This window comes from Desulfovibrio desulfuricans, from assembly GCF_024460775.1.
Lineage (GTDB): Bacteria > Desulfobacterota > Desulfovibrionia > Desulfovibrionales > Desulfovibrionaceae > Desulfovibrio > Desulfovibrio desulfuricans_E.
Genome location: NZ_JANFYZ010000005.1, coordinates 1 through 115343, shown reverse-complemented (window position 1 = coordinate 115343; position 115343 = coordinate 1). Strand labels below are relative to the sequence as shown.

The following is a 115343-nucleotide window of genomic DNA, read 5'->3' as shown; positions in this document are numbered from 1 at the left end:
CATTGCCGATGGCAAGGCTTATAAATAGAAAGAGGGGCTTTCGCCCCTCTTTTCATTCAGATGACAAACCCCGTTGCACGGGTTTTGCGCTGCCAGCGGCGGCAGACCGCCGGGCAGTAAGCACAGAAATCAGTCGCTCGTCAGCGCGGGCAAGCCGCAGCCTGCTCCTGATTTCTGGCCGCATTGCCGTTGGCAACGCTTATAAATAGAAAGAGGGGCTTTCGCCCCTCTTTCTATTTATCCCACGGTCGGGAAACTATTCTTCTTCGCCTTCAAACTTGATGAACCCGGGGTTCACGTTGACCATGGCGTTGACGATGAGTTCCACCAGGCCGCCGTAAGCGAAGTTGTTCTTGGTGTACAGATCGTTGTGTTCCAGCATTTCGCGGATCTGGCCCTTGCAGTTGGAGCAGGGAGCGCAGATGTACTTGCGGGTTTCCGGTCCAAGGCAATCCTTGAAGGCTTCGGCGATCTGCCACATCTTTTTGCGGCCAGAGATGTTGCCGCGCCATTGCTCGATGTTGTTGCGGGTCATGATGGCAAAGCCGGAGCCGCCGCCGCAGCAGTAGTTGTCCACACCGTGGCAGGGCATTTCGCGGAACATGGGCGCAATCTTGCGCACGATTTCGCGCTGGGGTTCAACAATGCCCATGAGGCGCACGATATTGCAGGGGTCGTGCAGGGTCACGGGGAAGTTGTTGCGCGAAGGATCAAGCTTGAGGCGGCCCGACATGACGATGTCGTGCAGGGTCACGTAGCAGCTTTCGCGCGGCACCTGATATTCGAAGGGGATAACGCGGTCGGCGATAACGGTCAGGGCCTTGTGGGCGTGGCCGCATTCACCGATGACGATCTTCTTAACGCCAAGTTCCTTGGCGGCCATCATGTGCTGCAGGGCAATACGGGCGGTCTGGGCGTCGTCGTAGAACACGCCGTAGTTCACGCCGTCGTACGCCAGAGCCTTGCTCGAGAGCGTCCATGAAAGACCGGCTTCCTGGAAGATCAGCGAGAAGGCGGCGATGTTTTCAGGCCAGGCCATCACTTCGCCAGCGTTGTGCAGCAGCATGATGTCTGCACCCTGCACGTCAAAGGGAGTGTGGATGCCCACGCCGGTGATTTCGGTGTAGTCCTCGTCGATGAACTCCACGTTTTCTTTCACCACTTCAGGCGTCATGCCGGTGGAAGACCCGCACTTCATCTGGTTCATGGTGCCCTTTTCGTGCAGTTCGCGGGCGTAGATGCCCATCTCCTGGCTGAAAAGCTTGCGGATTTCGCGGGCCAGCAGGCCGTTGTCCACACCAATGGGGCAGGTCTGCGCGCAGCGACGGCAAAGGTTGCAGCGGTAGGCCAGTTCGCCCAGGCGGGCCACGGTCTTCCAGTTCAGGCCCATGTCGCCGTAGCGCCATTTGGCAAAGGGTTCTTTCTTCACATACTGCTTGTAGATGCGGCGGAAGATTTCAGACCGGAAGTTGGGCCGGTACATTTCGTTTTTGCCAGACATCTCGTACAGATGGCAGGCATCAGAACAGGAGTTGCACTGGGCGCAGTAGTCCATGCTGGTTTCGAGCATGGGCAGGAAGGTCCAGTTGTTTTCCTTGGTGAACAGCTTGCGCATGCCGTTGAGGAACTTGTTGACCAGCTCCTCTTCTTCTTCCTTGTTCTTGGGCACAGGAATGTTCAGCACGCACACATCGTCAAGGATGCAGGCGGTGTTCTGCTTCTGCTCATCTGTAAAGGGCTTCCAGGGCATGGTATGCACGTCCAGGGGAAGCTCAGGAATATCCTTGAGGTCAATGCTGACCATCTGCCCTTCGGCAGTGGAAACATCTTTCAATTGCAGTTTATCTTTCATGATGGAACTCCCTAGTCTTCCTTCTTGGGGGCTGCGGGATTGGTGGTGGCCACATCAACCCAGGTCTTGGGCTGGCCATCGCCATTGATATGATCGGCAGACCACGTGACGTTGAACTTCAGGGCGTCCATGATCTTCTGCTGGTTCTTGGGGCTGTAGTTGGTGGGTTCGTCACCCCAGCGGATGTCGTGGTAGGTGAAGTACTTCATGAAGACGTGGCCCATGTGGGTCATGGGAATCCAGATCAGCAGGAAGAAGCCCACCAGCAGGTGCAGGCTGAACAGCACGTTGGTCTGCGGGGCAAAGTGGAACGTGATCAGGTTGTACATGAAGGTGCGGGCCAGCTCGAAGTAGGAAGGAGCGGTAGCCCAGGCAGCCAGGCCCAGCACGCCGAAGAGCACGAAGACAAGCAGGTTGAAGTAATGCTCGGGGGTGCTGTAGCGGCGCAGGCCTTCATCGGCGCGACGGCGCAAAACAAGGCTGACGCCGCCCACAATGATGCACAGCGTGCCAGCCAGGGCACAGGCGCTGATAACATTGCCGACAAAGATCATCAGACCGCCCTGGGGGTTGAGGCCCAGAACCTGCGCGATGGCGGCAAACAGCACCACGATGGTGCCCCCCATGAGCATGTACATGCCCACATGGAAGGGATAGGTGCGCACCCAGAGCTTGAGGTTGTGTTCAAAGGTGGCGTGCAGGAAAAGCACTTCGGTCAGCAGGGCCTTGACGTCGCCCATGTGAGCGATGTGACGAGGCTTGGTCCACCAGTCCTTTTCTTCCATAAAGCTGCCGCCGTACACCGTCTTGGAGCCTTCGTGAGGCACGGGGTACAGCTCCCAGCGCACGTGCAGGGGGCTGGCTGCAAGATACGATTTGATCTTGAGGTAGGCCATGCAGAAAAAGCCGGCTACCGCCAGATAGCCAAGAATGTAAAAAAGTGTGGTCATGCGTTTACTCCCGTGGGGTCAAGATGCCGCTAAATCGTGGGTTAGTTGCGGCCGGCACAGCCGACACGCTTTCAAGCCCGGCATGCGTCTGCCTGCCTGCAACCTCTCCTTTTAATGGGCCGACGCCTGAGTTAAATCTGACCGTTGTAATCAGGAATTGATCACAATAGTCGACATAGTCAAGGTGTACGGTGACCCCCCTGATACTCAAAATTACAAAAAATGCAAAGATGTCAGATGGAAACAATACAGTAAACTTAATCTGGATTAACCTAATTTTATTTAACTAAATCAAGTAGATTACACCTATAAAAATTTTTTTTCAACCAAACTAAAAAATTTTTTTAACAAGCTTGGGATGAAAAATTATATACTTTTTTAGTACGATAAAATTTATCAGTAATATTGAGGCAATAAAAAAGGTCGGCTCATGCCGACCTTTGTATGTCAAATGGTATGCTTGTATAAAAGGATTCTGCGATTGAAACCGTGCTTCCTACAGGAGAATGTGCGGGTCGTGCATGAGATCGCGCAGTGTAATTGACTCAAAAACGCCATCAAGTGTCGCCTGCAGGTTCTCCCAGGCTTTTCTGACTTCACATCCATCAAAACGCGCGCACTCGCCGGGCTTTTCCATGCAGTTTGTCAGTTCGATGCCGCCTTCCATCAGTTTGACAATGCACCCAAATGTGAGTTCTTCGGGCTTGCGCAAAAGCACATGGCCGCCCTTGGCCCCGCGGATGCTGCCCGTTATGCCAGCCAGACGCAGCTGGCGCAAGATCTGTTCGCTGAATTGTGAGCTTATGCCAGTTTGTGCAGCCAACTGGCTTGAAGAGACCGGTTTCTCAAGACCGTTTTTTGCCAGAAAAAGCAGGATCCTGGCGGCATACCGGGTTTTTGCAGAAAGCTTCATTGCGGGTCCCTCTTGTGTGCAGATTGAATAGGTTCCATCTGCCATGACTGCCGGCGTCTCTACGCCGATGCTGCGGCTAGCTATGACTAATGACGCACAAATCTAACACATTATATTTGCTATGGGCAGTATTTTTTTTTCTTCGCCAAAAGGTTGCGAAACTATTCACATCATTGAAAGCATGACGAAATCTGGGCATTGGCGCTCATTTTGGCACGCCCGCACCCGCTTGACGCCGTTATTATGGTGCGCTAAAAAGTTGAGTAGAACAGTCTAAATTAGACAGATACGGTTTAGAGATAATTATTGTCTCCTGCAAAATAAGGAATGACTATGCGTATTTCGACAATGGCCTGCCATGCTTTGCACTTGTTATTGTGCCTTTCTGAACAAGATGACGACATTCCTGCCTCTGCGTCCGAGCTTGCGGTCTGCACAGGCATATCTGAAAAGTTTGTTCAAAAAATCATGCGGCTGCTTCAGTCAGAGGGCATTGTCAAAAGCGTTCGTGGCATTGCCGGAGGCCACATGCTGGCGCGCACTCCTGATGAGATAACGCTGGCCGACATAATTATTGCAGTTGAAGGCGGCATTTCCCTGCCCGGTGTGAGCAATGTTGCCCCCAGGGGCAAAACTGCGCTGGACGCCTGGGATATGGTCGCCCGTTCCATGAACAGTTCGCTCGAAGCTGTGACTCTTAGTTCCGTTCGACAGAGTAGTGCTTCAGCGCCGCGGCAAGCCACCCGCCGCAGGGTGGCGCAACCCTCTTCTCCGCTTCTGCCGGAGACCGACTTCGGAGGCACCAATGCAAAAGCATATTCTCTTGGTAGACAGCGATGCCGAAAGCCAAAGCAGACTGTCCCAAACCCTTCAGCAGTGTAATTACCGGGTAAGCACCGCCAGCACCTGTGCTGAAAGCCTGGCCAAGATTGCCAGCGACAGGCCCGACTGCGTTGTTTTTGATGTGGAGCTGGAGGGAACGTCCGGCACCATCATGTACAGTCGTTTGCGCCGCAATGCGAGCACCAGGTCGCTCCCGGCGGTGGTGTGCACATCTGTTGGGCCCCGGCCTGTGTGCTTTGGAACGGGGATTCCTGTTCTTTCAAAAAACTGTTCGAGCGAAGCGCTGCTTTCTACCGTCAGCGCCGCAATGGCATAGCGCTCTTGTTTTTGATACTCGCCTGACGGTCGGGCTGGGATAGTACCCGACCGTCAGGGCTGTGGTTCGCTCCGTTATACGCGTCAGGCAAAAGGACAAATGCTGGCGCGGCAGACGGCGAGTTTTTTCAGGTCCCTTGGAACCCTTGCTTTGTTGGGCCGTCTGCCACACAGACGGCCCATCTTTTTATACTTCGTTGTGGTTGATGTGATCCGGAATGATCATCATATCAACCAGCAGCGGCTTGAGGAACGACCACTTGATGTTGTGTTCCTCGTATACTTCCATCATGTCGCGGATGGCGTCCCAGCAGTTATGGCAGGGGCTTATGACCAGTTCCGCGCCGGTTGCCTTTATCTGGTCCAGCTTGTTTTTCAGGCCCACGTTGCGCTCTTTGCGGTACAGGCCGATGCCGTTAAGGCCGCCGCCGCCACCGCAGCAGAAGTTGTGGTCGCCCTTGGGGTCCATTTCGCGAAAATCTTCTGCAATGTAGCTCATGATTTCGCGGGTGGCCTTGCCAAGCCCGTGGCTGCGCACATAGTTGCACGAATCCTGAAGGGTGCAGGGCATCTTGAGCTTTTTGGCAGGATCAATCTTGATCTTGCCTGTGCGCAGCATCTCTGCAATCCATTCCACATAGTGCATGAAGCGCACCGGCGGATCACCGCTTTCGCGTCCGGCCCAGTAGGGGCCTTCAACAACTGTGGCGCGGTGGGCGTGGCCGCATTCCGTGCCCACAACCACCTTGGGCTTGATGCGCTCAATGGCGGCGTAGATACGTTTGACGTTCTGCGCGCAGCCTTCCCAGTCGCCAGCGAACATGGTGAGAGAGGTGTTCTCCCAGCCTTCGCGCGGCACTGTCCAGTTGGTGTCCGTCACGTGAAAGAGAATGGCGGCCTGAGCTATGTCTTCAGGATAGTGCTTTACTTCGCGGGCGTTAAGAATGTACATGACGTCCGCGTTTTCTTTTTCAACAGGAATTTCCAGATCGGGCCATTCATCCTGTTGTTCTTCGACCATCCATTCGCAGGTTTCAACCCAGTCTTCTTCGGTCACGTCCATCTGCGCCCCGTAAACGCGGTGCATGCCGGAGCCGATTTTCATTTCCCACGGGATGAAGCCGTGCTTGAAGAGGATGCCGCGCAAATAGCTGAACATAACGCCTGTATCAATGCCGTGCGGGCAGTAAACGGCGCAACGGTTGCAGCAGGTGCACTTGCCCCAGGCCGCGTCCATGCACTTGATCATGAACTCGGCGTCAACCTTGCCTTTGCGGCGCAGCAGCTCGCCCAGCGTAGCCTGAATCTTGTACGAGGGAATCTGCGTGGGATCGTTGTTGTTGGTGCGGTAGAAAAAGCAGCTGTCCGCGCACATGGCGCAGTGCGCGCAGACGCTGAGCCATGTGCGGGTGCGCGATTTGCAGGTTTGCTCAAGGTCGCGGGCCAGGGCTTCCTGATCGACCTTCATTTCCTTCATCTGGGCATAATATTGCGCCCCGCCCTTGTCCTTCAGCAGATCAAGGATGCCTTCCTTGGTGGTGACGGGGGTTGGGGTGCACAGCAATTCGGACATGGTTCGCTCCTTTCAGGCGAAAAGATAATTCGTTTGCCCCGATTACCAGGGGAAAGCGCCGCCGCGCGTTGCGCCGCCTCTTTTAATGGCAAAGTCCATGCCGATCTGCGCACGGGACATAAAGAAGAGGACAATGTGCGAAAGCTTGGTGAAGGGGGCCAGCAGAAGAAACAGTTCGCCGCTGAGCACATGGGCTATCATCCACGTCTGATAGGCGCCGCCGTCAAGGCGCGCCATAAGACCCGTGGCAAAGGGCAGAAAGGTCAAAAGCAGAATAAGCCAATCCTGGCCGCTGTTGAGCTGCCTGAGCGCCGGTGAGGAAAGACGCCGCAAGGCAAGCAGAACAATGCCGGAAAGAGCCATGATGGCAAGCACATCGGCAACGCCGCCAGGGAGCGACGGCAGGCTTATGCCCACATAGGTTTCAAGCAGAACCGTGTGCCCAAGAAGAAACAGCGGTATAAGCACAGCGCCGAAATGCAAAAGAAAGAAAAGAATGGTGGCAACCGGCTGGGCGCGCCAGCCGCTGGTGCCGCCAGGGATAAGCCATTTGAAAATGGAAGCAAGCGCGCCGGGGATGGAGCGCTCGGTATGATAGCTGTATGCCACGCGCTCAAGGCGTGCATCCAGACCGCGCACGTACAATACTGCGCGTACAAGCAGGCCGACGACAAATACGGCAATTGAAATAATGAAAAGTGGTCCGGTAATGAAATCCAGCATCTGATCTGCCTCCTAACGTATTCTTCGGTGTACCTTGAGCCTACTGGCTATTTCTTCTTGCCGGCAAACTCAGATGCGGTGCGTTCGCTGTGGCAGACTCGGCAGTCCACAAGACGCGGGCCCTTGCCAGCTTTGACGTGGCAATCGGTGCAGGCGGTGTGCATGTAAGCAACCTGCTTTTTCGCCGGAACCGATGTTACGTCCTTGAGGGTTTCAGACATGCCTGCATCTGTCATGTTGTGGCAGGTTGAACAGTCGCCGTTCATGGCCTCCACTGCGTCCACATGCTTGTCATGGGGAAAAAAGACCTTGGGCATCTCTGGCTTGCTCACGGCTGGCGTGGTAACGGGCACAAGCTCGTTGCCACACGCCGCGCCGGGCAAAGCCGCCAGGCCACAGATCAATAATAACAGGCAGGGGAGAGTGGTTCTGAATCTGATAAGTTTTTCCCGCATGATGGATCCTTGCTTCCTGACAAAATCCAGATGGTGTTTCCCCGGCCTGAATTGTGCCGGGCACAATTGGGGAAATCCCGCGCACATGCGTCGGGATTTCCCGTTGTCGACATTCGCCTAGTCCTGGGGCTGGCTAAGGGCCTCGGCCGCGCTGCGCATGAAGACGGCGCACTTGTAGGGTTCGCCCTTCATGCAGCGCATGGCAAAAGCCGCCGCCATGTACATGAAGAGGCGCGATTCGTAGTCAAGCCTGGTGGTGTGCAGCCAGTGATCGTGAGGGTTTCCCCCTTCGGCCAGCTTGCGCGCACGTGCCATGTCTTCGGCATACGCATCGCCTGTGAGCTTGGTGAACAGTTCGCAAATTTCATCGGCCAGATAATCGCGTTCTGACAAAGCTGACATAACAACCCCCTGCGTCTTCCGCAGTCGCGCCCCAGTTTATATGAGGCGGTTAAAAAGAGCAATTAATTAATAAAAAACTTGATGTAATTAATCCGTACAAAACTATTCTCATATTAAACATACTGTGTCAACGAGGTATGGATTTTTTTATGCAAAAAACTTCAAGTTAAGCTCAAGCATTGAAAGGATTAACAATCTATCTTGAATGAGAAAAATTGCACAATCGGCGCAAAAGCTAATGTATTGATATTGTAATAAACACAGGTATAGCATAGTAAAATAATACAGTTAATGTTTTAAAAAATATTTTTATGAAAAAGTGCATATGATTGGCGTATAAACGTAGTTAAATGATTGCTTATTGTTTATATAAGTAATGGTGTTTGTGTGTACAATCTCCAAAGAACCGCAACGCAAATGACCAGTTAGCCTCTTGATAACCTGCACAATGCATAACTGTGGGGAACTTGCGGCTGCGTAAAGGGGGTCGGCTTATTCGTGGCGCTCAATATGGATTGTGCTTCCTGTGAACCTGATTGGACGGTTCTAGGGGGCAGTGTGGGGCGTGAGGAGGCTCTGGCTGATGCGGAGGTGCCCAAGGCGGGAGGCGACAAGTGGCGGCAGGGTTTTGTGAATAGTGAAGCTTGCTGAGACGCGACATGCCGTGGGTGAGCCTGCCTCCGTAGAGGTTGCATATTGGGGACAAGCCAGAGCTTGGGAGTGGATGCGCCGCTGGCTCTATGCGCGCCAACGTAAAGCCCCCTTCGGAAGCGAACTTCCGAAGGGGGCTGTCAGAGTCTCCAGGCCGTGGCCCGGTTTATTCTGTCTGCCTAGTTGTTCAGGTCAACCAGGACAGGATTTTCTTCAAGGTCTTCAAGGAACTTGTCGGGACGTTCCTTCTGGTCGGGAACCACGATATCGCCGTTGACGTATTCGCGGTAGCCGGTACCGGCAGGAATGAGGCGACCCACGATGACGTTTTCCTTGAGGCCGCGCAGGTAGTCCATCTTGCCCTTGAGGGAAGCCTCGGTGAGCACCTTGGTGGTTTCCTGGAAGGAAGCCGCCGAGATGAACGAGGATGTGGTCAACGAAGCCTGGGTGATACCCAGCACCAGCGGTTCCGCTGTAGCGGGTTTGCGGCCTTCGGCAATGACCTTCTGGTTTTCGGCCTTGAATTCGGCCTTGTCCACCTGCTCGCCCACGAGGAAGCTGGTGCCGCCGCAATCGAGAACCGTAACCTTCTTGAGCATCTGACGCACAATAACTTCGATGTGCTTGTCGTCGATACCCACGCCCTGGAAGCGGTAGACTTCCTGGATTTCGTCCACAAGGTAGCGGGCAAGGTACTTTTCGCCACGGGTGCGCAGAATGTCGTGCAGTTCGGGGTAGCCTTCGGTCAGCGGATCGCCCGCTTCCACAAAGTCGCCGTCAGCAGCGGTAATGTGCTTGCCCTTTGGCACAAGGTATTCCTTGGCCTCGCCGATTTCAGGCGTAACAACCAGCTTGCGCTTGCCCTTGGATTCGCCAGCGTAGGTGACAGTACCCGCGATTTCGGAAACCACGGCCATGTCCTTGGGCTTGCGAACTTCAAAGAGCTCGGCCACGCGCGGAAGACCACCCACGATATCCTTGGTCTTGGATGTTTCGCGGGGCTTACGGGCGATGATGTCGCCAGCCTGGATGTCTGCGCCGTCCTTGATCATGATGATGGAGCCGACGGGCAGGGTGTAGACCGCCGCAGTGCCGCCGTGGCTACGCTTTTTGACGCTGCCGTGTTCATCGCAGATGGAGATGGACGGGCGGAAGTTGGTGGTGCGGTATTCCATAATGGTCAGGGATGCCTGACGGGTAATATCGTCCACCTTTTCCTGCACGGTCTTGCCGTCGATGATGTCCGTAAAACGGATAACGCCTTCTTCTTCGCAGACAAAGGGTTCGTTGAACGGATCCCATTCGGCCAGCACAACGCCCTTGGTCACTTCCTGCCCGTCATGGACAAGCAGGCGTGCGCCGTTGGGCAGAATGTATTTTTCGCGTTCGCGGCCCTGAGCGTCCACAATGGTGAGCTGGCCGCTCTTGCCGAGCACCAGTTCCACGCCGTCGCGGTTGGTGACGGCGCGCACGCGGTTCAGGATAACGCGACCCGCGTTCTGGGCTTCAAACTTGTTCTTTTCAATGGTGCTCGAAGCCGTACCACCGATGTGGAAGGTACGCATGGTAAGCTGCGTGCCAGGTTCACCGATGGACTGGGCCGCGATGATACCCACGGTTTCGCCAGTGTTGACCAGGTGGCCGCGGGCAAGGTCGCGCCCGTAGCAGAGGGCGCAGATGCCGCGTTCGGCCTGGCAGGTGAGGGGCGAACGCACGGTGATGGAGGAAATGCCCTTGTCGCTGATAAGCTGGGCTTCCTTTTCCTCAATAAGCGTGTTTTCGGGCATCAGCACGGTGTTTGGATCATCGGGATCAAACACGGGGTAGAGCAGCACACGGCCAATGACGCGCTCGGCCAGCGGGGTCTTGATGTCGCCGCCGTCCTTGAGGTGGGTCAGTTCGATGCCGTCCACAGTGCCGCAGTCGTGTTCGCAGACAATAACGTCCTGCACAACGTCGACCAGACGGCGGGTAAGGTAACCGGAGTTGGCCGTCTTGAGGGCGGTATCGGCAAGACCCTTACGAGCACCGTGGGTGGAGGTGAAGTACTGCAACACCGACAGACCTTCGCGGAACGAAGAGGTGATAGGCGTTTCAATGATTTCACCAGAAGGCTTGGCCATAAGACCGCGCATGCCCGCGAGCTGGCGCATCTGGTCCTGGTTACCACGAGCGCCCGAATTGGACATCATGAAGATCGGGTTGAAGCTCTGGTTCTTTTCCTGCTTGCCGGTCTTGGGATCGGTGAGGATGTCGTAAGAGATATCTTTAATCATCTCTGCCGAAACGTCCTGTGTGGCCTTGGTCCACACGTCAACCACCTTGTTGTACTTTTCAGTACGGGTGATGATACCGTCGCGGTACTGATGTTCGATGTCGTCCACTTCCGCCTGCGAGGCAGCCAGAATGTGCTTCTTGCTTTCAGGAATGGTGAGGTCTTTCACGCCGATGGTCACGCCCGCTCTGGTGGCGAATTCGTAACCCATGTCCTTGAGGCGGTCGCACAGGATGACCGTGGCCTTGATGCCGCAGTGGCGGTAGGCCGCGCCCACGAGACGCGCAATGTTCTTCTTGGTGAGCACGCAGTTGACGTGTTCGAAGCCCAGCTTCTCGGGCAGGATGTCGCTCACGAGCACACGGCCGGGGGTCGTGTCGTACACGTGACCATCGGGCATGCGCACCTTGACGCGGGCATGCAGCGAAACCTGTCCGCCATCATAGGCGGCTTCCACTTCCCAGGGGGCGCAGAAGGTCATGCCTTCGCCCAGCTCAAAGCTGCGCTCGGCGGTCATGTAGTACAGGCCAAGCACGATATCCTGAGAAGGCACGATGACAGGGCCGCCGTTGGCGGGCGAGAGAATGTTGTTGGTGCTCATCATAAGCACGCGGCATTCAATCTGCGCTTCCACCGAAAGGGGAATGTGCACGGCCATCTGGTCACCGTCAAAGTCGGCGTTGTAGGCCGAGCAGACGAGCGGATGCAGACGGATGGCCTTGCCTTCAACCAGCAGGGGTTCAAAGGCCTGAATGCCCAGACGGTGCAGGGTCGGGGCGCGGTTGAGCAGAATGGGGTATTCGCGCACCACTTCCGAAAGGATATCCCACACTACCAGCTCTTCACGCTCCACCATCTTTTTGGCGCTCTTGATTGTGGAGGCGTGGCCCCTTTTTTCAAGTTCGGCATAGATGAAGGGCTTGAACAGCTCAAGCGCCATCTTTTTGGGCAAACCGCACTGGTGCAGCTTGAGGTAAGGGCCAACGGTAATAACCGAACGGCCGGAGTAGTCAACGCGCTTGCCGAGCAGGTTCTGACGGAACCGGCCCTGCTTGCCCTTGATCATGTCGGAGAGCGACTTGAGCGGGCGACCGTTGGTGCCTGCAATGGCGCGGCCACGACGACCGTTGTCGAAGAGCGCGTCCACAGCTTCCTGAAGCATGCGCTTTTCGTTGCGGATGATGATTTCGGGCGCGCCCAGTTCCATCAGCCGTTTCAGACGGTTGTTGCGGTTGATCACACGACGGTAAAGGTCGTTGAGGTCAGAGGTGGCAAAGCGGCCACCGTCCAGCGGCACCAGAGGACGCAGTTCCGGCGGGATGACGGGAATGACTTCCATAATCATCCATTCGGGCTTGTTGTCCGACTCAAGGAAGGCTTCAACAATCTTGAGGCGCTTGGTGATCTTTTTCTTCTTGGTCTGGCTCTTGGTGGATTCGCCTTCTTCGCGCAGTTCGGCGCGCAGCTTTTCCAGCTCCAGTTCTTCCAGCAGGCTGCGCACGGCTTCCGCGCCCATGCCCACGGTCAGAACTTCGTCCGTGCCGTAGTGGTCAAGAATCTGGAGGTACTGGTCTTCAGAGATGACCTGACGCTTCTGCAGATTGGTCTGACCGGGATCAAGAACGATGTAGGAGTCGAAGTACAGCACCTTTTCCAGATCGGCCATGGTCATGTCGAGCAGGGTGCCGATCTTGGAAGGCAGGGTCTTCAAAAACCAGATGTGGGCAACGGGCGCGGCCAGCTCAATGTGGCCCATGCGCTCGCGGCGCACCTTGGAGGCAATAACTTCAACGCCGCACTTTTCGCAGACGATGCCGCGGTGCTTCATGCGCTTGTATTTGCCGCAGTTGCATTCATAGTCCTTCACGGGGCCGAAAATCTTGGCGCAGAACAGGCCATCGCGTTCCGGCTTGAAGGTACGATAATTGATGGTTTCCGGCTTTTTCACTTCGCCGTAAGACCATTCACGAATGGCCTCGGGCGATGCGATGGAAATCTGGATGGCTTTCAGGTTGCGGATGTTCGTCACGTTGGTCGACGCGCCGCGTGCGGTGAAAAGATCGTCCAGGCTCATAGTATACCTTGCTTTGTAAAAAGCTCGTTGAAATCGTTAGCCATGCTGTCGTTGGCCGTGAGAGGCAAAACCGCTCACGGCCAACGCAACGCGTTTCCGGGGCCGCAGAAAGGGGCTGTTACGCCTCTTCCTCGCGTTCTCTCATAAAGCCCACGCGTTTGGGCTTTTTCTTGCCTTCTTCCTGATGCAGGGTCACGTTGAGGCCAAGGCTCATGAGTTCCTTCACCAACACGTTGAAGGATTCGGGCAGACCGGCTTCAAGGAAGTTGTCGCCCTTGACGATTTTCTCGTACATCTTCACGCGTCCGGTCACGTCGTCCGACTTGACCGTGAGGAATTCCTGCAGCAGATAGGCCGCGCCGTAAGCTTCCAGGGCCCACACTTCCATTTCACCAAGACGCTGACCACCGAACTGGGCTTTACCGCCGAGGGGCTGCTGCGTCACCAGCGAGTAGGGGCCAGTGGAACGGGCATGGATTTTTTCGTCAACCAAGTGGTGCAGTTTGAGCATGTACATGACGCCCGTGGTCACGCGGTTCTTGAAGGGAACACCCGTGCGGCCGTCGTACAGGGTGGTTTTGCCGTCGTTGGCAAGACCAGCCTTGTCCATCCAGCCCCAGATTTCTTCTTCGGTCGCGCCGTCGAACACCGGGGTCTTGGTAACAATACCGTTGCGCAGCTTGAGGGCAGAGGCCTTGAATTCCTCATCGCTCATGCTGTCCACCAGAGCGCTGATTTCAGGCGAATTGTAAACGCCCTTCAGTTCTTCGCGCACAACCTGCATGGCCGCGCCGGAGTCAACCAGTTCGGCCAGTTGCCGGCCCAGTTCCTTGGCGCCCCACCCAAGGTGGGTTTCCATGATCTGCCCGATGTTCATACGTGAAGGCACGCCCAGGGGGTTCAACACGATGTCCACGGGGCGACCGTCGGCAAAGAAGGGCATGTCTTCTTCCGGCAGAATGCAGGAAACAACACCCTTGTTACCGTGGCGGCCAGCCATTTTATCGCCCACAGAGAGCTTACGCTTGATGGCGATGTGCACCTTGACCATCTTGATGACGCCAGGGGGCAGATCATCGCCTTCCGTAACCTTTTCGCGCTTGGAGTCGTAAATGGCCTTCAGGTATTCAACCTGCTGGTCGTAAGACTTGAGCACATCGGCCACGGCGTCGTTGACTTCCTTGCTCTTGAACAGGCCCGCGAGCTTCTTCACGGGAATCTGCTCAAGCACGTCTTCGGTCAGGGCTGCGCCCACTTCGGCCAGCACTTCGCCCTTTTTCTTGCCCGGCACTGCGGCGGCGATCTGCTTGCCCAGCACATGCGGGGCAATCTGAACGCGGGTGCGGTCGGACAAAGCGCGAAGGTGATCAGATTCCTTCTGGTCCAGCACGGACGTGTCGTGGCTTTCAATGGCCAGCGTGCGGTCGTCCTTCTCGCCGGAGCGGCGGTTGAAGACCTTCACGTCAATGATGGTGCCTTCCACTCCCGGGGGAACCTTGAGGGAGGTGTTTTTCACATCCCTGGCCTTCTCGCCGAAGATGGCGCGAAGCAGCTTCTCTTCAGGGGTAAGCTGGGTTTCGCCCTTGGGCGTGATTTTGCCCACAAGGATATCATCGGGCTTGACCGCTGCGCCGATGCGGATGATGCCGCTTTCGTCCAGGTTGCGCAGCATTTCTTCGCTGACGTTGGGAATATCGCGGGTGATTTCCTCCGGTCCAAGCTTGGTGTCGCGTGCCACTACCTCGAATTCTTCAATATGAATGGAGGTAAAGGTATCCTCGCGAACGGTGCGCTCGGAAATGAGGATGGAGTCTTCGTAGTTGTAACCGCACCAGGGCATGAAGGCGACCACCAGGTTTTTGCCGAGGGCCAGTTCGCCTTCGTCAATACCGGGGCCGTCAGCCAGAATCTGGCCCTTTTTCACGGGCATGCCGGGGTAGCAGGTGGGCTTTTGCCCAAAGCAGGAGTTCTGGTTGGACTTGTGGAATTTCAGCAGGTCATAGGCGCGCACGCCGCCCTGTTTGGGGAACACGTCGCCTTCGTACGAAACGATGAGGCGGTCGGCGTCCACATATTCCACCTTGCCCGGCGCGGGAGCCACGATGCACGCGCCGGAGTCGCGGGCCACGTCCACTTCCATGCCGGTGCCCACCAGGGGCTTTTCGGCGCGCAGAAGCGGCACGGCCTGACGCTGCATGTTTGAACCCATGAGCGCGCGGTTGGCGTCGTCGTGTTCCAGGAAGGGAATGAGCGCGGCAGAGATGGAGACCATCTGGCTGGGCGAAATGTCCATCAGGGTCACTTCTTCACGCGGGTTCATTTCCACTTCGCCCTTGACGCGCACGGTAACGTATTCGTCAAGCAGGTTGCCATCGGCATCGGTGCGGGCGTTGGCCTGAGCCACAACCTGGCCGCCTTCGCGCGATGCGTCGAGGTGCACAACTTCATCGGTCACGCGGGCATCGCGCACAACGCGGTAAGGCGTTTCGATAAAGCCGTAGTCGTTCACCTTGGCAAAGGTAGTCAGTGAAACGATCAGACCGATGTTCGGGCCTTCAGGCGTTTCAATGGGGCAGATGCGGCCATAGTGCGAGGTGTGCACGTCGCGCACTTCAAAGCCCGCGCGTTCACGGGTAAGACCGCCGGGGCCCAGGGCCGAAAGGCGGCGCTTGTGCGTCACTTCGGAGAGCGAGTTGGTCTGGTCCATGAACTGCGAAAGCTGCGAGGTGCCGAAGAATTCTTTCAGCACAGCCGCCACAGGCTTGGGATTGATAAGGTCGTGGGGCATGAGCGTGGAAATTTCCTGAAGGCTCATGCGCTCCTTGATGGCGCGTTCCATACGCACAAGGCCGATGCGGTACTGGTTTTCCACCAGTTCGCCCACCAGACGCACGCGGCGGTTGCCAAGGTGGTCGATATCATCGGCGGGGCCGTGGCTGTCCTTCAACTGCACCAGCACCTTGATGGCGGTGAGGATGTCGTGGTCGGTCAGCGTGCGCAGGTCGTCAGCCTCATCCAGGTTCAGACGCTGGTTGAGTTTGTAACGGCCCACGGGCGACAGATCGTAGTAGTCGCCGTTGCGGAACAGGTTGTCAAAGAAGCTGGCCGCAATTTCTGGGGTAGGCGGAGAAGACGGACGCAGACGACGGTAGATTTCTTCCTGCGCTTTCTGCTGGTCGGGAATGCGATCCTGAACCAGAGTGTCGCGGATGGACGAAGACGTATCCGTGCCCTTGGTGTGCAGCACGGCAATGCGCGTGATGCCCGCTTCGCGGAAGCGGTCGAGCAGGCCTGCGGTGATTTCGTCCGCAGCTTCTGCCAGCACTTCGCCGGTCTTGGGATCGGCCACGTCCAAAGCCAGGAACATGGCGTCCAGCGTGTCGGGGCGAACTTCGATAGCTTCAATGCCCGCTTCGCAGATCAGACGCCAGCTGCGCTTGGTGATGGGCTTGCCAGCCTTGACAATGACATTGCCCTGCGCGTCGATGATGTCGGCGTAGGCGTTGTCCTTGCGGTACAGGTCCTTGCGCACTTCCCAGAACAGGCTGCTGGCCGACTCAATGCGGTAGTGCTCCTGCGAGTAGAAGTATTCAAGAATCTGCTCCTTGCTCATGCCCATGGCCTTGAACAGGATGGTGGCAGGCATCTTGCGGCGGCGGTCGATGCGGACGTACAGAATATCCTTGTGGTCGAAGTCAAAGTCGAGCCACGAGCCGCGCATGGGGATGATGCGGCAGGAATAGAGCACCTTGCGGCTGGTGTGAGTCTTGCCGCCATCGTGCTCAAAGATGATGCCCGGCGAACGCTGCAACTGGTTAACGATGACGCGCTCGGTGCCGTTGATGATAAACGTGCCCTTTTCCGTCATCAGGGGCAGGGTGCCAAAATAGATATCCTGCTCTTTGATGTCGCGGATGGTGCGGTTGCCCGAAGCTTCATCGGTGTCATAGACAACCAGGCGCACCTTGATGCGCATGGGTGCCTCGTAGGTCAGCCCCTTGGAAATGCACTCGGCCTGGTCGTACTTGGGTTCGCCGATTTCATAGCTGACGAACTCAAGACTGGCGGTCTTATTGAAATCCTCAATGGGGAAGACGGTGTGGAACACACCTTCCAGCCCTTCCTCTGGGCTGCGGTCGGCATCTGAAACGCCTTCCTGAAGGAATTTCTGGTAAGAATCTATCTGCAGATTCAGCAGATGTGGGATAGGGAGGGAAACCTTGATCTTGCCGAACTGTTTGGTGAGCTGGCCCATGGGTACCTCAAGATAGGTAGCGGTTGCGCCCCGGCTGCGCGAGACAAATCAGCATGCCTAAGCCGGCGGGCAAAAAACTTGCTGTCACTGCACCCTGAAAGCGTAATCTGGTGGGAAGGCTAAAAAGAACTTACTGCGGGCAAGGCGTAAAAAACCCATCCCTGTCTGGGTAAACAGGGCTGGGATCAGGGCATTACCTTTAATATATATGCTTGGTCAGTAAGTTATTGAAAAACAGAAAGGAGCCTCCCGCACCAATCGTTGAAAGAGGATGCATACTAGGAATCCGAGTCCTTGGCAAGCAAAAAAAGCGGGAGAGAAAAATAAAAAAGCCTCTGTTCACTAATTTACCTCAGTGGGAACTTCATGACAAGACAAAAAAATTGCCGGGTGGAGCGGTTATTCTCGTTTGAGCACACAAACCGTGCTGGCAGGACGCACAAAAGAACATTTTTTCCAGCCTCCTCAAAAGTTGCCGCGACCTAGCCTATTTCAAACAGGGCTTGCCCCTCCTCGGCTCTCCGGCTCCAGGCAGTGATATGCCCATCGTTGGAAACCTTGATGCCGATGCCGTGTTCGGCCAGGGTCATGGCTGCCGCCTTGCGCCCGCCGCTGCTGCTGCCGCCGGGAATCTTGAGGATAGCCCCCACCGCAAAAATGCTGCCATCGTCAAAGATCAAGGTTGCGCCATCAATGGAAAGAAGCTCGGCCCGCAGCTTGCGCGGAATCTGCGCAAAATTCAGGCTTGGCAGGGCCGAGCGCAGCAGCGCGGCTTTGCTGCTGGCATCGTGCGCCAGCATATCACCCTGGCTGACTATTTCGTTCAGGTAGCCGTGCAGCCTGTCTTGCGAAACTCGCACCAGTTCATCCTGGGAAATATTTTGTCCAATGCGCTGGTTACGGCGCTCGTTTATCATCCACGGGGTAACGGCATTTGTGCGGAAAAAGCCGATACACGCACCCTTGCGCCGGAATGAAACATCAAGCAGGCTCAGGTACAGCGCCTCAATGGTGCCCCTGCTGCCGCCTTGCCCCTGATAGCCAAGCTCGGCAAGGTAGGCCTGATGTGAAAAATGCAGCCACTTGCCGCGCCTTTTGGCAAAAAAGAGCTGCCTGTTTTTGAAGATAAGGATGTCGCCGTTTCTGCTGAGGCAAAAGGCACACCTGTTTTGTGAAGTCCAGTAGGCCACGGGCAGAAAGGCCAGTGGCGCGTAAACATGGGCCGCCTCGGCCTCTGCGGGCAATGCCGCCTCGCAGTATGAGGTTATGCCGCCCTCTGCGTTGCACACAAGCAGGGTGTCGCAGCCGGAGGTGAGCACCTTGGCGTAGTCCTCCTTGCTGGCATCAAAAAAATTCACACAGCCGGGCCGGGGATCGTCTTCGTCAATGCCCACGCAAAAGGAAATTTTGTCGCCTTCATACGTTTCGCTCGACCAGAACGACAGCAGATTCAGCATGCGCAGCACCGTTGTGTGGCGCGCTGGCGAGAGTATTTTGGCAATGCCGATGATCTGCGCCTGCCGTATGCACACGGCGGCGTAATCATCTATGTGGGGCGTGGTGAAGATTTTTTCCCATTCTTCAAGGATGTTGTGGGCAATGGCCTGCTCCGTTTCCGTAAACGGAATGGCGCGGAACAGGTACACTTCATCCTCCGGCTGACCGGTAAGGGCAACCCGCAGCATAAAGCGCCTGCCGTTCATTTCGGCAAGGTCTTCAAAATTTTCTCTGGTATAGTCATCGTCCAGAATTTCGGTGGCGGGGCCGAAGAGCGGGGCAAGGTATTCTGCCACTGCCTCGATGATGGATTTTTTTGCTTCCATGATGCTACTCCCTGTGGGCATTGGCAGAACTGGCAATACCGCGGCGAGGATGCCGCACCTGATGCAGAAGGCTGGCGCGGGCCGGATCAGACGGGCCGCGTCCGGCCCCGACGATCAGTCGTCTTCCTGCTTCCAGAGGGTTAAAATGTTCTTGCCGTCTGCAGTGCGGGCATATTCCATCCTGCTCATGATCTTGCGCATCATGGCAATGCCCAGCCCTCCCTCGCGGCGCTGCTCGGCGGGCAGGCTTGTATCCGGGTCCGGCTGGTGCAGAGGGTTGAAAGGGCGGCCTGTATCCTGAAACTGCATCACGGCCTGAAAAGGCCCGGAGCGCATCCGGCAGCGCACCAGCACTGTTCCCTGATCAGGTGCGTAGGCATAGTGGGCGATGTTGGCAAAGACTTCTTCCGCAGCAACCAGCAGCATGGGCAGGGTGGCGGCAGGGCACTGGGCGACCTTGAGCTTTTCTTCCAGAAAGGCCAGCAGTGTTTCCAGATGGGCGTCGTCCGCCGTTATGAGCAGTTCATCCCATGCCAGACCAGTAAATTCCAGAGCCAGAATGGTAATGTCGTCCGCCTGTTCCACGCCGGAGGCAAAGTCGTCCACCCGGCGTAGCAGGGCCTGCACGGTCTGTTCCGCATCCATTCGCTCGGTGCCCAGCACGGCGCTTTCTATGCCGCTGAGGCCAAGGCGCTCGCCCTGGCTGTTTTCCGCCTCGCTGACGCCGTCAGTATAGAGCAGCAGACGGTCGCCGGGGGCAATCTGAAAAGTCTGCTCCCTGTAACGGGAATTGGGCATGGCCCCCAGCGGCAGGCCGTGCCCTGCTTCAAGCCATGCGTAGCGGCCCTCGGCGCGCCTGAATATCAGCGGATGTTCATGCCCGGCATTGGCGCAGACCAGCCGCCCGGTAGTAAGGTCAAGCACGGCCAGAAAGGCAGTGAGAAAGATATCCTGATCGTTCTGCGCCGTGAGGCGCTTGTTGGCCTGCGTAAATATCTCCGCCGGGGAAAGGCCCGATTCCGCAAGGCTCTTGATCAGGGTTTTGGCCGTCATCATGAACAGGGCCGCGCCGATGCCCTTGTCCGCCACATCGGCCACCACAATCACAAGCTGGTTTTTATCCCGCAAATAAAAGTCGTAAAAATCACCGCCCACCACCTTGGCGGCGCGCATGAAGGCAAAAATGTCAAAGTCTTCCCGCTCGGGATAGGCGGGGAAAACACTTGGCAGCGAGGAGCACTGGATGGCGCGGGCAAATTCCAGCTCTGCGTCTATGCGGCCCGCTGCGGCGCTGATGGCTGCCTTGAGGCTCTGCACGGTTTTGTTGATGCCGTCCGAGAGCAGCCCGAATTCCGGCGTGGTGCGCTCGTTGAGCACCACATCCAGATTGCCGGACGTGATTTTTTGCAGGTCTTCGTTGACGCGGTACACATCATTGATGACCAGCCGTTTGACCAGATGCGACACCATCCAGAAAATCACGGCGAACAGCACCACATTGCAGGCCGCGATGTACAGGAGCATGCTGTCGCGCGAGAAAAATACCTCGCTGCGCGGCAGCAGGGCAAAGAGGGTGTAGCCCTCCACCTCTATGTTCTGGCAGATGTACTGCTTGCCGAGAATGGTAACCAGCCCCTTGCCGTCTGGCTGTATGAGACCGAGGGCATCCACATTCGCCCCAAGGGGGACGGCGGCCTCGTTGCCCGTGCTGATGACGGCCCCGTAAATGGAGATGGCCATAAAACCGTTGGAGCCAATATGGTAGCGCGGGGCGATCTGGTCCACCGCAGCGGCGCGCAGAGCGGCTGTCAAGCGCTTGGGGGAATAACCGATCTGCACAATGCCCGTGCAGTCGCGGCGGGCCACCCCGGCATACTGAAAGGGCATGCGGTCAGCACCGCGCTCTTCAATATCCTGCACAAGGGCAAAATCCAGATCGCGCAGGGCTGGCAAAAATGCCGCGGACTGCGGCGAGGAGGCCATGTCGTAGCCCGCAAAGGGGCCCGTGGAGGCTATGATCACGCCCCGGTCGTCCGCAACGTTCAGCTCTTCCACATCCAGCAGTTTGCGCAAAAAATGCAGGATGGTTGGGACGTTAAGGATATTGGGATTTTGCGTGATTATGGCTGCAAAGGCCCGCGCCTTGGTCAAAGCGCCAGCATCGGAAATTTCGCGGATGTGGGCGGCATTGGTGATGACCATGCGCAGATATTTTCCCCCATCGTCCAGATTGGTGGAAAGCATGTGGCGGGCGTTTTCTTCGGCCTGACGGGTCTGCAACAGATAGGATGCGGCAAGCGTAAGGCAAAAGGCGGGAAAAATGCAGATAAAAAGCCATTTGTGAAATAACTTGTGCATGGCGGCCCGCCTTTGCGGGCTTGCCCGCTCTGCATTAGGAAAGCCCGAACCTGATGCGGCGCGGGCTTGCGGGGGTGCGGCTAATCTATGGTAAACAGATCCACAAAACCTGTGATGCTGAATACTTCCCTCACGGTTTCATTGGAGTGGATGATGCGCATGCCCTTGCGTTGAACCATGCGCTTGTGCAGGCGCAGCAGAATGCGCAGGCCCGCGCTGGAAATATAGTCCACCTCGCTGAAATCAAGCACCAGCTCGTCCGCCGCGCCGCAGTCTTCCTGCAAATCCCTGTCCAGCGCCGGAGCCGTCACTGTGTCGATCTTGCCCGCTATGCTGACATGCAAAACGCCGTCAGCCATTTTCTTGCAAACCTGCATATGGGCCTCGTAGTTATTTAGGTGGAGCAAGCGTATAGCTCTTGCATATTTCTACGATTACAGCGCCCCGCCCGCAAGAGGAAAATACGTATCGGCGGGGCGAGGGTGCACGGGCCTTGCTGGCGGGACGGGGAGCCATCAATTGAGGCCGTATGCTGCTATTCAACCCGAATGGCGTATTTCACCGCGTAGCAGTCGCCGCCCTCCTGCATGACGTAACTCATCATGTCGCATACATAGACATCGCTTTTCATGGTCAGGCCGGCGGCGCTGACCTTTTCCAGCATATCGGCAAGGGCCAACCTGTGCGAGGCATCTGTGCCGTTGTGGGCCAGAATGGCGTATTCTCCCTCTGGTTTTATATGAAGGAGGGAGGGCGGCGTGGAGCGCCGCACCCTGGTGAAGTAGTAGCGCTCAACATAGCTGCCCTGCCGTATGTCATCCAGGCAAAAGACAACGCCAAAGGGATAACGCGGTTTTTCTTCCTGCTGCTCGTATCCTCTATTATATTCCACAAAGCGTTGCACAAGTTCCCATTGCGACTCTGAGGGGCTTGCGCCTGTTGGCGTCATTTCCAGCCGTTCTGCCTTTTGATGCCGCACTGTCATGGTGTCGTACTCAAAATCCAGGGCTTCGCGCAGGCAGGCGGTCATGTCCTTGAGCATCAACCTGCGCTGGGCCAACTGGCGCAGCTCCTTTTCTGTATCGAGCTGTTTTTCCTGCAAGAATGACAGGAAGTCCTCGCCGTTCATGTTATGCAGGTGCGCCTTGATTTCCTTCAGCGAACTGCCGACCTCCTTGAGCATGGAGAGCAGGTCAAATTCAAAATACTGCTCAACCCCGTATCGGCGGTACCTGTTTTCTGAAACGTGCCTGGGTTTCAGCAACCCTTCCTTTTCATAGAACAGCAGGGTGCCTTTTTGCGTGCCGCAAAGGCTGGCAAATTCGCCTGAGGTGAGCATGTTCTTTTTCATTACATTTTTTCCTTGACTCTAAAGTAACTGTATAGTTTACGCTGGCAAATTACAGGCAAAAGGGCAAGCCCGGGATTGCTTGCCAACATGGGAACAGAGGTGTTTGTAATGCGCTGGTTTAGTATGAAAAAATTTCGACTGTGGCTGCTCGTGCCCTTGTGGCTGACCGTTCTCGCGCTTGGCTGCAACAAGGCGGAGGAGTCTGGCCCAGCCCATGCCGAGGTGCAATTCCTTGTGCTGGGGGAAGAAAAGCTGACCCTGAGCAGTACGCTGCCGGGGAGAGTGTCCGCGCTGGTAACGGCGGAGGTTCGGCCTCAGGTTGACGGCATTATCATTGAGCGTCTTTTTGAAGAAGGCGCAGATATAAAAAAAGGGCAGGTCTTGTACCGCATAGACCCGGCCATCTATCAGGCGGCCCACGCCACAGCCAGAGCCTCGCTTGCGGAGGCAAAGGCCGCTGTTACCGCCATTGCCCTGCTGGAAAAACGCCAGCGGCTGCTGATCAAGCAATACGCCGTCAGCCAGCAGGAGCTGGACAATTCCATCTCGCAGCACGGTCAGGCCCGCGCCCGCGTTGCCAGGGCAGAGGCCGAGCTTGAAACAGCGGCCATCAATCTTGCCTATACAGAAATAAAAGCCCCGGTGTCAGGGCGCATTGGGGCCTCTGCCGTTACGGTCGGCGCTCTGGTTACTGCCAACCAGTCATCCCCCCTGGCCGTTATCCAGCAGATTGACCGCGTCTATATTGATATGACGCAATCCAGCGCGGAGGCTATCCGCCTGCGCCGCGCCCTTGCGCAGGGCCGCATATCCGCCAACGGCAGTACAGCAAAAATCCGCCTGATGCTTGAAGACGGTTCGCCTTATACGCCGGTCGCCACAGCAGCGCATGCTGGCGAATCGGCCTGGATACAGGGCGACCTGCTGTTTTCTGAAATATCTGTTGCGCAGAGCACGGGGAGCATCATGCTGCGGGCTGTGGTCGATAACCCTGACGGGCTGCTGCTGCCGGGCATGTACGTCAAGGCTGGCATTGAAGAAGGCTCGGTGGACAAGGCCGTGCTGATCCCGCAGGGGGCCGCCTTTGTGAACAACACTGGCGGGCACTCTGTTTACGTCTTGCAGAAAGAAGGCGCGAAAGACGGGATTTTTCGTCTGACGCGGCGCGATGTGAGCATTGACCGCGCATACGGCAACCGCTGGATTGTGGGCGCGGGCCTCAGCGCTGGCGACATGCTGGTGGTTGAGGGCTTTCAGAAAGCGACCCCTGGCGAGCTTGTTCGGGGTGTACCTGTGCAATCATCGCAGGCCAAGGCCACCCCTGCGGCGTCTGCCATCGAGGCGCGGTAGTGTATGGCAGCTTTTTTCATCAATCGCCCCATCTTCGCCTGGGTTATTGCCATCATCATTATGCTGGCCGGGCTGCTGGCTCTTGGCAGGCTCCCTGTTGCGCATTACCCGGATATCGCCCTGCCGCAGATATCCATCTCTGCCCAGTACCCCGGAGCGACCGCGTCCATTGTTGACCGCAGCGTTACGCAGATCATTGAGCAGCAGATAAAAGGCCTGGACAACCTGCTGCACATGAAATCAACCAGCAGTTCCTCCGGCGGTACGGAAATTACCCTCACCTTTGCAGCGGGCACGGATGCCGATACGGCGCAGGTGCAGGTGCAGAACAAGGTGCAGCAGGCCCTTTCCCTGTTGCCTGATACCGTGCAGCGGCAGGGCGTTCAGGCGTCCAAAGCCGTGGACAATTCGTTCATGACAGTGGCTTTTTACGATGCCAGCGACACCATGCGCCCCAACGACATAAGCGACTACGTGGCAAGCTCGCTGGTTGACCCCTTGAGCCGCGTTCAGGGCGTTGGCGCAATCACCCTGTACGGTTTTCAAAATGCCATGCGCATCTGGTGCGACCCGGACAAAATGCGCCAGTACAAACTGAATCCGCAGGATGTTGTTGCTGCCGTGCGCGCCCAGAACGCCCAGGTTGCTGGCGGTCAGGTGGGAGAGGCTCCGGCCTTGCCGGGGCAGGAGATCAATATTGCCATCAACGCCTCATCCAGTCTGGAAACAGCGGAACAGTTTGAACAGATTCAACTGCGGGTGGAAGAAAACGGCTCCGCAGTGCTGCTCAAGGATGTTGCTCGCATCGAACTGAATGAAGAAAGTTCCATGGGCACCACATTTTTCAACGGGCATGCGGGCACGGGGCTGGCTTTCAAGCTTTCGTCGGGGGCCAACGTTCTGCAAACTACCAGGGGAATCAAGGCCGAATTGCAGTCGCTTGCCGCATTTTTCCCGCCGGGGCTCAAATATGCCTATGCCGATGACCGCGCGCCAATTGTGGAAAAATCCATACGCTCGGTTGTGCGCACCCTGTTTGAGGCCATCGCGCTTGTGGTCGCGGTGATGTTTGTGTTCATGCAGAGCTACCGCGCCACGCTTATTCCGGCCATTGCCGTGCCTGTGGTGCTGCTTGGGGTGTTTGCGGTATTTGCGGCAACTGGGTTTTCCATCAACACATTGACCATGTTCGGCATGGTGCTGGCTATCGGCCTTTTGGTGGATGACGCCATTGTTGTGGTGGAAAATGTGGAACGCCTCATGCGCGACGAAGGGCTTTCCCCAAAGGAGGCCGCGCTCAAATCCATGCGGCAGATAACCGGGGCACTGGTGGGCGTTGCCGTGGTCATATCCGCCGTGTTTGTTCCCATGGCCTTTATGCCCGGCTCCACCGGGGCAATCTTCCGGCAGTTTTCCGTGACCATTGTTGCGTCAATGGTGCTTTCTGTAGTGGTTGCCATTGTGCTTACGCCTGCCCTGTGCGCCACCATGCTGCGTGCGCATGCCAGTGGAACGGGCGAAGGCTTCTTTGGGCGCTTCAACCGATGGTTTGCCGCCTTTACGGAACGCTACAGCCGTGGCGTGAGCGGCATGGTGCGGCACCCCTTGCGGTGGGGCGTGGTATTTGCGGTTTTGGCAGCAGGGTGCCTGGCTTCGTTTATGCTTTTGCCTTCGGCATTTTTACCGGATGAAGATCAGGGCATCCTGTATGTTGACGTGCAGTTGCCGCCGGGCGCGTCACTTGAGCGCACGGAAAAGATTGTCAAAGAGGTTGATGCCTACTTTCGCAACGACGAAAAGGATTCCATAGAAAGCGTCATGTGCGTTATCGGCTGGGGATTCAGCGGTTCCGGCCAGAATTCGGCCATGGTGCTTCCCCTGCTCAAGGACTGGAGCAAACGCGGGCCGGGGCAGAGCGCCTTTGACGTGATGGAGCGCGCCACGGAACGGTTTTCATCCATAGCCGGGGCGGAAATAGTTGTGATGTCGCCCCCGGCGGTCATGGAGCTTGGCACTTCCTCCGGCTTTGAGCTGGAACTGATGGATCGCGGCGGCAAAGGGCACGCGGCCCTGCTCAATGCCAAGGATGCCCTGCTGGAAAGTGCGGCAAAATCCGCTGCTGTTGCCAGCGTAAGGTATAGCGGCATGGCCGATACCGAGCAGTATGATCTGCTCATCGACAACAGCAAGGCTGGCGCTTACGGCCTGACCAGAGCTGAAATAAACAGCGCCATCAGCGCCTACTGGGCGGGTGAATATATCAATGATTTTTCGGATAAGGGCAGAACAAAAAAGGTCTACTTTCAGGCGGAGCCTTCAGTTCGCTCCGGAATAGGCGATTTCAGGCGCTTTTATCTGCGCAACACCAAGGACGAGATGGTGCCGTTCTCCAGTTTTATCGGCGTAAAGTCCGTTCTGGCTTCCCCAAGTCTGACCCGCTATCAGGGCATACCGTCCGTGAAGATTGAAGGGGCCGCCGCGCCGGGGCAAAGCACCGGGCAGGCCATGGTGGCAATGGAAAAAAGCGCGGCAAGTCTGCCCCCCGGCTTTGACTATGCCTGGACGGGGCTTTCCTATCAGCAGCGCGTGTCCGCAAGCCAGGCCCCTTTGCTGTACGCTGTTTCCAGTATCGTGGTTTTTCTTTGTCTGGCTGCCCTGTACGAAAGCTGGACTATCCCGCTGGCGGTGCTGCTGGCTGTGCCCACGGGCATTGTGGGCGCATTGGGCGGCGTGTACCTGCGCGGCATGAATAACGACATCTACCTGCAAATTGCACTGCTGACGATCATTGGCCTGTCGGCCAAAAACTCAATCCTGATCGTGGAATTTGCCAGGGAAATGCACCGGGGCGGCAAAGACCTTGTTTCGGCCACGGTGGAGGCATCCCGGCTTCGCCTGCGGCCTATCATCATGACCTCGTTATGCTTCATTCTTGGTGTGGTGCCGCTGGCGCTCAGCAGCGGGGCGGGCTCCGGCGCGCAAAACGCCCTTGGCACAGCAGTGCTGACAGGCATGATCACCGCAACAGGTTTGGGCATTTATTACACGCCTCTGTTCTTCATAGTAGTGACCCGCTTTTTCAGCGGAAAGCTGCGGCGAAAAGGGCCTTCTGCCGAGCCTGCGGCGCAGCAAGAACAACATTGAGCATGCCATGATCAGAGATGATGATTTTGAAATACAGGAGGTTGCTGTGGCAAAATTTGAAACGGAACGTCTTGTCCTGAGACCTTTTGAAGCCAAGGATGCGGCAGGCTTGTTTGAAATGCTTTCGCACCCACGCGTCCACTGTTTTGCGTCTGACCGTCTGGATTCGATGGAAGCGGCGGTTGCCGACGTTGCGCGGCGAAGCGCAGACCCCGTGCAACTGGCGGTTTGCCTCAAGGAGCAGGATGTGATGATCGGGCTGATGTTTGCCGCGAATGATGAGCCGGATACCTATGGTCTGGGCTGGCATCTGAACGCCAGCCATGAGGGAAAAGGATACGCAAGCGAGGCCGCAAGGGCGTTCATTGATATTCTTTTTACCCGCAAGGGCGCACGGCGGATATATGCCTATGTGGAAGATGACAACATCCGCTCGCAAAAACTGTGCGAGCGGCTGGGCATGCGCAGGGAAGGGCTTTTCAAGGAGTTCATTTCATTTGTCAGCAATGCCGATGGAACGCCCAAATACGAAAATACATGCCTCTATGCCCTGCTGAAAAAGGAATGGGAAAACAGCCGGTAGCGGGCGCAGGGGGCATATGCCCCCCCGCGGGATGTGGGGCGAGGGAATCCCGCGCCGACAGATGCATAGTTGATGGGTGCGAGGTTGACGGGTGGGGCTGTTGTCAGACGCATTCCTCATCCGCATACGCGCCTTGCCAGACAATCTTTTTATAGATGTGCGGCACAGTGTCGCCCTCGGTGCTGATGAGCAGAACCGAGGCATCGGCGTTCAGGCCCAGAGCTGTGCGCTGGTCTGCCGCCGTGGGGCTGCTCATGAGCCAGTGCAGCGCGCCCGCGCCAGCCGCGCCAGATTCGCCGGAAACAATGGGCTGATCGCCCCTCACGGGCGCTGCCAGCATACGCATGCCGTTGGCTGCCATGTAATCCGGGCAGGACATGAAGGCCGCGCTGTAATCCTTGAGGATGCTCCAGGCCAGACTGCTCGGCTCGCCGCAGGCAAGCCCGGCCATGAGGGTTTGCAGGTCGCCGCTCACGGCATGGGCCTTGCCGTCGCCCGCCAGCGCGGAGCGGTAAAAGCAATTGGCGGCATGCGGTTCCACCACGATGAATCGGGGTGCCTTTTCGCCAAGGGCCGCCACCAGAAAACCCGCCACAGCAGCGGCAAATGACCCCACGCCAGCCTGAAGAAAGCAGTGCGTCGGGCGAATGGCGGCTGCGTCCATCTGCTCCAGAATTTCTGCGGCGAGGGTAAGGTAACCCTGCATGATCCATGCGGGAACCTGTTCGTAGCCGTCCCACGCGGTATCCTGCACCATCACATAGCCTTTTTCCTGCGCCAGATTCCAGCTCATACGCACGGTGTCGTCATAATTGAGGTCCGTGATGCTGCACTGCGCGCCAAGCGCCAGAATGTTGTTCTGACGGGTTTTGTCCGATCCTTTGGGCATGTAGATGATGCAGGGATAGCCCAGCTCGCGGGCTGCCCATGCCAGCCCCCTGCCGTGGTTGCCGTCCGTTGTGCTGATAAAAGTAATCTGTCCTGCGGTTGCTCTGGCGGCGGGGGCGTCAAGCATGCCTCGCGCAAGGCCTTCGGCGGGCAGGCGCATGCGCTCGGCAAGGCAGCGGGCCACGGCGTAGGAGCCGCCAAGCACCTTGAAGGCGTTAAGCCCAAAGCGGTGCGATTCATCCTTTACGCAGACGTTTTTCAGGCCAAGGCTTGCCGCCAGCCACGGCAGGCTCACCAGTGGGGTGGGGCAATACTGGCTGAAAGAGGCATGGTACGCGCGGACGTGTAGGGCCACGGCGGGCGAAAAATCGGTAACGGCCACGCCTTGAGCAGGCGCGGTGCGAAAGGGATTGAGCAGCAGGGATGCGGACATGGGCGGTTTCCTTGGTGGGATTGGCCTGCGGCCTCAGGGCCGGGCAATGGCAAGTATAGCGGCGGCTTGCCCATATGGGCAAGGGGGACGCTATCTTGAGGTAGCGCCGCGGCTCCGCAAAAAAATGGGAATACCAACAAAGCTGCTTGCCCTCACGTGCAGAAGGCGCCAAAGCAAAAGAAAATGAATGTTGCGGGGGACTGCGCCCTTGGGACTGTAGAAAGCGCACGAAAAAAGGGTTACATTTTTCAATGTAACCCTTTATTCTCAAGTGGCGTCCCCAAGGGGATTTGAACCCCTGTCGACGGCGTGAAAGGCCGTTGTCCTGGGCCGGCTAGACGATGGGGACGCGGTGTTGTTGGCTGGGCTGCAAGGACTCGAACCTTGATTAACGGAGTCAGAATCCGTCGTCCTGCCAATTGAACGACAGCCCAACGCGAGAAACGTGTATATGTGAAACTGCCGGGTAGTGTCAACAGAAAATCTGAAAAAAATGTTTTAGCCTGCATTTTTATGCTATGCCTCCAATCTTCAACGAGGTTTTGGGAGGCGGCACATGTGCAGGCACGTGAATGGAAGGGCGAGGAGGTGGTGCGCTTTTTTTGCTTTACCCGCTGGCGAAACAGCTCTGGGACCTGCTTACTGATTGTTAAACTTTGGACTTAAGCTTGACAATATCTTGCATAAAGGTATGTTTTTCCACGTGCGCCAATGGTCGGCAGACCAGAGAATTGGTGCTGCAAGTATCGGTTTCCAGCTGTTTCCGCGGCAAGACGCCTCATGAAGACTGCTCTGTTCTTTATGGAACAAGGTGGTCTGTGCGGCGTAGGTGCGGCTGGAGTTTGTTTGTTTAGCTTAACCTGTACGGAGGAGTTTGGGTATGGCATCAACAAAAGCCTATAATGAAGACAAAGTAGCCCTGCTTATCGGCTGCTTCATCTTCTTGCTGGCGCTGGGCAAGTTCGCTGGCCTGGATCTGCTGGGCTGGGGCCTCAAAATGGGCATGTGGGTTAACAGCCCGCTTGATTGCTGGAAATCGGCATCCAAAGGCATGTTGCCTGGCGTGGGGGCTTTGATCGCCAGCTATGTGTTCATTGCCGCCGTCATGTCTGTGGGCATCAAGCTCATGAAGGGCAACATCGGCAAGTTCCTTTATGGTTTTACCTGCATTTTCTTCATCGCCATCGCCTGCTACACTGTTGGCGCCAACGCCTACATTGCAGCCAACCCCACGGAAATCGCCAAGCAGGGCATCACCTGGTCGCTTGGTTTGAGCACCGAGGCTGGCCTTATTGTGGCCCTGGTCATGGGTATTCTGCTGGGCAACCTTACGCCCGGTTTTGCTGAATCCCTGCGCGAAGCCTGCCGCCCCGAACTTTTCGTCAAGATCGCCATCGTTATTCTTGGTGCCGAACTTGGCGTGAAGGCCGCCGACGCCGCCGGTTTTGCCGGTCACGTTATTTTCCGAGGCCTGTGCGCCATTGTTGAAGCTTATTTGCTGTATTGGTCCGTTGTTTACTACGTGGCTCGTAAGTACTTCAAGTTCAATAAAGAATGGGCCGCTCCCCTTGCTTCGGGCATTTCCATTTGCGGCGTCTCGGCGGCCATTGCCACCGGCGGCGCCATCCGCGCCCGGCCTGTGGTGCCGATCATGGTTTCCTCGCTGGTCGTGGTGTTCACCTGCATCGAAATGCTGATCCTGCCCTTTATCGCGCAGCACTTCCTGTACACCGAACCCATGGTGGCCGGTGGCTGGATGGGCCTTGCCGTTAAGTCTGACGGCGGCGCTATCGCCAGCGGCGCCATCACTGAATCCCTGATTCTTTCCAAGATGGCTGGCCTTGGCACCAAGTGGGAGCCAGGCTGGGTCGTGATGGTGACCACCACCGTCAAAATCTTCATCGATATGTTCATCGGCGTGTGGGCTCTGGTCCTCGCCTACATCTGGACTGCCAAGTTCGACAAAACCCGTGGCGAGCGCACCATGACCTGGAGCGACGTTATGGATCGTTTCCCCCGCTTCGTGCTGGGGTACCTTGGCACCTTCCTGATCCTGCTGTTCTTCTGCCTGTCTTCGCCTGAACTGCACAAGCTCGGCAAGTCCATGGCTGGCGCCCTCAACGGCTTCCGCGTCATGTTCTTCCTGCTGACCTTCTTCAGCATCGGTCTGGTGTCCAACTTCCGCAAGCTGAAGGAAGAAGGCATTGGCCGTCTGGCAGTTGTGTACATCGTGTGCCTGTTCGGCTTCATCATCTGGGTGGGCCTGTTCATTTCTTATGCCTTCTTCCACGGCATGACCCCGCCTGTGATGGCTGGCTAGTCCAATATACGGAGTAAGTTATGGAAACGAAAACGGAAGTTAAGCTTCACGAAGAAATCGAGAAGATGGAATACGAACCGCTGGATCCCGTTGAACTCAAGCTCGTTCACTGGAGCTGGGGCATCGGCGTGGTTCTGCTGGTTGTGCTCTTTGTCATCAGCAAGTTTGTCATGACCACGCACTAGACGTGCCTGACGCCCATTGATATGAACGCCGGGGAGGGTTTCCTCCCCGGCGCTCTTGTGTGCTGCGACTGTAACGAGCTTGCAGCCCTTGCAAGGTACAAATGAATACGCCCGGCTGTCACGGCCAAGGTTGCGCGCCATTGGCATGCAACGGGTGGGGCGCGACAACGTCCACCCCGCATGACCAAGTCTGCGGCGCATGACTGCCCCTTGCTCCGGGCTTGATAACTGTTCGTCCGGTATTGCCGACGAAACTGTGCGAAGGATAAGGCTATGCCGCATTATCATCTGCGCTTTATGAAAGGCCCCAATTATACGCTGAATCTGGAATTTGAGGCTGTTGTGGAGGCCCCTTCCTTTGAGGAAGCCTTAAAGCCCCACACCGACTGGCCCATAACCGAAAGTTATGACCACGCCACGGCCACGGCCTGGAACCCCGGCACCTGCATGTATTATCAGGAAATGTGGGAAGCGGCCCTGCTGCCCGAAGGTGAAAGCAAGTAATGCCCCAGCGCTACATAGTCAGCGCCTGTCTGGCAGGAGAACGTTGCCGCTATGATGGCGGCGACAATACCTGCGCGTTTGTGGTGCGGCTGGTCGAAGAGGGCAGGGCAGTGCCTGCCTGCCCTGAGATCCTGGGCGGGCTTGAAACGCCGCGCAGCCCCTGCGAACGGTCGGGCAACCGCGTTGTGAACCGTGACGGCCAGGACGTGACGGATGCTTTTGAACGTGGCGCGGCCCTTGCTATGGAACTTGCCCGCAAGAATGCCTGCACAGCCGCAATTATAAAGAGCCGCTCGCCATCCTGTGGATTTGACCGTATTTATGATGGCAGCTTTAGCCATACATTTTGTGCGGGGGATGGCGTGTGGGCAGAAATGCTGCGCGCCGAGGGCTTTGCCCTGTTCAGCGAACTCTCGCTCCCTGACGAATCCTGACCAGCATCAGACAAAAGCTGACAGTGCAACAAAGCCGGGCGCGAGTCGGAAATTTCCGATAGCGTGCCCGGCTTGTTTTATTGTAAGGCAGATAGCTGGCTGGCGGGTCGCTGCGATGCAGACAATTCAAGTTGCGCGATTCCCTCACGCAATGAATTCGGGCCTCTACCTGACGACATTGCGTCAAAAAAACACAGAATACCCGGTTGCAGCGAGTTTTCTCAGGCAACAGGCTGCGCGGTGGCGATGCCGCGCTCTGCAAGCGCAGCAACAACCTTGGTGCAAAATTCCGGCAGCAGTTTTTCGGCTTCCGGGGTCAGCCCAACCTGCATGGTGTGGTAGTCAAAAGGCTGTAGGCCAAAAACAACGGCCTGCACATCGTGCCCGGCCATGCTGCATGTGATCAGAGTGTCCAGAAGGTCTGTCTGGTGCATGGAATCGCGGAAGCTCAGGCTTTTACGCAGGTCTTCGCCTTCCAGCATATAGATGGTGCCGGGTTTTTCCGGCCCGAGCACCACGTCAAGAACCACCAGCGTATCGCAATCCATCAGCGTGGACATAAGCAAAAGGCCTTGCGTGCCGCCGTCTTCAAGGCGAACATTTTCCGGCCATGTGTATCTGGCCTGCAAATATTCCACGGCGCGTACGCCGAAGCCTTCGTCTGTCAGCAATATATTGCCGACGCCCATAATCATTATTCTTTTTTGTTCCACGTTGGCGCTCTCATGTGGGGGTTGCTGCCAGTGTGCGCACGGCGTCCCATGTGGATGCAATGCTGCATATCTGTGCAGTATGCCAAAATATTTTTCTCTGGTCTATGCTGTTCGCGCAACTGTATTGCAGGCTGTATGCGGGAAAGTTCTGCTGCTGTGCCGCAAAAATAAAAAAGGGCGGGGAATGCCCGCCCTTTTCAAAGCCAATTTACCGCAAGTCCAATGCGCTGTTACAGCACCTTGAACTTGTGCACTTCGTTGGTTTCTCCATCGATAACATGCACGGCGCATGCGATGCAGGGGTCGAAGGAGTGGATGGTGCGCAGGATTTCAACCGGGCGCTTGGGATCGGCCACAGGGGTGCCGATAAGCGCATGCTCGGCAGCACCCATGGCGCCCTTGGCGTCCCGCGGTCCGAGGTTCCAGGTGGTGGGCACCACGAGCTGGAAGTTGCCGATCTTGCCTTCTTCAATGCGGATCCAGTGCGAAAGACCGCCACGGGGGGCATCCAGGAAGCCCACGCCCTTGGCATTGGCAGGAACAGCATAATCTTCGACGATCTGCTTGTCCTTGGCAATGTTGTTTTCGTACTCGTTGAGCCAGTTTTCGGTCTGCTGGGCGATAACCAAGGTCTGGATGCCACGGGCAGCAGTACGGCCCAGCGTGGAGAACAGGGCTTCGGGGCCAACGTTCAGGGCCTTCAGCACGCCGTCAACCGCAGGCTTGATGGTCTTGTGGTTCTGACCGTAGGCCACCAGCACCTGAGCGAGGGGGCCGGTTTCCATGGACTGACCCGCATAGCGGGGAGCCTTGAGCCAGGAATAACGGTCGGTGTCGCCCATCTTGGTGAAGAAGGGTTTGGTTTCGCCTTCGTAGGGGGCACGGGCCTTGTCGCCTTCGTACCAGCTGTGGCGCACGTGTTCTTCGATCTTGGAAGGATCAAAGGGCTGCACCGAGCCGATTTTGCGGTCATAGATGACGCCGGGCTTGTACCAGCGGCTGTTGAGGTCGCGTTCGCCGCCAGCAGCGGGGAATTCGCCAAACGCCATGAAGTTGTCGGTGCCGCCCAGAGCCGCCCAGTCCTTGTACTGACCGGCAACCATGAGCAGGTCGGGAATGTAGACCTGTTCAATGAAGGTGCGTGCCTTCTTGTACAATTCGCGGAATTCCTTGATGCGCTGGGGCGACAAGGCTTCGTAGCAGGTCACGCCGCCAGCCACGGTGAACTGGGTGTGCGGGTTTTTGGCGCCGAATACGGCCATGCCCTTGGCAATTTCCACCTGGGCGCGCAGGGCTTCCAGATAGTGGGCGGTGGCGACCAGGTTGGCTTCCGGCTCCAGGTAGTAGCTCGGGTGGCCGCCCAGGAAGTAGGCGTTGGTGAAGGGGCCAAGCTGGCCGCTTTCGATAAAGGTCTTCAGTTTGGCCTGCACGGCGGCAAAGTCTTCTGCCTTGGCCGGACGCGGCGAAATGGACTGGGCCAGCTTGGCTGCCTTGGCCGGGTCGGCCTGCAGGGCATTGGCCACGTCCACAAAGTCGAGGGCGTGCAGGTGATAGAAATGCACCACGTGGTCATGCATGAACTGCATGGCCATAACGAGGTTGCGGATATAGGTGGCGTTGGCCGGAATGGGCTTGTTGATGGCGTCTTCAAGCGCGCGGGTGGAAGCAAGGGCGTGCGTGTAGGTGCAGACGCCGCAAGTGCGCTGGGTGAAGTGCTGGGCGTCGCGCGGATCGCGGCCCTTCAGGATGACTTCAAGGCCACGGTAAAGTGTGCCGCAGCTACGGGCGTCCTTGATTTTGCCGCCTTCAACTTCAACTTCAATACGCAGATGCCCTTCGATGCGGGTCAGCGGGTCCACCACAATGGGCCCGGTGTAGCTGCTCTGGGGCGTTTGTTTGATCTGGCTCATGATTCCCCCTAGTTCTGGTAGAACGGCGACATTTCGTCCCAGAAACCGGGTTCGCTGCAACCAATGCAGGGATGCCCGGCAGCCACCGGCCAGTTGGTCTCATTGAAGAGAACCTTGGGACAGTTGTTGTACGTCTGCGGGCCTTTGCAGCCCACTTCGTAAAGGCACCAGCCCTTGCGCGCTTCTTCCGAATTGAAGGAAGGCGCAAACTCGCCAGCGTCGAAGTGCTTGCGGCGTTCGCAAAGGTCATGCACGCTCTGACCAAAGAACATGAGCGGGCGGCCCAGTTCGTCCAGTTCGATCTTCTGGCCCTGCAAGAAGGCCACAAGTGCGCCGACCATATTGAGGGGGTTGGGGGGGCAGCCGGGAATGTTGATGCCCTTGACGCCCAGGCTGGCAAAGCATTCGTTTACGCCCTTGGCGCCGGTGGGGTTCGGCTTGGCAGCCTGAACGCCGCCGTAGCAGGCACAGGTGCCGATGTTGACCACGGCCTTGGCCTTGGGCAGAATTTCTTTGCAGATGTCGTACATGGTATGGCCGCCAATGTAGCCATACTTGTTGTCCATACCCGTAGGAATGGCGCCTTCGACCATACAGACAAAGCCATTGGGGTTTTCCACGGCGGCATGCAGGGCCTGTTCGGCGGCTTCGCCAGCGGCGGCCATGATGGTTTCGTGGTAGTCAAGAGAGATGGTGTCAAGAATGACGGCATCAATAAAGGGTTTGTAAGTGCGCAGCAGCGCTTCGGAACAGCCCGTGCATTCAGCGGCGTGCAAATACACCACCGAAGGACGACGCCCGGTCAGCGCAGCGGCCACCTCGGAGGCGAATGAGGGGCCAAAGCCCATCGTCACCGCCACCGCCGTGCAGAATTTCATGAAGTCACGGCGGCTTATGCCCTGGCGCTCTAAACGCTCTTCTCCGCCTTTTTTGCCCAGACCCACGGCAATACGCATAATAGCCTCCTGGCAAAAGTGAGTGAAAGGCTTTGCTCGGCCCCGCCACAGGGCCCGCTTGCGGCGCAACAAAATCGCGCCAACTCCGCATCAAGACAGCGGCGCTACAACGTACGAAAGGCCGCTCTTTTTGCGGCGCTGTCAGCAAACAAAAATCAGAAACTCGGGCGGTGCGTCACAGAGCGTATTGTCATGGCTATCCCCAGAATGCCTCACGCCACAGGGCGACCACCTGCTTCTTAGAATCCTATACTTCTACATGCAAACGGTCAATAGGAAGGAACTTTTTTTGCTTTCTCTTCATCAGCCGTACAGGAAATTTCCCAGGCAGGCTTGGTGGTTGCCTCGCCCCTTTGCTTGCGCTACGGTGCCTGAATCGCACGGCATTGCAGCCGGAAACATGCGACAATTTCCAACACAAGCACAGCAGAGGACGGCATGAAAACGGAATCTCTTTGTCTGCACGCGGGCTATGAACCGGGCAATGGCGAACCCCGCGTTCTGCCCATAGTGCAGAGCACTACCTTTAAGTACGCCACCACCGCCGAAGTGGCGAAACTTTTTGATCTTGCCGAAGCGGGCTTTTTTTATTCCCGCCTTGGCAATCCCACGGTTGACGCCGTGGAGCAGAAAATCGCCGCTCTTGAAGGCGGCGTTGGCGCGCTGTGCACCTCGTCCGGTCAGGCGGCAAGCATGCTCTCCCTGCTCAATGTGGCCCAGAGCGGCGACCATGTGGTGAGCGCCGCCAGCATTTACGGCGGCACGTTCAACCTCTTTGCCGTTACTCTTAAAAAGCTGGGCATTGAAGTCACCTTTGTGGATCAGACCGCCTCCGAGGCCGAGCTGGAAAAGGCCTTCCGGCCCAACACGCGCGCCGTGTTTGGCGAAACGCTCTCCAACCCCTCCATGGATGTGCTGGATATTGAGCGCTTTGCCAATCTGGCCCACAGACACAGGCTGCCCCTGATCATCGACAATACCTTTGCCACTCCCGTGCTTTGCCGCCCCTTTGAATTCGGGGCCGACATAGTAGTCCATTCCACCACCAAATATATGGATGGCCACGCCCTTCAGGTGGGCGGCGTCATCGTGGACAGCGGCAATTTTGACTGGGCCTCCGGCAAGTTCCCCGAATTTACCGAGCCCGATCCTTCCTACCACGGCCTCGTCTACTCCCAGGCCTTTGGCAAGGCCGCCTACATCGTCAAGGCGCGCGTGCAGCTCATGCGCGATATGGGCTGCTGCCAGAGCCCTCAGGGCGCGTTCTACATCAATCAGGGTCTCGAAACCCTGCCCCTGCGCATGGAACGCCACTGCCGCAATGCCGAAGCCGTCGCCGCCTATCTGGAAAAGCATCCCGCCGTGGAATCCGTCAATTATCCGCGCCTGCCCGGCCACCCGCAAAAAGCCCTGGCCGACAAGTACATGCCCAAAGGGTGCAGCGGCGTCATCTCCCTCTCCCTCAAAGGTGGACGGGAAGCCGGCGCGCGCTTTATCGACAGCCTTAAAATGATCTCCCTCCAGGTTCACGTGGCCGACATCCGCACCTGCGTTCTCCATCCCGCCAGCTCCACCCACCGCCAGCTGACCGATGATCAACTGCGCGAAGCCGGTATCACCCCCGGCATGGTGCGCCTCTCCGTGGGCGTTGAGCATGTGGATGATATTATCGCCGATCTGGAGCAAGCTCTGGGGCGCTAGGGTCTTTTTGACCGCTGACTGCGTCAGGCGGATTCTTTGCTTGGGTCATGCACGTCTATGTGCACTCCCCGCGCAGAGAATCCGCCTTTCTTGTCAGCGGGAACAAAAAATGTTGTGGAAAAAATGACCTTCCGAGCGGTCAGTTTTCCACAACATTTTCACGATAAAACTGTTTTGAAGCTTTGAGATTTTTTTTCTAGCGTCTGTAGCCCATGGCCCGCCGGATTTTCTTTGGGTCACCGCCGCCGTCAAAGCCTGCTTCGATCAGTCGCGTTGCCATGGCATCCCGGGCATTACGGCTTGTGCCGCCCATAACCACGGCCAGGATGCGGGTATTGCCGCGCTGGGCCGTAACAATAAGATTGTAGCCCGAGGCCACCGTCCAGCCCGTTTTCAGGCCATTGACGCCCCGCACAGAGCCGAGCAGGGCGTTTGTATTGGCCATTTGTCTGTTCCTGTGAGTAAAAACGCGGGTGCTGTGAAATTTTTGCGCGCCGGGGTGCGCACGAAGATAGGCGCGGGTAAGGCTGGCAATATCGCGGGGGGTGGAGCGTTGCCCTGCGGCGGGCAGGCCCGTGGGATTTTTGAATTCCGTGCGGCTCAGGCCCAGCCCTTTAGCTTTTTGATTCATGGCGCGCACAAATTGCCGCTCGTTGCCAGCCACACGCAGGGCAAGCGCCGTAATGGCGTCATTGCCGGATGCAACGGCAGCGCCGGTGAGCAGTTGCCTGACCGCCACGCGCTCCCCGTTGCGGAGGTGCATGGACGAGCCGCCCACGGTGGACGCGGCAGGAGTGATGCGGATTTTTTCGTCAAGGCTCAGCCTCTTGGCGCTGACGGCATCCATGGTCAGGAACATGGACATCACCTTGGTGAGCGACGCAGGCGGGATGGACATATCGGCATTTTTTTCAAAAAGCACCTTGCCCGTATCCATGTTGACCAAAATGGCAGCGCGCACACCCCTGGCTGCAAGGGCTTCCGTTGCTCCTGCAAGCAGAGTGGCGCATATGGCGCAAAAAAGAATGCTGAATACCGCCATGCGCCGCAAGCAGTCCATAGCTGTCGGTTCAAACCCATCACTGCGGGGTTTGTCGTCTTGCTGTAGTCTGCCGGGCTGTGGCCTGCCGAGCTGATCGTCGGGAGCAAACCTGCCAAAACCGGAATGTATGGTGTCTATCTTATCCATCGTGCCTATAGGTGCGGTTGCCTTCTTCCACTGCCTGAATGGCAAAAGCCAGCAGTACAGGGCCCACAATAAGGCCTACCGGCCCAAAGCTCGCCAGACCACAAAGTATGGCGATGATCAACACAAAGAACGGGGCCTTGATGCCCTGCTGCAAAAAGAGCGGCCGCAGGATATTATCCACGCCAGCCACCACCACAACTCCCCAAAGGGCCAGGCCCACTGCGGCCATGCTGTTGCCCGTGAACCAGAGCGAAAGGCAAAGCGGCACCCACACTATGGCCGTGCCAATGGCGGGAATGGGGGCCACGAGCGTGGCAAGCAGCCCCCAGAATGCTGGCTGGCGTACCCCTGCGAAAGCAAAGGCGATGCCGCACAAAATGCCTTGCGCCGCAGCCACCAGCACAACACCCAGCAGAATGCCCCGCAATGCCCGGTGGATGGCAGCCGTAAAGCGGCAGAGCATTGCTTGCGGTATATGGAATATCCTGCCGGAAATTTTGCGGATATGGCGGGCATAGGCGGTAAAGATCACCGTGAGCGTAAAGAACAGAAAGCTTGTCCACAGCACTGTCATGGTGCCGCCGAGAAAATCCATGCTTCGGCTCAGAAGCAGGCTCATGGCATCGCCGAAAAAAGCATCCAGTTTTTGCAGAAAATCGCTGACCATTTTTTCTGCACGCGGGTATTCTGCAAGGTTTAGCCGCCATTGCTGAATATTGGCCACCCACTCGGGCGGCAACTGAAAGTTGTTGGCTTGCAGCTCGCGCAGGCGCGCAAAACCAGCCGCCGCCTGCGGCGTCACCAGCAGGGCGAACATGGCAATGGGAACTAGTATGGAAGAGAGGAGGGTGGTTATGTACGCATAAAGGGGCAGGCTGCTTGAAAGACTAAGCCGGAATTTACGCCAGCGGGGGCCGCTCCGGGTTTTTTCAAGGCGTTTGCGCCACATCCGGCCCTTCATTTGTAGTGTCCGGTAGAGCGGCAGCGAAAGGCATGACAGACAGGCAGCCATAAATATGGTCACCGGATTGTGCCAGAGCAGCATATACAGCGCGAGCGCGGCCAAGAGGTAAAGCAGACGCGGCAGCGTTAGAGTCATAGTAGGCCTTGGGTTATGTGGGCGCGGCTTTTTAACCAGCGCCGGAACGTTGGAACGCGCAAGAGTAGCAAAAGCGGGCGGGGTCTGCCAAGAGGCGTAAAGGTATAAATACGCCCGCGCGGGTCTGGGCTGGCAGCCGTACGTCATATGCCAGTGCGCCATCACGGCGCTACGGCCCGACCGGAAAGTTTTTGTCAGGCGCGCCCCGCCGCCCTGCGGTTGTGCAGAGAGGCCGGAGCGCGCCATAAGGTCGCACTGCGTTATGTTTGCGCGTTAACGCGCTGCGGAAAATACGTCTGGGATAAAACCGTTGCCGCGAAGCCAGAAAGGCGCGGCGTCGGCTGGTGGAGACCAGGGCAGCAGCCCAGGCCTAGTTCAGCACGTTGCTGCCTTTAAAGCTGATGTTGATCACTTCGTAGGTAACGCGGCCACGCGGGATATCCACGGTCACTTCATCGCCTACTTCGCGGCCCAGCAGAGCCTGACCCACAGGGGAAAGAAACGAGATGGAACCCTTGGCGGGGTCGGCCTCGTCGGGGCCGAGAATGGTGAAGGAGCGTGCTTCGCCGCTGTCCACATCCTCAACCTCAACCGTAGAACCAAAGATGACCTTGTCCCCCTTCAGGGAATCAAGATCAACGACCTGATAGAGCGCCATGCGCGATTCAATGTACTTGATGCGGGCTTCAGCCATGCCCTGACGTTCACGCGCGGCGTCGTACCCGGCGTTTTCTCGCAGGTCGCCTTCTTCACGGGCTTCTTTAATGGCCTGGATGATGGCGGGCCGTTCGCTCTTGAGGCGGGCCAGTTCGTCTTCCAGCTTTTTGTAGCCTTGCACGGAAATGGGGATGCTTGTCATGGTTGCCATAATCTGACCTCACAAACGAAAAAAAAGCGCCGCTGCCCAGGCAGCGGAGCAAGCAATGGGGGGTATTTTCCGAAAAAAAGGCTGCACGGGCCGCAGTGGACTGTGCGCTAAACCCGGCTGTGTAACCGGGTGATTATCCGTAACAGCAAGTACACCCTACCTACTGGGCGCAAAACGGTCAAGCCCCGAAGCGCGCGGGCTGGAGAAGACCTGCCCTGCCTCTGCATAATGTCATGTAATCGACATGAGGTTCAGGCTTGCGCGGCAGTGAGCCAGCGTATATGTTGGAGTTGCGCCCAACGCGGCAGGCGCTTGCGCCAGCACGGCAGAGCTGCGTAAAACGCTTGGTTTGAGCGGCATATAACAACTGTATGAACAACGGCAGACTATGAAAAAATATTTGCGTTATCTTGGGTCGGTGCTTGTCACGGCGGTGTTTTTTCTGGCTGTGTACCTTTTGTACCATAAGCTTAAAAGTTACAGCATAGCCCAGATTCGCGAAAGCATAAGCCAGATATCGCACGGGCGGATTCTCTGCTCGTTGCTGCTGATGGTGATCAATTACATCATACTTGTGGGCTACGATTGGCTGGCGCTCAAAGCCATTCACAAAACCCTGCCTTTGCCCCGCGTGGGGCTTGTTTCATTTGTGGGGCAGGCTGTGAGCTACAACTTTGGCGCGCTGCTGGGCGGCACCAGCGTGCGTTACCGTTTTTATTCGGCCTGGGGGTTTTCGCTGGCAGAGATTGTGCGCTTGGTGCTGATGCTGGCGGTCACATTCTGGGTGGGCGCTCTGGGGCTATGCGGGCTGATCTTTATCATAAGCCCGCCTGTCATCCCTGACGACCTGCTGGCAAAAATGCCCATGACAGACGTGCGCATTCTGGGCGTAGTGCTGCTGCTTATTGCCTGCTCCTACCTGATCTTGTGCTGTACCGTGCGCAAGCCCGTGCATCTGTTTGGCAAGGAATTTGTCTTTCCTCCGCCGCACATTGCCTTTGCCCAGGCTCTTGTGGCCGGAGTGGACATTATCGCCGCAGCAGGTTGCATGTATGTGCTGCTGCCCGGCAACATGGGCATATCGTTTCTTGATTTTCTGCCAAGCTACCTCATGGCCCAGGTGGCTGTGGTGCTCACACACATCCCCGGCGGGGTTGGCGTTTTTGAGCTTGTCATACTGCACCTTACCCACACCACGCAGGCGCAGGCCGTATTTGCGGCGGTGCTGCTGTTCCGCATCATTTACTTTATCATTCCGCTGCTGGCAGCCGCATTGCTGCTGGCGGTTTACGAGGTGCGCCAGCGCAGCGACATGCTGCGCGAAACAGGCCGCTGGCTTTCCGTACTTTCGCACTCCATTTCTGCCTATATGGTTTTTGCAGCGGGCGTGATTCTGCTTGTCTGCGCCATGCTGCCGCCAGGCAAGCACATGCTGCACGCCCTGCGCAGCATGATTCCTTACGAGGCGCTGGCTGTGGGGCATTTTCTCACGGCAATTTCGGGCGCCATGCTGCTCTTTGTTTCATACGGGCTTGAGCGGCGGCAGTCGCGCGGGTTCCAGCTGGCGGTGCTGTGTCTTTGCCTGGGGATTGCGGGAGCTCTGCTCAACGGTTTTTCATGGATCACCGCATCCATGGTCAGTATTGTGCTGCTGACCGTGTGCATGGCCCGGCGGCGTTTTTACCGTTCGTCCTTTTTCTGGGAAGAACCCATCCCCGGCTACTGGCTGTTCGGTGCACTGGGTGTGCTGGCCTTGATGGCCTCTATTGCATGGGCGCTTTATCATCCCTCGTGGAATAAAGCCGCTGCCTGGGGTTTTGACCGCCCGCATATGGCCGCGCAAACACTGCTTGATTTTCTTGGCATTGCCGTGGGGCTGGCAGCAGGCTGGCTGTGGCGCGTCGCCTTGCGATTGCGCGCCCGGCGGCAAAAGGCCGCGCATCACGGGTAGCGCGCTGAACGCATATCATTATTGCAGTGTGTTTTATTAAAGAAGAGGCCTTCCGTGCTGACGGAGGGCCTCGTCTTTTGTAGGCGGGGGTGCTGTATTTGTTGATCTGGCGGGTAGGGGCGCGCGCCCGTCTGCACGAATCTGATTGCGCAGGGCATGTCTGCGCCTTGCGGCGCGGACTAGACGGATGATGCAGAAAGAGTGGTCGGCCACACTGAGCGCGCGCTGCGCATGGCTTCTGGCAGCATTTCAATCAGTTCGCCAATCTGGGTGCCGGGATTGGGCGCGCAGAGTTGCGCCAGCAGGCGCGCCATGCGGGCCGCCGCCGTGCAGGCTTCGTCCATTGCCGCGCCTCCGCACAAAAAAGCCGTTGCAAGCCCGGTCACAAGATCGCCTGTGCCGCCAATGCATTCCATGGCCGGAACAGAGGGCGCGTCCACCGTGGCGATCACGCGGCCATCCACGACAATGTAGTCTTTTGATCCCTTGATAATCAGATTTTTCGGGCAGTTGCCATGCTCAAGAGCGCGTTGCAAAAGCGGCGGCACGTCATCCTCCCGCGCCAGCAGAAAACCGCGCGTATAAAAGGGGTGGGGGGCTTTTTCATCTGCCAGAAAGGCCAGTTCGCCCAGATCAGGGGTAAAAAGGTCGTAGGCATCGGCATAGCCGCTCATTTTTGCCACATACATAAAGCCCGCGTCTGCCACCATCACTGGCGGCACGGCAAGGGCCTGCGTGGCCATGAGCACCCGGTTGTGCCAATCCTGATCAGGGAAAAGATAGTGAAAGGTCAGCCCCGCAGGGGAGAGGCCCGCCAGATTCTGCTCCAGCCATGCGTAAATGGCGCGGCTGCCCGCGCCGGAACCCGGGTCGCCCGCGAGCAACAGACGCGGCGGCGCAATGCCCAGCTCCCGGCAGGCAAGAATGGCTGTGGCGGCAAGGGCCGCAGTCCCCCGCTGCACGGGCACGGCCTGACCATCGGGCAGGTGGAGCAAACCGCCAGCAACCGTGCTTTCGCCCTCAAGGCCAGCAGGGCAGAGGGCAAAATCAGGGTCGGGCAGGGTTCCTGCTATGCACCACATGCGACTTGCCTCCGCAGTTCTTCAAAGGCCTTTTGCAGGCTGTAACAGCAGAGGGTCTGCCCCATGGTCAGGGGGTCCGGGGCTTCATCAAGGCGCAGGCCGCACAGCCGGTGCGCCACCCACGGCACATCGGGGCAGCCGCCGCCTGAAATATTCACAATGCGTCCGTCAGCAGCATCAAGGGTAATTTTCATATTGGCGGCGCGTACCATCAGCCAGCGGTCATCCAGATGTTTTATCTGAAACAGGGACACAGGCTCCAGCAGCACATCGTGGGCGCTGACCACCTGACTGGGCGCAAGCCCTTCCCGTTCCAGAACATCCAGAACGCGCGCCTGGCTCACCAGCTCAAAAACCACCACCATGTCGCAACCTGTGCGCAGTTCCGGCGGCGGCCCCTTTACTTCCACATCCAGCCCGGCCTTGCGCAGCAGGCGCTCGGCGCGGATGACCTCGCCAGTGTGGTCAAAAACCAGCAAGCCCCTATCGTTGCAGCCGCGTTTGCCGCCGCTGCCAGAATCCATATCCGAACCTTTGCCGCCGGGAGAAAACAGGCCGCGCAGTTTTTGCGCAAAGCCATGCAGCAGGCTGGTCTGAGAACTGTTCTGCGTCATGATTTCCCCTGAAAATTCTGGCTCGCTGGATCCGCTACAGCACTCATGACGAGAACTGAGGAATGGCAGATTTCAGCCATCACGGGCTGATATGGGCGACAGTGGCGGCTCGGGAGTTTTTGCTCACCCGCGCCGCCAGTCCCCCAATCCGAACGCTAATCCTTGCGGATGTCTATGCGCGTTATGCCTTCGCCTTCTTCAGTCGTGCTGACGGCAAATCCCCGGTTGCGGGCAGCGCGGCTGACATTTTCAAGGCTGGCGTCGTTATCCACCAATACGCTGAAAGGGCCGTGTTCATCGGCTTTGGCAGCAGTAAGAAACATGAGTACGGGCTGCGGGCAGGAAAGCCCCCGGGTGTCGATGGTGGTAGACATTACGCGCCTCTCTTGCAGTTGAAAAATCCGATGCACAGGCAGATGGCAAGACCGGCAAGGGTGGCTGCCATGCCGTGAGGGCCGACCCCTGCGGGGCTGGAGGCCAAGCCGAAGTTATGGGCAACAGCGGTGCCAACGATCAGGCCAACGGCAAAAACGGCGGCATCGTTGTCGCCTTCGCCAGCCATAAAGAGCTGACGGCCAGGGCAGCCGCCCGCAAGGGCAAAGGCCAGACCGGCAGTAGCCATGCCGAGGAAGTTCCAGAGATTGTCTGGCTGGGCGATGGGCTGGTTTTCAAAGCCGGGCTTGAACGCGCCAAAGTACAGGTTCAGAACAAGGGCCGCACCCAGCATGGCCAGAAAGCCCAGCGCCAGATGCCATTGCTTGAACAGCATCACGTCGCGCAGGGCCCCCATGGTGCAGAAGCGGCTGCGCTGGGCCAGAAAGCCCACGATCAGGCCCACGCCAATGGAGAGTATAAAGGGTGCATGCTGCGCGCCGGGACCTTTGACGGAATAGAAAAGCACACCGCTCTGCGGCTGTTCTGCCACCTGCGGATTGAGCAGATACAGGGCCACGAAGGAAAGCATGATGCCGGGCAGCACCAGACCGGAAATTTTACTCTGGCCCTGGCTGCGCCCCAGCGAAAAGCCCATGCGAAAAAATATGGTGCCAATGCCCACGCCGCAGATCAGGCCCGCAAGGCCAAAGAGCGCAAAGGCGTCGCCGCCCGCAAGGCGCAGGATAACGCGCCAGGGGCAACCCAGAAAGACCAGCGCGCCAATACCCGCTATGCCCCCAAGCAAAAAGCGGGTGATGGGGGCCGAGCCGCCACGTGGCTTGTACTCGCCAAAGGCCAGCGCCGCGCCAAATGCGCCCAGCACCATACCCATGATTTCGGGCCGCAGATATTGCACGACGGCAGCACGGTGAAAGCCCAAAGCGCCCGCGATATCACGGTTAAAGCAGACCACGCAGATGCCCATGTTGCCGGGATTGCCCATTTGCTGGAGCAACACGGCAAGCACGCCGAACACAAGCCCGGTGGCAATGATGCCTGTTGTGGTGGAGAAAAAATTGAAGCCTGATTTCATGAAATCCTCCTTTTAGGGCCACAGGCCCGTGGCGAAGCCGATGTATGAAACGGCAGCGCGAACGGAGGATTTGTCGGGTCAGTGGTGCAGGGTAGGGAAACCATGCGCCAGCCGCAAACCGGACCGCCGTTCGCGTAAGCTCCACAACGTGAAGCTCCTTGCTGTGCGTCAGGTTTTGCGCTTGGGCATGGTTTCCTCTGTTCTGTATCTGCTGCCGCAGCCCGGTGGGGAGCGGCACGTCAGCGTGGTGAATGAATTTCTGTTCCTGTGCTCTGTCTAGGGTCTGTTAACGCTCTGGCAATGCTTTTTTCTGGGATGGGCATTTCGCAAGGCCGTGTCAGCCTTTTCGCGTCTGCTTTACGATGCGGTGGTCAGATTTACGCTGTCTTCACCATCGCGCTCGGCCAGCATGACATCCACGTGTTCCTGCCTGCTGGTATTGATGACGCGGCCCACATAGTCCGCATGGATGGGCAGTTCGCGGTGACCACGGTCGATGAGGGCCAGCAGTTCCACGCAGCGCGGGCGGCCGTAGTCGAGCAGGGCCTCGAGAGCGGCGCGGATGGTGCGCCCGGTGTAGAGCACATCGTCAATCAGAATGATAACCTTTTCGTCCACGCTTTCGGTAATGCGGGACTGCCCGATGCTGGGCTTGCCCACAAGGCTTGTCCAGTCATCGCGGTACAGATTGATATCTAGGGTTCCCAGGGGCATGACGCGGTCAAGCCGCGCCTGCAGCAGGGCGGCTATACGCCGGGCCAGGTCTGCGCCGCGCCGTTCAATGCCCACCAGCATTACATCCTGGCACGCAGCGTGGCGTTCGAGTATCTGCGAGGCGAGGCGTTCAAGTACGCGCGCCATTTCGTCTTTTTCCAGTAGCCGGGTCGTGGACATGGTTCCTCCAAAGGTGGATATGCCCGTCATTCTAGCCGTTTTCGCCTTTAAAGAAAAGCCCTGCGGCAATTGACAAGCCCCACGCATGACCTTAGTTAGTAAAACACTCGAATCATGGAGGACGTATGATCGAATTGACCGACAGCGCCCGTAAGGAACTGGATTCGTTCTTTACCGGCAAGAAAAAGGATCCCATCCGGGTCTACATGACCGCAGGTTGAGGCGGCCCGCGCCTTGCCCTGGCTCTGGATGAGCCTAACGACCAGGATCAAACCGAGGAACAGGCCGGCTACACCTTCTGCATCAACAGTGCCCTTCTGTCAGAAGTGCAGGGTGTAAAAATTGATTTAACCTACATGGGCTTTGCGGTTGAACCCGCAGTGCCCTTCGCTTCCGAAGGCAACAGCGGTGGTTGCAGCAGCTGCTCAAGCGGCTGCGGCAGCAACGCGTAAGGCGGGGTGGTTTCCCGCTGGCCGGACGAAGCAGGCCAGCCTGTTTTTCGTTACTCTACCATATAATATACATATCGAGCGTATCGAAAAACATCGGAGGAACCATGCTTGAACTGACCGAAAGCGCCCAGAAGGAACTGGCGGCCTTTTTTGAAGGTAAGGAAAAAAGCACCATTCGCGTTTACCTCGCCCCCGGCGGGTGCAGCGGGCCGCATCTGGCCCTTGCCCTGGACGCCGCGACGGATGAAGATATGAGCGAAGATCAGGGCGGATTCACCTTCTGCATCAACAAGGAGCTTCTTGCTCAGGTTGAAGGCGTGAAGATTGATCTCTCCTACGCGGGCTTCACAGTTGAACCCACGGTGCCCCTGCCCCAGACGGGCGGTGGTTGCAGCAGCTGCGGCGGCGGCTGCGGCCACTAGAAGCAAATGACTTGCAAACCGGACGGCAGCAAAAAACTGTCGTCCGGTTTGACCATGTTGACAAAGTCAGCATGGTCGGAAATCAGGAGCAGGCTGCGGCTTTGCCGCGCCGTTAAGCGACAGATTTCCGTGTATTTCCGCCCGGCGGCTTTGCCGACGGTGGCGGCGCAAAACCCGTGAACGGGTTTTGTCATCAGTACAGTGCGGCAGCAGAAAGCTGCTGTCCGGTTTATCGTCGGGGCGGCGCAGGCTGCCCCTTGTGCTGTTATATAACCCCCCACAGGTTCATGGACACTTTCGGCGCATTGCTCTCAAGCAACGACAGGCAGATATATCTGGAACGTAGCGGCATGGTCACGCGCTGCCGCCTTGCCTGCGAGGCTCTGGACAAAGGGCGCAGCGTGGCCCTTGTGGCCCGCACCCGCGAAGAATTTCACGCGGCCCGCTCCCTTGTGGCCCTTTTTTCTCCCGAAATTTCTCTGGCGGATCCGGCAGTTGTGCGCCCTGCGTGGCAGTGGCCCTGCCTGGGGCTGCCTGCCCTGAGCCAATGGCAGGACAAACCCTCATGGGCTGCCCGGCTTGCCGCGCTGTATTCTCTCACCCTTGGCAAGCCGCGTGTGCTGGTGGTCAGTGTTGAAAGCCTGCTGCTGCGCTACATGCCGGTCAATTTTTTCCACACGCGCACGCTGGAGCTTGGCAAGGGCAGCGATTACGCCCCCGAGCTGCTGCTGGAGCAGGCGGTGGAGTGGGGGTACGAGCGCGTTGCCATGGTCACGCGCCCCGGCGAAATGGCCCGGCGCGGCGACATCCTTGATCTGTACCCCTCTGGCTATGCCCGACCTGTAAGGCTGGAATTTTTTGGCGACACGCTGGAGGAAATGCGCTTTTTTGACGCGGAGACCCAACGCTCCTTGCAGGGCTGCGATGAACTGACCCTTCTGCCTGTTAGCCCGCTGGCCTTTGATGCGCGCGAGACAGAGGCTACTCGCAAGCGCTTTGACCGCATGTTTGCCGAAGGCCGCATTGGCGAAAACGACTGTTATTCCTTTAAAAAATCACTGGATGCTGGCGGCGTGGGCCTACTGCCCGGTTGCGCCGTGGAAGCTCCCAGCCTGCTGGAAGACTGGCTGCCGCAGGACTGCCTGTGGCTGCTGCCCGGCGAGGCCGACAGTGCCGAGGCCCTGCGGGATGGCCGCCTTGCCCTCAAGGAACGTCTGGAGGCCGAGGACGCGCCCTTGCCCCAACCGGCGGCGCTGGCCCTGCGCAAAAGCTCGCAGCCCGCGCCGTGGAACGTCTTTCAGCGCGTGTACGCCGAACCTCTGGTCATGGGGGTGGAAGAACGCGGTCTGGATTTTGCGGAAAGAACCCTGCATTCCTTCAGCGATCTTTTTCCTCTTGCTGGCGCGCAGGATCGCCCATGGCAGCATCTGGCCGCCGCTCTCAAAGAATGGCAGGGCGCGCGCAGACAGGTGGTGCTGAGTTTTTCTTCCGGTAGAAGCCGCGCAAAGTTTCTGAAACTGGCGGAACAGGATGGCATTCTCCCCGCGCAGCGTTACGCGCCAGATCAGCGCGGCCTTTTCGCCCTTGTTTCACCCTTCCGTCAGGGCGCGGATCTGGCGTGGGACAACTCCCTGGTTCTGGGCGAGGATATCCTGTACCCCAAGGCGGAAAAAACACCCCGCGTTTCTTCGCGCGTCTTCAAGGGGCTGGATTCCTTTGACGATCTCAAGGCTGGCGATCTGCTGGTGCACCGCGATTACGGCATTGGCCGTTTTGCCGGTCTGCATCACATGGACGTCAACGCCGTTGCCAACGATTTTCTGCTCATCGAATACTCCGGGCGCGACAAGCTCTATGTGCCTGCCGACCGCATGGGGCTTATCCAGCGGTTCAAGGGTTCGGAAGGTGTAGAGCCCGCTCTGGACCGGCTGGGCGGCACGGGCTGGACTTCGGGCAAGGAGAAGGCCCGCAAGGCTATTGAAAAGATCGCCGCCGACCTTGTGGAAATGTATGCCTACCGCAAGGTGACCAAGGGCTTCCGCTATGACCCTCCGGGCGAGCTGTACCACGAATTTGAGGCGACCTTTGGTTTTGAGGAAACGCCCGATCAGGCCAAGGCCATTCAGGACGTGCTGGACGACATGGACAAATCCCAGCCCATGGACAGGCTCGTGTGCGGCGACGTGGGCTTCGGCAAGACGGAAGTTGCCCTGCGCGCAGCCTTCCGCGCCGCTTCCGAGGGGCGGCAGGTGGTGCTGCTTTGCCCCACCACGGTGCTTGCCGAACAGCATTATCAGACCTTTCGCGCGCGTCTGGCGGGCTTTCCCGTCAATGTGGGGCTGCTCAGCCGTTTTGTGACGCGCCCAAGGCAAAAGGAAGTGCTCAAGGCTGCCGCCACCGGGCAGGTGGACATTCTCATCGGCACCCACCGCGTGCTTTCAAGCGACGTCAAACTGCCCAATCTTGCCTTGCTGATTCTGGACGAAGAACAGCGTTTTGGCGTGCGCCACAAGGAAAAACTCAAGGCCCTCAAAAAGAACGTGGATGTGCTCACCCTGACGGCCACGCCCATTCCGCGCACTTTGCAGCTTTCCATGTCCGGCATACGTGAGCTTTCCATCATTGAAACCGCGCCGCAGGATCGCAAGCCTGTGGCTTCGGCCGTGCTGCGGCGGGATGATTCCGTGCTGCGCAAGGTGCTTGAGCGGGAGATTGAGCGCGAAGGGCAGGTGTTCTGGGTTTACAACCGCGTGCAGGGGCTGGAGCGGGTGGCCGAATACGTGCGCACCCTTGTGCCCAAGGCCCGGGTGGGCATGGCGCACGGGCAGATGTCTGAAACCGAGCTTGAAGATACCATGCACAAATTCTGGCATGGCGAGCTTGATGTGCTGGTATGCACCTCCATTGTTGAATCCGGGCTGGATTTTCCCCGCGCCAATACACTGGTGGTGGATCAGGCCCAGATGTTCGGCCTTGGGCAGCTCTACCAGCTGCGGGGCCGCGTGGGCCGCAGCGACAGGCAGGCCTACGCCTTTTTTGTGGTGCCGGATGCGGAGCGCCTTACCTCCATTGCGGAGGAACGCCTGCGCATCATCATGGATATGGATTACCTGGGGGCCGGTTTTCAGGTCGCCATGGAAGACCTGCGCCTGCGCGGCGCGGGCAATATCCTCGGCGAAGTGCAGTCGGGCCACATGTGCCGCGTGGGCCTTGACCTGTACCTTGAAATGCTTGAGGAGGCCGTTGGCCGCCTCAAGGGCACGCCAGAGGCGCAGACCGTGGAAACGGAACTTACTTTGGGCTTGCCTGCGCATATTCCCGCATCGTACATTGAGGACGGGCGCGAAAGACTGCGCTGCTACAAAACGCTCACATCCGCCACTGGCGGCGCTGCGCGTGAAGAAGCGGCCCTCGGCATACGCGACAGGTTTGGCCCTTTCCCCGAAGAACTGCGCAATTTTCTTGCCGTGCTGGACTTCAAGCAGTTCCTCACCGAGTTGCAGGTGCAAAAGGCCGATGTGCACATCAACCATGTGCGGCTTGTCTGGCCGGACGGGCAGACCGCCGTGCAGCCCGAGCGCATTGTAGCCCTTACGGCTTCCATGAAGGACGCGCGCATGCTGCCGCCTGCGGGGCTGCACCTGCCGATGCCGTCTGGTGTTTCGTTCCCCGAGGGGCTGGACAGGTTGCGTACCGCCCTTGAGGGTATCCGTGTTAAAGCCGGGGCATAGGTGCTGGTTTGCGGCTGTGTCTGTTTTTCAGGTCATAAAACTGGTCTGAATATATGGGAAAAATGGTGGACGGATTCATGCAGCCCCTCATAGCTTTGGCGCGTTTTTTCCAGATCGGCGCTCGGTCTGCCCGGCTGGCCCGCCCACTAGGCGTGGCGCTGGCCTGTTGTTTTTGCCTGTTGCTGGCGGCCTGTTTTGAAACCCGCCTCCCCGACGGCGTGGTGGCTACCGTCAACGGCGAGCCCATCAGCCTGCGCAGATTGCAGACCCTGCTCGACAGCCGTTCTCCCTCCCTTGGGGCCATGCGCACTCCTTCACTGGAAAATATGCGGCGCGAATACGGCGAAGGGCTGGGCACACTGATCATTTACGCTCTGGTGCGGCAGGATTTGCAGCGGCTCCAGATGTCGGTCAGCCCTGCCATGCTGGAAACAGCCGTGGCAGAAGTAAGGAATGATTACGGCGGCGCTGACGGGCTGGAAAAATATCTGGCCGAAGAATCAATTGACTCTTCAGAATGGCGGGCTTTGCTGCTTGACCATCTTTCCATGCTCACATTTGAAAAGCGGGTTCTTGCAGCGGGCATCCGTGTTTCTCTGCCCGAACTGCGCGACTACTACCAGACCCACGAAGACGATTTTCAGATGCCGGAAACCCTGCGCGTGTGCCTGATTTCTGGCGAATCGCGCAAGGACGTGGAAGGCTTTTGCGCTGTGTTTCCCGGTGGCATAAATGAAGCGCGCGGCAAAGTGCAGCTCCAGTGCCAGAATGTGCGGCCAACCGATCTGCCCCAGGGATGGCGCAAGGCCGCTGCCGGTCTGAAGCCGGGCCAGTGCGCGCCCGCGCGGCTGGAGGAAGGCCTGTGGCGCAGCCTTGGCCTGATTGAAAGCCGCCCGCCAGCGCACATCAGTCTGGCGGAGGCCTATCCGCTGGTGGAAGGCATCCTGCGGGAGCAGAAGATGTCCGAGGCTTTTGAGCGCTGGCTTGAAAAGGCTCTGGCCGATTCTGTCATCATGGTGGGCAAGGAGCTTGTCCCCGATCTGCTAGCGCCCCCGGCGGCCCACTCTGGCGGGCAGAGCAGCGATGCCCCGGCCGTGCCGGATGTTTCTGGCGCTACGGAGGACATTAAGGCGCCGCCCCCAGGCAAGGATGATGTTTACGAGGGCGATGTGCTTGAAGGTTCCCACGATCCCAAGGCCAATGGAGCATTGGAAAATCAGGGGCATAATCCCGAAGCGGCCCCTGCTTCAAAAGCCTCGGGCGACCAGCAGCGCAAGCGCGACAACGGTGGCTCCGCGCGGCGGCGTTGAGGATTTGCATGCAACACGCCCCGGCTGCTGGCTGCCTGATGGCTGCACTTGCGGCAGTTGCATTGCATGTTGCGCTGGATTGGGATATAATTTTACAGATAAAGCGCGGAATTTTTGCGCGCAAGCAGGGAGTTTAACGTGAGAAAAACGCTTATTTTGGCGCTGGTTATCTGTTTTATGACCGCTTTTGGCGCTCAGGCCGCACAGATCAACAAGGTGGCGGCCGTGGTGAACGGTCAGGTTATCACCATGTTCGATCTGCAGAAAAACGCTGTTCCTGATCTTATGCGGGCGCGTATCAATCCCAACGATCCCGCACAGGCCAAGGCCGTGGACGCCGTGCTGCGCAAGGCGCTGGACGGCATGATCATGGACATTCTGGTTGCGCAGGAAGCCAAGCGTCTCAAGGTTTCCATTTCTTCTTCTGAAATTGACAGCGAAATCACCAAGATCATGAAGGGGAACAACCTCACCAAGAAGCAGTTTGAAGAACGCCTGGCCCAGCAAAAGACCAGTGTCAGCGAACTGCGTGGAAATATTGAAAAAGGCTTGATTCGTCAGCGTGTTATGGCAATGGAAGTGGGCCGCCGGGTTGTTGTGACCCCGGATGAAATCAAGGCCTACTATGATGCGCACAAGGACACCATGTACGACCGCTCAGGCCTGCACATGGCCCTTCTGGTGTATCATCCCAATGCCAACGCTGCGGCTTTGGCTGCGCAGATCAAGTCTGGCGCGGTTTCGTTTGAGGAAGTGGTGCGCAAGTATTCCATCGCTCCCAACAAGGAAAACGGCGGCGACATGGGCGCAGTGGAGTGGGACAAGCTCAACCCCGAGTGGGAGGCCCGCCTCACCAGCATGAAACCCGGCGATGTAACGGATATTTTCGAGCTTCAGGGCCGCAAGGCGCAGGTGCGCCTGTACCGTCCTGGCGGCGGCGAAATCAAGATGCTCACCTTTGAGCAGGCCAAGCCGATGATCGACGGCATCCTGCGCCAGCCCAAGGCTATGGAGCGTTTTGAGGACTACACCAACCAGCTTCGCAGCCGGGCCGTTATTGATATCAGAATGTAGCGGGGCCGCCACGGGTGGTTCCGGCTTTTTGCTGGCAACCGCCGCCCCCGCGGGGCGGCAAGACCATTATCGAGGCTTTTCATGACCTTAGTGGAATTGGGCGCTGCTTTGCGCGTTGAGCGCGAAAAGCGGGGTCTGGACATGGAAGATGCGGCAAACAGGCTGAAAATCAGCGCCCGTCTTCTGCGCGCTTTGGAGGAAGGGGACGAGACGTCCTTGCCCCCACTGGCGTACACCAAGGGGTTCATCCGTTCATACGCGTCCTATGTTGGCCTTTCGGCTGAGGAAGTCAGCGAGGCGCTTGGCGCGCTTGAAGCCGCTTCCGAGCCTGTTGCACCGCAAAATGTTTATGAGCCCGAAATGGTTCTCACCCCGCGGCGTAACCTCAAGCCCATTTTGGCCGGGCTTTTTATGGTGTGCGTGGTTGCTGTGGTGCTGGTTGCCTGGCAGCAGGGCGTGTTTGATTTTTTGAGTCGGCAGACGCGCCGTCTGGCGCAGCCCGCCCCCTTGCAGAGCGCCGAGTCTGTTGACCCCGGCAATCTGGCCAGTCGGCCTTCTGCCCCGGCTGCTCCCGTTCAGGGGCAGGCCCCGGCCCAGACGTCTGCCCAGGCCCAAGCTCCGGCGGTTGCCAGCCAACCGCAAGGCTCTGTTGCTCCTGCACAGGGACAGGCTCCGGCCCAAACGCCTGGCCAAAGCTCTGGCCAAACTTCTGCACAGGCTTCGGTTCAGCCGACAGGTCAGGCTGCCCAGCCTGCTGCCCCTGGTTTGCCTCCGGTGCGCGGCACGGCCGCAAATGTGCCCGCTGCGGGGACGCCTGTTTCAACGGCTCCGGCGACTCCGGCGGCCTCCGCCGCTGCGTCTTCTGCCGCTTCGCAGGGCAGCGATGTGCCAGTAGGCGCTCACAAGCTTATCATTACCGCCACAGAAGAATGCTGGGTACATTCCAGCGCCGACAAGACCGACACCCGCCAGTTTTCGCTGCATAAGGGCGATACCTTTGCCCTTACGTTCAGTAAGAGCCTGGAATTGAAGCTCGGCAACGCTGGCGGCGTGCGCCTGCGGTATGACGGTGAAGAACTGCCTCCGGCGGGGCAGAGCGGCCAGGTGCGCAATCTGGTGTTTCCCCCTGCGGACAGGCCATGACCGAATGGGCAGATCACGCGCTTGTGCTGCGAATCGGGCACTTTCGCGAGGCAGATCTGTGGCTGAAAATGCTTTGTCGCAAACACGGCCTGCTGACGCTGTTCGCCTTTGGCGGCAGCCGCAGCAGGCGTCGTTTTTGCGGCTGCCTGGATGTACTCAACAGCCTGCATTGCAGGGTAAAAGCCTCGGGGCGCGGCAGCTTTCTCAATCTTGAGGAAGCCGTGCTGCTGGGTGGGCCGCAAAGCTTGCGCGGAAACTGGCGGCGCATGGGGCTGGCGGCCAACTGCCTGCGGTTTGTGGAAGCGCTTGGCGTTAACGACGAAGGCGCGGACGAGGCCTTTCTGCTGGTTGAAGATTTGCGCAAGACGCTTGAAGAAGCGGAAAACGTGCCTTCGCTGCTGCCCCAGTTTTTCCGCCTGCGGTTTGCTGGCGTTTTGGGTTTTGCGCCCGATCTGGGCCGATGCGGCACCTGCGGCGCAACCATAACCGGCCCCGCGCAATTTGTGGTTGACGAGGCCCAGTTGCGCTGCCCCTCGTGCCGCGCGACAGCAGGGCCAGCGAGGTATGGCGTGGAACTGGGCGCGTCCGGGCTTGACCTTTTGCGTCATGTGCAGCAAGAATTTCCCTCCGGCTGGCATGCGGAAGAACTGCCTGCGGCAGATCGGCGCGCCTGCGCCAAGGTTATTGACGGTTTTGTGCAATATCACCTGGGTCTCTCGTGGGAAGGGGGCTACTTTCGCCACGTGTGACCGTGTTTGCACCGAAATTTTCGATTCGGTTTGGGATGGTTTGGGGCGGCGATTATTGAACAGCCGCGCGTATGCGTCTGAAAAAGGCTACGAACAAAGGACAGCGCATGTATTTTCAGGATGTCATTTTAACTTTGCAGAACTACTGGGCCAACCAGGGTTGCGTCATCGAACAGCCTTCGGGTGTGGAATGCGGTGCCGGTACGTTCAACCCCAACACGTTTTTGAGGGTTATTGGGCCGGAACCGTGGAGCGTGGCCTATGTGGAACCCTCCCGCCGTCCTACGGACGGCCGCTACGGCGAAAATCCCAACCGCCTGCAACGGTATTTCCAGTTTCAGGTGATCATGAAGCCCTCGCCGGACAACGTGCAGGATCTGTATCTGCAAAGCCTCAAGGCGCTGGGCATCAATCCCGCGCAGCACGACATCCGTTTTGTGGAAGACGACTGGGAATCCCCCACCCTGGGCGCCTGGGGCCTTGGCTGGGAAGTGTGGCTCAATGGTATGGAAGTGAGCCAGTTCACCTATTTTCAGCAGGTGGGCGGCATTGACCTTTCGCCCATCAGCGTGGAACTGACCTACGGCCTTGAGCGCCTTACCATGTACTTGCAGGGCGTTGAATCCGTGTATGATCTGGCCTGGAACAAAAACGTCACCTACGGTCACATCTACCACCAGAATGAAGTGGAGCAGTCACGCCACAACTTTGAGGCCAGCAATCCTGAAATGCTGTTGCGGCATTTCAGCGATTTTGAAGGTCAGTGCAAAGCCCTGCTGGAGCAGGGGTTGCCTTGGCCTGCCTATGATTACTGCCTCAAGTGCTCGCATACATTCAACCTTCTGGACGCCAGAGGAGCCATCTCCATCACGGAACGCACCGGCTATATCGGCAGGGTGCGCGCCTTGGCGGCTGGAGTGGCGCGACTGTACGCAGCCCAGCGTGAAGAACTGGGCTATCCCATGCTCAAAAAGGATGCGAGGTAAGCCGTGGCGACCTTTGTGCTTGAAATCGGCAGCGAAGAGTTGCCTTCCCGTTTTCTGGCCCCCGAAGAAGGGGAGCTGGCCTCCCGTTTTAGCGGCGCTCTGGACGAGGCCGGGCTTGAATACGGCGCGCTGCGCGTCATGAGCACGCCCCGGCGCGCGGTGGTGATTGTTGAAAATCTCAACCCTGTGCAGGTGGAGAGGGAAGAGGTGGTCTCCGGCCCGCCCGTGCGCGTGGCCTATGACGCCGAAGGCAAGCCCACCAAGGCCCTTGAGGGTTTTGTGCGCACCAATGCCTGCGCTCTTGAAGACGTTTTTCGTGTGGAAACGGACAAGGGCGAATACGTGGCCGTGCGCAAACGCACCGGCGGCGCGCCCGCAGCCGGCTTGCTTGCTGATATCTGCCCCTCGGTGATTACCGCGCTTTCGTTCCAGAAACGCATGCGCTGGGGTGCATATTCGCTGGCCTATGCCCGTCCGCTGCGCTGGATACTGGCGTTGCTTGACGATGAAGTGGTGCCCTTTTCCGTTGGCCCCATGACCTCTGGTCGTGAGACCTGCGGGCACCGCATCCACGGCGCTGGCCCCTTTGCTGTGGCGCATGCCAATGAATTTATGGCCACCCTCGCCGGACCCTGCGCCATTACCATTGATCCTGCCCAACGCCGCAATGTCATCATTGAGGGCGGCAATGCCCAGGCGGCTGCCGCTGGTGGCAAGGTGCTGTGGAAAGACAGCCTGCTGGACGAAGTGCAGGGCCTTGCCGAGCACCCGGTGCCGCTGCTGGCCGATTTTGATCCCGCCTATCTTGAGGTGCCGCGCGAAGTGCTGCTTACTAGCATGGAAAGCCACCAGAAGAGCTTTGGTATTGAAGGAGCCAACGGCGAACTGCTGCCGCATTTTCTCACCGTGCTGAACCTCACCCCCGAGGACATGGGCGTGGTCAAGCGCGGCTGGGAACGCGTGCTGCGTGCCCGGCTTGAAGACGCCCGCTTTTTCTGGCAGGCCGACCTGCGCGATACCTTTGATCACTGGCTGCAAAAGCTGGATACGGTCATCTTTATCGGCGGGCTTGGCAGCATGGGCGACAAAACCCGCAGGCTTGAAGCTCTGTGCCGCTGGCTTGCCGAAAGCTGCGCGCCCGAGCTTGCTGACGATGCCGCGCGCGCCGGACGCCTTTCAAAGGCGGATCTGGTGAGCGGCCTTGTGGGCGAGTTTGATACCCTTCAGGGTATCATGGGCGGCATCTATGCAGGCCGCAAAGGCGAGAGCAAGGCCGTGGCCGAAGCTCTGGGCGAACAGTATCTGCCCGCCGGGCCGGATTCTCCGCTGCCCAAGAGCCTTGCTGGCGCGCTGCTCTCTATGGCGGACAAGGCCGACACCCTCGCGGGTTGCTTCGGCCTCGGCATGATCCCCACTGGCGCTGCCGACCCCAACGGCCTGCGGCGCTGTGCGCTGGGCATCATCCGCATCATGCTCGATTTCGGTCTTGCGGTTGACGTGCGGCAGTTCTTTGCCAAGGCGCAACAGCTTTATGGCGATCGCCAGTGGAAGCTTGCCCCGCACGATGCCCTGGACAAGCTCATGGAATTTTTTGCGGCGCGTTTGCGCAACTATTTCATGAGTCAGGGACAGGACACGCTGCTGGTGGATGCGGCCCTTGGCGCGGGCGCAGAAGACGTGAAGGACTGCGGCGCTCGTCTTGCTGCGCTGGCGGCCTTTAGTCAGACGGCGGACTACGAACCTGCGGTGCAGACCTTCAAGCGCGTTGCCAATATCCTGCGCAAGCAGGGTCAGGCCGAGGAACTTTCTGACCACTGGGATCCTGCCTTGCTGCGTGAAGACGCGGAAAAGGCGCTGGCATCCACGCTGGAAGAAATGCTGCCCCGCCTTGATGCCCTGTGGGCCGCTCACGATCATGCCGCGGCACTGGCCTGCCTGAGCGCGGTGCGCCCCGCTGTGGACGCCTTTTTTGCTGGTGTGATGGTTATGTGCGATGATGCGGATCTGCGCCGCAACAGGTTGAGCATGCTGCGCGGCCTTGGCTCGCGGTTTGCGCGTCTGGCCGATTTTTCGGCCTTGCAGATGTAGGTTGTTCAATGGTTTTACCGGGGGAGAGGGGAGCTTTTGACGGTTCCCCTCTCCCTCAAACAAGAAAATATTAGATAAAAAGACACGATTGCTTGACAGCTAATCGTGCCAGTGGTAAGAACCCTTCTTCGCGACAACGCGCTAACTTTTGTTTTCATGGCTTGCGCGGGCAAGCCCAACATATGTGGAGGATTCAAAGTGGCCAACCATAAGTCAGCCCTCAAGCGTCACAAGCAGAGCTTGCAGCGGGCAGGCCGCAATCGCGCCGCCCGTACCCGCGTGAAGAATGCCATCAAGCAGGTTCGCGCCGCCATCCAGAACAACGAACAGGGCCAGGCCAGCGAAGCTCTGTCCAGCGCCACTTCCGTGCTCGCCAAGGCTGCCGGTAAGGGTGCCCTGCACTGGAAGAAGGCCGCACGCAAGATTTCGCGTCTGGCTCATGCCGTTAACGGCATCAGCGCCCAGTAGTTTTCTTTATTGGTTTGAGGCGTGCTTGCCCAAGGGGCAAGCACATTCCCTTACGGGAAGTTGCAGATAATAATTTTTAACAAGTTCACAGGCTTTTCAAAAACTATTTTGAAAAAAAGCTTGACGGCGACTGTGACTTGCGTTAGTTTCCTCTTCGTTGAACGCGCTCGTAGCTCAGCTGGATAGAGCAACAGGCTACGAACCTGTAGGTCAGGAGTTCGAATCTCTTCGGGCGCACCAGTAAATTCAAGCCCTTACGGTAAATCACCGTAAGGGCTTTTTTGCGTCTTGCTCACTTTTGACCACATTTTAGCCACAAACGCTACAGGTCTGATCCCTGTAGGTGCGTGACGATTGACCCTCCCCCCGAAAAGTATGCCATTGAAAAGTTAGTGTTCCTGACAGAGGAGCACAAGAATGAAAAGTAGCAGATTCACCGAAGAACAGATTATTGGAATCTTGCGGCAAGCCGAGGCTGGAGTTCGCGTTGTCGATCTATGCCGTCAGCATGGCATCTCGGATGCGACCTTTTACAAGTGACGCAGCAAGTTCGGTGGAATGAACATCTCTGACGCAAAGCGATTACGCCAGTTGGAGGAAGAAAACGCACGGCTGAAAAGACTTGTAGGCGAGCAGGCACTTGATATTGTCGTCCTGAAGGACGTGATCTCAAAAAATTTTTGAAGTCCGCAGCCAACAGGGATGCCGTGCATCACATTCAGGCTGCGCATGGCTACTCCGAGCAGCGGGCTTGCCGAGTGATTCAGTTTAACCGCAGTTCAGCCAGGCGATCACCATCTGAAGACCGTGATCTTCTTTTGCGGACTCGGATGCTGGAACTGGCAGGAAGATCGGCGGCGTTTCGGTTCTCCGCCCCTGCATGAGTTATTGCGCCGGGAAGGGCTGGTGCAGAACCACAAGCGGACAGAAAGGATTTACCAGGAAGAAAACCTTTCGTTGCGTATCCGCAAACGCGTGAAGCGTCCAAGCCATGCCCGTATTGTCCAGGCTGGCCCTGCTGGCCCGGATGAACAATGGGCGATGGATTTTGTGAGCGATTCCCTTATGGGTGGGCGGCGCATCCGGATTTTGACAATTGCCGATCTATGGGATCGTTCAAGCCCCGCGCTCGAAGTGGATATGAATTGCCTGGAGTGCGGGTAGTGAGAATTCTTGAAAGACTACGCCTTCAAGGTCGGCTGCCGCAACGTATCAAGGTTGATAACGGGCCAGAAGTTAGCGGTAATGCCCTGGATACATGGGCTTTTGAACACGGCGTGCAGATAGAGTTCACTCGTCCAGGGAAACCCACAGATAATGGACACATTGAAAGCTTTAACAGAAAATTCCGAGATGAGTGCTTAAATCAGAACGTGTTTCTGTCCCTGCACAATGCCCGCAGAACAGTCGAAGCCTGCGGCAGGATACAAACCAGCGGCGACCGCACAGTTCCTTAGGCTGGCTGACACCAGAAGAATTTCGGGCAAAGAATTATAACCTGCAACCCATTGAGAATCACTAACTTACAAGTGGTATACGCAGTGGGGTAAGGTCAAACAGGCAGGCAAGCCCCTAAAATACTTAGAGACTGGTTTCAGTTCTATAACGAGTAGCTCCCGCATACAGCTTTTGACGGCCGTCGGCTAATTGAAGTATACTATGAAAGAATCCAACCCTAAAGGCGGCATAAGACAAACCGGGCTAGAGCTTAACAACGTCGCCAACCTGTCCAAAAACCGGACCACCTCAGAGTCTACCTATTACACCGGATGGTATAACTATGATCCATCGTTCAAAACTCACAGGCATCACCCTTTTCGTTTCATGCTTGCTGGTCATCTTGGGGTGGATACACACTTCTATCACTTTGGCCAAAGATATTGTGCCGGTTGGTGAAAAAATTGCTGTAGATGCCAAGGGACATGACATCTATCAGATAAACGCTAACGGGATCAAAATAGGATATAAGTTGATAGGTACAGGCGAGCCGCTGCTGTTGATTACAGGACTAGGGGCAACCATGGAGAGGTGGGAACCAGAATTTATCGAAGAAGCATCAAAAAAATATCAATTGATCCTCATGGACAACAGGGGAATGGGGTATACTACGGATAATGGTCAACAATTTACTTATCGTCTCTTTGCCCAAGACGTTATTGGCCTGATGGATTCACTTGAAGTCAAAAAAACAAATGTACTTGGATATTCTCAGTCTAGTGTGACCACGCAGAATTTACTTCTTTACTATTCCGAGCGCTTCAATAAAGCCATAATCCATGCCACTTCAATCGATGGAAAAGCCGTTGCCACAGCTTTAAAGCACATGGCTTTACCTGACAATCCTACGATAAAGAAACAGCTTCAGGCAGCCATTGCGTGGAAGACTCCTTTGGAAAAAATGTCGCTGATTAAAAATCCAGTCATGCTGCTGGTTGGAACGGCGGATACTGTTGTGGGAACGAAGAGCTCGAAAATTCTTGCCAGTTTGATACCTGGAGCTTGGTTAGTTCAGTTCAAAGGTGGATCGCACCATTTGCAATATGAAGCCCCATCCGCCTTCACCCAGATTGTCTTGACCTTCTTGGCAATGGACGAGACGGTTCCTGCCAAGCAAAATCCATAAAGTGGGGCAAGGTCATTTTAGCCACTCTTTAGCCCCAGAATTTGATTTAAGTTGAATAAAATTGATGCAAGTTGATACAACTACAGGTGGGAAAAATTAATTTTTGCAGCTTGTTGCCATTGATTTTGGCGTTTTCGTAGGGTGCGCCAATTTATGCTTTGGCTGGCTACGAACCTGTAGGCAGGAGTTTGAATCTCTTCGGGCGCACCAGAAAATGCAAGCCCTTACAGTTAATCACTGTAAGGGCTTTTTGTTTTGGTGACGGTTGGGGGACCATAACAGTTTAGTGCTAAAGGCTAAAGCCGTTCAGTTGACAGCTCGTCCATCAGCCATTTCATCAGTGCAGAAGGCACACAAATCTCTCATGACATACAGTTGCGGCGAGGCGGGGGAGAGTGGTGAACTCTCATGCAAGAGAAATTTGCGTGGAAACCTCTTGCCGCAGCGTGGTGGTCAATTCCCATTTATCTTAATGGCAACCAAACTGATGCCGGCACTCTTTCGCCAGAGGCGAGCTGCGATGGGACTGTATTTTGCCTAATGAATCAGCTTGTCTCGTGTTTTTGGCAGGAACCTGCACAATCTGCGCGCGCAGATCTCCCGCTGTGCGGCAACTGGCCGCAATGCATCACCGCAAAGTGACTTTTTTGTCTTTATGTCGAAGCGCATCAGCTCCTTGCCAGCATAAAAAATTCTTCAGGGCGCAGAATTGTTACGGTTTTGCCGGAGAATGGCCCGAACAGACCGCTTTCCTCCTGCTGTCGCAAGATTTTGTACAAGGAAATTCTGTGTACGCCCAAAAGGCTGGCCATCTCCTGCTTGGAAACGCCCATATTGGCTGTGAGGGGGTCGCTGCCGGGGATTATGTGCTGCGCCAAAAATTTGCAGGTACGGGCCAGCACGTTATCAAGGTAGAGAGACGAAGCCTGATTTGAGAGCACCCGCAATTTTCGGGACATGGAGCACAACAGATTGATGAGCAGGTGGGGATAGTCCTTGCAGATTTCTTCTACATTTTCAGCCGTAAAGGCATAGCTCACGCAACTGGTTGCACACGAAAAATAACTCTCGGCAGGCATGGGATCAAAAAACGGCGTTTCACCAAAAACGCATCCCTCGTGAATGTACCAGAGGATTTTTTCTACCCCTTCCATGTTCTGATTCGTCAGCCGAACCCTGCCTCGATCCAAAAAGTACAATTCCTGCCCAAAGGGTACGCGATGCCCCTTGGGCCAAACCAGCTTTCGCCCCAGATGCAGTACAGAACGCCAGCTGGAGTTCATTTCGCGCATTTCCTTGAAGGCCAGGCTGCGTCCACAATTGATGCCGCGATTTTCCATTTTGCCTCCTTAGAACAGTTGCTCTGGCATTCTGATAACAGGGTTTTGCTCCAAAATGCAATTAATTGTGAAAAATGTTGCAAATGAAACACGTGCCTTCCCTGAATCGGTACTATCCTGCCCCATAGAGTGGATCAAATACCTTGTGCGCTGTTCCTCGCCTTCTGCTGGATATTGGCGCATTCCGCAAACATCAATTGATCTGGAGGAATTTAATATGGGCCATCCAACAATTTACCCCACAGGCGTTACCATATTCAAACCTGAAAAATGCTGGGGCGGGTACACCATCTTTCAGGCTCAGGAAGTTGGCGCTGTGCTTATGGATATGAACGGACATGAAATAAATGTCTGGAAGGGCGTTCACGGTATGCCCAATAAAATTTTCCCCGGCGGGTACCTTGTGACAAGCAGAGGACGCCGCAGTGGTAAATTCAGTGTGCAGGACGGCCTTGATGTTGTCCAGGTTGACTGGGACGGCAACATAGTATGGAAATTCGATCAAAATGAATTTGTTGAAGATCCTGGCTATCCTGGCCGCTGGCTTGCACGTTATCACCACGACTTTCAGCGCGAAGGCAACCCCGTGGGCTACTATGCCCCCGGCATGGACCCCAAGGCGCTTGAAGGCAAAACCCTTATCCTGGCGCACCGCAACGTGCGAAATAGCGCAATCAGCGACAAGCAGCTGCTTGATGACCTCATCCTTGAGGTGGACTGGGAAGGGAACATCCTCTGGGAATGGTCGTGCAACGAGCATTTCGACGAAATGGGTTTCCGCGAAGGCCCCAAAAATACGCTTTGCCGTAACCCCAACTACCGTCCGACCCAGCCCGAAGGCATGGGCGACTGGATGCACATCAACTCCATGTCTGTGCTTGGCCCCAACAAATGGTACGATGCTGGCGATGAACGCTTTCATCCTGAAAACATTATTGTTGATGGACGCGAGGCAAACATCATCTTCATCATCAGCAAAAAGACCGGAAAGATCACCTGGAAGATCGGGCCGGACTACGACACCTCCCCCGAGCTCAAGGCCATTGGCTGGATCATCGGCCAGCACCATGCGCACATGGTGCCGCACGGCTTGCCGGGCGCTGGCAACATCCTTGTTTTCGACAACGGCGGCTGGGGCGGCTACGACGTGCCCAATCCCGGCTCGCCCACGGGCGTGAAAGCAGCCCTGCGCGACCATTCCCGCGTTCTTGAGATAGACCCGGTTTCTCTCAAGATTGTCTGGCAGTACACACCCAAGGAAGCCGGATTCCTTGAACCCATGGACAGCAACCGCTTCTACAGCCCCTTTATCAGCGGCATGCAGCGCCTGCCCAACGGCAATACCCTCATCACCGAAGGTTCTGACGGGCGCGTATTCGAGGTTACCCCCAACCACGAAATCGTGTGGGAATTTATTTCACCTTACTGGGGCAAGCATGTGCCCATGAATATGACCTACCGCGCATACCGCGTGCCTTACGAATGGGTGCCGCAGGTGGAAAAGCCAGTAGAAACCCCCATTGAACCGCTGAATGTTTCTACCTTCCGTGTGCCCGGGGCAGCCGCAGCCGGAGACCGCGCCAAAGAAGTGACCGTTGAGGGCTGCCAGCCCTACGAAGGCAGTAACGCGCTTTGCGTGGCTTCTGTGGAAGATCCCAAAGGCTAGGCGTTAGAGAAAATTAGCGTTGAAGTGCTTCCGGGTTCGCCTCTGCCTAGTAGCGGGGCGAACCCATGATCCCCGCTTTCACAGGAGATCCTCATGATTATCAAGACTTCAGACCTGACGCCCGGGCTGCTTGCCAAATGGGGCATCAATCTGGCGCTCCCCCTAGCCTTGTATTTCGTCCTTCCCCGCAGCGAAAGCCTTACTCCCCCCATGATCGCATTTCTGGCGGTCACGCTCTGGGCCGTAACCGCCTGGGCTCTGGATACGCTGAACGACATTGCCGTGGGTATCCTGCTGCCCATCCTTTACATACTGCTTTGCAGCACACCACAGAAAGTGGTTTTTGCTCCGTGGCTTTCCGAGGTGCCGATTATCGTTATTGGTGGTTTTACCCTAGGCAAGATCATTCAGGTCACCGGCCTTGGCAAACGCATTGCGCTGACGTGCGTCAAACTCACGGGCGGCAGTTTTGCCGGGGCGCTTGCAGGCATTACCCTTGGGGCCGCCATTGTTTCTCCCCTTGTGCCTTCCATCATGGGCAAGGCGGCAATTTTTTGCGCCGTGGCGGTGAGCCTGTGCGATGCCCTCGATTTCAGGCCCAAAAGCCGCGAAGCCACAGCCGTTGTGCTTGGCACCTGCATTGCCGTAGGGGCAACCAAGCTGGCCTATCTTACGGGAGCTGGCGATCTGGTTATGGGCATGGGCATAGTGGACAAGGTCATGGGCATTCAAACCAGCTGGATTGAATACGCCAAGTTCAACTTCCTTCCCGCCATGCTGTACACGGCCATGTCGCTGGCAATTGTACTGCTTGTGCTGCGCAGCTCGGTCAACAGGAGTGTTCTGTGCGCCGTAGTGGAGCAGAAACACGCCGAGCTGGGCGATGTTACGGATGAACAAAGGCGGGCGCTTCTCCTGCTTTGCCTCACCCTGGTGCTGCTTGCCACCGACAAACTGCACCATCTGAGCGCAGGGTCAGTGCTGGTTATCATTACGGCGCTGGCCTTTATGCCCGGTATCGGGCTTATGGACGGCAAGCGCATGGCTTCCATCAACTTTGCGCCGCTGTTCTTCATCATGGGTTGCATGGCAATCGGCAGCGTGGGCGGATTCCTCAAGGTCACACACTGGCTGGCAGGTCTTGTGTTGCCTCTGTTCAGCGAAACGGGGGCCTGCCTGGCCTCTGTGTGCTCATATGTTGTGGGCGTTGTGCTGAACTTCCTGCTCACGCCGCTTGCGGCCACCTCGACCCTCTCGGCTCCCATTACAGAACTCGGCATGCAGATGGGCCTGGATCCGCGTATTCTGTATTTTTCGTTCCAGTACGGCCTGGACAACCTGATATTCCCCTATGAATACGCCTTGTATCTCTATTTTTTCAGCAGCGGCTACATCAACTTCAAAGAGATGGTTCTGGTCATGGCTTTGCGCATGCTGCTTACGGGCGGGTTTGTGGCCTTTGTGGCCATGCCCTACTGGCGCATGCTTGGATAACTCGCACACTGACAAAAGGAGGCGGGAGGATGAAAAAGCTGGGCATATTACTTTTGGCAGCAGGATTGCTGCTCGGAAGCGCACCCCAGTGCAGGGCGGTCGATTTTGACGTCAAGGGAAGTTGGCAGTTTGCCTTTGACTACATCAACGGCGGAAATTTCATGGGAAAGGACCGCAACGGCAACAACGTTGGGGGGCAACAGTGGGCTGCCATACACCAGCAAAGGGACGAGTTTGAAGCTATCCAGAGGTTGCACCTGCAACTGAACGCCAAGGCTTCCGAGAACCTTGCCGGCACCGTTTTTTTTGAAATTGGCGAACAGCGGTGGGGCATGGCAGCTCAGGGCGGCGCGTTGGGGGCAGATGGCAGCAACGTTGTCAAAGTCAAAAACGCCTATCTCGACTGGGTCGTGCCCAATACTCCGCTGAAACTCCGCATGGGCCTTCAGGGCATAAAACTCCCCGGATTTGCTCTGGACAGCCCCGTTTTTCAGGACGATGTGGCCGGAATAGCGGCATCGTGGAAAATGAACGATGCCGTCAGCATTACCGGTGTGTGGATGCGCCTGCTCAACGACAACTGGAGCGGTACAGCCTCACAGCCTGCCAGTTACATGGATAATTTCGATCTGTTCGCGTTGACCGTGCCCGTGACGGTGGACGGACTCAAAATTACGCCCTGGGGCATGGGCGGCGCCATGGGGCCAAACAGCCTCATGCCTGCCGCAGTTACCAACATGCCTGGCGGCAGCAAAAAGGTCGCCTTGACCAATCCCATAACCGGGCAGGCCATTGACGGTCTGGAATTGCGCGATGGTTTGTACCCGGCGGCCTTTAGCTCCGCCAGGGGCACCTCCAGATTGTGGAACGATGATTACAGCTCCATGTACTGGGGTGGGCTGACCGGGCAGTGGACCAGCTTTGAACCTCTCAGGATTTCATGGGATTTCATTTACGGCAGCGTTGACCACGGCAAGGAAGACCTGAACCGCCGGGGCTGGTTTGGCATGTTGCTGGCAGAATATGCTTTGGATTGGGGCCTTCCCGGCCTGTACGGCTGGTATTTCAGTGGCGATGACGACAACCCCAATAACGGTTCGGAACGTCTCCCTTACCTTGCCACCACCAATAACCTGACCAACTCGCTCTCCACCTTTGGCTACCGGGGCAATCCCATCATGGGCGGCGGCAAGGGCGTGCTGGGCGTTAACCCCAGCGGCACATGGGGCGTAGGCGCGCGCATCAAGGACGTGAGCTTTCTTGATGACTTAAGCCATACCCTGCGCGTCAACTATTTTGGCGGCACCAACGATACAAAAATGGCCTCATACATCACCGGGCGGCATGCCACTGATGCTTCAGGCAGGCAAATCTACCGCAATAACACTGACTTCAACTCGTTCGGCACGTATCTCACCACAGCCGATACGGGTATGGAAGTCAACCTCGACAGCAAGTACAAGGCAGCGGAAAATCTGACGTTTATCCTGGAACTGGGCTATATCCACCTTTGGCTGGACAATGACGTATGGGGCCACTACCAGAACATCTCCGGCACAAGCCTCAATGTCAAGGATGCATGGAAGGCGTCGTTCAATGTGGTCTATTCGTTTTAGACCCGAGCGATATTTTCGTACATGCAATGTTCACGAACTCGGAGGAATATGATCATGAGATTTCGTGCTTCCATTTCCCTGTTGGCAGGCCTGCTTGCCCTGGGATTGTCAACGCAGGCTCCTGCATATGAGGTGCATGACGGCCCCACCGGCGTCATCAAGCTCGTGCCCGAAAAAACCTTCAAGGGCTACACGCTCTTTGCGCCCACGGTCAAATGCACAACCACCTATCTAATTGATATGAACGGCGATGTTGTGCACACGTGGAAGAGCAAATACCCTCCCGGCCTCTATGCCACGCTGTTGCCCAACGGCAATCTGCTACGCGCAGCCGCCCCCAAGGATCAACCGGTTAAAATTGGCGGCGCAGGCGGCATTATTGAAGAAATGGACTGGAACGGCAATGTGGTGTGGTCGTACACCATGCTTACGGAAAACGAGATCCAGCACCACTGCTTTGACCGCATGCCTAACGGCAACACCATGATTCTTGGCTGGGAGCGCAAAACTCCCGCCGAATTCCAGGCCAAGGGCCGCAAGCCCGGCACGTGGCCTGAAGAAGTCAAGATCAAGGGGCAGGCCGTGCGCGACTTTTGGGTGGATTTTGTGCGCGAGGTGGATAAAAACGGCAAGACTGTCTGGGAATGGCATGCCTGGGATCATATCGGCACCGGCCCGGATCAACTGGACATCAACTTTGCTCTGCCCACACCTGTGGGGCCTGGATACGACAGCTTTGACTGGTCGCATTTCAACACAGTGCAGTACCTGCCCAAGACCGACCAGATTTTGCTGAATTCCCGCAACTTCAGCGAATTTTATATTGTTGACAAAAAGTCGGGCAAAATCGTCAAGCGCTGGGGCAACCCCGCCGCCTACGGCAAGGGGACGCGTCCCGAATGGTACTACGACGGCACCCAGCAGGTTTTTGGCGAACACAACGCCACCATGTTGCCCAACGGTAATGTGCAGATATTTGACAACGGCTCGGAACGGCCCGAGGGCAACCGCTCCCGCGTGATTGAGGTTGACCCTGCCAGCGGCAAGGTCGTATGGCAATATGCCGCCAATGGCGCCAACAGCTTTTTCAGCTACCGACAGGGCGCTGCGGAAAGACTGCCCAACGGCAACGTACTTGTGACATCCACGCATCAGGGGCATCTTTTTGAAGTAACCCCCACAGGCGAGGTTGTATGGGAATTTGTGAACCCCATCATGGCAGGGCAGGCCAAACCTGTTTTCTCCGACCGTGAGGATGCCGTGCCCAATGCCCATCAGACATTTACCAATATGATCCACAGGGCTTATCGCTATGCTCCCGATTATCCCGGCCTCAAGGGCAAGGATCTGAGCGTTAAGGCTCCGTTGTTGCCCGGTTATCCAAAATTCTTTGAAGTTTGGAAGCCCACCGCAGTAAAATAAAATCCGCTCCACGAAAGTTCACAGCCCCTGAGTCTTTTACAGACTCAGGGGCTGTGCGTTTGTACGCCAAAAATTGTTGTTCAGTCAGTTTCGGCAGCGTGGTGAGTGCACATGAAGAAGAACGTTGCTACCGCGTGATAAAAGAATAGCCCCGAAGGGCAATTCTTCGGGGCTATTGCTGGGGGAGTTTAACAATGGGGCAGGTCAGCTTGCCACAGCCTGAGCGTATTCCTCGGCTGTGATGCATCCGCCTTCATCGGGGGCCGTGGGTTGCACCTTTATCAGCCATCCCTGATTGTAGGGATCGTCGTTGAGCAGTTCCGGGGCGTCTGCGAGGGCTTCGTTAATGGCCGTAACCTGACCGGAGACGGGCATGATGGCCTCGCTGGTCACCTTTACGGATTCAATGGAAGCGCAGGATTCCCCCTGCCGGAAGCTTGCGCCCACAGCGGGCAGGTCAACAAAGATCACCCCGCCCAGTTGATCCTGGGCAAAGTCGGTAATGCCGATGATGCAGGTGCCGTCGGGCTGGCTTTGCGCCCACAGATGTTCTGCATGATATTTTCTGTCGTGAGGAAAGTTCACGGTATTCTCCTTGGTGGTAGCCGGGTCAGTTGGATTCCACGCGCACTCTGGGCGCCATAATGGACATGGACACAATTTCATCCAGCGTGGGATGGGCAAACATGACTTTGTGCAGGTTTTGCGCCGTATAGCCTTCCTTGATCAGCAGCAGGGCCACCATCACAAGGTGTGAAACTCCTGCGCCAACAGCGGCAATGCCTGCAATTTTGCCATCGCTCCAGACTGTTTTGACAAATCCGGCTGTGCCGCCGCTTGCCTGCGCAATGGGATTCAGGGACAGGGCCGCCTGGGAGACTTCCACGTTCTTGCCTTCGCGCAGGAGGGCCTCCGCCGTCTGGCCGACGCGCATGACTTCCATTGCCCCGTAAACGCATGAGGGCACCGGGCCGGACTGATATTCTCCGGCGCTTTCGCCAAGGATGCGTTCCGCCACGTACACAGCCTGATGTTCCGCAGCGTGGGCCAGCAGCACAAGGCCGTTGACGTCGCCCACGGCGTAGACGTTAGGGGCGGCTTCAAGAAAGGCGTTTGTCTCAACATAGCCGCGCTTGTTGAGATTGCAGCCCCATTGCTGGGCGTTCAGCCCGGCGGTGTTGGGCGTGCGGCCCACAGCCACCAGAGCCTTGGCTGCGCTGATTACCGTGCCGTCTTCCAGGGTGAGCTGCGCCTGCCCGTCAACTGTGCGCAAGTCTTTGGCCCGTGCGCCTTCGTGGCAGGTTATGCCGTTTTTTTGCAGTGCCCGGCGCAATTCTGCGGCGATATCGGTATCTTCCAGAGGTGCGATGTGGGGCGCAGCCTCCACTATGGTCACCTTGCAGCCCATGGCCGAGAAAAAATCACCCAGTTCAAGGCCGATGGCCCCCGCGCCAATGATGACAAGACTCTCAGGAACAGATTCAATGCGCAGCAGGTCGGTGCTGTCCAGCACGCAATCGTGATCGGGCGTCAGACCGGGAAATGCCGCTGATGATGACCCGCAGGCCAGAATGATGTGCTGGGCTGTCAGATCCGTAGTGCCATCTTCGGCATGGACTCGCACTGTGCCCGGCGCGATGCCTTCGCCGCGCCCGGTAAAGATCGTCACGCCCATGCTGGCAAGGCTTTTGCCAAGCGTTTTGCTCGTTCCTGAGGTGAAGCGGCTCACGCGCGTTTGGAGCGCTGCAAAGTCAACGGCAATTTCGCCCTTGGCTACACGGGTTCGTTGCTGGGCATGCAGATGCGCCAGCGGGGCCACAGCGCCGAGCAGCATCTTGGTGGGGATGCAGCCGCAGTTCAGGCAGGTGCCGCCAAGGTGTGTGTTTTCCACCAGGGCAACGCTCTTGCCCGCCTGGGCAAGAATACGCGCTGCCGTGGTTCCGCCGGGGCCGCCGCCCAGAATGACAGTATCAAAAGATTGCATGACGCCCCCTATTTAACGATGTCTGCCTTGAACAGGTGCTGGCGCGAGGCGGAGCGGTACATGAGCAGGTTCTGCTCCGGCAGGGGCTCAAGCCCGCGCATGTCCCATACCATATCCGCCGTGACGGCGGTGATGCTGTAGGGCATGGTGGGCTGGCCGCAGGCCTCGGCCACCAGTTTTGCCGCCGCTGCGGCATCTTCCCTCTTGGGCCAGTCCCAGCCATCGCCAGCGGGAAGCGGCATGGCCAGAAAGCGCACCGAGCCATCGGGCGTGGCCTGCACAAGGGCCATGGTTTTTGCCAGTTCTTCCTTGCTGGGCGCGCCGCCAAAAATTTTTGTGCTTGCCTCAGGGCCGCCCACAAGATTGCAGACTACGTGCACATCCTTGATCTTCAGCAGCTTTTCCAGCAGATCCGGCTTGCGGCCATCGGTCTGCAACCAGACCTGCAAGCCGCCAGCAGCCAGTCGATCAACAAGAATCGCAAAATTATCTTCCTGCCCGGCAGGGCATTGCGAAGGGTAAAGGCCCGCAATTTTGCCGTGGAGCATGTCGCTGCGGGTTACGCAGGCCTCCAGCGTGTGGCCCGAGAGCAGGTAGGCGATGATTTCGCCGGAACCCTGCTTGATGACCTCGCCATCGGAGAACAGGGGAAATTCCACCCCTTCAGGATTGCGGTAAATGGCCTTGCGGTTTGTGCGATAGAACGTGTTGAATTCCTGCGCGTCAGCCTTGAAATCTATGGTGTCGTATGCAATCCCGCGTTCGGCAAGAAAGGCTTTGACGATCTTGCAGCGGATGCAGTCCGGCGCTGTATAAAGGGTTATGCCCATGTGAGCCTCCTGTTACGAAAAACCGTGAATGCAGATGCGTAAATTCCTGTTTTAGCCGGAGGTTAGGCAATGTCTTCGAGCGACTTGCCACCCGTGCGCGCACCCCATACGCCAACGACAATGGCGGGGATGATGCACAGCATGCTGAAAATATAAAACACTCCGTCAAAACTGTATGCTGCATAGACAACAGGAATGAGAGGTTGTGAGAAAGCAACGGCCAGACGACCAATTGAGGAGTGGAAACCCGTGGCGGTGTTGCGAAGGTGGGTGGGGTAGGATTCCGCCGTGTAGGAAAATACGGTGAAACCCATGCCCATCACAAAGGCCGTAAGCACTGCGCCGGTAAGCACCACTACCCAGTATTGGCTTAAATTGCCAAAGATGGGGGCAAGCACGGCCATCACAAGCAGCATGATGACAATGGGAATCTTGCATCCGCCCTTGTCGGTAAATGCACTGGAGGCAAACAGCCCAAGCGGTACGCCAATGGAAATGAGCGTGGTGGCCATAAGGGTGTCTTCAAGCGGGAAACCGTGGGCCTTGAGCAGGGTGGCAGTCCAGTTGGTGACCACAAAGGTGGCAGGGTTGGTACAAACCACCAGCAGAAGAATAACCAGAGTACGTTTGAGGTATTTGGAGCTGCACATGCCAAGCAGCACTTCCTTGAGCGGCGGCTTCTGGGTCATGCATTTGCTGGCCGCATCGGCAAGGTCGATGTCTCTGCCGGTAAGGTCTTTCATCACGGCTTCCGCCTCCGCAATGCGGCCACGGGCCACGAGCCAGCGGGGGGACTCATCAAGGTAGCGCCAGGCGATGATGAGAGCGATGTAGCCAACGCCGCCCATATAGAAGATGTAGCGCCAGGCTTCTTCGTGCAGGGGAATGATCAGGCGGCAGAGCATGCCAACGACCGGCACGGCGCAAAAACCAACGCCCGCGATCATGTTTTGCCATTTGCCGCGGCTCTCGGCCGGGGCCATTTCTGCAATATAGGCCTGCGAGCAGACCATGAGGCAGAACACGCCAAAGCCCGTCAGGGCGCGTGATGCCACAAATACGTGGAAGCTATCCGTGAGGCCGTTGATGATAGAGGCTGTGGAAAACAGCGTGATGGCAATGAGAAAGGTTTTGCGCCGCCCGATGATGTCTGAGATAAATCCGCCGACAAATCCGCCGAGGGTCATGGAGGCAAAATACCAGAAGGTCACGGTTCCGATGTCCTTCATGGTCAGCCCCCAGTTGTGCATCAGCGCCGGGGCAATAAAGCCGAAGTTCCAGTTATCCATCTGTTCGCAGAAGTATGCGACCATGATGATAAAGAACACAGCCTTGTGGCGTCCTGTAACAGCAAGGCCGTCAAAGTAGTTATTGCTGATGCGCGGCGAATCCTGCATTGCGCCTCTCCTTTTCATTGTCTGCCATTTTGCATTTTTTGTGAAAAAAATCATCCACTGCCGTATTGGTTCAAAAACCTAGGCTAGCAGTGGTGCTAGTGACGTTGTTGCGGCAACCTTTTCTGAATATTTTTTTCACATTTATAAAAATATTCTTTTTAAATAGCATGTTATGCAATTTTTGAGAGGTGATACCTATTGATTGTGAAAAAATAAACTTTTTTCAAAAAACGTTGTTGCGGCAACGGTGCAGGCCCCCGGAAAGCGCCATTACAGAGCATTACTGGAAGAGGTTTCTGTATGGTTGCACTAACTTGCACAGGAGGAATGATGAAAGCTGTTCGCAACAACGTACTGGGAGTGTTGCTTGCCGGGGGCTTGCTGCTTGCGCCGGAAGCGGCCGAGGCGGTTGATTTCAAGGTCAAGGGGGCATTTGATGTAAGCTTTGAAGCATCCAATGTCATGCCGCGCGGGATTAAGGGGAGCGACACCTTCGGCGCCATCGAGCGCCTGCGCACCCAGATAGACGCAATTGCCAGCGAAAACGTGTCCGGCAGCCTGATGTTCACCGTAGGCACCGGCACCATGAATTGGGGCAAATCCGGCGACGGTGCATCTCTTGGAGCGGACAGTTCAAAGAATCTTGGCGTCCGGCATGCGTACATTGACTGGCTCGTGCCCAGGACTGATATAAAGGTGCGCATGGGTATGCAGCCGCAGCTTCTGCCCGGTTATGTGACTGGCTGGAGTGCGGTATATGGTCAGTATTCCACCGGTGTAACCGTCAGTTCTCCTCTGGTGAGCAGCGGGGATTACAAGATGGGGCTGACGGGCTTCTGGGCGCGGCCTTATAACGACAATTCTGAAATTACGCAAAACGGGCAGACGCAGAAAAACTACCTTGATAACCTTGATCTGCTGGCGCTGACCTTGCCGATCACCGGCAACGGCCTGAAAATAACCCCCTGGGGCATGTATGGCCTCATTGGCGAGAACAGCCTGCGCGGCATCAACAACAATACCGACCAGCGCGAACCTGCCATTTACGCCCCGCGCGGCGGGCTTATGCCTGTGCTTGGCAGCGGCGGCAACTATGTCAGCACGTTTGAAAAAAAGTATCGCAACGCAAACAATACCTGGGGTAATGGCTTCTGGGGCGGCCTGACCTCTGACGTCACGGCTTTCGAGCCTTTTGATATCGCGGCGGAGTTCACTTATGGCCGCGTGGATATGGGCGAGTTGAAAGATTACACCCAGTTCAGCTCCACGGGACAGACCAAGACCTTTGATCTCGTGCGTCAGGGTTGGTACGCGGCCTTGCGTGTGGATTACAAATGTGACTGGGGCGTCCCAGGAATCACCGCCTGGTACGGCAGCGGCGACGACAGCAACCCCTATAACGGTTCGGAACGCCTGCCTGTGTTCAACTCTCCCTGGCCGGTCACGCCTCTGGGTTTTGGCGGCGGTTTCTTTGATCTCAATACATGGAAGGTCCTCGGGCACAATCCCGGCGGTCTGGCTGGCGTTGTGGGCACCATCAAAGATGTCAGCTTTATTGACGACCTTACCCACACCTTCAAGCTTGCGTATTTTCATGGCACAAACAGTGCGGAAATGCCCCGCAAGGCCAATATGACGAGTTATCCCAGCAGGGCCGACGGCCCCATGGCCTACCTCACCACCACCGACCATGCCTGGGAAGGCAGCGTGTCCAATACCTACAAGATTTACGACAACCTGCTGATGAATGTTGAAGCTGCCTATGTGAACCTGCATCTTGACGGCAGCACGTGGCGTGGAGTGGAAGATTCGCAGTATCGGGATAACTGGCGGGTTTCGCTGACCTTCCGTTATCAGTTCTGATTTTTTGCAGCCCTTGGGCTGATGTGGCGGGGGAGCTTGCTCTCCCGCCTTTTTGATGGCGAAAATTCGTGAGGGTAAGATTTGTTGCGGGGGCTTCCTTAAAATTTTTACCTTGTCCTGCGTTGTTGCGGGCTGCCTCCTGATCTGAAATTAGGGAGGGAAGCTGGCTTTCCGGTGATGTTGACCCCGCGTGGGAGGTGTCCTCATTCTGCAAGAGGCACTTGTCTGCATCATGAGGAACAGGCTTTGAGCAGGGGGTCATCCATAAACGGACAGAGGCCCCGCCCGAAGACGGAGCCCCTGCAAGGAAGGTATGGCGGACAGTTTTTTATTCCGTGGCGGCAACGCAGTGCCCTGCGCCGCTGTAGTACCCGATGGTGCCGTCAACCTTGACTTCAGACATGGGCCCAAACGGGGCCGCGCCGGGTACGCGGAAGGTTTTGACTTCCAGCGGTTCAATGGCCTTTTCTTCCGGCACGTCAGCCTGCGGCACCCAGGAGTAGGGCAGGCGATAGGCGCGGTACACCCAGTTCATGGGCAGGCTGATGTGGCCCTTGTAGGGGCAGATGTATTCCCACACGATTTCGTGTTCTGCCGTCACTTCAAAAACGCGGCCATCAGAACCTTCGCAAATAAGCGTATTGCCGTTGGGCAGGCGCTGGGCAGAGCTGATGAAGGGGCTGTAAAAACGGCTGGCGTCCAGAGGCACGAGGAAGCCTGCTTCGTGCGGCGTGTACTGCCACACAATCTTGCGGGCCACGGGGTCTATTTCGAGCACGCGGGAGTAGTCGCGCTGGGCAGCCTTGACGCCCTTGGGCGCGCCGGGATTGGGGTTGCCGTATCCGCCCCAGCCGCCGTTGTCGTATACCAGAATATTGCCCTCGCCGGGCAGGCCACGGGGGATCATGTGCGCGTGGTGCTGACCAATGATCCAGCCAATGGCCTTGTCTTCAGGGCTGCGGTCATAGTCCGGGCCAAGCTGCCAGACAATCTTGCCAGTTTTTTTGTCCAGAATGAGAATAATATTGGTTTCCCGGCCATCAATGATGATGTTGTCGGGGTGGAAGCGGGCATCGCCAGCTTCAAACCATTTGTTTGGGCCAAGGGTGGACATGGAGTTGACGTGCATCCAGTCGCCCACGCCGGGGGCGTCTTCCATAAGGGTGCCACCACGGTAGTTGGGGTCGCGGCACATGGCGTTGAGCGCAGCCTCGGTGAAGCCCATTTCTTCCGCATGGTCAGAGCAGTTCCATTCCCACACAATGTCGCCGTCCCAGGTGACTTCGTAAATCACGTCGTCAACCAGCGTTTTGTCGCTGATGTAGGGCTGCACAGTGTTTTTGTGGCAAAGCACAAGAGTGTTGCCGGAATCAATCTTGGGTTCCTGGCCGGGGGCGTAATAGCCCGTGGAGCTGCCTTCACGCTGAAAATCGTGGTGCTGGCGCGCCATCCACTGAGCCTTCTGGCCGGGATCTTCGACAAATTCGGCGCGGTCGAACTTCCATACGATTTTTCCGTCCCAGTCTATCTGCACAAGATCAAGCTGATCCTGAAGCCCGTGCTTGGGGTGGCGGGTGCCGGTGCTGCCCATGAGCATGCCGCCGGGGAACATCTTGTTGGGAAAGCCGTGAACGTCCTTCCACATGCGGATTTCATGACCGTTCATTCCAAGCAGCAAAGCGCCGTTGTCCGGCGCCTGGATGATGGTGAATCCACTCCAGGCTTTTTCCGGGTTATAGACCGTTACGCCTGTGGGATAGATAGTCGGGTGTCCCATGACAACCTCCTCGGATGGGCTGAATGTGCTTACATTGAACCGTTGAAGGCTTTCCGGCAAGCAGTGCAACAACACGCAATGCCGAAGTGAAAGTCTCACGATGGCTGGTCAATGACCTGAGGCCGTTGACCGTGTACGCTGGAATGCTGCCACAAGATAAATGGCCAAAACGTTGTCCTTGCAACATAATTCACAAAAAGGGTACGGTAGGTTCCAAAACATGATGTGGAACTCTGGAATGGTATAAGCCGGAATTCCGCTTAACGCCTTGAGTTCACCGCTTTCCCAGGGGGCTGACGTGTCATTTACTGAATTGCTCAGACAAAATGAGTGTTGGCGAAGCGTGGCGCTGACAAAGCCGCGTCTGTTTCGTAAGGGGCATAAATTTTATGACAATCAGCCAGAAATGTACTTTCTGGTAAGCGGCAGGGTTCGCCTCATGGCTCTGGCCCCTGATGGAAGTGAAAAATCGCTCTGGTACCTTGGCGATGGTTCATGTTTTAATGAAACACCAATGTTTATGGACGGGGATAAAAATATACCCTCCGGGCAGGGTGAGGTGCGGTTTTTTCATGACTGTTCAGAAGATTGCTATATCTGCACATTTACCAGAGAAGACGTGCATCGTCTGGGTATGCAACACCCTGAACTCCTTTTTAATCTTTGTAAAAGCTATAGCGTAAAAGTTACATTGTTATCAAAAAATGCCGTTTCATTATGTATGGAATCGCATCTTACACGCATTTGTAAATTTTTGGCTTCGCGGATTGTGCCCGGCTCAGAACCGCTACGCGCCAAACGCGATATTTCTTACCGTGATATGGCTGACCTGCTCGGCATGCACCGCATCACCCTGTATAAGGTTATGCGGCAGGCGCAGGAGCGTGGTTTGTTTTCTTTTGACAAGAACAGCGATGAAATCTTTATTCTCAAACCGGACGAATTTTACAAAGAAGCACATCTGTAGATGTGTTGTGATTTTCAATAGCGGCATCAAACTCAAAAACATAATCCAGAGGAGTTGTGTTGTGTAATAAAATCGAATTATTGTTTATATATTGAATTTATAATTTATTTTTTATTCTAATGTAACTATGGGAATAGTAATGATTTGATGTGCCTATAACATTTTTATATAGCAGAAAATCTCAGCGTTCTCATTGTAAACTGTGCTCTGTTTCTTGCTTTTAAGCGTATCAATAGAATCATACCTGCTCATCATATATTTTTAATCTCTTTTGAGGCGATGCTCTTTTATGTGGGGGGGGCAATATGAATCCAGCCGCCTTGGGCAACAGCCCCAGTTTTATTTTATGCATGGCAGCTTAAGTGCTTGCCCTTTCCCTGAGGGCCTTAGGGGCCTAAAAATACGCCGCCTCAACTTTCCGGCGCGGAATACAAGATAAATTGAGGTATATGCTGCCTCGCCCAAGGACACGCCAGACTGATTTTAATTTTTCCAATGACCCAATGGTCCCGTCCAGAGGCTGGGATGCCCCTGGACGGGATTTGATATCTTCCCTGAGTTCGCTGATGACATTCTGATAAGGGCTTGCTGCATCACAAAGAAGATGAATATAACGCATGCCTGTGCAAAAGCGGCAAGATCAAAAACCATCAATGGCTTTAGCCCTGTTGGCTGATGTGTCTTGCCCTAAAAGCCCTGGAAATTTGAGCAGAAAAGACCGCGCACATTTTACGGCATGCCCTTGGCTGAATGTTATTTGGGTGAGCCGCTGGCGATAAACGCTTTAGACCCTGCATAGACAGCTGTTTCACCAAGGCTCCGTTCAATCCGCATCAGCTGGTTGTATTTTTCAACCCGCTCGCCACGGCAGGGCGCACCGGTTTTTAAGTGACCAGTGCCAAGGCCAACTGTCATATCAGCAATAAAGGTGTCTGTTGTTTCGCCGCTTCTATGGGAAACAAAGGCTCCCCATGCATTGCGCTGGCACAGGCGCACGGCATCAATGGTTTCGCTGACCGTGCCGATCTGGTTCAGCTTGATCAGCGCCGCATTAGCCAGTTTTTCATCAATACCGCGCCTGATATACTGAATATTGGTTACAAACAGGTCATCGCCCACAATCTCGACCTTGCCGCCCAGTCTGGCTTGCAGCAGCGTCCAGCCCGACCAGTCATCTTCGGCCAGCCCGTCCTCAAGCAGCACAACTGGAAACTCGTCAATAAGTGTCGCGTAATACTCGGTCATTTCTGCGGAGGTCAGTTCCCGCCCTTCTGTGCGCAGGTGGTAGCGGCCGTCCTTGTAGAATTCGCTCGAAGCGGGGTCCATGCAGATGGCAACATCTTTGCCGGGGGTGTAGCCAGCCCTCTGAATGGCTTGAACAATAAGTTCCAGCGGTTGACGATTGGAAGAAACAGCGGGTGCAAACCCGCCCTCGTCGCCAACACCGGCGGAAAGGTCGCGTTCAAGCAATACCGTCCGCAGAGCGTGGTACACTTCGCTGCCCCAGCGTATTGCCTCGCTAATGCTGGGGGCGCCCTGCGGCGCGATCATGAATTCCTGAAAATCTGCTCCTTGCCAGCGGGCATGCACGCCCCCGTTGATAATATTCATGCATGGGACAGGGAGCAGCGTGGCTGCTGCGCCCCCAATATAGGCGTAAAGCGGCAGGTTGGAGGCATTGGCAGCCAGGCGGCATACAGCCATGGACACACCCAAGGTGGCGTTTGCACCAAGCTTTGATTTGTTTGGCGTGCCGTCCAGGCTGATAAGTGTGTTGTCGATCAGCCTTTGATTTCTACAATCCAGCCCGGTGACGGCGTGTCGAATCTCTTTGTTGACGTGGTTTATTGCCCGCAAAACACCTTTGCCGCCAAAACGCGCAGTGTCTTTGTCCCTCAGTTCCACAGCTTCTCTGGTGCCAGTGCTTGCCCCAGAGGGAACAGAAGCCAGAGATTTCACTCCACAGTTGGTTGTAACTTCCACCTCAAGAGTGGGATTGCCCCGTGAATCAAGAATTTCTGACGCTTGCACCGTTTTAATGCCATAGTCCATGACGGGCCTCACAATGGTAACAGGACAAAAAAAGGATAACCACCTGTAGCGTGGTTATCCAAAAATCTGCCAACGCGTTCAGTGCCTGGCAGGAGTCATCAGCGAATGCGGTTCAAGGGGAACTCCATCCCCTAATTTTTACTTTGTTCCAACCAACCCAAAAGTCAAGCATGGATGCAATCGGGCTGGCATCGGTTTGTTTTAGGCTTTATCAGCCCGCTCATAAGCAACTGCCGAAAACTGTTCAAACACTTCTTCGCATTTGGCAATTGCGGTGATGGCCTGCTCTTTTTCAGGTATTTCCACAATCTGGCGCTTTTGAATTTTTTTGAACCAGTTTTTCAGCTTTTCCAGTTCTTCTTCGTTTTCTTCGACCTCTGCAAAGATAAAATTCTCGGCAGCGGTCTCCTTTTCTATTTCTTTCAGATAGTCAGCGCACTTATCTAAAAGCTCCGTGTATTCAAGGCGCGAGGCCTCTCCCAGGTTGTCCAGAACACGGCCCTCGTCGGCATCGTTCAAAAGCTTTCCTTCAAATACCAGGGATTCCCCCTCAAGAGAAAGCACCAGTGCTGCCAGTTCCTCCAGCAAAGGGATTCGCTCTTTGTTGAAAGGAATAACCCATAGTCCACGGTAGCTTATGGCCCCGGTTTTTTTCAATTGCCGCCAAACCTGTACACGGCCTTTGGCCGCCTTGGTCGGCAGGGTGTACGAGAAGAAGAGGAAACGCATAGTGCTGTGTCACCAGTATGTTAAATGTCGTTTCGTTGGCAAGTTGTAAGCGCTATGCCGCCTCAGGCTTCGCTGTGGCCTTGTCGCTGTGAATGCGGGCATACAGGGGCAGCGCCAGCAATTGCGCCGTTACCGAGCAAATAACCAGGCCGTGAGGGTTGAAATCGTAAAGCCAGCCCATAAACCAGCTGCCCATAAACCAGCTGACCCCAAAACAGGATTCAAAAAAACCAAAGCTGGCCGAACGGTTTTCCTTGGAGGTTAAGCCCACTACAGCCGCCTTGAGAATTGATTCCTGCGCGCCCATGCCTATGCCCCAGAGCGTAACCCCGATGGCAATGCCCCAGAAGGAGCTTATGGAAAAAATGAATACGGCAGAAAAGGCCGAGATAATTCCCGACACAAGCAGCGCTTTGAATTGAATTTTATCATAGAGCGCTCCAAACACCAAGGCTGCAAAGGCGTCCACGATCATCGCCCACGCGTACAGCAAAGGTAATGAGCTTACAGAAAAAATATTCTGCTTTGCGGCATGCATTGTGACGATGGGAAAATCAATGAACCCAAACGCAAACAATGAAATTGCCACAAGGTAGAGGATAAAGGAGCTTTTTTTGTTCACTGCCCCATTGGCTGTTGTTTTTTCAAAAAGTTCAGGGGTAGGGAAGCATTGCTTTGCCCAAAAAAGCCAGCACATGGTGGCTACCGCCGGAATCCCCAGAACTGCAAAACACAGCGCGTAAGACTCAAGCGTGTCTTCACCGCCTTTGAACCACAACACACAAAAAAGCAGCACAGGCCCTAAAAATGCGCCCATCTGGTCAAGGAATTCTTGCAGGGCAAAGGCCTTGCCCACACCAACCTGAGTGGCGGCAAAAGACAGAAGCGTATTTTTTGCCGGTTGCCGTATGGCCTTGCCTGCTCTCTCGGACACAATCAGGATACAAGCCAGCATCCAGCCATTTTCTGGAACCAGCGCCAGAAAGGGAATGGCGACAACATTGACGCCATACCCCAGCAGGGTCATGCCCCAGTAGCATTTTGTCTTGTTGGCTATGATGCCCGTAAACAGCCGGAGCGAATAGCCCACAAGCTCGCCAAAGCCGGAAACAAAGCCGATTGCAGTGGCAGAAGCCCCAAGAAGGGGGAGGTAGGAGCCGTAAATGCTTCGGGCTCCCTCATGGGTCATATCGGCAAACAGGCTGACTATGCCCATCAAGACAACAAAGGTTACGGCAGGTGTGGCTGTTTTTTTGCCCAAGAATTTAAGCACCATAACTTCCTCGTGCGTTCAGAGAATCTGTGGGCTTAATGGGTGCCCAAAACTGCGCTCAGCACTTTGTACAGGGCATACGGAACGATACTGGCCAGAGGGGAAGTAAAGAATCATGAAAAGACGATTTCAGTCAGTGCCTTTTTGTTCAGCGTCTTAAGTCCGCTCGCCCCAGCAGACAGGCAAGCCGGGGTGACTTTATAACGCCAACCCCATAGGCCATGCCAAGCATGGCTTCGGTGTAGTGTGACCCGATGGTTCAGCCAAAAAACAGGCAGGATAGAACCGCGCAGATCGCGTGGGCGTCTCCAGAAGAAACCTCTGAAAATAAAGTTGAAATTTTAGTACGAACATCAGCAATATCTTTCCATGAATAAATTGTTATCTAAATAACAAACATATTCAATATATTTTAATTAATTTTTGTAACTTTTGTCATAGATGATAAGCATGGCAGATGCCGGGTGCCAGACTGATAATTCTCAGAGCATACCATGCTGATTTTATTCCGTAACCGAATGGCGGATTAAGAAAGAATAACAGCCTATTTTTATTGGGGAATCATCAATGGATGCTATTGAGGCATGCACAGTTATTGAAAAATTAAACATATTAACACACTATAATATCAGAATAAAAAGTTTAGTCATAAGAATCACACAACCTGCGGTGGCTGGACTTCAGCATTGGATGCACTTAATGTAAAATACAAGATTTAATCAGAAGCCACGAGGTGCGCAGCGCGCACGGCAGGCACCCTTACGCAGATTCCTCGTTTTATAAATGGGCTTGCGATGCAGGGGTGAATAGATGCAATCACTGCTGACAATTGTGAAAATGCCGAAGAGCAGTTTTTATCGTCCATCTATCCTGCGCATTGCTGCAATGTGGCTGGCTACAATATTTTGCGCCATGTTGCTGGATTCTGATGCCAGTTTTTTCACTCTCGCGGCAAGCGCTGCTACGGACAATGCGCAGGGCATGCAGCCGAAAATGCAAACGGGCAAGCCGCAAACATCTGAGCACAAGTCCGTACTCATTCTTTCAGGATCGCAATATGGCCTGCCTGTTACAGACAACATGGCCGCCGGAACAGTTGAAGTCCTCAGGAAAAAAGGCCTGAGTTTCAGCGATATCTACGTTGAAATGCTCGACCTTGTACGCAACGACAGCACCTATTGGCGCTCCAGGCTTGCATCCGTATTGCAGGAAAAGATCGCCCGGGCAGACATTGGGCTGGTGGTAGTGCAAAACCAGGCTGCTCTGGAATTTTTTGCATATGAGTGCGCTGGCATGGTGCCGCTTGATGTGCCGGTTCTGGCAACCCAGATATCCAATCCTGCGGTATTGTGGCGCGGTCGTCCGCACTCTGTTTTGTATGTGGGCAGCCGCTGGGATATTGCCGGGACGCTCCGCTACGGGCTCGATCTTTTCCCGCAAACGCGCAATCTGGTTGTAGTTGCCGGAGCATACAAAAAACAGTCGTTGTTCCATACTCAGGTGATTTCGGCCCTGGCCGCATTGCCGGAAAATATTAAGATGGAGGATACTGCGGCATTGTCCTACGGGGAAATGCTTGAGCGGGTTTCCTCATTGCCCCCCAATACCCTTGTCTTGCTTGGAACCTATTATAAGGACAGCACCGGGCACAGTTTTGTTCCCGCAGAAGTGGCCGCCGATGTTGCCAGGCTGGCAAACGCGCCAGTGCTGGCCCTCTATGATGCGCATGTCCTCCAGGGCGCAACGGGGGGATCTGTTGTAATGACCACAGAAGTTGGGCGGCAAGTAGGCAAGGTCGGTTTTGAGTTTCTGACCGGAATCCGCAAAATTGATGCCGACAATACAGATGCCGCAGTGCTGCCGCAGCCCATGTTTGACTGGGTTCAGTTGCTGCGTTGGGGGGCCGACACCACCAAGTTACCCCCAGATTCTGTAATATTGAACCGCCCGCGAACCATTTGGAGCGAATACCGCAATTCGGTGACCGCCGCAGCGGCAGCCATTGCCATTTTGTCTGCATTGTCCATTGCTCTGGCAATACAGAATCAAAAACGCAAAAGGGCAGAACAGGCCACTGCCGCACTTAACGACCAACTGGAGGCGCAGGTTGCCAGCCGGTCTGCGGAGCTTGCCGCGCGCACGGCTGTGTTGCAGACCATATACGACTGCGCCAGCTCCGGCATAGCGCTGATCGCCGACCGTACAATCATTCGCGGTAACCGCAGAATGCACGAAATGTTTGGCTGGCCTGAGGGCGAGATGATCGGCAAGTCCGTAAGGGTATGGTATGTAGACAACGAGGCCTACCTTGATGCGGGCAAAATCCCTTATGAGCGGATATGGAACGGTGAAACTTATTGCAGGGAAGAAGAACTGGTGCGTCGTGACGGAACCCGTTTTTGGGCTCGCATGACGGGCACGGCGGTTGATCCGGCTGACCACTCCAAGGGAATAGTGTCTGTTATTGACGACATCACAAATGAACGCCTGGCAATGGCCCAGATGACCCTGTCCCGCGAGCAGGCCGAAGCTGCCAATGCCGCCAAGAGTATCTTTCTGGCGAGCATGAGCCACGAAATCCGCACACCGTTGAACGCCATAATCGGGCTTGCCCACCTTTTGAGGAAAAGAACGCAGGATAAGGATACAACGGAAAAGCTGGAGCGCGTTCAGGCATCAGGCAGGCATCTTCTCCGCCTTATCAATGATATCCTTGATTTTTCAAAGATCGAAGCCGGCAAGCTGGTTATTGTTGCCGAACCGATGGATATAAGGGCTATCTCCAACAACGTGGTGTCAATCATGGCAGAAAGCGCGTCTGCCAAGGGCATACAACTGCATGTGGAGTCTGATCCCATGCCCTGCGCGCTCAATGGCGATGCCTTGCGCGTCACGCAGGCCCTGCTCAATCTGGTGAGCAATGCCATCAAGTTTACGCACTCGGGCAGTGTTACCATCCGCACCTTGAAGGACGCGGAAATGGAATCGCACGTGAGGCTCCGCTTTGAGGTGACAGATACCGGCATAGGCTTTGCCGAGGTGCAACTGCCAAACCTGTTTGCTCCCTTTGAGCAGGCTGATTCTTCCATGTCCAAACGGTTTGGCGGCACAGGCCTGGGCCTGGCCATTACCAGAAAACTGGCAGAACTTATGGGCGGGCAGGCCGGGGCCCACAGCACATTGGGACAGGGCAGCACTTTCTGGTTTACGGCAGTTTTTGACAAGGTTGAAGACGCCAGCCTTGTTAAGGCCAGGGAACAGGTCAAGAATGCCTGTCAGGAAATTTCTGTAAATTTTGCAGGCAGCCGTGTTTTGCTTGTGGAAGATAATGAAATAAACATGATTGTTGCAACAGAAACACTGGCAGAGGCCCTGCTTGAAGTAGAGGTCGCGCGTGACGGGCTGGAAGCCCTTGCCATGGTGCGCCAGACCGACCCAGACCACTATGCCCTGGTGCTGATGGATATGCAGATGCCCAATATGGACGGTCTGGAGGCAACCCGCGAGCTGAGAAAGATGCCGTCCGCTCAGCACCTGCCAATCATTGCCATGACGGCCAATGCATTTAATGAAGATCGCGACCGCTGCTTTGCAGCGGGAATGGACGACTTTATTGCCAAGCCAGTGGAACCGGATCAGATGTTTGCAACCATTTTGCGCTGGCTGCGGCGGGGCAAAACGCAGGCTGATCTGGCATAGTGGCGCGCGGGCATTCTAATTCGCGGAGATGTTCCCCAAATTTTTACGAAGCGGTGCCGTGCAGGAGATGTCTATGTTCAAAAAAAGTTACGCCCTTGCAATAACCGCAGGCATTGTCATTTTTGCTGCCGGTTTTTGGGCGGGCGGCAGAGGCGCGGTGCTGTTTGAGCTGGGTCAGGCTGTTGCCGCAGTGGCCCCATCCACTAGCGTGACCAAAACGGTGCTGTTTGAAGCCGATCGCTCATGGGATGGAACGCCCTATGGCGCATACCCAGCCGGGGATGCGGACATCAAGATTGTAAAAATTGTGATTCCTCCCAATTCGCGTCTTGGCAGCCACACCCATCCCATGCCGAACATTGCCTATGTGCATGCGGGCGCGCTGACAGTAAAAAGCGAGGCGGACGGTCTGGAGCGGCAGTTGAAGCAGGGGGACTTTCTGGCGGAAATGGTCAATAAGCCGCACTATGGATATACGGGCGATGAGGGCGTGGAGCTCTTTCTTGTCTACTGCGGGGTTACTGGGCAGGAATTGTCTGTCAGCACAAAATAGCGCCTTTCTTTAGCGCAAATATTTGTGAGGCGAGCCGGGATATTTCCGGCCCGCCTTTTTTATGGCTTGCCCGCCAAAACAATTTTCTACTGTCCGCCAGCCCCAGCCTGATGTTGAGCCGCCTCACGGGCAAGCCGTTCCATCAATTTCTGCATTTTTTGCGCAACGTCGGCGTTTTTAACAATCCCGTGGCGGCTCGCAATCCATGCGGGATCATTCCAGAGCAGGCAAACCCCTTGCGGCGTTTCCACCGCCAAGATGCGCAGGGGCAGATCAAGGGCCGCGTCCGGGGCTTCAAGCATGAGGGCTGTGCCCACTGCCGGATTGCCAAAGGTGATCACGCGCGCGCCAGTCATATCAAGGCCTGCCTCAACGGCATTCTGTTTGTGATCCACTATGGAAAAAACAGGGATTTTCGCACTCTCGATGGCGTTCAGCAAGCGTTTCCAGACAGTTTCCAGGTCATCTTGAGGGGCTGCCAGTACACGCTGCAAACCATTATCAGGGGTGTTCATAACTACTCCTGCTTGCGGGTGACAGGTTTATTTTTCTGCGCACAGGGGCGCCAGCATTGGTCTTCCGGTCAGGGTGTCCATGGGCTGGCGGGTGATGTGCCGCAGGGTAAGGCGAACCAGCGCCGCATGCAGCAGGGTATGGTAATAAGAAAAGGCGGGCTGGCAAAGCAGGCATGCTCAGGATGCCACGTAGGAATTCCAGAGCCGGATGGCGGCAGATTCGCTGACTGACCATTGTAAGGGGCAGTTTCCGCAGTCGCAATAGAGGCGAAAGATGTCGTGGGTTCTGCCTTCAGGTCTGGATGTTTGAAGCTTGGGGAATTTGCCGCATTTTATACAGGGCCGAATTACGGGAAGGTTGTCTTTATTCATTGGTAAAACATAGCCCTTGGCAGAGAGGCCGTCAAAGATTTGTTGTAATCAAATAAATGAAGCTATGTATATTAATTAGCCTATCGATTTGCAATATTATAATTATCTTTCTTCCTCTCTACCATATGCGCGCGTGCGATTGCGCTATCCCCCAGTGCAGAAACACCGCAGCATCAATCCCAATTTTGCGCGGTTGCCAGAACATTTTTTCATCTTTTCCTCATCCAGAATTTATTGAAACCTGCGTCCGTTGCGGAAGACTGAGGAGCCGTGCGCTTTTCTGTTTTTTTAGCAGCAAGTTCAGTGAATTACCTCTTGCCATCTGAAATTTAAAGAGATCGCTTCCCAAAGCTTCACCAATAATCACGGTTCCCAATATATCGTGCCACCGTTGCCCCCCTTCAATCGGTTGTTTACACAATAAAATATTAATTATCAGAAGCGGTTTTAAATAATTGGCAGGAAGAGGGCAGGGAAGACGATTCAAATCTGGAGGCACAATGAAACAGTGGCACAGGCATGCGGCGGTAATGGCTTTATTGGGGATCATAGGCAGCCCATGTGCTGCATCCGCCGGTAATGAAGGTAATGGCGAAGTTCAACTTTCTCCCCTGGAAATGGCAGCTTCCAAGGACACCATCGACCACATCACCCAGGTGGACATAGAGCGGAAAACCGCCAGAAACCTCTGGGAAGCCCTGCGCGGCGTGGAAGGCGTGAACCTGCAAACTTCCGCAGGCCGCAATGAGGGAACCATCAGCATTCGTGGCTCCAACCGCTATCAGGTAGGCCTGTACATTGACGACATCCCCGTTGCAACCGCTTATCGCAACGAATGGGATGCCAACAACATCCTGACCTATGGCCTTGAATCCATCGAAGTCTCCAAGGGCTACAGCTCGCCTTTATTGATCAGCAACAACAACCTTGCGGGTGCGGTGAACCTGCGTACGGCAAAACCCAAAAAAGAGTTTGAAGCCACCGCCAAGTACATGAATTTTTTTGACCGCAACGTGCAGAATCAGGGTCAAATGGCTGCGGCAAGCGTGGGAACCAAGCAGGATCTCTACTACCTCAAGGGAACGTTCATATTCAATAACCAGAACTTCTTCACCTATCCGGCCAGTTTTGACTCCGCGCCCTATCAGCCGGGCAGCCGCGCGCGCAACTCGGACAATCAGACCCTCTCTGGCAACATCATTGGCGGCTGGACGCCAAACGACGATGTGGATGTCATGGTGGGCTATACGCGGCAGCACTTTCAGAAGGGACAGCCCTTTGATGCCGCCCAGACCCGTACGGGCGACTCAACCACCTATCCTTACAAGCGCTTTTGGGAATGGCCGGAGTATGAAACCAGCCGTGTGTACGCCAATGGCAATTTCAATCTCAGCAGCAAGGCGCACCTGAAGGCTGTTGCCTATTACGACTGGCATCAGGACACTTCAAAAAGCTACACCGACGTGTCCATGACCAGGCGGGATTCTGCGGACAAGACGTATGACCAGTTTACCACCGGCGGCCAGTTGACGTTTGACTATACTTTCAACCCCGCCAACAAGATCGCCCTTTCCGCTGGTTATCGCCTTCTTTCGCACAAAGAATACAATGACTACAGCGTGTTTGACGACACTGGCCTGAAACCGAAGCTCAAGAAAAAGGCCGCTGATGTGGGTTCGCAGCTGGATGAGCACATTACGGAAACCTACACGGATCTGGGCGCGGAATACACCCTCAAACCAGTGGACAAGCTCACTCTGGTTTTCGGCAGCAGCCTCAGCACCATGGTTCCGCAAACCCTTGAGAGCCGCGACCATACCACGGGCGACATGTATTCCTACAAGGACGGGCTGAGCGACCCCAAGACCCTGTTCAACTATCAGGTTGGGGCCTTCTATGACCTGACGGAACACCATGAGGTGTTCGCCACCTTTGCCAAAAAATCGCGCTTTGCCACCATGCGCGAGCGCTACATGCGCACGAGCGGCACTCCTGCCAATCCCGATCTTAACCCCGAGCAGGCCTATCATTATGAACTGGGCTACAAGGGTATTTTTGGCGACTGGCTCAAGCTCAACAGCAGCGTGTACTACAGCGATGTGACAGACCTGATCACCTCGCAGGGTACTTCTGGCAACATGTCGTTCTCAAACCTGAACCGGGCCACCTTCTACGGTTACGAACTGGGCGCGGAAGCTGTGTTCAACCAGTATGTGAGCGTGGGAGCGGTGTTCAACTACATGCACTGGAACAACTGCACCAACGACGACAAGCTTACCCAGTTGCCCGAGCTTACAAGCACCCTGTACAGCGTCATCACGCCTGTGGAAGGCTTCTCAATCATTCCGCAGGTCAACATGAGCAGCGGCTTCTACTGGAACAGTGCTCCTTACGATACGTATTACCGCAAGGCCCCCGGCTTCACCACCGTGGACCTCAAGGCCGTTTACGATATCAACAAGAACTTTTCCGTGGAAGCTGGCGTGAAGAACATGTTTGATCAGGAATATGCATACAGCGCCTATTATCCGGAGCCTGGCCGCAGCTTCTTTATGGGCGTTACCGCAACATTCTAATACGTTAATCCTAATAGGTGGGGTCGCCCGCAGGCGGCTCCACCTGGGGCAATATCATGCAGATTCGCCGTACATTTCTGTTTTGGGCAGTGCTTATGTTTGCAGCTTTTTTGCCTTGCACTGGCGCAGGCGCGGCAGAGGCCACGCCGCCTGCCGTCAGCGGCGATGCCAGAAGCGTTTATTGCCCCACGCCGCCCTCGGCCTTCACGCTTTACGCCTTTGCGCCGGAGCTGCTTGCAGCATGGAACACCCCTCTGCGGGATTATGAAAAAAAATTTATTCCGCCACAGTATCACGACCTGCCCATCCTGGGCGGCTGGTATGGGCAGGGGTTTATTCCTGACAGGGAAATGCTGCTGGCAAGCGGCATCAAAAAGGCCTTTTACCTCTCCATGAGCATGCACGACCATTTGCCCATAGAGCAGACCCTGACCAGCCTCGGCATGCAGGTATCCACCGCCCAAGGCGGCAGCATGAAGGATATGGCGGCCTGCTTTCTGACAATGGGGCGGCTGTATAATCGCGAACAGCGCGGGCAAAGCCTTGCCGCATATGCTGATGCAACGCTGAACCGGGTGGCTGCGGCCATGAAAGACCTGCCGTCAGAACGGCGCGCGCGCGTGTATGTGGCGCTGGAAGCCAACGGGCTTGCCTCGGTCTGTAAGGATTCCGAGCGTTCCGAGGTGCTTGAAGCCGCAGGCGCGGACAGTGTGCACATGTGCCCGCCCGGCACGGAAAACGCCCAGCTCAAGGTCACGTTTGAACAGGTCATGGCCTATAATCCGGATGTGGTGCTGGTATTCCACCCCAATCTTATGCGCCGCATACGTACAGACCCCCAATGGTCGGCCTTGCCTGCGGTGCAGGCGGGCAGGGTGTATTTTATCCCGCGCGGCCCCTTCAGCTGGATAGAGCGCCCCGCAACCTATATGCGGCTTATGGGCGTGCAATGGCTGGCAAATCTGCTGCACCCAGATCTGTACGCAGTGGACATCAAGGCCGAAAGCCGCCGGTTCATGAAACTGTTTTTTAACCTAGATCTGAGCGATGCGCAGATAAACGAGCTTTTTGAACCTTATGGCACGTTCTGAAAAAATTTTGCTCTGGCTGGGGGTGATGCTGGTCGCCGCAGTGCTGCTCTCGCTGCACATGGGCCGCTACCCTTTGGACATGGGCGCGCTCTGCCGCGCGCTTGCCGATGCATGGTCTGGAAACACGCTCAACCCCGATCAAAAGCAGGTGCTGTTCCTGTTTTTTAATCTGCGGCTGCCGCGCATTGTCACTGCTCTGCTGGTGGGTGCAAGCCTTGCGGTATCTGGCAGCGTGTACCAGGCCATGTTTCAGAATCCGCTTGTGTCGCCCGGTATTCTGGGGGTGCAGCACGGGGCGGCTTTTGGCGGGGCCGTGGGCATTCTGGCCTTTTCATCCATGGCGGCCACACAGGTGCTGGCCTTTATTGGCGGCGCGCTGGGCGTGGGCCTTGCCCTGTTTTTTTCCATGCTCTACCCAAAGGCGCGATTTCTTGCCCTGCTCATTGGCGGCATGGTGAGCAGCTCCTTTTTTGTGGCCCTGACCTCGCTTGTGCAGTACGTGGCAGACCCCAACAGACAGTTGCCCGAAATTGTTTTCTGGCTCATGGGCACGCTTTCGCGCACTGAGCCGCGCCACCTTGCATGGGGGGCCCCGCTCATGCTCTGCGCGCTGGCCTTCATCTGCCTTAACGGCAAAGTCGTGAACGCGCTTTCCATGGGCGATGATGAAGCTATGGCTCTGGGCGTGAACAGCATGCGCATGAAGATGCAACTGATTGCGGCGGCAACGCTGGCGTGTTCGCTGACAGTTGTCATGGCGGGCGTCATCAACTGGGTTGGCCTTGTTATTCCGCACGTGATGCGTTTTATCTGCGGGCCGGACAATCGCCTTGGCCTGCTGAATTCAGCCCTGGGCGGCGCGCTCTTTATTCTGCTGACGGATTCGTTCATCCGCACGATCTGGACAGTGGAACTGCCGCTGGGCATCGCCACCTCGATCATCCTGCTGCCGCTGTTTGCCTTTAGCCTGTGGTACGACTGGAAGAGACGCTATGATTGAAGTGCGTGACCTCACCCTTGGCTATTTTGATGCCCCGCCCGTGCTGCAGCAGGTCTCTCTGCGCGTGGGCCGGGGAGAAGTGGTGAACGTGCTTGGCCCCAACGGTTGCGGCAAAACAACGCTGCTCCGGGCCATTCTGGGATTTTTGCCCGTGCCGCGCCGCAGTGTTTTTCTGGAAGGACGCCCGCAGGAAGAAACTTCGCGGCGGGATCTTGCGCGCACGCTGGCCTATGTGCCCCAGATGCATACGGGCGTTTTTGCCTATCAGGTTCTTGATGTGGTGCTTATGGGGCGCACAGCCCGCAGCCCCTGGCTCAGATTTTCTGCCGAGGATGTGGACAGGGCCATGACCGCTCTGGAGCAGGTGCGCATGGCAAGCTACGCGCGCAAATCCTATCTGGAGCTATCCGGCGGGCAACGGCAGCTTGTACTTATTGCGCGGGCCTTGTGTCAGGAGTGTTCTGCTTTGGTCATGGATGAGCCAGTTACCGGGCTGGATTACGGCAACCAGTTTCATTTGCTGGAGCTGATTGGCGAACTTTCCGGCTCCGGGCCGGCGATCATGCTGACCACCCACCATCCAGAACAGGCGGTGTATCTGGGCGGGCGGGCCATACTGCTCAAGGCGGGGCATGTGGTTGCGGACGGCCCGGTTTCCACCACTGTTACCGTGCCGCAGATCAAGGAACTGTACAACCTGCCCCCCAGGGCCCAGCGCTGGATGCACCTTACAGAACCGGATGCGCCATGAGTATGGAATCCGCAGCCGACAGGCAGATTTTTGCCGCTCCCTATCTTGAGGAGCCGCCCGCAAAGCCGCATACCAGAGGCCCGTGGTTTTTTGCGGCCTCATTTGCGGCGCATCTTGCCGTGCTGGGGATGATATGGTTTTTGGGCAGCCTGTTGCCGCCCACGGGCAATGGCGATTTTGACGGGGTGGTGATTACCCTGACTTACGGCAAGCCCGGTTCAGGCACCGCCGGAGAACCAGCTGGAGCTGGCGGCGGCAGCGCCCAGACGGAACAGAATGCAGAGCCGCAGGCGGATGCGGCGGCACCTGCCGCAGAGGCGGCAGCCGCTCAAAAAGAAACAAGTCCAACACCCCAACAGCAGGAAAAATCTGTCGAACCCACCGTGGCGGATTCCCAATCTCCCCTTGCCATACCCCGGATTGCCGAAAAAGCGTCGGCAAAAAAAACAGCCGATGCGTCACCCAAGGAAAAACCGCACCCCGCCAAGGTTGAAAAAATTACAAAAGCCACGCCCCGCAAGGAACAGAATGTTCAGCACCGGGAGCAGGCAGACAACAATACGACAGCCAAAGTCGCCGACCTGAAACCGGGCACCACGACTGCTGGCGCAAGTTCTGGCGCAAATGCTGGCGTAGACTCAGGCGCTGGCAGCGGCGCAAACCAGAGCAAACTGCAAGGGCAGGGCATGTCTTTGGCAGAGGGATCAGGGCAAGGGCGCGGCAGCGGCAGCAGCGGTCAGGGCAACGGGGCCGCAAGTGAAGGGCAGGGTGATGCCGGGGGCTACCTTAAGGGCAATTACGAATATATCAAAAAACGCATCCGCAAATATCTGGAATACAGCCCGCAAGCAAAGCGCATGGGCATTCAGGGGCTTGTGTATGTGGCTTTTACCATCACCAGGGATGGATCCGCGCAAAATGTGGAGTTGCGCACCAGCAGCGGTTTTGATTCGCTGGACGAATCAGCGCTGGAAGCCGTGCACCGGGCATCGCCCTTTGCGCCGCCGCCGCAGGCCGCCCGCGTGGTTGTTCCCATTCAGTTCAGCCTCAAATAGCAGAAAGCCCAGCCTGTGGGGCCGGGAGGGTTATATTTTCCAGAACATGACGGCCAGCTTTGACTCCACCCTTTCCTGAATAATCCCGTCGCGGCAGAGGCTTGCCAGTTTCTTGCGCATTTCGGCTTTCAGGCTGTCAGAAATTGTCATCATGCTGGTGAAATAATTGAGGTGCATCAGTTCCGCATCCTCAAAGGTCGTTTCGCTTTCCCACGCCCGGTCAAAGTATTCTACCTCAGGATAAAAACCCATCAGAAACAGCATGTTGAAAGCGCAGAAGAAACTGCGGGCAATGCGGGCCTTCTGTTCGTCCCAGTCGAGCAGGCTCTTGAGCTGATCCCTGACAGAATGGCGCATTTCCACATGCGTGATCATGCAGCAGGCGCGGCTGGAGGCGGCAATCATCTTTTCCAGCGTTGCGCGGTTGTTGATGGCTGGCGTGCGCGATGCCAGAACCAGATCGAATTGTCTGCGCCAGCCCATGCTGTCGATGTCTGCCGCCTGCCAGTCCAGAACCCGAAAACTGGCGTTGGGGCAGTTGTCTTCAACGGCATTGGCCTTTGCCAGATCAATCATGTTGGGCGCAAGGTCAAAGCCTTCCACCCGGCCCACCAGCGGGGCCATTTCAAGGCTTTGCGCGCCGGGGCCGCAGCCGATATCCAGCACCGCGCTGTTGTGGTCAAGGGCAGCCTTGCGCGCAAGGTGTTCCATCAGGCGCTGGCGGTGTTCGTCCGCAGTTTTGCGGCGAATGCGCTTGTTGAACGAGGGCGCGCGCTTGTTCCAGAACTCCTGCGCATCCTTGCGGTCTGGCTGATAATCGACCCAAAGCTTCTCAAAATATTCAATATTCACTGGGCACCGCCGGGCAGCAGATTTACCTTGAGGCCCCCGCTGGCAAAAATGGCCTCGCAGTTGTTGTCTTTAAGGGCGCGGGCCATGCCTGCGGCATTTTCCACCACCAGGCCGGAAAGCGAGGCAAAACCGTGCCGGAACAGCAGGGGATGCATGGGGGTGCTTGGCCCGACCATGAAAACCTTGGCCTTCCGGGTCAGTTCCAGCAGGCGGGTGATGGTTTTATTGATGAATGTTGTGCCCGTGACAAAAACAATATCCTGCTCCGGCAGAACGTATTCCGCTGCTGCGTCGGGCAGGTCGCCGGGCTGTGGATTGCGCTCAAGAATGCACATGTCGCAGTGCTGGCGCAGCATGCGCAAACCGGGAAAATGCCCGATCACCGCAACTTTTTTACCTGTAGCCTCTGCAAGAAAAAATTTGAAGGCATCTCCGGGCATGCGGTTTATACCGGGCTGGATGGGGCTTTCGGGCCGCAGGGCCAGAGTGTTGTTGGCGGCATTAAGGGCCGCAAGGCCGATGGAGGCCTGATTGAAATCCCACGATTTTAGGCGGTTGGCCACCTTGCGCAAGGGCTGGCCGACAATTTCATATGGGGAGAGCGAGGGATCCTGCACGCCCGGCATGGTCGGGAAATGCTGGGCCATGCCCACGCCCCCGGCGTCTGATTCCACCATCAGCCAGTGATCGCCGTAAACAAAGGATTTAACCAGCTCCTTCGACGGAACGGAATCAACCAGTTCGTCATACAAATGCCAGCGGTTATGCATGGCTGCCTCCAATGGGGCTGTAGTATGCGCCGTTGAGGCATGCCCGGCAGTATGTTTTGCCATCCTGCATAACTTCCTTGCAATCCAGCACGTCCTCGCCGCAGACGCAGCAGGTTGCAATGCGCGCTGGCGGGCCGGGCAGTTCGCCCTCCGGCATGGTGATGTTCACAGGCTGGCAGGAAAAAATGTCGCTGTCGGCGTAGCCTTCCCAAAAGGCGAGCTGGGCGGCTTTATCCGCATTGTGGGGCGGCCTGTCAGAGGTGATGACGCTGACCCGCACGGCCTTGCCGCTTTTCAAATCCAGAAACGACATGGCTGTTTTGCCGTAGCTGTACATCTTGACCCGTCTGCGCCCCACGGTCACGCCAGTAACCACGTAGGAAGCATCCGCAACGCAGCGGTCAGTCTCCAGAAAGATAACCAGATCGCGCATATCGTCATGCGGCGACATGCCAAGTGCTTTCAGCGCCATCAATGTCATGCGGATGCCCAGAATCTGCCCGCTGCAAATGTGACCGTGATACTGTTCGGCCTTTTCAAGGTAAGGTTTTATATCTTGCATTGTTTTTATGTGTAAGAGTGTTTGTATGTTCAAATGCGTACATTTTATTATATGCCCGCAAGCTGGTTGTCATGCTGGTATCTGTTTCAATAAAAGCGTGAACATTGTGCGGTAGCAAAAGTGCTGGGCTGCGGGTGGAGACTGGAGGGCAGAAAGGCAGCGAGGTAGGGCGGATAGGAAGAATGCGGGATCTGGCGGTGGCTGGGCCGGGCATCTGCACGCTCGCTGACGAGCGCGCCAAAGCTGGCGCGGCATGCTGCCGTTGCGGGTATCCGGGCTGGAACTGTCGCTTGTGCACTTGACACTGGGGTGCTAGTAGTAATGTATAGCATAACTCCAGAAAGGGGGACTCATTATGGCCCAGAATACGAGAGTTGATGACTACACCACCTGCCCGGCTTGTCAGGGCAACGGAAAAGACGATGCTGGCATGAAGTGTTTTGAGTGCAACGGAACCGGAAAAAAGCAGCAAGCCTGCACTGTTCCCGAAGGCCCCGAACATGAAGGCGTTTGCGACTAGCACCGAGCGGCCCCATTAATGAACATAACTTGCCTCCTGATCAAACCTGCATGGCAGGCAGAAATCAGGATGATACAAATGATCGGCTTTCTCCTTGGCGGGGAAAGCCGATCATGTTTTTTGGGGGGGCAAATTATCTATGCCCGGAAATGAAAGCCACCTCAGCGCATGAGGAGCAGTATTGATTAGGTTTATTGCGAATGCAATGGCTGCCTATTTGTAAAAACAGCCTTGTTATTGCCAGGCTATTTTAGCCCGTTACGAAAAAATGAAATTGCTTACTTCAATGCAAGACCATCACGGTATGCATCACCAACTTTATCTCCAATTGAAAGATATATTTTATTCATCCAATCAAAAGCAAGGGGATGGAATTTTTCAAATGATACTTTTCCACCTTCTCCAAGAATTCGTTCATCAAGGCTAATGTTTACAATCTCTCCAACAAGCCTCCAATTTTTTTCATCATAATTTTTTAGTCTGCATTCAACGGAAAATGGCAGTTCATTAATGATAGGGGCATCAACGAATTCAGATTTTGTCGTGTGGAATCCAGATTTATCAAATTTATCTTCGACCTTATTCCCTGTTGCTATCCCAAGATAATCACAGGCTATTTTATTTTCTACATCCGCCATGCTGACAACAAAAGAGCCTCTGGTAAGAATTCCCTTTAATGTATGGCGCTGTGATGCAACTGTTATGGAAATCTCTGTCTCATTACTGATACCACCCCAAACCGCTAGCATGGCACAAGGCTTCTTATTTTCATCATACGATGAAAGTATTAGCACTGGCATTGGCATAACATATGGTTTGGCCCCAATATTTATTCTTGGCATAATCTATTCTTCCTTCGTAATTTTCGACTTGTCACTCTGGAAATAGCTTGATTCCAGCAAACACCTTACGCAGGCGATGTTCGTCAAACAGCAGATATTCGGCAGCGGTAAACCCGGTTCATCGGAGGCATTTGCGATGCACTTCAGCACGTCAGAGAGTTTATCTTAGTCATCCTGCCCCCTCAACCAGTATTAGCGCTTGGGCAGGGCCGAGCTCAGGAGAAGTCCCCAGCAAGAGAATGCGTCCTGGCATTTGATGTAGGGCTGTTTTTAACATGGTGGCGTTACCCCAACAAAAAAAGCCCTCGCGGTTTTCACCGTGAGGGCTAAATTCTGTGGAGCCAGCTAAGAGACTTGAACTCTTGACCTGCTGATTACGAATCAGCTGCTCTACCAACTGAGCTAAGCTGGCAACCGACATGAAGTGCCAAAAAACAGGGCCGTTGTCAAGCGGATAGGTCTGCTCGGCTTACGCGCATTCCACCACGAGGGGGATGACGTGCAGCTCGCGGTTCACTTCTTCCGTGTGCCCCAGCTTCCACTTGGTGGATTCCGCAGGCCAGCCGAGGTGGGAGGCAACATCGCGCGCAACGCCAGCCACATTCAGGATGGGGTGCCGCTGAAAAACCTGGGGCAGTCCATAGGTCAGGTTGCAGGCAAGGCACTTGCCGGGGCGCTGGCGCAGTTCAAAAGCCAGCTTGGCCTTTTGCGGCTCAACGCTGCGGCAAACCAGGCCGATGTCGTAAGCGCCTTCTTCCGCGCCGCCAAAGAGCGCGTCAAAAAATTCATCTGCACGGCCAGCGGGAAAAATCTTGTCCAAAAAGGTCTGATCCAGGTTCTGCATGGTCATAAACATCCTCTGTCATTACATGAGCGGTGTTTGTATTCAAATGGCCGTCAGGCCACAAGCGCGCGTAGCATCTCGCGCCCAAGGCGGATATCATCGCCATCAAGGCGCGAAAGCGAAAAATATGGCATCAGCTCCGCAGGGCTGGCGGCATTGCCGCCGGGATTGCACCCGGCAAGCGCGCCGAGCAATCCGGTTATTCTGCGCGGGTCTGCGCCCATTTGCCGCAGGTTGCGCAGCGCGAGGCTCTGGTGCCTTTTGGCAAGGCGTTCCCCCTCGTCATCCAGAAGCAGCGGCACATGCGCATAAGCGGGAGCACCATAGCCCAGGAGCTTGAGAAGAGCAATCTGCCTCGGCGTTGAAATGAGGATGTCGCGCCCGCGCACCACCTGATTTATGCCCATGAGCGCATCGTCCACGGCCACGGCAAGCTGATAGGCCACAACGCCGTCAGAGCGGCGCAAGGCAAAGTCGCCCCCGCAGTCTGCCAGCGTGTACGATTGCGGCCCAAATACCGTATCGGTGAAATTGACTGGCCCGTCCGGGCAGCGCAAACGCAGGCAGGGGCGGCGGCCTGACTCCAGCAGGGCTTGCCGCTGCGCCTGATTCAGGCTGCGGCATGTGCCAGGGTAGGGCGCTCCAGCATCATCAACATGCGGCGCACCTGCCATGCTGCGCAATTCCTTGCGCGTGCAAAAGCACGGATACGTCAGCCCAGCGCTTTCAAGCTGCGCAATGGCCGCCGTATAATACTGGCCCCTGCGGCTTTGCTCAAACGGCCCTATGCATCCGCCAGCCGGTTCCGGCTTGTCCGGGCCATAATCCCAATCCAGGCCAAGCCAGGTCAGGTCTTCAATGAGGGCTGCGGTGTATTCGGGGCGTGAGCGCTGCGGATCAATATCTTCAATGCGCAGTACCACCTCGCCAGAGCTGGCCCGGGCGGCTAGCCATGCAAGCAAAAAGGCCCAGGCGTTGCCAAGGTGGATATAGCCGGTAGGGCTGGGAGCCAGCCTGCCGCGAATAACAGGCGCGGCGTGCATAAAACTATTTTTTGTTCCAGGGCATAGCCGAAAGCAGTATGCCCAGACCGCAAAAGCCTGTCACGCCTGCAAACACAAGCCCCGCGCCCACAAAGGCCGAAAGCCACAGTATTGAGGGCCACGCCAGGGAGCCGAGCACTCCAGCCAGCACCAGGCCGCCAGCGCCAATCTGAATCTGGCGAAAAATGGGCAGCGTCTGTTTGGAGGTTTCCACCGGAAGCCCCTGTTTGGCCCAGGCGCTGACGCCGCCTTCCATCTGCCATGCGGGGCCTGCCGCAAGCTTTTGCAGCAGGTCGCTGTTCTTGGTGGTGCGGTTGCCGGAATTGCAGGTAAATATGATGGGGAGTTCAGCGGTGGCGGGGCGCAGATCCATCCACGAAATAACCGAAAGGGGGGCCGCTTCGGCACCGGGAACGCGCAAGGCGGCGAGTTCGTCCGCCTCGCGCACGTCAACAAGGCGAGCCTTGTTATCCTGCAGCATTTTCAGTGTCTCTGCAGGAGAAATATTGGGAAGCATCGACTATGTCCTATGAATTCTTATCCCGGTTTTTGGCGGGAGTTTTTTTGCTTTTGCCATCGTCAGACTTGGAAGAAGCCACCTTGCCGTCACTCTTGTCCTTTTTGCCGGATTCAGACTTGGCAGATTCGTGCTTGGTAGATTCGCCCTTGGAGGCGCTGGACTTGGAAGAGCCAGACTTGCTGTCGCTCTTGGCGGCTTCCGGCTTATGGCTTTCAGTCTTGCGCGCTTCAGCCTTGGGGGCGTCAGATTTGCGGGCCTCGCTCTTGCGCTCGAACTTTTCAGCTTCAGCCTTTGAAGAACCGGATTTGGACGAAGAGGCGCTGCTCTTTTTGTCTGACTTGTCTTCCTTTACTGATGCCTTGCTTGAAGACCTGGAGGACGACTTGTCAGCTTTTTCCACCTCGATTTTGCGGGTGGAGTGCTTCTTGTCCAGACTGGCCACTTCCACAAACTGGTCGCGTGATTTGGACGGATTTTTGTCTCTGGAGCGGTCTTTGTCTTTTTCCTTGCCGCGATCCTTGCTGCCCTTTCTGTGGTCGTCGTTGCTGGCAACGCTGGAGCGGGAGGAAGGCTTGTGGCTGCGATAAATATCGCGCACGGCCTTTTCTTCCGCGTAGTCGTTCAGGCGGGTCTGGGCTTCGGCCACGAGATTTTCGGTGCCGTCCATCTTGACGCGCCGGGCGCCGAGGAATGTGCCTTTGAAATAGGGGTCGTCCAGAGAATTGACGCGCACGGTGGTGCGGCGGTGGGGGCTGTGGATGAACTTGCCGTCGCCCACATAGATGCCGGTGTGATAGCCCCGGCGGGGGTGGCGGAAGGCGACAATATCGCCAACCTGCATATCTTCCACATTATTGATGCGCTTACCCACAACTGATTGTTCACGAGCGGTGCGCGGCAGGCTCACGCCAACGCTTTTGTATGCCCAGCAGACAAATCCCGAGCAGTCAAACCCGCCCGGCGACATGCCGCCGGGAACATATGGGGTGCCGATGGCAGACCGTGCCTTGCGCAAAAGCTGCTGACTGCCCTGCTGCTCGTTGTTGTCAAAAGCAGCTTCATACGAACGGCGAAAACGCTGTTCCGCTTGTGTGCTGTAGTCATCACGCTGGTTGTTTTTTACTGCGCAGCCAAAGGTCATGGCGCAAGCCAGAGTCAGCGCACACAGTTTCAGGCATCTACCCATCGGCACTCCGTGTGGGTTGCGCCGCAGCACAAGGCAACGGCGGGTCACGCAAAAAAAACGGGAATAACCCCGTTTGTCTGTAGTTGGTCAAGCCTTGATGTCTAAAAGCGTACCCAGCATGGAATCACTGGTGCGCACTACTTGCGCGTTTGCCTCATAGGCGTGCTGGGTGGAGATCATCTGAGTGAATTCCCGCGCAAGATCCGTACCGCTGGGTGCGGATGCTTCCAGGGGAATACCGGAAGTGACATCAAGAACGGCGTTGGCGGCGTTCCAGTTCGAGCTGGGTCCGACTTTTGATCCCGCGTCTTTCATCGCGGCTTCAAAACTGACGCCCTGATCGTTGGCGTTGCTGGAGTAGACGGCACGGCGCGGCTCAAAACCAGCCGTACTGACGTTGGCTACATTATGCGCTGTAACAGCCGTGCCCCACGAAAAGGCATTCAAGGCTGATGCGCCGATCTGTAGGCTACTGCTACTCATCATTCACACCTTACGGCTTAACTAGCACAAGTATTACCCGAATACAAAAACTTTTTTTTTGCCCGGTTGGCGGGTAATTGCGGTTTTTTGCAATCAAGGGGCGAGGCAGGTTTTCAGAGTATTATCGCCTACTCAGAGCATGCTGCCGCAAGGCGCCAGTGTAATCAGCGTCAGCAAGGCATGTCAGCGAACAGAGAGATCGCGCTCAATGCGGGCAAAGGCATTGTGGTTGTGGATGGATTCCATGCTCTCCACCTCTACGCTGAACCACTCCACCTGCCCGTGGGCCGTAAGCTTTTGCGCCACGTTGCGCACCACGTCTTCCACAAAGGTGGGGCGGGCAAAGGAACTCTCGGTGACGAATTTTTCATCTTCGCGCTTGAGCAGGGTGTAGACGGCGGAAGATCCCGATTCTTCGGCGATGTCGATGAAATCCTCTAGCCACGAAAAAGCCCGCATGCGCAAACGCATACGCACCATGGCCCGCTGGCTGTGCGCGCCCTCGCGGCTGATGGCCTTGGAGCAGGGGCAGACAGTCATGACCGGGACTTCGGTTTCAAGAATAAACGACTGGCCTTTGTCGTCCAGCTCGCCTGTCAGGCGGCATTCGTAGGCAACCGTGGCCGGGCTGCCCGAGGCAGGGGCCTTTTTGACAATAAAATAAGGAAAGCAGAACCGGGCATACGCCCGCTGCGCGCCAAGCCGTTCCTTGATATTGACCAGCAGCCGCCTCACGGACTGATAGCTGATCTCGTCGTTCCATTGCTCCAGAGCCTCAACAAAGCGGCTCATGTGGGTACCTTTGAAGGATGAAGGCAAGTCCACCCCAAGGTCTACGGTAGCCACGGTCTGTTGCGTCCCCTGGCAGCGGTCGCGCACCAGCAGGGGCAGCTTCAGCTCGCGAACACCCACGCGGTCAATATTCAGGGCAACCTGCGGGGCGTGGCTCTGTACGTCTTCCATTATGCCAGATCCTGTCCTGTAGTAGTAGCGGTAAAAGTGCCGTGCTTGACGCCGCGGCAGGAGATCAGTTTGTCGGCAAGGGCTCGCAAACGCTTGGGTTCGCCCTTGAGCACCAGCACCTCAAGGCAGTTGTAGTGATCCAGGTGTACGTGAAGCGTGGTGACAATAAGGTCGTGGTCATCGTGCTGGATAGTCATGAGCCGACGGGCCAGATCGTTTTTGTGGTGGTCATACACCAGGGTGAGCGTACCCGCGCCAGAGGCGTCGTTGCTCCAGCGTTCTTCCACCAGCGCCTTGCGGATAAGGTCGCGTATGGCTTCAGAACGGTTGGGATAGCTTTTGCGTTTGCACAGCTGGTCAAAAGGTTCCAGCAGATCTTCATCCAAAGAAACGCCGAAGCGCGCCAGGTTTCCCATGGTATTTCCCGTATGGCCCGTGAGGGCTGATTGCTGTAGTTGAAGAACGCCCCGAACTCAGGCCCGGCGGCTGATTTCCCAAACGTGTACGGTAACGGGCACTGGCTGGGCGTAAAGGGGATCCACTGTTTCGTGATACACCCGTCTACCTTGCCAGCCGCCGTTTTGCAGCGCGTGCAGAAAAGCATCGTACACTGTGCGGCCCGGCTCCGCCACCCATGCCGCGCCATCAGGGGCGAGGGCATGGTCAAGGAAGCGCAGCACCGGAGCCACAAAACGTTTTTCATACATGATATCGCCGCCCCAGATGCGGTGCATGCTCTGCGCCCGCACGGCGGGCCGCCGCCAGTCCATGACTGTCCACAACGGCTGCGGCACTTCGTTGATATCAGCGTTGCGGGCCGCAAAGTGCAGGGCGGCTTCCTCATAATCCATGGCAGTCATTTTTGCGCCGAGCCACTGGCCCACCATGGCGGTGAGGCCCAGGCCGCAGCCTATATCCAGGCAGTGCTGCCCGGCAATGCATTGCCGCTGCTGCGCAAGCCAGCCCGCCAGGGCAACGCTTGAAGGCCAGAGTTCCGTCCAGTAGGGCAGCCGCTCATCATCAAAATCATCGGGCGAGGCCGTCATGGCGTCCCAAAGCTGCTCAAGGTCGGCGGCCCGGCTGAGCCGCCACAGGCGGCCTGCGGCGCGCACTGAAATGTGCGGCGTGTATTCGGTCAGGCCATGCGTTTCAGACTGGGAAAATTCGGAAGTCAGTTCGGTCATTCGACAAGCATAGCGCAACGTGCTGTAGCTGTACAGATATGCAACAGAGGGGCAAGCTTGGGCCGATGTGCCCTGCCGCGTGAAAAAACGCGTCAAAAACAGAATGTAAGTTCGTAAAAGCAGCGCGAATTTTAAAAAGTAAGCACTTGAGAAGCATTTCTTGCGGGTATATAAAGATTGGCCTTACAAAAATGCGTTTTTCGACCGCAAGGGCGGCCATGCGCGAAGCCCCGCAAGGACATTTTCATGGACAAGCACAGCGAATACCTGAACCGTATCCTTTTGAGCCGCGTGTACGACGTGGCGGTAGAAACCCCCCTGGACGAGGCGGTCAGTCTTTCGCGCCGCACCGGCAATAATATTTTGCTCAAGCGCGAAGACCTCCAGCCTGTTTTTTCCTTCAAGATCAGAGGCGCCTACAACAAGATGGCGCACCTTACCAAGGAAGAACTGCGCAGGGGCATTATTACCGCCTCGGCTGGCAATCATGCTCAGGGGGTTGCCCTTGGCGCGCGCAAGCTGGGGTGCGAAGCTACCATCGTCATGCCCGTGACCACGCCCGCCATCAAGGTCGAGGCTGTGAAGCGGCTGGGTGGTCAGGTTGTGCTTTCCGGCGAATCCTTCAGCGATGCATGGCAGCATACGCTTGATCTCATTCAGGAAACAGGCTGCGTGTACATCCCCCCCTTTGACGACCCGGATGTCATCGCAGGGCAGGGCACCATTGCCATGGAAATTCTGCGCCAGCATCCAGGCGATATCCATGCCGTGTTTGTCCCCATTGGCGGGGGCGGCATGGCGGCGGGCGTTGCCGCCTATATCAAGAACCTGCGGCCTGAAATCCGCGTCATCGGCGTGGAGCCTGTGGATTCTGACGCCATGCGGCGTTCCGTCATGGCCGGGCAGCGCGTGGAACTGCACGATGTTGGTCTGTTTGCCGACGGCGTGGCCGTCAAGCTGGTGGGTGAAGAAACGTTTGTTCTCTGCCGCGACCTGCTTGACGACATCATCACCGTTGAGACGGACGCCATCTGCGGCGCTATCAAGGATATTTTTGAAGATACCCGCGTGGTGGCCGAGCCTGCGGGCGCGCTCGCTCTGGCTGGCCTGCGGGCCTATGCCAAGGCGGGAGATCTGCATGATGCCACCCTGGTAGCCATTGTGAGCGGCGCAAACATGAACTTTGACCGCCTGAGCCACGTGGTTGACCGTGCAGAAATAGGCGCCCAGCGCGAAGCCTTGCTGGCAGTGACCATCCCCGAAACCGTGGGCAGCTTCCGGCAGTTGTGCGCCTCTTTTGGCAGCCGCAACATCACGGAACTCTGCACCCGGTACTCCGACCCGGTAAAGGCCAGGGTGCTGGTGGGCATCAAGATCAACGGGCGCGATGATGTGGCCCAGGTGCTGAAAGAACTGCGCGGCAAGGGCTTTGAGGCCATTGACCTCACGGATAACGAACTGGCCAAGGTGCATGTGCGGCATCTGGTGGGCGGCAACGCGCCTCAGATTCTGCACGAGCGTTTGTTGCGCTTTACCTTCCCCGAACGTCCCGGCGCGCTGCTCGACTTTATGGACGCCATGCGCGTGGATTTCAGCATTTCGTTGTTCCAGTACCGTTATCACGGCGCGGATTTTGGCCGCGTGCTTGTGGGATTTGAAGCGCCCGATGAGAAGAAGGAAGCCTTTGAGGATTTTCTCAAGCGTGTTGAAGCCATGGGCTATCCGCATGTGGAAGAATCCAACAACGATGCCTACAAGATGTTTCTGGGCTGGCACGAATAAGCCCGCCTGAAGCTGAACAATGTAAAACACCGGCTGCCTGCAAAGGACAGCCGGTGTTTTACATTACGGCCTCTTGTTCAAAAGCCGTGTCAACTATGTGCGGATACTGCTTACTGGCCGAGCAGCTTGCGCGTTTCGGGGGTGAGGCCCTTGAGGCTGGCAAAAACAGCTTCGGCCCCCCGCTGATCAGGATCCTGAACAATGGCAATAATGACCTTGTCCGCAGTGGCGTTGACCTTGGTCACGCCGGGGGCGGGAAAGGCCTGGCTGCGCAGTTCGCCGTTGAACGTCCAGAACGGCCCCTGGGGGCGGGGCTGGGAAGCGTTGGCCTGAAGGGGGGCCAGCTTGTTGGCAAGGGAGGCGCTGTCGTCATTCTGAGTATTGGGCAGAACAAAAATGCTGATGAGTGCGGCGTAGTCGTCTTTCTTTTCGTTGGAAAGGCCCAGAATCAGCATGCATTCATCGGGGTTGCCCGATTTGAAGCCCATTTTTTCCTCGCCGTCCCAGCCCTGGGGCAGGTCGGCACTGAAAAGCGTAAACGAGCGCGGTTCAGCCTGGGCTGTGACCGTCAGGCAGAGCATGAGAAGGGACAGAAAAAACAAAGTCCGCATGGGAACCTCCGGGTTGCGGAAAAATCGAATCCGTATGTGCAGTTGGGTATACGCGCTGCCCGAGTGCGGGGCAAGCATCAGCGCCCGAGCGCCAAAAGGAACGGAAAGCTCGCGCCCAGCACAAGCAGCAGAAGCCCAAGAATATTGAGCCAGTAAAATTTGCGGGGCGCGCGCAGAACAAACAGGGCAACCCAGCAGGCAATGGCGAGGGTCATGGGCACAAGGCCCATTGCCTGTTCCGCCAAGCCTTGCGGCAAGGGGCCCTGACGCAGGGAAAATCCGATCACAAGCCCCCAGCGGTCAATGCAGCGGGGGATAAAGCCCACCATGGCCCACAGCGCGCACCAGCGGGCAGCGCGCTGTTCGTCCGCCAGCGTGAATGCGGCTCCACTGTTGCGGGCCACAAGGGAAAGGATGATCAGCGCAACGCTGCCCGCTGGGGCCAATGCGGTAAAGTAGTCGTGCAGGGTTTTGGGAAGCACGGCCAGAGCCACATCCTCCATACTCAGCCCTTGCGGCAGGCCGGAAAAGGGCCAGTTGGGCAGAACCTGCGCGGCAAAAAAGCAGAGGGCCGCCAGCAGCGCAAGGCCAACGCGCAGGCCGATCTGCCCTGGCTGCCAGTAATCCTGCGCAGCTTGCGGCACGGGGGCCGCGCGGTCGGCGGCAAGATACAGCAGCAGGCAGATTATGCCAGCCAGCCATGCGGCAACCGCCGTTGTGTAGGGCAGCATGGCGGGCATCCACAATGATACGCCTTCAAACATGTGTTCCGTGCTGCGTATGCTTGCCAGCAGGGCAAGAACACTGCCAGCGGCCAGCAGCGGGCCAAGAACAGCCAGCCCCGCGGCGCAGCGGGCGAGGGTGCGCGCGCCATAGGCGCAGAGCCTGGCCTGGCCCCGTCTGCCGGTGGCCAGGGTGAGAGCGATAATAATGGGCATGGCCGAAGCGGCGCTTGCGCCCAGGGTCAGAACAGCGGCAATCCATTGCCAGCAGAAAAGCCAAGAAGGAATAGTTTGCATACCCAGCCTTGTATCCCGAGGCCGTGTCAGCCGCAAGCGAAAGACCTCTCTTGCTCCTGGGCGGCCCTTGCCCTATAGTTCACGCCACTCTGCAATCACACTGGGCGGTCATTGCGCACCGCAGCATGGGGTTTTTATGTCGTTTTTTGCTGTTCTGCTCCTGGCCGTTGCCCTTTCCATGGATGCATTTGCCGTTGCCCTGGCTTCTGGCTGCGCCCTGCGCGTGCCGCAGGCGCGCCATTACTTCCGGCTTTCTGCGGCATTCGGCTTTTTTCAGTTCGCCATGCCGGTGGTGGGGTGGTATCTGGGCATTACCGTGCGTTCTTATATGGAAGCTTGGGATCACTGGATCGCCTTTGCCCTGCTGGCCTGGATAGGCGGCAAGATGGTGCTTTCGGGGTTTTCGGCGCTACGGGCGAGTTCCTCCTGTCCGCGTCCTTCGGTGGATCCCACCGCGGGGCGTAACCTGCTGGTGCTGAGCGTTGCCACAAGCATCGATGCCCTGGCCGTGGGTCTTTCTTTTGCCATTCTGGGAACTTCTGTCTGGAGCCCGGCCCTGATGATCGGTCTGGTCTGCGCGGTTATTACCGCTGTGGGCGTGTATCTGGGCAAGGCGCTGGCCAATCTCTGCGCGGTCAACGGATGGGCTGAGCTGCTGGGCGGGTTGACCCTGCTGGCTATTGCCTGCAACACGTTGCGCGAGCATAATGTTTTTGGTTAATCACCAGTAACTGCCGTTTGACCGGCAAAACCGCAGGAGTTTTCATGGCTACCGTCAGCGCAAAATATCTTGGGGATCTGCGCGTGGAGTGCGTCCACAACCAGAGCGGCACAAAGATCATCACAGACGCTCCTTCTGACAATCAGGGGCTGGGTGCGGCTTTTTCACCTACCGACCTGTGCGCCACAGCCCTTGGGGCCTGCGCCATGACCATTATCGGCATTTATGCAAAGACGCATGGCGTGGACGTGACCGGCACAGAGATGGAGATCAACAAAACCATGAGCGCCGACCCGCGCCGCATCGGCAAGATTGAAGTGACCTTCAAAATGCCCGACCGCGAATATTCCGCCAAGGAAAAGACGGTAATTGAGCGCTGCACTCAAAGCTGCCCAGTGCACCACACCCTGCACCCCGATGTGGAGCAGGTGTTTACCTTTATATGGAAGAACTGAAATCGGCGTGCGGGAGTGCTGAAAGGCGCGCCTTGAATCTGCCTGGTGCGCGTTATCAGCACTCCTGCATGGTGCTTACGGCATAACAGGATATCGCATGACTTCTCCTCCATTGGTTTCAGTAATAATCCCCAGCTATAATTACGCCGGTTTTCTTCCTCACGCTGTTTCCAGCGTGCTGCAGCAGCGTTGTCCGCAGGTGGAAGTGGAGGTGATTGTGGTGGATGATGGCTCGACGGACAACACCGCTGAGGTTGCCCGTTTGTTTGGGCCGGACGTGCACTATATTTATCAGGAAAATCAGGGGCTTTCCGCAGCGAGAAATGCTGGATTGCGTGCGGCGCACGGTGATTTCATCGCCTTTCTTGACGCGGATGACCTTCATGCAAAGGAATTGCTGGCGAGCCAACTGAAAGTTTTTACCGCGCAGCCTGAACTTGATATTGTCATTTGTCGCTGTCTGGATTTTTCAGAAGGCGCAAATAGACAGGTCGATGGGTTGTGGTCGCTGGTCAACAGCCACTGGGATGTGCATGCATGCAATGCCAATCTTGCTCCCGTGCATTGCTATATGGTGCGGACAGATATTGTGCGCCGTGTCGGCTACTTTGATCAGGGCCTCAGATCCTGCGAAGATCAGGATTACTGGTTGCGATGCTACGGCCTGGGGGCCAAAGTGGGCATAAATACAGATGGGGTGGTGTTTTACCGCAAGCACGGCGGCGGTATGACGGAAAATCGCGCCCGGATGTATCACCATGACTCGCTTATGCACGAAAAGGTGGGCCGTATGCTGGCCGAGCTGCCGGAGTTTCCCTTGCAGGCCAAGTGTGCAGGCTGGCTGGCCCATGCCGCTGGCTGCCTTGTTTCTGCCGGGTATCTCTGCGAGCTTGATCCTGAGCGCTCACGGGTCATGCAGGATTTTTTTACAAAGGCAGTGCTCGCAGCCGCGCCGCTGTTCAGCCACAGTGTGCCGCGCAATGATACGGGCAATCTGCGCTATGTTCAGGATTATTACGGGGGGCGGTGTTTGCGCCTCGCCTCATGGTCTGGCTTGCAACTGACGCCCACAGCCGCCAAGGCCCTAATGGTGCTCAAACGCATGTTTCCCCGTATGGCCGATCTCTCGTCAGATGCGCTGAATGCGCGCCTGCGCAGCACCTATGCCAGACTTTGCGTGATTGGCCTGCCATCGCAGGTGGGCACGGGGTAAACGCCCGAGCAGCGTCGCACAGCGCAGACCACCTCTGCGGTCTTGCTGTTTGGCCCGCAAGAGGCTATTGGTCTGCCTGCACAGTTTCCCGCCATATGTGGCGAACGAAGGAGATATTCATGCCGAAGAACGCGGCTTTGATTCTTGCAGCGGGCAAGGGAACCCGCATGCACTCGGACAGGCCCAAGGTGCTGCAAACGCTGCTGGGCGAGCCAATGCTTGCCTGCGTCATTGAGGCTCTGCGCCCTGTTTTTGCGGAAGACGTCTGGATTGTGGCCGGGCATCGCGCCGAAATGGTGCAGGCCGCCTTTCCTGATGCCCGCTTTGTGTTGCAGGAACAACAGCTTGGCACAGGCCATGCCCTTATTCAGGCTCTGCCCGCACTGACAGAAGCCGGTTGCACCCATTTGCTGGTGGTCAACGGCGATGCGCCCCTGCTTTCGGAATCTCTGGTTCGTTCTTTTCTTGCCGAGGCCGTTGGGGCCGATCTGGCTTTTGCCACCATTGAGCTGGACAACCCCGGCGCGTATGGCCGGGTGGTGCGCCAGCAGGGCAAGGTCAAGGCCATTGTGGAAGCCAAGGATTATGATTCCTCGCTCTACGGGCCGCCTTCCAACGAGGTTAACGCGGGCATGTACTATTGCAGCCTTGCTGCGGTGCAAAGCCTTTTGCCTCACCTGAACAACAGCAACAAGAGCGGCGAATACTACATTACAGACCTCATCGGCCTTGCCGTCGCGGAAAAATACGAAGTTCTCGGTATCCAGTGCGGCCGCGATGATTCGCTCATGGGCGTGAATTCGCCAGTTGAGCTTTCCCGTATGGAAGAAACCCTGCGCGCCCGTATTGTTGATGATCTGCTTGCTTCGGGTGTTATCGTGCATGCGCCGGGCTCGGTGCGTGTTGGCCCCCTGGCACAGATTGAACCCGGAGTGGAACTGACTGGCCCGTGCGAAGTTTATGGACGCACCAGCATCAGCCGTGGGGCCAGCGTTGCCTCGCACTGCGTGGTGCGCGACTGCGTAATCTCCAATAATGCAGAGATCCGTTCCTTCTCCCATCTGGAAAAGGCCCGCGTGGGCGCAACTGCATTGGTGGGGCCCTTTGCCCGCCTGCGGCCCGGCGCTGTGCTTGAAGAACAGTCGCATGTGGGCAATTTTGTCGAGCTTAAAAAAACCCACCTTGGCAAAGGCGCCAAGGCCAACCACCTTACCTATCTTGGTGATGCCGAAATAGGCGAGGGCACCAACATCGGCGCGGGCACAATCACCTGCAATTACGATGGAAAGCACAAGTTCCAGACCAAAATCGGGCGCTATGCCTTTATTGGCAGCAATACCGCCCTGGTTGCGCCTGTGAACGTGGGCGACGATGCCCTTGTGGGCGCAGGCTCGGTCATTACCCGCGACGTGCCCAACGGCGAGCTTGCCATTGCCCGCGAAAAGCAGAAAAATCTGCCCCGCAGGAATAAATAAACGGCCCTGGCGGCCTGTGCCGCAAGGGTTTTGTCTTTTTGCAGCCCGCGCCGGCACAGCCCGGCGCGGGTATTTTTTCGCCCGAGCGTATCCATTCTTGCCAAGGTCATGCCGCGGTGTTATCTACAAATCATGGAACTTTTGGAGCAGCTTGAATCGCAGGTTGAGGCGCTTTTGGCCCGACTTGACCGCCTCAAGGCGGAAAACGCGAAAATCAGTGCGGAGTCTGCCGATGTGGCAGCCAGAAATGACGCACTTGATGAAGAAAACCAAAAGCTGCGCGAAGCTCTTGAAAACGAAGAAACGTTGCGTACTGAGGCTCTGAATCGCATTGACGCCTTGCTGCGCAGGATTCAGGAGCACGACAGCGTCGAGTAGGTTTTTGTGAACCAGGATACTATCAACCTCACCGTTCTTGGGCTGAGCATTGCATTCAAGCCTGGAGCCGACATGCGGCGCGTACAGGAAGCCGTGCGGCTGGTGGAGGAACGGTTCGCAGACCAGAAGCTGAGGTTCCACGGAGGGCAGACCAAGGACATTCTGCTGACTTTTATGGCCCTTGGACTGGCGGATGATTTGCTGCAATCGCAGAAAGAGCAGGCGGACGTGCAGAATCGCGTCTCAACCTTGCTTTCAAAAATAGAGGAGTCCTCTTAGGCTCCTTTGGGCGCTTCCCTGGGACGCGCGTGATTTATGCCTCGGTGCTAACCTGACAAGAATATAAAAGGGAGCCGTCACTGTCTTTGTGTGTGCACGCCCGGCAAGACCGGGAAGCCCGGAAAGGACACACAGGCGCCCGACCTGGTTATCCAGGTTCTGTACCGCAAGCATGACACGGCGCTCCGGGGAACGCGCCTTCTTTTGACGTATCTGGCTGCCATTCTTAGTGGCCGATGCTTTTGCGCAGTTCATTCCAGACCGTTAATCGGTATCCAGCCAGGGTTTCAGCAGCCCCTTTGGGCTCATTTTGCTACGGTGTGCGGCAGTCTTGCCGCTTGCCGGTGTTCGTCGGCCCGCGCCTCTTGGCGCAGGGTCCGTATTGATAAAAGAGAGAGGCTGGATTCATGGATCCATTGTTCATTGCAGCGCTTGTAGCTGCGGCGCTGCTGGGGGTTGCGCTGGGGGTGTTTGCGCACAAGCGTTCTGCCGCAAAACGTGTGGGCGACGCCGAAGATCTGGCGAAGCGCATAGTGGCGGAAGCGCGTAAAGAGGCGCAGGCCCAGAAAAAAGAGATATTGCTTCAGGGCCAGGATGATCTGTTCAATCAAAAGCGGGAACTCGAAAACGAATTCAAGGAACGTGAGCGCGAGGTCAAGGCCCGCGAACGCAAGCTTGAAGAAATGGGCGGTCGCCTTGAGGAAAAGCTTGAAAAAGCAACCACAAGGGAGCACGAACTGCTGACTTCAGAGAAAGAACTGGCCCGCAAGGAGCGCCAGCTTTCTGAATCTGAAATGTTTTTGCAGACCCGTATTGAAGAGCAGGAGCAGCGGCTTTCTGAAATTGCTGGCCTCACTGCCGATGAGGCAAAGGTTCGGCTTTTCAGCGAAATTGAAGCCAAAACCCGGCACGAATCGGCGCGCATGATCCGCCAGATTGAAATGGAAGCGCGCGAAACTGCCGACCGCAAAGCCAAAGAAATCCTCTGTAATGTCATCCAGCGCTACGCGGGCGACTACGTCAACGAGCAGACCGTTACGGCTGTGACCCTTCCGAGTGAAGATATGAAGGGCCGCATCATCGGGCGCGAAGGCCGCAACATCCGCGCGCTTGAAGCTGCCACCGGTGTGGATCTTATTATAGATGATACGCCTGAAACCGTTATTCTTTCAGCTTACAGCCCGCTGCGCCGTCAGGTTGCCAAAATGGCGCTTGAGCGTTTGATCCAGGATGGCCGCATTCATCCTGCCCGCATCGAAGACATTGTGCAGAAGTGTGAGCAGGAACTGGACACCCAGGTGCGCGAAGTGGGCGAACAGGCCACCTTTGATGCAGGAGTTCACGGTATCCATCCGGAAATCGTCCGTTTGCTCGGGCAGTTGCGCTACCGTACCTCGTTTACCCAAAACGTGCTCCAGCACTCTCTTGAAGTTTCGGCCCTGTGCGGCATGATGGCCGCCGAGCTCGGCATGGACGTCAAAAAAGCCAAGCGGGCTGGCCTGTTGCACGACATCGGCAAGGCCGTTGACCACGAGGTGGAAGGCCCGCATGCCCTTATCGGCGCGGACCTCGCCAAAAAGTACAACGAAAGCCAGGAGATCATCCACGCCATTGCAGCCCACCATGAAGATCAGCGCCCCTCAACGGCTCTGGCAGTGCTGGTGCAGGCGGCCGACTCTATCTCCGGCGCGCGCCCCGGCGCACGTAAAGAGCTGCTTGAAAACTACGTGAAACGGCTTGAAGATCTGGAGGGCATTGCCACCAGCTTTGATGGCGTCAGCAAGGCATACGCCATTCAGGCTGGCCGCGAGATTCGCGTGATGGTCAACTCCGACATGGTTGATGACGACACCACGTATATTCTCTGTAAGGATATTGCTGAAAAGATTGAGAAAAACCTTACCTATCCCGGCCAGATCCGCGTGACGGTCATTCGTGAACGCCGGGCAGTGGGGCTGGCCAAGTAGAGCAAAAGCCTTAAACAGGTGCTCAACGCTGGCAAAGCCCGCATGTGCCTGTTTCGCGGCAATGATTTTCAGGCAAATCCTTGCTGGAGCATTTCATGAATGAAATGGTCTGGCCCCTGGGTGCAGCGTATGCAGAACCTTCCCTTTTTTGTGTTAGATCTGGCGGCCAGCTTCATGCTGGCCGCTGCCGCATCTTGCCGGGCGCGCTCTACGGGCGCGCATTTCAGCGGTGCCGCCGTTCTTGCCTGTCTGGCGGGGATGGCCGCGCCGCTCGCTCGTGATGGGCTGCTCGGCTATGGCGCCATTACCCTCAATCAGGGGGAATATTTGGCCGCAAGCGTGTGCGGCGGCATTGCCGGTATCATTATAGGGCAAAGCAGCCGGGCCTGGATGTCCTTCTTTTGGCTGGATGCGCTGGGGCTGGCGCTTGGAGCTGGCGTGGGAACCGTAAAGGGCGTGATGGCCGGGCTTGGCCCCACAGGCAGTATACTGGTTGGTATACTGGGCGGGCTTGTGGGCGGCATTGCGCGAGACCTTTGCCTTGGGGATATGGCCCGTGCGGTTGAAGAAGATATGTACGCTACGGCAGCCGCCTTTGGCGGCATGCTGGCGCTGACCATGATGCTGCTGACGAATCTGGATTCCTGGCAGAGCGCGCTGTGTGGGGCGTTGCTGGTGGTTGTTTTGCGAGGGGTCAAAAAAGTCAAAATTGTCTGAAACGTCGGCGAGTTCGGCAAATGATTGCGAAAAAACGGCACTACGGCTTGACTCTGTGGTGTCGTTTCGCTATTTTTAACTTCCGCTGAGCAAGAAAGCCATGCTTTTTGTGGTTAATTTGCAAAAAGTTGAAATAATGGTTGACTTGCGGAGTGAGGAGGAGCATAACCGCTCTTCGCGACAAGGGAAAACGGTTCACGGAAACGCAAGCGAAAAGAATTTTCGCGGAAACGAAAATAACAGTTGACTCCTGAAGCGAAGGGGAGCATAACCGCTCCTCGCGATTGAAGAAAAACAACTTGGCTTCACGGTGAAACGAAAGTTTCAGGAAATGAAAAAAAAGTGGTTGACTTCGAAAGCGAAGGGGAGCATAAACGCTCCTCGCGCCTTGAGAAAACGACTGACGGTCGCCGCGAAAAACTTTCGCGAAACGAAAAAAAAGTTGTTGACTCGAGAAACGAAAGAGGGCATAAACGTTCCTCGCGCCAAGCGGCAACGAGCCGGGCTGGCGGGCCGAAGAGGCCAAGTGGTTCATTGACAAGTGAATAGCGAGTGGGAAGAAAGTCTTTGAGATTCCGATTTCTGCGAAAGCAGGAGTCTTGTACAGATTTGAACTGGAGAGTTTGATTCTGGCTCAGATTGAACGCTGGCGGCGTGCTTAACACATGCAAGTCGAACGCGAAAGGGGCTTCGGCCCTGAGTAAAGTGGCGCACGGGTGAGTAACGCGTGGATAATCTGCCCTTATGATCGGGATAACAGTTGGAAACGGCTGCTAATACCGGATACGCT

96 protein-coding genes, 5 tRNA genes, 1 rRNA gene, 1 other RNA gene, 1 pseudogene and 1 riboswitch are annotated in these 115343 nt (G+C 56.5%); of the genes and pseudogenes, 51 read left to right on the top strand and 53 right to left on the bottom strand.

What is annotated here, in order from left to right; genetic code table 11:
* Positions 1 to 256: 256 nt before the first annotated feature.
* The 3 genes from NE637_RS07855 to NE637_RS07845 form a co-directional block, all read right to left on the bottom strand.
* On the bottom strand, positions 257 to 1852 hold the full coding sequence (locus NE637_RS07855; RefSeq protein WP_022658293.1) for a (Fe-S)-binding protein: 1596 nt from the start codon (positions 1850 to 1852) through the stop codon (positions 257 to 259).
* A gap of 11 nt (positions 1853 to 1863) precedes the next feature.
* On the bottom strand, positions 1864 to 2802 hold the full coding sequence (locus tag NE637_RS07850; RefSeq protein ID WP_215647820.1) for a respiratory nitrate reductase subunit gamma: 939 nt from the start codon (positions 2800 to 2802) through the stop codon (positions 1864 to 1866).
* Positions 2803 to 3298: 496 nt separating this feature from the next.
* On the bottom strand, positions 3299 to 3715 hold the full coding sequence (locus tag NE637_RS07845) for an RrF2 family transcriptional regulator (protein ID WP_192112874.1): 417 nt from the start codon (positions 3713 to 3715) through the stop codon (positions 3299 to 3301).
* A 327-nt stretch (positions 3716 to 4042) separates the two neighbouring features.
* Between NE637_RS07845 and NE637_RS07840 the strand changes: the two genes are divergently transcribed.
* Positions 4043 to 4597, top strand: a complete 555-nt coding sequence (locus NE637_RS07840; RefSeq protein ID WP_306666360.1) for an RrF2 family transcriptional regulator — start codon at positions 4043 to 4045, stop codon at positions 4595 to 4597.
* Entirely contained in the window at positions 4521 to 4874 is a 354-nt protein-coding gene (locus NE637_RS07835) for a response regulator (protein ID WP_192112876.1), read from the top strand. The genes NE637_RS07840 and NE637_RS07835 overlap by 77 nt, the downstream gene beginning before the upstream one ends.
* A 186-nt stretch (positions 4875 to 5060) precedes the next feature.
* On the opposite strand, the gene hmcF is transcribed toward NE637_RS07835, so the two are convergent.
* The 10 genes from hmcF to NE637_RS07785 all read right to left on the bottom strand — a co-directional run bounded on the left by hmcF (position 5061) and on the right by NE637_RS07785 (position 22813).
* Positions 5061 to 6446, bottom strand: coding sequence for a sulfate respiration complex iron-sulfur protein HmcF (gene hmcF, locus NE637_RS07830; protein ID WP_192112877.1), 1386 nt, complete (start codon positions 6444 to 6446; stop codon positions 5061 to 5063).
* Between the two features lie 42 nt (positions 6447 to 6488).
* Positions 6489 to 7169, bottom strand: coding sequence for a sulfate respiration complex protein HmcE (hmcE, locus tag NE637_RS07825; protein WP_192112878.1), 681 nt, complete (start codon positions 7167 to 7169; stop codon positions 6489 to 6491).
* 47 nt (positions 7170 to 7216) lie between these two features.
* Positions 7217 to 7624, bottom strand: coding sequence for a cytochrome c3 family protein (locus NE637_RS07820; RefSeq protein WP_192112879.1), 408 nt, complete (start codon positions 7622 to 7624; stop codon positions 7217 to 7219).
* A 117-nt stretch (positions 7625 to 7741) separates the two neighbouring features.
* Positions 7742 to 8026 (bottom strand): hypothetical protein, encoded by a 285-nt coding sequence (locus tag NE637_RS07815; RefSeq protein ID WP_022658301.1) that lies wholly within the window; start codon positions 8024 to 8026, stop codon positions 7742 to 7744.
* A gap of 830 nt (positions 8027 to 8856) precedes the next feature.
* Entirely contained in the window at positions 8857 to 13026 is a 4170-nt protein-coding gene (rpoC, locus tag NE637_RS07810) for a DNA-directed RNA polymerase subunit beta' (protein ID WP_192112880.1), read from the bottom strand.
* A 118-nt stretch (positions 13027 to 13144) separates the two neighbouring features.
* Positions 13145 to 17281, bottom strand: a complete 4137-nt coding sequence (rpoB, locus tag NE637_RS07805) for a DNA-directed RNA polymerase subunit beta (protein WP_192112881.1) — start codon at positions 17279 to 17281, stop codon at positions 13145 to 13147.
* A gap of 482 nt (positions 17282 to 17763) precedes the next feature.
* Positions 17764 to 19104, bottom strand: coding sequence for a hypothetical protein (locus NE637_RS07800; protein WP_227118208.1), 1341 nt, complete (start codon positions 19102 to 19104; stop codon positions 17764 to 17766).
* A gap of 114 nt (positions 19105 to 19218) precedes the next feature.
* Positions 19219 to 21462 (bottom strand): SpoIIE family protein phosphatase, encoded by a 2244-nt coding sequence (locus NE637_RS07795; RefSeq protein ID WP_227118207.1) that lies wholly within the window; start codon positions 21460 to 21462, stop codon positions 19219 to 19221.
* An 80-nt stretch (positions 21463 to 21542) separates the two neighbouring features.
* On the bottom strand, positions 21543 to 21839 hold the full coding sequence (locus NE637_RS07790) for an STAS domain-containing protein (protein ID WP_192112884.1): 297 nt from the start codon (positions 21837 to 21839) through the stop codon (positions 21543 to 21545).
* A gap of 158 nt (positions 21840 to 21997) precedes the next feature.
* Positions 21998 to 22813, bottom strand: a complete 816-nt coding sequence (locus NE637_RS07785; protein WP_215647815.1) for a MerR family transcriptional regulator — start codon at positions 22811 to 22813, stop codon at positions 21998 to 22000.
* Between the two features lie 123 nt (positions 22814 to 22936).
* Here NE637_RS07785 and NE637_RS07780 point away from each other — a divergent pair, with 123 nt between their 5' ends.
* The 3 genes from NE637_RS07780 to NE637_RS07770 are packed head-to-tail and all read left to right on the top strand — an operon-like array spanning position 22937 to position 27890.
* Positions 22937 to 24163, top strand: coding sequence for an efflux RND transporter periplasmic adaptor subunit (locus NE637_RS07780; protein WP_227118206.1), 1227 nt, complete (start codon positions 22937 to 22939; stop codon positions 24161 to 24163).
* A 3-nt stretch (positions 24164 to 24166) separates the two neighbouring features.
* Positions 24167 to 27307 (top strand): efflux RND transporter permease subunit, encoded by a 3141-nt coding sequence (locus NE637_RS07775; protein WP_227118205.1) that lies wholly within the window; start codon positions 24167 to 24169, stop codon positions 27305 to 27307.
* Positions 27308 to 27353: 46 nt separating this feature from the next.
* Positions 27354 to 27890 (top strand): GNAT family N-acetyltransferase, encoded by a 537-nt coding sequence (locus NE637_RS07770; RefSeq protein ID WP_192112888.1) that lies wholly within the window; start codon positions 27354 to 27356, stop codon positions 27888 to 27890.
* 103 nt (positions 27891 to 27993) lie between these two features.
* On the opposite strand, the gene dpaL is transcribed toward NE637_RS07770, so the two are convergent.
* From dpaL to NE637_RS07755, 3 genes are all read right to left on the bottom strand, one after another.
* Complete coding sequence (dpaL, locus tag NE637_RS07765) at positions 27994 to 29211, bottom strand: diaminopropionate ammonia-lyase (protein WP_227118204.1); 1218 nt, start codon at positions 29209 to 29211, stop codon at positions 27994 to 27996.
* A 272-nt stretch (positions 29212 to 29483) separates the two neighbouring features.
* Positions 29484 to 29560 (bottom strand) — tRNA-Glu (locus tag NE637_RS07760).
* Positions 29561 to 29570: 10 nt separating this feature from the next.
* Positions 29571 to 29645, bottom strand: a tRNA-Gln gene (locus NE637_RS07755).
* Positions 29646 to 30091: 446 nt separating this feature from the next.
* Between NE637_RS07755 and NE637_RS07750 the strand changes: the two genes are divergently transcribed.
* The 4 genes from NE637_RS07750 to NE637_RS07735 all read left to right on the top strand — a co-directional run bounded on the left by NE637_RS07750 (position 30092) and on the right by NE637_RS07735 (position 32654).
* A complete protein-coding gene (locus NE637_RS07750; RefSeq protein WP_192112979.1) occupies positions 30092 to 31531 on the top strand; it encodes a putative sulfate exporter family transporter in 1440 nt (479 codons plus the stop codon).
* A 20-nt stretch (positions 31532 to 31551) separates the two neighbouring features.
* The gene (locus NE637_RS07745; RefSeq protein WP_022660002.1) at positions 31552 to 31716 is read left to right on the top strand and encodes a hypothetical protein; all 165 of its coding nucleotides are present in this window, start codon (positions 31552 to 31554) and stop codon (positions 31714 to 31716) included.
* A gap of 273 nt (positions 31717 to 31989) precedes the next feature.
* Positions 31990 to 32220 (top strand): hypothetical protein, encoded by a 231-nt coding sequence (locus NE637_RS07740; RefSeq protein WP_192112980.1) that lies wholly within the window; start codon positions 31990 to 31992, stop codon positions 32218 to 32220.
* Positions 32220 to 32654 (top strand): 2-thiouracil desulfurase family protein, encoded by a 435-nt coding sequence (locus NE637_RS07735; RefSeq protein ID WP_192112981.1) that lies wholly within the window; start codon positions 32220 to 32222, stop codon positions 32652 to 32654. Before NE637_RS07740 ends, NE637_RS07735 begins: the two co-directional genes overlap by 1 nt.
* Before the next feature lie 221 nt (positions 32655 to 32875).
* Here NE637_RS07735 and NE637_RS07730 read toward each other — a convergent pair whose 3' ends face one another.
* From NE637_RS07730 to NE637_RS07720, 3 genes are all read right to left on the bottom strand, one after another.
* Entirely contained in the window at positions 32876 to 33349 is a 474-nt protein-coding gene (locus NE637_RS07730; protein WP_225529998.1) for a HyaD/HybD family hydrogenase maturation endopeptidase, read from the bottom strand.
* A gap of 248 nt (positions 33350 to 33597) precedes the next feature.
* Positions 33598 to 35277, bottom strand: coding sequence for a nickel-dependent hydrogenase large subunit (locus tag NE637_RS07725; protein ID WP_215647810.1), 1680 nt, complete (start codon positions 35275 to 35277; stop codon positions 33598 to 33600).
* Positions 35278 to 35285: 8 nt separating this feature from the next.
* Positions 35286 to 36233 (bottom strand): hydrogenase small subunit, encoded by a 948-nt coding sequence (locus NE637_RS07720; protein WP_192112984.1) that lies wholly within the window; start codon positions 36231 to 36233, stop codon positions 35286 to 35288.
* Between the two features lie 438 nt (positions 36234 to 36671).
* Between NE637_RS07720 and NE637_RS07715 the strand changes: the two genes are divergently transcribed.
* Positions 36672 to 37934 carry an O-acetylhomoserine aminocarboxypropyltransferase/cysteine synthase family protein gene (locus tag NE637_RS07715; RefSeq protein WP_192112985.1) on the top strand — a complete coding sequence of 421 codons (1263 nt, stop codon included), beginning with the start codon at positions 36672 to 36674 and terminating at the stop codon, positions 37932 to 37934.
* Positions 37935 to 38130: 196 nt separating this feature from the next.
* On the opposite strand, the gene NE637_RS07710 is transcribed toward NE637_RS07715, so the two are convergent.
* The 3 genes from NE637_RS07710 to greA all read right to left on the bottom strand — a co-directional run bounded on the left by NE637_RS07710 (position 38131) and on the right by greA (position 41081).
* Positions 38131 to 39123, bottom strand: a complete 993-nt coding sequence (locus tag NE637_RS07710) for a D-alanyl-D-alanine carboxypeptidase family protein (RefSeq protein ID WP_227118203.1) — start codon at positions 39121 to 39123, stop codon at positions 38131 to 38133.
* Positions 39116 to 40222 (bottom strand): AI-2E family transporter, encoded by a 1107-nt coding sequence (locus NE637_RS07705; protein WP_227118202.1) that lies wholly within the window; start codon positions 40220 to 40222, stop codon positions 39116 to 39118. The genes NE637_RS07710 and NE637_RS07705 overlap by 8 nt, the downstream gene beginning before the upstream one ends.
* A gap of 370 nt (positions 40223 to 40592) precedes the next feature.
* Positions 40593 to 41081: a transcription elongation factor GreA gene (greA, locus tag NE637_RS07700; RefSeq protein ID WP_022660011.1), complete on the bottom strand. Its 489-nt coding sequence runs from the start codon at positions 41079 to 41081 to the stop codon at positions 40593 to 40595.
* Positions 41082 to 41478: 397 nt separating this feature from the next.
* Between greA and NE637_RS07695 the strand changes: the two genes are divergently transcribed.
* Positions 41479 to 43041 carry a putative bifunctional lysylphosphatidylglycerol flippase/synthetase gene (locus NE637_RS07695; RefSeq protein WP_215647808.1) on the top strand — a complete coding sequence of 521 codons (1563 nt, stop codon included), beginning with the start codon at positions 41479 to 41481 and terminating at the stop codon, positions 43039 to 43041.
* Between the two features lie 179 nt (positions 43042 to 43220).
* On the opposite strand, the gene NE637_RS07690 is transcribed toward NE637_RS07695, so the two are convergent.
* The 4 genes from NE637_RS07690 to yedE form a co-directional block, all read right to left on the bottom strand.
* Positions 43221 to 44123 carry an NAD(P)H-hydrate dehydratase gene (locus NE637_RS07690; RefSeq protein ID WP_227118201.1) on the bottom strand — a complete coding sequence of 301 codons (903 nt, stop codon included), beginning with the start codon at positions 44121 to 44123 and terminating at the stop codon, positions 43221 to 43223.
* Positions 44111 to 44647: a putative Se/S carrier protein gene (locus NE637_RS07685; RefSeq protein ID WP_227118251.1), complete on the bottom strand. Its 537-nt coding sequence runs from the start codon at positions 44645 to 44647 to the stop codon at positions 44111 to 44113. Before NE637_RS07685 ends, NE637_RS07690 begins: the two co-directional genes overlap by 13 nt.
* Positions 44648 to 44892: 245 nt before the next feature.
* The gene (locus NE637_RS07680; protein ID WP_192112990.1) at positions 44893 to 45111 is read right to left on the bottom strand and encodes a sulfurtransferase TusA family protein; all 219 of its coding nucleotides are present in this window, start codon (positions 45109 to 45111) and stop codon (positions 44893 to 44895) included.
* Positions 45111 to 46205 carry a YedE family putative selenium transporter gene (gene yedE / locus NE637_RS07675; protein WP_227118200.1) on the bottom strand — a complete coding sequence of 365 codons (1095 nt, stop codon included), beginning with the start codon at positions 46203 to 46205 and terminating at the stop codon, positions 45111 to 45113. Before yedE ends, NE637_RS07680 begins: the two co-directional genes overlap by 1 nt.
* 148 nt (positions 46206 to 46353) lie before the next feature.
* On the opposite strand from yedE, the gene NE637_RS07670 reads away from it, so the two are divergent.
* Complete coding sequence (locus tag NE637_RS07670; RefSeq protein ID WP_256185949.1) at positions 46354 to 46485, top strand: hypothetical protein; 132 nt, start codon at positions 46354 to 46356, stop codon at positions 46483 to 46485.
* A 77-nt stretch (positions 46486 to 46562) separates the two neighbouring features.
* Here the strand turns inward: NE637_RS07670 and pyrR are convergent, their stop codons facing one another.
* Complete coding sequence (pyrR, locus tag NE637_RS07665; protein WP_192112992.1) at positions 46563 to 47099, bottom strand: bifunctional pyr operon transcriptional regulator/uracil phosphoribosyltransferase PyrR; 537 nt, start codon at positions 47097 to 47099, stop codon at positions 46563 to 46565.
* Positions 47100 to 47224: 125 nt separating this feature from the next.
* On the opposite strand from pyrR, the gene NE637_RS07660 reads away from it, so the two are divergent.
* Both NE637_RS07660 and NE637_RS07655 read left to right on the top strand, forming a co-directional pair.
* Positions 47225 to 47551, top strand: a complete 327-nt coding sequence (locus tag NE637_RS07660; RefSeq protein WP_227118199.1) for an IscA/HesB family protein — start codon at positions 47225 to 47227, stop codon at positions 47549 to 47551.
* A 104-nt stretch (positions 47552 to 47655) separates the two neighbouring features.
* A complete protein-coding gene (locus NE637_RS07655) occupies positions 47656 to 47973 on the top strand; it encodes an IscA/HesB family protein (RefSeq protein WP_215647804.1) in 318 nt (105 codons plus the stop codon).
* Here the strand turns inward: NE637_RS07655 and NE637_RS07650 are convergent.
* Positions 47970 to 48167 carry a hypothetical protein gene (locus tag NE637_RS07650; RefSeq protein ID WP_192112995.1) on the bottom strand — a complete coding sequence of 66 codons (198 nt, stop codon included), beginning with the start codon at positions 48165 to 48167 and terminating at the stop codon, positions 47970 to 47972. The two genes, NE637_RS07655 and NE637_RS07650, sit on opposite strands and share 4 nt — an antisense overlap.
* 93 nt (positions 48168 to 48260) lie before the next feature.
* On the opposite strand from NE637_RS07650, the gene mfd reads away from it, so the two are divergent.
* The 12 genes and pseudogenes from mfd to NE637_RS07590 all read left to right on the top strand — a co-directional run bounded on the left by mfd (position 48261) and on the right by NE637_RS07590 (position 62355).
* Positions 48261 to 51704: a transcription-repair coupling factor gene (gene mfd, locus NE637_RS07645; RefSeq protein ID WP_227118198.1), complete on the top strand. Its 3444-nt coding sequence runs from the start codon at positions 48261 to 48263 to the stop codon at positions 51702 to 51704.
* Between the two features lie 77 nt (positions 51705 to 51781).
* A complete protein-coding gene (locus NE637_RS07640; protein ID WP_227118197.1) occupies positions 51782 to 53014 on the top strand; it encodes a peptidylprolyl isomerase in 1233 nt (410 codons plus the stop codon).
* 114 nt (positions 53015 to 53128) lie between these two features.
* Positions 53129 to 54088 carry a SurA N-terminal domain-containing protein gene (locus NE637_RS07635; protein WP_192112998.1) on the top strand — a complete coding sequence of 320 codons (960 nt, stop codon included), beginning with the start codon at positions 53129 to 53131 and terminating at the stop codon, positions 54086 to 54088.
* Between the two features lie 81 nt (positions 54089 to 54169).
* Positions 54170 to 55231, top strand: coding sequence for a helix-turn-helix domain-containing protein (locus tag NE637_RS07630; protein ID WP_192112999.1), 1062 nt, complete (start codon positions 54170 to 54172; stop codon positions 55229 to 55231).
* A complete protein-coding gene (recO, locus tag NE637_RS07625; protein ID WP_192113000.1) occupies positions 55228 to 55980 on the top strand; it encodes a DNA repair protein RecO in 753 nt (250 codons plus the stop codon). Before NE637_RS07630 ends, recO begins: the two co-directional genes overlap by 4 nt.
* Before the next feature lie 107 nt (positions 55981 to 56087).
* On the top strand, positions 56088 to 56966 hold the full coding sequence (glyQ, locus tag NE637_RS07620; protein WP_192113001.1) for a glycine--tRNA ligase subunit alpha: 879 nt from the start codon (positions 56088 to 56090) through the stop codon (positions 56964 to 56966).
* 3 nt (positions 56967 to 56969) lie between these two features.
* The gene (glyS, locus tag NE637_RS07615; RefSeq protein WP_227118196.1) at positions 56970 to 59054 is read left to right on the top strand and encodes a glycine--tRNA ligase subunit beta; all 2085 of its coding nucleotides are present in this window, start codon (positions 56970 to 56972) and stop codon (positions 59052 to 59054) included.
* A 198-nt stretch (positions 59055 to 59252) separates the two neighbouring features.
* Positions 59253 to 59522 (top strand): 30S ribosomal protein S20, encoded by a 270-nt coding sequence (gene rpsT / locus NE637_RS07610; protein ID WP_192113003.1) that lies wholly within the window; start codon positions 59253 to 59255, stop codon positions 59520 to 59522.
* Positions 59523 to 59685: 163 nt separating this feature from the next.
* Positions 59686 to 59762 (top strand) — tRNA-Arg (locus tag NE637_RS07605).
* Positions 59763 to 59939: 177 nt separating this feature from the next.
* Positions 59940 to 61044 (top strand): annotated as a pseudogene (locus NE637_RS07600) (IS3 family transposase).
* Between the two features lie 258 nt (positions 61045 to 61302).
* Positions 61303 to 62145, top strand: a complete 843-nt coding sequence (locus NE637_RS07595; RefSeq protein WP_192113007.1) for an alpha/beta fold hydrolase — start codon at positions 61303 to 61305, stop codon at positions 62143 to 62145.
* Positions 62146 to 62273: 128 nt separating this feature from the next.
* Positions 62274 to 62355: transfer RNA gene (locus NE637_RS07590), tRNA-Ser, on the top strand.
* A 458-nt stretch (positions 62356 to 62813) separates the two neighbouring features.
* On the opposite strand, the gene NE637_RS07585 is transcribed toward NE637_RS07590, so the two are convergent.
* A complete protein-coding gene (locus tag NE637_RS07585; RefSeq protein WP_192113008.1) occupies positions 62814 to 63485 on the bottom strand; it encodes a Crp/Fnr family transcriptional regulator in 672 nt (223 codons plus the stop codon).
* 217 nt (positions 63486 to 63702) lie between these two features.
* On the opposite strand from NE637_RS07585, the gene NE637_RS07580 reads away from it, so the two are divergent.
* The 4 genes from NE637_RS07580 to NE637_RS07565 all read left to right on the top strand — a co-directional run bounded on the left by NE637_RS07580 (position 63703) and on the right by NE637_RS07565 (position 69683).
* Entirely contained in the window at positions 63703 to 65151 is a 1449-nt protein-coding gene (locus tag NE637_RS07580; protein WP_227119497.1) for an aryl-sulfate sulfotransferase, read from the top strand.
* Between the two features lie 93 nt (positions 65152 to 65244).
* Positions 65245 to 66645, top strand: coding sequence for an SLC13 family permease (locus tag NE637_RS07575; protein ID WP_227119496.1), 1401 nt, complete (start codon positions 65245 to 65247; stop codon positions 66643 to 66645).
* A gap of 29 nt (positions 66646 to 66674) precedes the next feature.
* Positions 66675 to 68261, top strand: a complete 1587-nt coding sequence (locus tag NE637_RS07570) for an outer membrane homotrimeric porin (protein ID WP_227119495.1) — start codon at positions 66675 to 66677, stop codon at positions 68259 to 68261.
* Between the two features lie 54 nt (positions 68262 to 68315).
* Positions 68316 to 69683 carry an aryl-sulfate sulfotransferase gene (locus NE637_RS07565; protein ID WP_215647443.1) on the top strand — a complete coding sequence of 456 codons (1368 nt, stop codon included), beginning with the start codon at positions 68316 to 68318 and terminating at the stop codon, positions 69681 to 69683.
* Between the two features lie 204 nt (positions 69684 to 69887).
* Here NE637_RS07565 and gcvH read toward each other — a convergent pair whose 3' ends face one another.
* The 4 genes from gcvH to NE637_RS07545 form a co-directional block, all read right to left on the bottom strand.
* Complete coding sequence (gene gcvH / locus NE637_RS07560; RefSeq protein ID WP_227119494.1) at positions 69888 to 70268, bottom strand: glycine cleavage system protein GcvH; 381 nt, start codon at positions 70266 to 70268, stop codon at positions 69888 to 69890.
* Between the two features lie 25 nt (positions 70269 to 70293).
* Positions 70294 to 71667 carry a dihydrolipoyl dehydrogenase family protein gene (locus tag NE637_RS07555; protein WP_227119493.1) on the bottom strand — a complete coding sequence of 458 codons (1374 nt, stop codon included), beginning with the start codon at positions 71665 to 71667 and terminating at the stop codon, positions 70294 to 70296.
* A gap of 8 nt (positions 71668 to 71675) precedes the next feature.
* The gene (locus NE637_RS07550; protein ID WP_227119492.1) at positions 71676 to 72497 is read right to left on the bottom strand and encodes a glutaredoxin family protein; all 822 of its coding nucleotides are present in this window, start codon (positions 72495 to 72497) and stop codon (positions 71676 to 71678) included.
* Between the two features lie 62 nt (positions 72498 to 72559).
* Entirely contained in the window at positions 72560 to 73894 is a 1335-nt protein-coding gene (locus tag NE637_RS07545; protein ID WP_256267629.1) for an MFS transporter, read from the bottom strand.
* Positions 73895 to 74224: 330 nt separating this feature from the next.
* On the opposite strand from NE637_RS07545, the gene NE637_RS07540 reads away from it, so the two are divergent.
* Positions 74225 to 75757, top strand: a complete 1533-nt coding sequence (locus tag NE637_RS07540; RefSeq protein WP_227119275.1) for an outer membrane homotrimeric porin — start codon at positions 74225 to 74227, stop codon at positions 75755 to 75757.
* A 328-nt stretch (positions 75758 to 76085) separates the two neighbouring features.
* Here the strand turns inward: NE637_RS07540 and NE637_RS07535 are convergent, their stop codons facing one another.
* Positions 76086 to 77534, bottom strand: coding sequence for an aryl-sulfate sulfotransferase (locus NE637_RS07535; RefSeq protein ID WP_227119274.1), 1449 nt, complete (start codon positions 77532 to 77534; stop codon positions 76086 to 76088).
* A 298-nt stretch (positions 77535 to 77832) separates the two neighbouring features.
* Here NE637_RS07535 and NE637_RS07530 point away from each other — a divergent pair, with 298 nt between their 5' ends.
* Positions 77833 to 78501 carry a Crp/Fnr family transcriptional regulator gene (locus tag NE637_RS07530; protein WP_192113019.1) on the top strand — a complete coding sequence of 223 codons (669 nt, stop codon included), beginning with the start codon at positions 77833 to 77835 and terminating at the stop codon, positions 78499 to 78501.
* Between the two features lie 753 nt (positions 78502 to 79254).
* On the opposite strand, the gene eno is transcribed toward NE637_RS07530, so the two are convergent.
* The 3 genes from eno to NE637_RS07515 all read right to left on the bottom strand — a co-directional run bounded on the left by eno (position 79255) and on the right by NE637_RS07515 (position 82558).
* The gene (gene eno / locus NE637_RS07525; RefSeq protein ID WP_227119273.1) at positions 79255 to 80553 is read right to left on the bottom strand and encodes a phosphopyruvate hydratase; all 1299 of its coding nucleotides are present in this window, start codon (positions 80551 to 80553) and stop codon (positions 79255 to 79257) included.
* Between the two features lie 82 nt (positions 80554 to 80635).
* Positions 80636 to 80694, bottom strand: a riboswitch (Fluoride riboswitch).
* A 60-nt stretch (positions 80695 to 80754) separates the two neighbouring features.
* Positions 80755 to 81282: a Chromate resistance protein ChrB gene (locus NE637_RS07520; protein ID WP_192113021.1), complete on the bottom strand. Its 528-nt coding sequence runs from the start codon at positions 81280 to 81282 to the stop codon at positions 80755 to 80757.
* Between the two features lie 52 nt (positions 81283 to 81334).
* Positions 81335 to 82558: an MFS transporter gene (locus NE637_RS07515; RefSeq protein ID WP_225529991.1), complete on the bottom strand. Its 1224-nt coding sequence runs from the start codon at positions 82556 to 82558 to the stop codon at positions 81335 to 81337.
* 807 nt (positions 82559 to 83365) lie between these two features.
* On the opposite strand from NE637_RS07515, the gene NE637_RS07510 reads away from it, so the two are divergent.
* Complete coding sequence (locus NE637_RS07510) at positions 83366 to 86254, top strand: ATP-binding protein (RefSeq protein WP_227119272.1); 2889 nt, start codon at positions 83366 to 83368, stop codon at positions 86252 to 86254.
* 73 nt (positions 86255 to 86327) lie between these two features.
* On the top strand, positions 86328 to 86807 hold the full coding sequence (locus NE637_RS07505; protein WP_192113023.1) for a cupin domain-containing protein: 480 nt from the start codon (positions 86328 to 86330) through the stop codon (positions 86805 to 86807).
* Between the two features lie 86 nt (positions 86808 to 86893).
* On the opposite strand, the gene NE637_RS07500 is transcribed toward NE637_RS07505, so the two are convergent.
* A complete protein-coding gene (locus NE637_RS07500) occupies positions 86894 to 87322 on the bottom strand; it encodes a DUF302 domain-containing protein (protein WP_227119271.1) in 429 nt (142 codons plus the stop codon).
* 872 nt (positions 87323 to 88194) lie between these two features.
* Here NE637_RS07500 and NE637_RS07495 point away from each other — a divergent pair.
* The 5 genes from NE637_RS07495 to NE637_RS07475 are packed head-to-tail and all read left to right on the top strand — an operon-like array spanning position 88195 to position 94167.
* A complete protein-coding gene (locus NE637_RS07495) occupies positions 88195 to 90270 on the top strand; it encodes a TonB-dependent receptor (protein WP_227119270.1) in 2076 nt (691 codons plus the stop codon).
* A gap of 56 nt (positions 90271 to 90326) precedes the next feature.
* Positions 90327 to 91361, top strand: coding sequence for an ABC transporter substrate-binding protein (locus NE637_RS07490; protein ID WP_227119269.1), 1035 nt, complete (start codon positions 90327 to 90329; stop codon positions 91359 to 91361).
* Positions 91348 to 92361, top strand: coding sequence for a FecCD family ABC transporter permease (locus NE637_RS07485; RefSeq protein ID WP_215647430.1), 1014 nt, complete (start codon positions 91348 to 91350; stop codon positions 92359 to 92361). Before NE637_RS07490 ends, NE637_RS07485 begins: the two co-directional genes overlap by 14 nt.
* On the top strand, positions 92354 to 93112 hold the full coding sequence (locus NE637_RS07480) for an ABC transporter ATP-binding protein (RefSeq protein ID WP_215647429.1): 759 nt from the start codon (positions 92354 to 92356) through the stop codon (positions 93110 to 93112). The genes NE637_RS07485 and NE637_RS07480 overlap by 8 nt, the downstream gene beginning before the upstream one ends.
* Positions 93109 to 94167: a TonB family protein gene (locus tag NE637_RS07475; protein ID WP_227119268.1), complete on the top strand. Its 1059-nt coding sequence runs from the start codon at positions 93109 to 93111 to the stop codon at positions 94165 to 94167. The genes NE637_RS07480 and NE637_RS07475 overlap by 4 nt, the downstream gene beginning before the upstream one ends.
* A gap of 30 nt (positions 94168 to 94197) precedes the next feature.
* Here the strand turns inward: NE637_RS07475 and NE637_RS07470 are convergent, their stop codons facing one another.
* The 3 genes from NE637_RS07470 to NE637_RS07460 are packed head-to-tail and all read right to left on the bottom strand — an operon-like array spanning position 94198 to position 96351.
* Positions 94198 to 95019 carry a class I SAM-dependent DNA methyltransferase gene (locus NE637_RS07470; RefSeq protein WP_227119267.1) on the bottom strand — a complete coding sequence of 274 codons (822 nt, stop codon included), beginning with the start codon at positions 95017 to 95019 and terminating at the stop codon, positions 94198 to 94200.
* A complete protein-coding gene (locus tag NE637_RS07465) occupies positions 95016 to 95789 on the bottom strand; it encodes a DUF364 domain-containing protein (RefSeq protein ID WP_227119266.1) in 774 nt (257 codons plus the stop codon). The genes NE637_RS07470 and NE637_RS07465 overlap by 4 nt, the downstream gene beginning before the upstream one ends.
* A complete protein-coding gene (locus NE637_RS07460) occupies positions 95782 to 96351 on the bottom strand; it encodes an FmdE family protein (protein WP_215647425.1) in 570 nt (189 codons plus the stop codon). The genes NE637_RS07465 and NE637_RS07460 overlap by 8 nt, the downstream gene beginning before the upstream one ends.
* 355 nt (positions 96352 to 96706) lie before the next feature.
* Between NE637_RS07460 and NE637_RS07455 the strand changes: the two genes are divergently transcribed.
* Positions 96707 to 96871: a hypothetical protein gene (locus NE637_RS07455; protein ID WP_022660060.1), complete on the top strand. Its 165-nt coding sequence runs from the start codon at positions 96707 to 96709 to the stop codon at positions 96869 to 96871.
* A 278-nt stretch (positions 96872 to 97149) separates the two neighbouring features.
* On the opposite strand, the gene NE637_RS07450 is transcribed toward NE637_RS07455, so the two are convergent.
* The 10 genes from NE637_RS07450 to NE637_RS07405 all read right to left on the bottom strand — a co-directional run bounded on the left by NE637_RS07450 (position 97150) and on the right by NE637_RS07405 (position 103936).
* Complete coding sequence (locus NE637_RS07450) at positions 97150 to 97713, bottom strand: flavin reductase family protein (RefSeq protein WP_227119265.1); 564 nt, start codon at positions 97711 to 97713, stop codon at positions 97150 to 97152.
* Positions 97714 to 98049: 336 nt separating this feature from the next.
* Positions 98050 to 98125, bottom strand: a tRNA-Thr gene (locus tag NE637_RS07445).
* 57 nt (positions 98126 to 98182) lie between these two features.
* The gene (locus NE637_RS07440; RefSeq protein ID WP_306666374.1) at positions 98183 to 98563 is read right to left on the bottom strand and encodes a hypothetical protein; all 381 of its coding nucleotides are present in this window, start codon (positions 98561 to 98563) and stop codon (positions 98183 to 98185) included.
* 47 nt (positions 98564 to 98610) lie between these two features.
* Positions 98611 to 99600, bottom strand: a complete 990-nt coding sequence (gene gluQRS / locus NE637_RS07435; RefSeq protein ID WP_227119264.1) for a tRNA glutamyl-Q(34) synthetase GluQRS — start codon at positions 99598 to 99600, stop codon at positions 98611 to 98613.
* Positions 99601 to 99604: 4 nt separating this feature from the next.
* Positions 99605 to 100117, bottom strand: a complete 513-nt coding sequence (locus tag NE637_RS07430) for a rhodanese family protein (RefSeq protein ID WP_215647367.1) — start codon at positions 100115 to 100117, stop codon at positions 99605 to 99607.
* A gap of 10 nt (positions 100118 to 100127) precedes the next feature.
* The gene (locus NE637_RS07425; RefSeq protein WP_227119263.1) at positions 100128 to 101306 is read right to left on the bottom strand and encodes a C40 family peptidase; all 1179 of its coding nucleotides are present in this window, start codon (positions 101304 to 101306) and stop codon (positions 100128 to 100130) included.
* 87 nt (positions 101307 to 101393) lie between these two features.
* A complete protein-coding gene (locus NE637_RS07420; protein WP_022657493.1) occupies positions 101394 to 101789 on the bottom strand; it encodes a flagellar basal body rod C-terminal domain-containing protein in 396 nt (131 codons plus the stop codon).
* Positions 101790 to 101972: 183 nt separating this feature from the next.
* The gene (gene folE2 / locus NE637_RS07415; protein WP_192113037.1) at positions 101973 to 102752 is read right to left on the bottom strand and encodes a GTP cyclohydrolase FolE2; all 780 of its coding nucleotides are present in this window, start codon (positions 102750 to 102752) and stop codon (positions 101973 to 101975) included.
* Positions 102752 to 103168: a nickel-responsive transcriptional regulator NikR gene (gene nikR / locus NE637_RS07410; RefSeq protein ID WP_022657495.1), complete on the bottom strand. Its 417-nt coding sequence runs from the start codon at positions 103166 to 103168 to the stop codon at positions 102752 to 102754. The genes folE2 and nikR overlap by 1 nt, the downstream gene beginning before the upstream one ends.
* Before the next feature lie 57 nt (positions 103169 to 103225).
* Positions 103226 to 103936 carry a class I SAM-dependent methyltransferase gene (locus NE637_RS07405; protein WP_215647365.1) on the bottom strand — a complete coding sequence of 237 codons (711 nt, stop codon included), beginning with the start codon at positions 103934 to 103936 and terminating at the stop codon, positions 103226 to 103228.
* A 246-nt stretch (positions 103937 to 104182) separates the two neighbouring features.
* On the opposite strand from NE637_RS07405, the gene ilvA reads away from it, so the two are divergent.
* The gene (gene ilvA, locus NE637_RS07400) at positions 104183 to 105718 is read left to right on the top strand and encodes a threonine ammonia-lyase, biosynthetic (RefSeq protein WP_227119262.1); all 1536 of its coding nucleotides are present in this window, start codon (positions 104183 to 104185) and stop codon (positions 105716 to 105718) included.
* Between the two features lie 110 nt (positions 105719 to 105828).
* Here ilvA and NE637_RS07395 read toward each other — a convergent pair whose 3' ends face one another.
* Positions 105829 to 106329, bottom strand: a complete 501-nt coding sequence (locus NE637_RS07395; protein ID WP_192113040.1) for a protoporphyrinogen oxidase — start codon at positions 106327 to 106329, stop codon at positions 105829 to 105831.
* A gap of 77 nt (positions 106330 to 106406) precedes the next feature.
* Positions 106407 to 107348 carry a spidroin-2 gene (locus NE637_RS07390; RefSeq protein ID WP_227119261.1) on the bottom strand — a complete coding sequence of 314 codons (942 nt, stop codon included), beginning with the start codon at positions 107346 to 107348 and terminating at the stop codon, positions 106407 to 106409.
* A 136-nt stretch (positions 107349 to 107484) separates the two neighbouring features.
* On the opposite strand from NE637_RS07390, the gene NE637_RS07385 reads away from it, so the two are divergent.
* The 10 genes from NE637_RS07385 to NE637_RS07340 form a co-directional block, all read left to right on the top strand.
* Positions 107485 to 108069, top strand: coding sequence for a manganese efflux pump MntP (locus tag NE637_RS07385; protein WP_215647362.1), 585 nt, complete (start codon positions 107485 to 107487; stop codon positions 108067 to 108069).
* 44 nt (positions 108070 to 108113) lie between these two features.
* On the top strand, positions 108114 to 108524 hold the full coding sequence (locus tag NE637_RS07380) for an OsmC family protein (RefSeq protein ID WP_192113043.1): 411 nt from the start codon (positions 108114 to 108116) through the stop codon (positions 108522 to 108524).
* 97 nt (positions 108525 to 108621) lie between these two features.
* Positions 108622 to 109737: a glycosyltransferase family 2 protein gene (locus NE637_RS07375; RefSeq protein WP_227119260.1), complete on the top strand. Its 1116-nt coding sequence runs from the start codon at positions 108622 to 108624 to the stop codon at positions 109735 to 109737.
* A gap of 119 nt (positions 109738 to 109856) precedes the next feature.
* Positions 109857 to 111212, top strand: a complete 1356-nt coding sequence (gene glmU / locus NE637_RS07370; RefSeq protein ID WP_227119259.1) for a bifunctional UDP-N-acetylglucosamine diphosphorylase/glucosamine-1-phosphate N-acetyltransferase GlmU — start codon at positions 109857 to 109859, stop codon at positions 111210 to 111212.
* A 132-nt stretch (positions 111213 to 111344) separates the two neighbouring features.
* Positions 111345 to 111590: a cell division protein ZapB gene (locus tag NE637_RS07365; protein ID WP_215647360.1), complete on the top strand. Its 246-nt coding sequence runs from the start codon at positions 111345 to 111347 to the stop codon at positions 111588 to 111590.
* Positions 111591 to 111596: 6 nt separating this feature from the next.
* Complete coding sequence (locus NE637_RS07360) at positions 111597 to 111869, top strand: cell division protein ZapA (protein WP_022657505.1); 273 nt, start codon at positions 111597 to 111599, stop codon at positions 111867 to 111869.
* A gap of 12 nt (positions 111870 to 111881) precedes the next feature.
* A non-coding RNA gene (gene ssrS / locus NE637_RS07355) (6S RNA) lies at positions 111882 to 112065 on the top strand.
* A gap of 211 nt (positions 112066 to 112276) precedes the next feature.
* Positions 112277 to 113836, top strand: coding sequence for a ribonuclease Y (gene rny / locus NE637_RS07350; RefSeq protein WP_022657506.1), 1560 nt, complete (start codon positions 112277 to 112279; stop codon positions 113834 to 113836).
* 129 nt (positions 113837 to 113965) lie between these two features.
* Positions 113966 to 114553, top strand: coding sequence for a TRIC cation channel family protein (locus NE637_RS07345; RefSeq protein WP_227119258.1), 588 nt, complete (start codon positions 113966 to 113968; stop codon positions 114551 to 114553).
* A 611-nt stretch (positions 114554 to 115164) separates the two neighbouring features.
* Positions 115165 to 115343: ribosomal RNA gene (locus tag NE637_RS07340) — 16S ribosomal RNA — on the top strand; the annotation flags it as partial.

What these genes read in the sequence shown, in the direction of transcription:
- NE637_RS07855 (WP_022658293.1), bottom strand. Translation starts at nt 1,852, where the DNA reads ATGAAAGATAAACTGCAATTGAAAGATGTTTCCACTGCCGAAGGGCAG.
- NE637_RS07850 (WP_215647820.1), bottom strand. Translation starts at nt 2,802, where the DNA reads ATGACCACACTTTTTTACATTCTTGGCTATCTGGCGGTAGCCGGCTTT.
- NE637_RS07845 (WP_192112874.1), bottom strand. Translation starts at nt 3,715, where the DNA reads ATGAAGCTTTCTGCAAAAACCCGGTATGCCGCCAGGATCCTGCTTTTT.
- NE637_RS07840 (WP_306666360.1), top strand. Translation starts at nt 4,043, where the DNA reads ATGACTATGCGTATTTCGACAATGGCCTGCCATGCTTTGCACTTGTTA.
- NE637_RS07835 (WP_192112876.1), top strand. Translation starts at nt 4,521, where the DNA reads ATGCAAAAGCATATTCTCTTGGTAGACAGCGATGCCGAAAGCCAAAGC.
- hmcF (WP_192112877.1), bottom strand. Translation starts at nt 6,446, where the DNA reads ATGTCCGAATTGCTGTGCACCCCAACCCCCGTCACCACCAAGGAAGGC.
- hmcE (WP_192112878.1), bottom strand. Translation starts at nt 7,169, where the DNA reads ATGCTGGATTTCATTACCGGACCACTTTTCATTATTTCAATTGCCGTA.
- NE637_RS07820 (WP_192112879.1), bottom strand. Translation starts at nt 7,624, where the DNA reads ATGCGGGAAAAACTTATCAGATTCAGAACCACTCTCCCCTGCCTGTTA.
- NE637_RS07815 (WP_022658301.1), bottom strand. Translation starts at nt 8,026, where the DNA reads ATGTCAGCTTTGTCAGAACGCGATTATCTGGCCGATGAAATTTGCGAA.
- rpoC (WP_192112880.1), bottom strand. Translation starts at nt 13,026, where the DNA reads ATGAGCCTGGACGATCTTTTCACCGCACGCGGCGCGTCGACCAACGTG.
- rpoB (WP_192112881.1), bottom strand. Translation starts at nt 17,281, where the DNA reads ATGGGCCAGCTCACCAAACAGTTCGGCAAGATCAAGGTTTCCCTCCCT.
- NE637_RS07800 (WP_227118208.1), bottom strand. Translation starts at nt 19,104, where the DNA reads ATGGAAGCAAAAAAATCCATCATCGAGGCAGTGGCAGAATACCTTGCC.
- NE637_RS07795 (WP_227118207.1), bottom strand. Translation starts at nt 21,462, where the DNA reads ATGCACAAGTTATTTCACAAATGGCTTTTTATCTGCATTTTTCCCGCC.
- NE637_RS07790 (WP_192112884.1), bottom strand. Translation starts at nt 21,839, where the DNA reads ATGCAGGTTTGCAAGAAAATGGCTGACGGCGTTTTGCATGTCAGCATA.
- NE637_RS07785 (WP_215647815.1), bottom strand. Translation starts at nt 22,813, where the DNA reads ATGAAAAAGAACATGCTCACCTCAGGCGAATTTGCCAGCCTTTGCGGC.
- NE637_RS07780 (WP_227118206.1), top strand. Translation starts at nt 22,937, where the DNA reads ATGAAAAAATTTCGACTGTGGCTGCTCGTGCCCTTGTGGCTGACCGTT.
- NE637_RS07775 (WP_227118205.1), top strand. Translation starts at nt 24,167, where the DNA reads ATGGCAGCTTTTTTCATCAATCGCCCCATCTTCGCCTGGGTTATTGCC.
- dpaL (WP_227118204.1), bottom strand. Translation starts at nt 29,211, where the DNA reads ATGTCCGCATCCCTGCTGCTCAATCCCTTTCGCACCGCGCCTGCTCAA.
- NE637_RS07750 (WP_192112979.1), top strand. Translation starts at nt 30,092, where the DNA reads ATGGCATCAACAAAAGCCTATAATGAAGACAAAGTAGCCCTGCTTATC.
- NE637_RS07745 (WP_022660002.1), top strand. Translation starts at nt 31,552, where the DNA reads ATGGAAACGAAAACGGAAGTTAAGCTTCACGAAGAAATCGAGAAGATG.
- NE637_RS07740 (WP_192112980.1), top strand. Translation starts at nt 31,990, where the DNA reads ATGCCGCATTATCATCTGCGCTTTATGAAAGGCCCCAATTATACGCTG.
- NE637_RS07735 (WP_192112981.1), top strand. Translation starts at nt 32,220, where the DNA reads ATGCCCCAGCGCTACATAGTCAGCGCCTGTCTGGCAGGAGAACGTTGC.
- NE637_RS07730 (WP_225529998.1), bottom strand. Translation starts at nt 33,349, where the DNA reads ATGATTATGGGCGTCGGCAATATATTGCTGACAGACGAAGGCTTCGGC.
- NE637_RS07725 (WP_215647810.1), bottom strand. Translation starts at nt 35,277, where the DNA reads ATGAGCCAGATCAAACAAACGCCCCAGAGCAGCTACACCGGGCCCATT.
- NE637_RS07720 (WP_192112984.1), bottom strand. Translation starts at nt 36,233, where the DNA reads ATGCGTATTGCCGTGGGTCTGGGCAAAAAAGGCGGAGAAGAGCGTTTA.
- NE637_RS07715 (WP_192112985.1), top strand. Translation starts at nt 36,672, where the DNA reads ATGAAAACGGAATCTCTTTGTCTGCACGCGGGCTATGAACCGGGCAAT.
- NE637_RS07710 (WP_227118203.1), bottom strand. Translation starts at nt 39,123, where the DNA reads ATGGATAAGATAGACACCATACATTCCGGTTTTGGCAGGTTTGCTCCC.
- NE637_RS07705 (WP_227118202.1), bottom strand. Translation starts at nt 40,222, where the DNA reads ATGACTCTAACGCTGCCGCGTCTGCTTTACCTCTTGGCCGCGCTCGCG.
- greA (WP_022660011.1), bottom strand. Translation starts at nt 41,081, where the DNA reads ATGACAAGCATCCCCATTTCCGTGCAAGGCTACAAAAAGCTGGAAGAC.
- NE637_RS07695 (WP_215647808.1), top strand. Translation starts at nt 41,479, where the DNA reads ATGAAAAAATATTTGCGTTATCTTGGGTCGGTGCTTGTCACGGCGGTG.
- NE637_RS07690 (WP_227118201.1), bottom strand. Translation starts at nt 44,123, where the DNA reads ATGTGGTGCATAGCAGGAACCCTGCCCGACCCTGATTTTGCCCTCTGC.
- NE637_RS07685 (WP_227118251.1), bottom strand. Translation starts at nt 44,647, where the DNA reads ATGGATTCTGGCAGCGGCGGCAAACGCGGCTGCAACGATAGGGGCTTG.
- NE637_RS07680 (WP_192112990.1), bottom strand. Translation starts at nt 45,111, where the DNA reads ATGTCTACCACCATCGACACCCGGGGGCTTTCCTGCCCGCAGCCCGTA.
- yedE (WP_227118200.1), bottom strand. Translation starts at nt 46,205, where the DNA reads ATGAAATCAGGCTTCAATTTTTTCTCCACCACAACAGGCATCATTGCC.
- pyrR (WP_192112992.1), bottom strand. Translation starts at nt 47,099, where the DNA reads ATGTCCACGACCCGGCTACTGGAAAAAGACGAAATGGCGCGCGTACTT.
- NE637_RS07655 (WP_215647804.1), top strand. Translation starts at nt 47,656, where the DNA reads ATGCTTGAACTGACCGAAAGCGCCCAGAAGGAACTGGCGGCCTTTTTT.
- NE637_RS07650 (WP_192112995.1), bottom strand. Translation starts at nt 48,167, where the DNA reads ATGACAAAACCCGTTCACGGGTTTTGCGCCGCCACCGTCGGCAAAGCC.
- mfd (WP_227118198.1), top strand. Translation starts at nt 48,261, where the DNA reads ATGGACACTTTCGGCGCATTGCTCTCAAGCAACGACAGGCAGATATAT.
- NE637_RS07640 (WP_227118197.1), top strand. Translation starts at nt 51,782, where the DNA reads ATGCAGCCCCTCATAGCTTTGGCGCGTTTTTTCCAGATCGGCGCTCGG.
- NE637_RS07630 (WP_192112999.1), top strand. Translation starts at nt 54,170, where the DNA reads ATGACCTTAGTGGAATTGGGCGCTGCTTTGCGCGTTGAGCGCGAAAAG.
- recO (WP_192113000.1), top strand. Translation starts at nt 55,228, where the DNA reads ATGACCGAATGGGCAGATCACGCGCTTGTGCTGCGAATCGGGCACTTT.
- glyQ (WP_192113001.1), top strand. Translation starts at nt 56,088, where the DNA reads ATGTATTTTCAGGATGTCATTTTAACTTTGCAGAACTACTGGGCCAAC.
- NE637_RS07595 (WP_192113007.1), top strand. Translation starts at nt 61,303, where the DNA reads ATGATCCATCGTTCAAAACTCACAGGCATCACCCTTTTCGTTTCATGC.
- NE637_RS07585 (WP_192113008.1), bottom strand. Translation starts at nt 63,485, where the DNA reads ATGGAAAATCGCGGCATCAATTGTGGACGCAGCCTGGCCTTCAAGGAA.
- NE637_RS07580 (WP_227119497.1), top strand. Translation starts at nt 63,703, where the DNA reads ATGGGCCATCCAACAATTTACCCCACAGGCGTTACCATATTCAAACCT.
- NE637_RS07575 (WP_227119496.1), top strand. Translation starts at nt 65,245, where the DNA reads ATGATTATCAAGACTTCAGACCTGACGCCCGGGCTGCTTGCCAAATGG.
- NE637_RS07570 (WP_227119495.1), top strand. Translation starts at nt 66,675, where the DNA reads ATGAAAAAGCTGGGCATATTACTTTTGGCAGCAGGATTGCTGCTCGGA.
- NE637_RS07565 (WP_215647443.1), top strand. Translation starts at nt 68,316, where the DNA reads ATGAGATTTCGTGCTTCCATTTCCCTGTTGGCAGGCCTGCTTGCCCTG.
- NE637_RS07555 (WP_227119493.1), bottom strand. Translation starts at nt 71,667, where the DNA reads ATGCAATCTTTTGATACTGTCATTCTGGGCGGCGGCCCCGGCGGAACC.
- NE637_RS07550 (WP_227119492.1), bottom strand. Translation starts at nt 72,497, where the DNA reads ATGGGCATAACCCTTTATACAGCGCCGGACTGCATCCGCTGCAAGATC.
- NE637_RS07545 (WP_256267629.1), bottom strand. Translation starts at nt 73,894, where the DNA reads ATGCAGGATTCGCCGCGCATCAGCAATAACTACTTTGACGGCCTTGCT.
- NE637_RS07540 (WP_227119275.1), top strand. Translation starts at nt 74,225, where the DNA reads ATGAAAGCTGTTCGCAACAACGTACTGGGAGTGTTGCTTGCCGGGGGC.
- NE637_RS07535 (WP_227119274.1), bottom strand. Translation starts at nt 77,534, where the DNA reads ATGGGACACCCGACTATCTATCCCACAGGCGTAACGGTCTATAACCCG.
- eno (WP_227119273.1), bottom strand. Translation starts at nt 80,553, where the DNA reads ATGGACTATGGCATTAAAACGGTGCAAGCGTCAGAAATTCTTGATTCA.
- NE637_RS07520 (WP_192113021.1), bottom strand. Translation starts at nt 81,282, where the DNA reads ATGCGTTTCCTCTTCTTCTCGTACACCCTGCCGACCAAGGCGGCCAAA.
- NE637_RS07515 (WP_225529991.1), bottom strand. Translation starts at nt 82,558, where the DNA reads ATGGTGCTTAAATTCTTGGGCAAAAAAACAGCCACACCTGCCGTAACC.
- NE637_RS07510 (WP_227119272.1), top strand. Translation starts at nt 83,366, where the DNA reads ATGCAATCACTGCTGACAATTGTGAAAATGCCGAAGAGCAGTTTTTAT.
- NE637_RS07505 (WP_192113023.1), top strand. Translation starts at nt 86,328, where the DNA reads ATGTTCAAAAAAAGTTACGCCCTTGCAATAACCGCAGGCATTGTCATT.
- NE637_RS07500 (WP_227119271.1), bottom strand. Translation starts at nt 87,322, where the DNA reads ATGAACACCCCTGATAATGGTTTGCAGCGTGTACTGGCAGCCCCTCAA.
- NE637_RS07495 (WP_227119270.1), top strand. Translation starts at nt 88,195, where the DNA reads ATGAAACAGTGGCACAGGCATGCGGCGGTAATGGCTTTATTGGGGATC.
- NE637_RS07490 (WP_227119269.1), top strand. Translation starts at nt 90,327, where the DNA reads ATGCAGATTCGCCGTACATTTCTGTTTTGGGCAGTGCTTATGTTTGCA.
- NE637_RS07485 (WP_215647430.1), top strand. Translation starts at nt 91,348, where the DNA reads ATGGCACGTTCTGAAAAAATTTTGCTCTGGCTGGGGGTGATGCTGGTC.
- NE637_RS07480 (WP_215647429.1), top strand. Translation starts at nt 92,354, where the DNA reads ATGATTGAAGTGCGTGACCTCACCCTTGGCTATTTTGATGCCCCGCCC.
- NE637_RS07475 (WP_227119268.1), top strand. Translation starts at nt 93,109, where the DNA reads ATGAGTATGGAATCCGCAGCCGACAGGCAGATTTTTGCCGCTCCCTAT.
- NE637_RS07465 (WP_227119266.1), bottom strand. Translation starts at nt 95,789, where the DNA reads ATGCATAACCGCTGGCATTTGTATGACGAACTGGTTGATTCCGTTCCG.
- NE637_RS07460 (WP_215647425.1), bottom strand. Translation starts at nt 96,351, where the DNA reads ATGCAAGATATAAAACCTTACCTTGAAAAGGCCGAACAGTATCACGGT.
- NE637_RS07455 (WP_022660060.1), top strand. Translation starts at nt 96,707, where the DNA reads ATGGCCCAGAATACGAGAGTTGATGACTACACCACCTGCCCGGCTTGT.
- NE637_RS07450 (WP_227119265.1), bottom strand. Translation starts at nt 97,713, where the DNA reads ATGCCAAGAATAAATATTGGGGCCAAACCATATGTTATGCCAATGCCA.
- NE637_RS07440 (WP_306666374.1), bottom strand. Translation starts at nt 98,563, where the DNA reads ATGACCATGCAGAACCTGGATCAGACCTTTTTGGACAAGATTTTTCCC.
- gluQRS (WP_227119264.1), bottom strand. Translation starts at nt 99,600, where the DNA reads ATGCACGCCGCGCCTGTTATTCGCGGCAGGCTGGCTCCCAGCCCTACC.
- NE637_RS07430 (WP_215647367.1), bottom strand. Translation starts at nt 100,117, where the DNA reads ATGCTTCCCAATATTTCTCCTGCAGAGACACTGAAAATGCTGCAGGAT.
- NE637_RS07425 (WP_227119263.1), bottom strand. Translation starts at nt 101,306, where the DNA reads ATGGGTAGATGCCTGAAACTGTGTGCGCTGACTCTGGCTTGCGCCATG.
- NE637_RS07420 (WP_022657493.1), bottom strand. Translation starts at nt 101,789, where the DNA reads ATGAGTAGCAGTAGCCTACAGATCGGCGCATCAGCCTTGAATGCCTTT.
- folE2 (WP_192113037.1), bottom strand. Translation starts at nt 102,752, where the DNA reads ATGGAAGACGTACAGAGCCACGCCCCGCAGGTTGCCCTGAATATTGAC.
- nikR (WP_022657495.1), bottom strand. Translation starts at nt 103,168, where the DNA reads ATGGGAAACCTGGCGCGCTTCGGCGTTTCTTTGGATGAAGATCTGCTG.
- NE637_RS07405 (WP_215647365.1), bottom strand. Translation starts at nt 103,936, where the DNA reads ATGACCGAACTGACTTCCGAATTTTCCCAGTCTGAAACGCATGGCCTG.
- ilvA (WP_227119262.1), top strand. Translation starts at nt 104,183, where the DNA reads ATGGACAAGCACAGCGAATACCTGAACCGTATCCTTTTGAGCCGCGTG.
- NE637_RS07395 (WP_192113040.1), bottom strand. Translation starts at nt 106,329, where the DNA reads ATGCGGACTTTGTTTTTTCTGTCCCTTCTCATGCTCTGCCTGACGGTC.
- NE637_RS07390 (WP_227119261.1), bottom strand. Translation starts at nt 107,348, where the DNA reads ATGCAAACTATTCCTTCTTGGCTTTTCTGCTGGCAATGGATTGCCGCT.
- NE637_RS07385 (WP_215647362.1), top strand. Translation starts at nt 107,485, where the DNA reads ATGTCGTTTTTTGCTGTTCTGCTCCTGGCCGTTGCCCTTTCCATGGAT.
- NE637_RS07380 (WP_192113043.1), top strand. Translation starts at nt 108,114, where the DNA reads ATGGCTACCGTCAGCGCAAAATATCTTGGGGATCTGCGCGTGGAGTGC.
- NE637_RS07375 (WP_227119260.1), top strand. Translation starts at nt 108,622, where the DNA reads ATGACTTCTCCTCCATTGGTTTCAGTAATAATCCCCAGCTATAATTAC.
- glmU (WP_227119259.1), top strand. Translation starts at nt 109,857, where the DNA reads ATGCCGAAGAACGCGGCTTTGATTCTTGCAGCGGGCAAGGGAACCCGC.
- NE637_RS07365 (WP_215647360.1), top strand. Translation starts at nt 111,345, where the DNA reads ATGGAACTTTTGGAGCAGCTTGAATCGCAGGTTGAGGCGCTTTTGGCC.
- rny (WP_022657506.1), top strand. Translation starts at nt 112,277, where the DNA reads ATGGATCCATTGTTCATTGCAGCGCTTGTAGCTGCGGCGCTGCTGGGG.
- NE637_RS07345 (WP_227119258.1), top strand. Translation starts at nt 113,966, where the DNA reads ATGCAGAACCTTCCCTTTTTTGTGTTAGATCTGGCGGCCAGCTTCATG.